100 protein-coding genes, 2 tRNA genes, 2 pseudogenes and 1 riboswitch (1 of these 105 only partly in view) are annotated in these 106,802 nt (G+C 62.8%); of the genes and pseudogenes, 63 read left to right on the plus strand and 41 right to left on the minus strand.

The window, feature by feature from the left end; genetic code table 11:
* The 3 genes from ACFT1A_RS25535 to ACFT1A_RS25545 all read left to right on the plus strand — a co-directional run.
* A protein-coding gene (locus tag ACFT1A_RS25535; protein ID WP_378449261.1) for a Glu/Leu/Phe/Val dehydrogenase crosses the window boundary here: on the plus strand, positions 1-452 show its 3' portion. Its footprint begins 664 nt before the window's first position; only the last 452 of its 1,116 coding nucleotides appear in the window; the start codon falls outside the window, past its left edge; its stop codon occupies positions 450-452.
* Positions 453-581: 129 nt separating this feature from the next.
* Positions 582-1,700, plus strand: a complete 1,119-nt coding sequence (locus tag ACFT1A_RS25540; protein ID WP_378449262.1) for a methyltransferase — start codon at positions 582-584, stop codon at positions 1,698-1,700.
* A gap of 113 nt (positions 1,701-1,813) precedes the next feature.
* Positions 1,814-3,181, plus strand: a complete 1,368-nt coding sequence (locus ACFT1A_RS25545) for an acetamidase/formamidase family protein (protein ID WP_378449263.1) — start codon at positions 1,814-1,816, stop codon at positions 3,179-3,181.
* A gap of 21 nt (positions 3,182-3,202) precedes the next feature.
* Here the strand turns inward: ACFT1A_RS25545 and ACFT1A_RS25550 are convergent, their stop codons facing one another.
* From ACFT1A_RS25550 to ACFT1A_RS25580, 7 genes are all read right to left on the minus strand, one after another.
* Complete coding sequence (locus ACFT1A_RS25550) at positions 3,203-4,549, minus strand: hypothetical protein (RefSeq protein ID WP_378449264.1); 1,347 nt, start codon at positions 4,547-4,549, stop codon at positions 3,203-3,205.
* Between the two features lie 212 nt (positions 4,550-4,761).
* On the minus strand, positions 4,762-5,244 hold the full coding sequence (locus ACFT1A_RS25555) for a hypothetical protein (protein WP_378449265.1): 483 nt from the start codon (positions 5,242-5,244) through the stop codon (positions 4,762-4,764).
* Between the two features lie 165 nt (positions 5,245-5,409).
* Positions 5,410-5,967: a LysM peptidoglycan-binding domain-containing protein gene (locus tag ACFT1A_RS25560; RefSeq protein ID WP_378449266.1), complete on the minus strand. Its 558-nt coding sequence runs from the start codon at positions 5,965-5,967 to the stop codon at positions 5,410-5,412.
* Positions 5,968-6,255: 288 nt separating this feature from the next.
* Positions 6,256-7,047: an ABC transporter ATP-binding protein gene (locus tag ACFT1A_RS25565; RefSeq protein WP_378449267.1), complete on the minus strand. Its 792-nt coding sequence runs from the start codon at positions 7,045-7,047 to the stop codon at positions 6,256-6,258.
* Entirely contained in the window at positions 7,044-7,847 is an 804-nt protein-coding gene (locus tag ACFT1A_RS25570; protein ID WP_378449268.1) for an ABC transporter permease, read from the minus strand. Before ACFT1A_RS25570 ends, ACFT1A_RS25565 begins: the two co-directional genes overlap by 4 nt.
* On the minus strand, positions 7,825-8,853 hold the full coding sequence (locus ACFT1A_RS25575) for an ABC transporter substrate-binding protein (RefSeq protein WP_378449269.1): 1,029 nt from the start codon (positions 8,851-8,853) through the stop codon (positions 7,825-7,827). The genes ACFT1A_RS25570 and ACFT1A_RS25575 overlap by 23 nt, the downstream gene beginning before the upstream one ends.
* A complete protein-coding gene (locus ACFT1A_RS25580) occupies positions 8,853-9,596 on the minus strand; it encodes a TenA family protein (RefSeq protein ID WP_378449270.1) in 744 nt (247 codons plus the stop codon). The genes ACFT1A_RS25575 and ACFT1A_RS25580 overlap by 1 nt, the downstream gene beginning before the upstream one ends.
* A riboswitch (TPP riboswitch) is annotated at positions 9,584-9,679 on the minus strand. (Overlaps the previous gene by 13 nt.)
* Before the next feature lie 130 nt (positions 9,680-9,809).
* On the opposite strand from ACFT1A_RS25580, the gene ACFT1A_RS25585 reads away from it, so the two are divergent.
* Complete coding sequence (locus ACFT1A_RS25585; RefSeq protein ID WP_378449271.1) at positions 9,810-11,378, plus strand: carboxylesterase/lipase family protein; 1,569 nt, start codon at positions 9,810-9,812, stop codon at positions 11,376-11,378.
* Here the strand turns inward: ACFT1A_RS25585 and ACFT1A_RS25590 are convergent.
* Both ACFT1A_RS25590 and ACFT1A_RS25595 read right to left on the minus strand, forming a co-directional pair.
* Positions 11,371-12,597, minus strand: coding sequence for an MFS transporter (locus ACFT1A_RS25590; protein ID WP_378449334.1), 1,227 nt, complete (start codon positions 12,595-12,597; stop codon positions 11,371-11,373). The genes ACFT1A_RS25585 and ACFT1A_RS25590 overlap by 8 nt on opposite strands.
* Positions 12,598-12,751: 154 nt before the next feature.
* Positions 12,752-13,021 carry a GNAT family N-acetyltransferase gene (locus ACFT1A_RS25595; RefSeq protein ID WP_007726096.1) on the minus strand — a complete coding sequence of 90 codons (270 nt, stop codon included), beginning with the start codon at positions 13,019-13,021 and terminating at the stop codon, positions 12,752-12,754.
* Between the two features lie 514 nt (positions 13,022-13,535).
* Here ACFT1A_RS25595 and ACFT1A_RS25600 point away from each other — a divergent pair.
* Positions 13,536-13,922: a hypothetical protein gene (locus ACFT1A_RS25600; RefSeq protein ID WP_378449272.1), complete on the plus strand. Its 387-nt coding sequence runs from the start codon at positions 13,536-13,538 to the stop codon at positions 13,920-13,922.
* 96 nt (positions 13,923-14,018) lie between these two features.
* Here ACFT1A_RS25600 and ACFT1A_RS25605 read toward each other — a convergent pair whose 3' ends face one another.
* Entirely contained in the window at positions 14,019-14,642 is a 624-nt protein-coding gene (locus ACFT1A_RS25605; protein ID WP_378449273.1) for a Type 1 glutamine amidotransferase-like domain-containing protein, read from the minus strand.
* A 34-nt stretch (positions 14,643-14,676) separates the two neighbouring features.
* Entirely contained in the window at positions 14,677-15,495 is an 819-nt protein-coding gene (locus ACFT1A_RS25610; RefSeq protein ID WP_378449274.1) for a maleylpyruvate isomerase family mycothiol-dependent enzyme, read from the minus strand.
* Between the two features lie 191 nt (positions 15,496-15,686).
* On the opposite strand from ACFT1A_RS25610, the gene ACFT1A_RS25615 reads away from it, so the two are divergent.
* Positions 15,687-17,225, plus strand: coding sequence for an AMP-binding protein (locus ACFT1A_RS25615; protein WP_378449275.1), 1,539 nt, complete (start codon positions 15,687-15,689; stop codon positions 17,223-17,225).
* Between the two features lie 23 nt (positions 17,226-17,248).
* Here the strand turns inward: ACFT1A_RS25615 and ACFT1A_RS25620 are convergent, their stop codons facing one another.
* On the minus strand, positions 17,249-17,686 hold the full coding sequence (locus ACFT1A_RS25620; protein WP_378449276.1) for a DUF488 domain-containing protein: 438 nt from the start codon (positions 17,684-17,686) through the stop codon (positions 17,249-17,251).
* 202 nt (positions 17,687-17,888) lie between these two features.
* Here ACFT1A_RS25620 and ACFT1A_RS25625 point away from each other — a divergent pair, with 202 nt between their 5' ends.
* From ACFT1A_RS25625 to ACFT1A_RS25635, 3 genes are read left to right on the plus strand one after another with little or no spacing between them, the layout of a single operon-like run.
* The gene (locus ACFT1A_RS25625; protein WP_003941381.1) at positions 17,889-18,998 is read left to right on the plus strand and encodes a Re/Si-specific NAD(P)(+) transhydrogenase subunit alpha; all 1,110 of its coding nucleotides are present in this window, start codon (positions 17,889-17,891) and stop codon (positions 18,996-18,998) included.
* Entirely contained in the window at positions 18,998-19,321 is a 324-nt protein-coding gene (locus ACFT1A_RS25630; RefSeq protein ID WP_003941319.1) for an NAD(P) transhydrogenase subunit alpha, read from the plus strand. The genes ACFT1A_RS25625 and ACFT1A_RS25630 overlap by 1 nt, the downstream gene beginning before the upstream one ends.
* The gene (locus ACFT1A_RS25635; protein ID WP_378449277.1) at positions 19,321-20,751 is read left to right on the plus strand and encodes an NAD(P)(+) transhydrogenase (Re/Si-specific) subunit beta; all 1,431 of its coding nucleotides are present in this window, start codon (positions 19,321-19,323) and stop codon (positions 20,749-20,751) included. Before ACFT1A_RS25630 ends, ACFT1A_RS25635 begins: the two co-directional genes overlap by 1 nt.
* A gap of 357 nt (positions 20,752-21,108) precedes the next feature.
* On the opposite strand, the gene ACFT1A_RS25640 is transcribed toward ACFT1A_RS25635, so the two are convergent.
* The 5 genes and pseudogenes from ACFT1A_RS25640 to pdhA all read right to left on the minus strand — a co-directional run bounded on the left by ACFT1A_RS25640 (position 21,109) and on the right by pdhA (position 26,292).
* Positions 21,109-21,762, minus strand: coding sequence for a hypothetical protein (locus tag ACFT1A_RS25640; RefSeq protein WP_378449278.1), 654 nt, complete (start codon positions 21,760-21,762; stop codon positions 21,109-21,111).
* Positions 21,763-21,791: 29 nt separating this feature from the next.
* Positions 21,792-22,996, minus strand: a pseudogene (locus ACFT1A_RS25645) (MFS transporter).
* 10 nt (positions 22,997-23,006) lie between these two features.
* Positions 23,007-24,233: a dihydrolipoamide acetyltransferase family protein gene (locus ACFT1A_RS25650; RefSeq protein WP_378449279.1), complete on the minus strand. Its 1,227-nt coding sequence runs from the start codon at positions 24,231-24,233 to the stop codon at positions 23,007-23,009.
* Positions 24,230-25,207, minus strand: coding sequence for an alpha-ketoacid dehydrogenase subunit beta (locus tag ACFT1A_RS25655; RefSeq protein WP_378449280.1), 978 nt, complete (start codon positions 25,205-25,207; stop codon positions 24,230-24,232). Before ACFT1A_RS25655 ends, ACFT1A_RS25650 begins: the two co-directional genes overlap by 4 nt.
* Positions 25,204-26,292 carry a pyruvate dehydrogenase (acetyl-transferring) E1 component subunit alpha gene (pdhA, locus tag ACFT1A_RS25660; protein ID WP_378449281.1) on the minus strand — a complete coding sequence of 363 codons (1,089 nt, stop codon included), beginning with the start codon at positions 26,290-26,292 and terminating at the stop codon, positions 25,204-25,206. The genes ACFT1A_RS25655 and pdhA overlap by 4 nt, the downstream gene beginning before the upstream one ends.
* 221 nt (positions 26,293-26,513) lie before the next feature.
* On the opposite strand from pdhA, the gene ACFT1A_RS25665 reads away from it, so the two are divergent.
* Positions 26,514-27,542, plus strand: a complete 1,029-nt coding sequence (locus tag ACFT1A_RS25665) for a phosphotransferase family protein (protein WP_378449282.1) — start codon at positions 26,514-26,516, stop codon at positions 27,540-27,542.
* Here the strand turns inward: ACFT1A_RS25665 and ACFT1A_RS25670 are convergent.
* Genes ACFT1A_RS25670 through ACFT1A_RS25680 form a run of 3 tightly spaced genes read right to left on the minus strand, consistent with a single transcriptional unit; the run spans position 27,539 to position 29,733 of the window.
* Complete coding sequence (locus ACFT1A_RS25670) at positions 27,539-27,988, minus strand: acyl-CoA thioesterase (RefSeq protein ID WP_378449283.1); 450 nt, start codon at positions 27,986-27,988, stop codon at positions 27,539-27,541. The genes ACFT1A_RS25665 and ACFT1A_RS25670 overlap by 4 nt on opposite strands.
* Positions 27,985-29,223: a benzoate/H(+) symporter BenE family transporter gene (locus ACFT1A_RS25675; protein ID WP_378449284.1), complete on the minus strand. Its 1,239-nt coding sequence runs from the start codon at positions 29,221-29,223 to the stop codon at positions 27,985-27,987. Before ACFT1A_RS25675 ends, ACFT1A_RS25670 begins: the two co-directional genes overlap by 4 nt.
* Before the next feature lie 36 nt (positions 29,224-29,259).
* A complete protein-coding gene (locus ACFT1A_RS25680; RefSeq protein WP_003941284.1) occupies positions 29,260-29,733 on the minus strand; it encodes an Lrp/AsnC family transcriptional regulator in 474 nt (157 codons plus the stop codon).
* 102 nt (positions 29,734-29,835) lie between these two features.
* Between ACFT1A_RS25680 and ACFT1A_RS25685 the strand changes: the two genes are divergently transcribed.
* Positions 29,836-30,459, plus strand: a complete 624-nt coding sequence (locus tag ACFT1A_RS25685; protein ID WP_378449285.1) for a LysE family translocator — start codon at positions 29,836-29,838, stop codon at positions 30,457-30,459.
* Between the two features lie 22 nt (positions 30,460-30,481).
* A complete protein-coding gene (locus tag ACFT1A_RS25690) occupies positions 30,482-31,318 on the plus strand; it encodes a sulfurtransferase (RefSeq protein ID WP_378449286.1) in 837 nt (278 codons plus the stop codon).
* Position 31,319: 1 nt separating this feature from the next.
* Here ACFT1A_RS25690 and ACFT1A_RS25695 read toward each other — a convergent pair whose 3' ends face one another.
* Together ACFT1A_RS25695 and ACFT1A_RS25700 are read right to left on the minus strand one after the other, a co-directional pair.
* A complete protein-coding gene (locus ACFT1A_RS25695; RefSeq protein WP_378449287.1) occupies positions 31,320-31,781 on the minus strand; it encodes a DUF6328 family protein in 462 nt (153 codons plus the stop codon).
* Positions 31,782-31,793: 12 nt separating this feature from the next.
* Complete coding sequence (locus ACFT1A_RS25700; protein WP_378449288.1) at positions 31,794-32,612, minus strand: shikimate 5-dehydrogenase; 819 nt, start codon at positions 32,610-32,612, stop codon at positions 31,794-31,796.
* A gap of 128 nt (positions 32,613-32,740) precedes the next feature.
* Between ACFT1A_RS25700 and ACFT1A_RS25705 the strand changes: the two genes are divergently transcribed.
* Entirely contained in the window at positions 32,741-34,315 is a 1,575-nt protein-coding gene (locus ACFT1A_RS25705; protein WP_378449289.1) for a molybdopterin-dependent oxidoreductase, read from the plus strand.
* On the opposite strand, the gene ACFT1A_RS25710 is transcribed toward ACFT1A_RS25705, so the two are convergent.
* Positions 34,302-34,937: a TetR/AcrR family transcriptional regulator C-terminal domain-containing protein gene (locus ACFT1A_RS25710; RefSeq protein WP_378449290.1), complete on the minus strand. Its 636-nt coding sequence runs from the start codon at positions 34,935-34,937 to the stop codon at positions 34,302-34,304. The two genes, ACFT1A_RS25705 and ACFT1A_RS25710, sit on opposite strands and share 14 nt — an antisense overlap.
* Before the next feature lie 175 nt (positions 34,938-35,112).
* Here ACFT1A_RS25710 and ACFT1A_RS25715 point away from each other — a divergent pair, with 175 nt between their 5' ends.
* A complete protein-coding gene (locus tag ACFT1A_RS25715; RefSeq protein WP_378449291.1) occupies positions 35,113-36,345 on the plus strand; it encodes an amidohydrolase family protein in 1,233 nt (410 codons plus the stop codon).
* A gap of 1 nt (position 36,346) precedes the next feature.
* On the opposite strand, the gene ACFT1A_RS25720 is transcribed toward ACFT1A_RS25715, so the two are convergent.
* Positions 36,347-37,048 carry an HNH endonuclease family protein gene (locus ACFT1A_RS25720; RefSeq protein ID WP_378449292.1) on the minus strand — a complete coding sequence of 234 codons (702 nt, stop codon included), beginning with the start codon at positions 37,046-37,048 and terminating at the stop codon, positions 36,347-36,349.
* Between the two features lie 80 nt (positions 37,049-37,128).
* The gene (locus ACFT1A_RS25725) at positions 37,129-38,049 is read right to left on the minus strand and encodes an NADP-dependent oxidoreductase (RefSeq protein WP_378449293.1); all 921 of its coding nucleotides are present in this window, start codon (positions 38,047-38,049) and stop codon (positions 37,129-37,131) included.
* A 92-nt stretch (positions 38,050-38,141) separates the two neighbouring features.
* Between ACFT1A_RS25725 and ACFT1A_RS25730 the strand changes: the two genes are divergently transcribed.
* The 3 genes from ACFT1A_RS25730 (at position 38,142) to ACFT1A_RS25740 (ending at position 42,627) form a co-directional block, all read left to right on the plus strand.
* Positions 38,142-40,958, plus strand: coding sequence for a DEAD/DEAH box helicase (locus ACFT1A_RS25730; protein ID WP_378449294.1), 2,817 nt, complete (start codon positions 38,142-38,144; stop codon positions 40,956-40,958).
* On the plus strand, positions 40,955-41,728 hold the full coding sequence (locus tag ACFT1A_RS25735) for an SWIM zinc finger family protein (RefSeq protein ID WP_378449295.1): 774 nt from the start codon (positions 40,955-40,957) through the stop codon (positions 41,726-41,728). Before ACFT1A_RS25730 ends, ACFT1A_RS25735 begins: the two co-directional genes overlap by 4 nt.
* A 149-nt stretch (positions 41,729-41,877) precedes the next feature.
* Entirely contained in the window at positions 41,878-42,627 is a 750-nt protein-coding gene (locus tag ACFT1A_RS25740; RefSeq protein WP_378449296.1) for a GntR family transcriptional regulator, read from the plus strand.
* Between the two features lie 65 nt (positions 42,628-42,692).
* Here the strand turns inward: ACFT1A_RS25740 and ACFT1A_RS25745 are convergent, their stop codons facing one another.
* Together ACFT1A_RS25745 and ACFT1A_RS25750 are read right to left on the minus strand one after the other, a co-directional pair.
* Positions 42,693-43,151, minus strand: a complete 459-nt coding sequence (locus ACFT1A_RS25745; RefSeq protein ID WP_378449297.1) for a PTS glucose transporter subunit IIA — start codon at positions 43,149-43,151, stop codon at positions 42,693-42,695.
* Positions 43,148-43,378: a PTS glucose/sucrose transporter subunit IIB gene (locus ACFT1A_RS25750; protein ID WP_283307394.1), complete on the minus strand. Its 231-nt coding sequence runs from the start codon at positions 43,376-43,378 to the stop codon at positions 43,148-43,150. Before ACFT1A_RS25750 ends, ACFT1A_RS25745 begins: the two co-directional genes overlap by 4 nt.
* Before the next feature lie 329 nt (positions 43,379-43,707).
* Between ACFT1A_RS25750 and ACFT1A_RS25755 the strand changes: the two genes are divergently transcribed.
* The 11 genes from ACFT1A_RS25755 (at position 43,708) to ACFT1A_RS25805 (ending at position 55,329) form a co-directional block, all read left to right on the plus strand.
* Positions 43,708-45,051: a PTS transporter subunit EIIC gene (locus ACFT1A_RS25755; protein ID WP_378449298.1), complete on the plus strand. Its 1,344-nt coding sequence runs from the start codon at positions 43,708-43,710 to the stop codon at positions 45,049-45,051.
* 2 nt (positions 45,052-45,053) lie between these two features.
* The gene (locus ACFT1A_RS25760) at positions 45,054-45,323 is read left to right on the plus strand and encodes an HPr family phosphocarrier protein (RefSeq protein ID WP_019749212.1); all 270 of its coding nucleotides are present in this window, start codon (positions 45,054-45,056) and stop codon (positions 45,321-45,323) included.
* Positions 45,323-46,996: a phosphoenolpyruvate--protein phosphotransferase gene (ptsP, locus tag ACFT1A_RS25765; RefSeq protein ID WP_378449299.1), complete on the plus strand. Its 1,674-nt coding sequence runs from the start codon at positions 45,323-45,325 to the stop codon at positions 46,994-46,996. The genes ACFT1A_RS25760 and ptsP overlap by 1 nt, the downstream gene beginning before the upstream one ends.
* A complete protein-coding gene (locus ACFT1A_RS25770; protein WP_378449300.1) occupies positions 46,993-48,234 on the plus strand; it encodes an N-acetylglucosamine-6-phosphate deacetylase in 1,242 nt (413 codons plus the stop codon). The genes ptsP and ACFT1A_RS25770 overlap by 4 nt, the downstream gene beginning before the upstream one ends.
* Positions 48,222-49,001: a glucosamine-6-phosphate deaminase gene (nagB, locus tag ACFT1A_RS25775; protein ID WP_378449301.1), complete on the plus strand. Its 780-nt coding sequence runs from the start codon at positions 48,222-48,224 to the stop codon at positions 48,999-49,001. The genes ACFT1A_RS25770 and nagB overlap by 13 nt, the downstream gene beginning before the upstream one ends.
* A gap of 1 nt (position 49,002) precedes the next feature.
* Positions 49,003-49,725: a copper homeostasis protein CutC gene (locus ACFT1A_RS25780; protein ID WP_378449302.1), complete on the plus strand. Its 723-nt coding sequence runs from the start codon at positions 49,003-49,005 to the stop codon at positions 49,723-49,725.
* 130 nt (positions 49,726-49,855) lie between these two features.
* Positions 49,856-51,406, plus strand: coding sequence for a CoA-acylating methylmalonate-semialdehyde dehydrogenase (locus tag ACFT1A_RS25785; RefSeq protein ID WP_214888709.1), 1,551 nt, complete (start codon positions 49,856-49,858; stop codon positions 51,404-51,406).
* 14 nt (positions 51,407-51,420) lie between these two features.
* Complete coding sequence (locus ACFT1A_RS25790) at positions 51,421-52,581, plus strand: isobutyryl-CoA dehydrogenase (protein WP_378449303.1); 1,161 nt, start codon at positions 51,421-51,423, stop codon at positions 52,579-52,581.
* Positions 52,578-53,636 carry an enoyl-CoA hydratase/isomerase family protein gene (locus ACFT1A_RS25795; RefSeq protein WP_378449304.1) on the plus strand — a complete coding sequence of 353 codons (1,059 nt, stop codon included), beginning with the start codon at positions 52,578-52,580 and terminating at the stop codon, positions 53,634-53,636. Before ACFT1A_RS25790 ends, ACFT1A_RS25795 begins: the two co-directional genes overlap by 4 nt.
* Positions 53,637-53,659: 23 nt before the next feature.
* Positions 53,660-54,553, plus strand: coding sequence for a 3-hydroxyisobutyrate dehydrogenase (mmsB, locus tag ACFT1A_RS25800; RefSeq protein WP_378449305.1), 894 nt, complete (start codon positions 53,660-53,662; stop codon positions 54,551-54,553).
* Positions 54,553-55,329 carry an enoyl-CoA hydratase gene (locus ACFT1A_RS25805; RefSeq protein WP_283307405.1) on the plus strand — a complete coding sequence of 259 codons (777 nt, stop codon included), beginning with the start codon at positions 54,553-54,555 and terminating at the stop codon, positions 55,327-55,329. The genes mmsB and ACFT1A_RS25805 overlap by 1 nt, the downstream gene beginning before the upstream one ends.
* Positions 55,330-55,420: 91 nt before the next feature.
* Here the strand turns inward: ACFT1A_RS25805 and ACFT1A_RS25810 are convergent, their stop codons facing one another.
* Positions 55,421-55,954 (minus strand): MarR family winged helix-turn-helix transcriptional regulator, encoded by a 534-nt coding sequence (locus ACFT1A_RS25810; protein ID WP_054825961.1) that lies wholly within the window; start codon positions 55,952-55,954, stop codon positions 55,421-55,423.
* A gap of 85 nt (positions 55,955-56,039) precedes the next feature.
* On the opposite strand from ACFT1A_RS25810, the gene mraY reads away from it, so the two are divergent.
* A complete protein-coding gene (gene mraY, locus ACFT1A_RS25815; protein WP_003941316.1) occupies positions 56,040-57,116 on the plus strand; it encodes a phospho-N-acetylmuramoyl-pentapeptide-transferase in 1,077 nt (358 codons plus the stop codon).
* On the opposite strand, the gene ACFT1A_RS25820 is transcribed toward mraY, so the two are convergent.
* Entirely contained in the window at positions 57,113-58,381 is a 1,269-nt protein-coding gene (locus tag ACFT1A_RS25820; protein ID WP_378449306.1) for a multidrug effflux MFS transporter, read from the minus strand. The genes mraY and ACFT1A_RS25820 overlap by 4 nt on opposite strands.
* 233 nt (positions 58,382-58,614) lie before the next feature.
* On the opposite strand from ACFT1A_RS25820, the gene ACFT1A_RS25825 reads away from it, so the two are divergent.
* Together ACFT1A_RS25825 and dcm are read left to right on the plus strand one after the other, a co-directional pair.
* Positions 58,615-58,685: transfer RNA gene (locus ACFT1A_RS25825), tRNA-Cys, on the plus strand.
* Positions 58,686-58,838: 153 nt separating this feature from the next.
* The gene (gene dcm / locus ACFT1A_RS25830; protein ID WP_378449307.1) at positions 58,839-60,140 is read left to right on the plus strand and encodes a DNA (cytosine-5-)-methyltransferase; all 1,302 of its coding nucleotides are present in this window, start codon (positions 58,839-58,841) and stop codon (positions 60,138-60,140) included.
* 82 nt (positions 60,141-60,222) lie between these two features.
* On the opposite strand, the gene ACFT1A_RS25835 is transcribed toward dcm, so the two are convergent.
* A complete protein-coding gene (locus ACFT1A_RS25835; protein WP_003941303.1) occupies positions 60,223-60,348 on the minus strand; it encodes a hypothetical protein in 126 nt (41 codons plus the stop codon).
* A gap of 394 nt (positions 60,349-60,742) precedes the next feature.
* The gene (locus tag ACFT1A_RS25840) at positions 60,743-61,390 is read right to left on the minus strand and encodes a TetR/AcrR family transcriptional regulator (RefSeq protein ID WP_378449308.1); all 648 of its coding nucleotides are present in this window, start codon (positions 61,388-61,390) and stop codon (positions 60,743-60,745) included.
* A gap of 97 nt (positions 61,391-61,487) precedes the next feature.
* On the opposite strand from ACFT1A_RS25840, the gene ACFT1A_RS25845 reads away from it, so the two are divergent.
* Positions 61,488-63,278, plus strand: a complete 1,791-nt coding sequence (locus ACFT1A_RS25845) for an amidohydrolase family protein (protein ID WP_378449309.1) — start codon at positions 61,488-61,490, stop codon at positions 63,276-63,278.
* On the plus strand, positions 63,275-64,120 hold the full coding sequence (locus ACFT1A_RS25850) for an alpha/beta fold hydrolase (RefSeq protein ID WP_378449310.1): 846 nt from the start codon (positions 63,275-63,277) through the stop codon (positions 64,118-64,120). Before ACFT1A_RS25845 ends, ACFT1A_RS25850 begins: the two co-directional genes overlap by 4 nt.
* A gap of 73 nt (positions 64,121-64,193) precedes the next feature.
* Here ACFT1A_RS25850 and ACFT1A_RS25855 read toward each other — a convergent pair whose 3' ends face one another.
* From ACFT1A_RS25855 to ACFT1A_RS25865, 3 genes are read right to left on the minus strand one after another with little or no spacing between them, the layout of a single operon-like run.
* Complete coding sequence (locus ACFT1A_RS25855; RefSeq protein WP_378449311.1) at positions 64,194-65,333, minus strand: sulfotransferase family protein; 1,140 nt, start codon at positions 65,331-65,333, stop codon at positions 64,194-64,196.
* 7 nt (positions 65,334-65,340) lie between these two features.
* Positions 65,341-66,123, minus strand: a complete 783-nt coding sequence (locus tag ACFT1A_RS25860) for an SDR family oxidoreductase (RefSeq protein WP_007726165.1) — start codon at positions 66,121-66,123, stop codon at positions 65,341-65,343.
* A 2-nt stretch (positions 66,124-66,125) separates the two neighbouring features.
* Complete coding sequence (locus ACFT1A_RS25865) at positions 66,126-67,292, minus strand: hypothetical protein (RefSeq protein WP_378449312.1); 1,167 nt, start codon at positions 67,290-67,292, stop codon at positions 66,126-66,128.
* A gap of 115 nt (positions 67,293-67,407) precedes the next feature.
* Between ACFT1A_RS25865 and ACFT1A_RS25870 the strand changes: the two genes are divergently transcribed.
* From ACFT1A_RS25870 to ACFT1A_RS25890, 5 genes are all read left to right on the plus strand, one after another.
* On the plus strand, positions 67,408-68,343 hold the full coding sequence (locus ACFT1A_RS25870) for a helix-turn-helix domain-containing protein (protein WP_378449313.1): 936 nt from the start codon (positions 67,408-67,410) through the stop codon (positions 68,341-68,343).
* A gap of 145 nt (positions 68,344-68,488) precedes the next feature.
* Positions 68,489-69,415 carry a sulfate adenylyltransferase subunit CysD gene (gene cysD, locus ACFT1A_RS25875; protein WP_378449314.1) on the plus strand — a complete coding sequence of 309 codons (927 nt, stop codon included), beginning with the start codon at positions 68,489-68,491 and terminating at the stop codon, positions 69,413-69,415.
* Entirely contained in the window at positions 69,415-71,259 is a 1,845-nt protein-coding gene (gene cysC, locus ACFT1A_RS25880; RefSeq protein ID WP_378449315.1) for an adenylyl-sulfate kinase, read from the plus strand. Before cysD ends, cysC begins: the two co-directional genes overlap by 1 nt.
* The gene (locus tag ACFT1A_RS25885; protein ID WP_378449316.1) at positions 71,256-72,410 is read left to right on the plus strand and encodes a 3'(2'),5'-bisphosphate nucleotidase CysQ; all 1,155 of its coding nucleotides are present in this window, start codon (positions 71,256-71,258) and stop codon (positions 72,408-72,410) included. The genes cysC and ACFT1A_RS25885 overlap by 4 nt, the downstream gene beginning before the upstream one ends.
* On the plus strand, positions 72,407-72,778 hold the full coding sequence (locus tag ACFT1A_RS25890) for a limonene-1,2-epoxide hydrolase family protein (RefSeq protein WP_378449317.1): 372 nt from the start codon (positions 72,407-72,409) through the stop codon (positions 72,776-72,778). The genes ACFT1A_RS25885 and ACFT1A_RS25890 overlap by 4 nt, the downstream gene beginning before the upstream one ends.
* Positions 72,779-72,787: 9 nt before the next feature.
* Here the strand turns inward: ACFT1A_RS25890 and ACFT1A_RS25895 are convergent, their stop codons facing one another.
* On the minus strand, positions 72,788-73,939 hold the full coding sequence (locus tag ACFT1A_RS25895; protein WP_378449318.1) for a N(5)-(carboxyethyl)ornithine synthase: 1,152 nt from the start codon (positions 73,937-73,939) through the stop codon (positions 72,788-72,790).
* A gap of 233 nt (positions 73,940-74,172) precedes the next feature.
* Positions 74,173-74,550: a MarR family winged helix-turn-helix transcriptional regulator gene (locus ACFT1A_RS25900; protein ID WP_230817046.1), complete on the minus strand. Its 378-nt coding sequence runs from the start codon at positions 74,548-74,550 to the stop codon at positions 74,173-74,175.
* An 85-nt stretch (positions 74,551-74,635) separates the two neighbouring features.
* On the opposite strand from ACFT1A_RS25900, the gene ACFT1A_RS25905 reads away from it, so the two are divergent.
* Positions 74,636-76,165 (plus strand): MFS transporter, encoded by a 1,530-nt coding sequence (locus tag ACFT1A_RS25905; protein WP_378449319.1) that lies wholly within the window; start codon positions 74,636-74,638, stop codon positions 76,163-76,165.
* Between the two features lie 67 nt (positions 76,166-76,232).
* On the opposite strand, the pseudogene ACFT1A_RS25910 reads toward ACFT1A_RS25905, so the two are convergent.
* Both ACFT1A_RS25910 and ACFT1A_RS25915 read right to left on the minus strand, forming a co-directional pair.
* Positions 76,233-76,405: pseudogene (locus tag ACFT1A_RS25910) on the minus strand (LysR family transcriptional regulator); the annotation flags it as partial.
* Positions 76,406-76,527: 122 nt separating this feature from the next.
* Positions 76,528-76,603, minus strand: a tRNA-Arg gene (locus ACFT1A_RS25915).
* 243 nt (positions 76,604-76,846) lie between these two features.
* Between ACFT1A_RS25915 and ACFT1A_RS25920 the strand changes: the two genes are divergently transcribed.
* Entirely contained in the window at positions 76,847-79,216 is a 2,370-nt protein-coding gene (locus tag ACFT1A_RS25920) for a phosphoketolase (protein WP_378449335.1), read from the plus strand.
* Positions 79,217-79,268: 52 nt separating this feature from the next.
* Here ACFT1A_RS25920 and ACFT1A_RS25925 read toward each other — a convergent pair whose 3' ends face one another.
* Both ACFT1A_RS25925 and ACFT1A_RS25930 read right to left on the minus strand, forming a co-directional pair.
* Positions 79,269-79,988 carry a DUF305 domain-containing protein gene (locus tag ACFT1A_RS25925; RefSeq protein ID WP_378449320.1) on the minus strand — a complete coding sequence of 240 codons (720 nt, stop codon included), beginning with the start codon at positions 79,986-79,988 and terminating at the stop codon, positions 79,269-79,271.
* Positions 79,981-80,808: a DUF3105 domain-containing protein gene (locus ACFT1A_RS25930; RefSeq protein ID WP_095971602.1), complete on the minus strand. Its 828-nt coding sequence runs from the start codon at positions 80,806-80,808 to the stop codon at positions 79,981-79,983. The genes ACFT1A_RS25925 and ACFT1A_RS25930 overlap by 8 nt, the downstream gene beginning before the upstream one ends.
* Positions 80,809-81,024: 216 nt before the next feature.
* Between ACFT1A_RS25930 and argS the strand changes: the two genes are divergently transcribed.
* The 22 genes from argS to ACFT1A_RS26040 all read left to right on the plus strand — a co-directional run bounded on the left by argS (position 81,025) and on the right by ACFT1A_RS26040 (position 104,387).
* A complete protein-coding gene (argS, locus tag ACFT1A_RS25935; protein ID WP_378449321.1) occupies positions 81,025-82,677 on the plus strand; it encodes an arginine--tRNA ligase in 1,653 nt (550 codons plus the stop codon).
* The gene (lysA, locus tag ACFT1A_RS25940; protein ID WP_378449322.1) at positions 82,674-84,095 is read left to right on the plus strand and encodes a diaminopimelate decarboxylase; all 1,422 of its coding nucleotides are present in this window, start codon (positions 82,674-82,676) and stop codon (positions 84,093-84,095) included. The genes argS and lysA overlap by 4 nt, the downstream gene beginning before the upstream one ends.
* Complete coding sequence (locus tag ACFT1A_RS25945; RefSeq protein ID WP_007726192.1) at positions 84,092-85,405, plus strand: homoserine dehydrogenase; 1,314 nt, start codon at positions 84,092-84,094, stop codon at positions 85,403-85,405. Before lysA ends, ACFT1A_RS25945 begins: the two co-directional genes overlap by 4 nt.
* Positions 85,402-86,484, plus strand: coding sequence for a threonine synthase (gene thrC, locus ACFT1A_RS25950; protein WP_003941280.1), 1,083 nt, complete (start codon positions 85,402-85,404; stop codon positions 86,482-86,484). The genes ACFT1A_RS25945 and thrC overlap by 4 nt, the downstream gene beginning before the upstream one ends.
* A gap of 44 nt (positions 86,485-86,528) precedes the next feature.
* Positions 86,529-87,473, plus strand: a complete 945-nt coding sequence (gene thrB / locus ACFT1A_RS25955; RefSeq protein WP_378449323.1) for a homoserine kinase — start codon at positions 86,529-86,531, stop codon at positions 87,471-87,473.
* Positions 87,474-87,976: 503 nt separating this feature from the next.
* Positions 87,977-90,142: a transcription termination factor Rho gene (gene rho, locus ACFT1A_RS25960; RefSeq protein WP_378449324.1), complete on the plus strand. Its 2,166-nt coding sequence runs from the start codon at positions 87,977-87,979 to the stop codon at positions 90,140-90,142.
* Between the two features lie 226 nt (positions 90,143-90,368).
* Entirely contained in the window at positions 90,369-90,605 is a 237-nt protein-coding gene (gene rpmE / locus ACFT1A_RS25965) for a 50S ribosomal protein L31 (RefSeq protein ID WP_003941310.1), read from the plus strand.
* A gap of 146 nt (positions 90,606-90,751) precedes the next feature.
* Positions 90,752-91,831, plus strand: coding sequence for a peptide chain release factor 1 (gene prfA, locus ACFT1A_RS25970; protein ID WP_003941341.1), 1,080 nt, complete (start codon positions 90,752-90,754; stop codon positions 91,829-91,831).
* 77 nt (positions 91,832-91,908) lie between these two features.
* On the plus strand, positions 91,909-92,841 hold the full coding sequence (gene prmC / locus ACFT1A_RS25975; protein ID WP_378449325.1) for a peptide chain release factor N(5)-glutamine methyltransferase: 933 nt from the start codon (positions 91,909-91,911) through the stop codon (positions 92,839-92,841).
* Positions 92,838-93,500 carry an L-threonylcarbamoyladenylate synthase gene (locus ACFT1A_RS25980; RefSeq protein WP_230817059.1) on the plus strand — a complete coding sequence of 221 codons (663 nt, stop codon included), beginning with the start codon at positions 92,838-92,840 and terminating at the stop codon, positions 93,498-93,500. Before prmC ends, ACFT1A_RS25980 begins: the two co-directional genes overlap by 4 nt.
* 2 nt (positions 93,501-93,502) lie before the next feature.
* Positions 93,503-94,828 (plus strand): serine hydroxymethyltransferase, encoded by a 1,326-nt coding sequence (glyA, locus tag ACFT1A_RS25985; RefSeq protein ID WP_378449326.1) that lies wholly within the window; start codon positions 93,503-93,505, stop codon positions 94,826-94,828.
* Positions 94,825-96,012 carry a glycosyltransferase family 4 protein gene (locus ACFT1A_RS25990; RefSeq protein ID WP_378449327.1) on the plus strand — a complete coding sequence of 396 codons (1,188 nt, stop codon included), beginning with the start codon at positions 94,825-94,827 and terminating at the stop codon, positions 96,010-96,012. Before glyA ends, ACFT1A_RS25990 begins: the two co-directional genes overlap by 4 nt.
* Positions 96,013-96,044: 32 nt before the next feature.
* The gene (locus ACFT1A_RS25995; protein ID WP_378449328.1) at positions 96,045-96,515 is read left to right on the plus strand and encodes a hypothetical protein; all 471 of its coding nucleotides are present in this window, start codon (positions 96,045-96,047) and stop codon (positions 96,513-96,515) included.
* 280 nt (positions 96,516-96,795) lie between these two features.
* Positions 96,796-97,623, plus strand: a complete 828-nt coding sequence (atpB, locus tag ACFT1A_RS26000) for a F0F1 ATP synthase subunit A (protein WP_042445557.1) — start codon at positions 96,796-96,798, stop codon at positions 97,621-97,623.
* 83 nt (positions 97,624-97,706) lie between these two features.
* The gene (locus tag ACFT1A_RS26005; RefSeq protein ID WP_003941327.1) at positions 97,707-97,949 is read left to right on the plus strand and encodes an ATP synthase F0 subunit C; all 243 of its coding nucleotides are present in this window, start codon (positions 97,707-97,709) and stop codon (positions 97,947-97,949) included.
* Between the two features lie 7 nt (positions 97,950-97,956).
* On the plus strand, positions 97,957-98,517 hold the full coding sequence (locus tag ACFT1A_RS26010) for a F0F1 ATP synthase subunit B (protein ID WP_003941337.1): 561 nt from the start codon (positions 97,957-97,959) through the stop codon (positions 98,515-98,517).
* A gap of 5 nt (positions 98,518-98,522) precedes the next feature.
* Positions 98,523-99,347 (plus strand): F0F1 ATP synthase subunit delta, encoded by an 825-nt coding sequence (locus ACFT1A_RS26015; RefSeq protein ID WP_003941304.1) that lies wholly within the window; start codon positions 98,523-98,525, stop codon positions 99,345-99,347.
* 62 nt (positions 99,348-99,409) lie between these two features.
* A complete protein-coding gene (gene atpA, locus ACFT1A_RS26020; protein WP_007726218.1) occupies positions 99,410-101,053 on the plus strand; it encodes a F0F1 ATP synthase subunit alpha in 1,644 nt (547 codons plus the stop codon).
* Positions 101,054-101,101: 48 nt separating this feature from the next.
* A complete protein-coding gene (locus ACFT1A_RS26025) occupies positions 101,102-102,085 on the plus strand; it encodes a F0F1 ATP synthase subunit gamma (RefSeq protein ID WP_003941320.1) in 984 nt (327 codons plus the stop codon).
* A 3-nt stretch (positions 102,086-102,088) separates the two neighbouring features.
* The gene (gene atpD / locus ACFT1A_RS26030; protein ID WP_003941349.1) at positions 102,089-103,540 is read left to right on the plus strand and encodes a F0F1 ATP synthase subunit beta; all 1,452 of its coding nucleotides are present in this window, start codon (positions 102,089-102,091) and stop codon (positions 103,538-103,540) included.
* Between the two features lie 6 nt (positions 103,541-103,546).
* The gene (locus ACFT1A_RS26035) at positions 103,547-103,915 is read left to right on the plus strand and encodes a F0F1 ATP synthase subunit epsilon (protein ID WP_003941287.1); all 369 of its coding nucleotides are present in this window, start codon (positions 103,547-103,549) and stop codon (positions 103,913-103,915) included.
* 49 nt (positions 103,916-103,964) lie between these two features.
* Positions 103,965-104,387 (plus strand): DUF2550 domain-containing protein, encoded by a 423-nt coding sequence (locus ACFT1A_RS26040; protein ID WP_276117342.1) that lies wholly within the window; start codon positions 103,965-103,967, stop codon positions 104,385-104,387.
* Between the two features lie 10 nt (positions 104,388-104,397).
* On the opposite strand, the gene ACFT1A_RS26045 is transcribed toward ACFT1A_RS26040, so the two are convergent.
* The gene (locus tag ACFT1A_RS26045; protein ID WP_378449329.1) at positions 104,398-104,970 is read right to left on the minus strand and encodes a cob(I)yrinic acid a,c-diamide adenosyltransferase; all 573 of its coding nucleotides are present in this window, start codon (positions 104,968-104,970) and stop codon (positions 104,398-104,400) included.
* A gap of 54 nt (positions 104,971-105,024) precedes the next feature.
* Here ACFT1A_RS26045 and murA point away from each other — a divergent pair, with 54 nt between their 5' ends.
* Positions 105,025-106,284 carry a UDP-N-acetylglucosamine 1-carboxyvinyltransferase gene (gene murA / locus ACFT1A_RS26050; protein WP_378449330.1) on the plus strand — a complete coding sequence of 420 codons (1,260 nt, stop codon included), beginning with the start codon at positions 105,025-105,027 and terminating at the stop codon, positions 106,282-106,284.
* Positions 106,285-106,802 lie beyond the last annotated feature (518 nt).

The raw sequence follows: 106,802 nt of genomic DNA on the forward strand, positions 1-106,802 counted from the left end.
CCGACGTCAACGCCGCAGCGCTCGACCGAGTCAAGGCGGACTTCCCGCAGGTGAGCATCGTCGACAGCATCATCGACGCTGATCTCGACGTCTACGCACCGTGCGCGATGGGCGCAACCCTCACCGACGCGACCGCACTCTCGATCAAGGCCGAGGTTGTCTGCGGCGCTGCCAACAACCAGCTCACCGTCCCCGAGGTCGAGAACATCCTCCGCGACCGCGGCATCACCTGGACCCCTGACTACGTGGCCAACGGCGGCGGCCTCATCCAGGTCGCCGGCGAGCTGAAGGGCAACTCGGCCGAGGAGGTCAAGCTCAAGGTCGAGAAGATCTTCGACACGGTCACCGAGATCTTCGCGAAGTCGAAGAACGACGGAATCCTCGCCGGCGAGGCTGCTGACGCGGTCGCCGAGGCTCGGATCGCCGAGGCAGCTCGCGTAGCCAAGGGCTGACATCCCTCTCGCAGTCATGTAGCGCGGCCGGTCCCGACTAGTGTGGACACCAGACAAGCAGATTTTGCAGATCTGGACCACATCAGCCGGTAGACCGGCCGCCATGCGTCGGACGCCGGAAGGGCTTACATGACTGAACAATTCGCTGTGTGGACCGAGAACGACGCCGAGCAATCGGCCCGTTGGGGTTCGACGAGCAACGCCCCGGCGCCCAAGCGCATCGTCGTCGCCGACGACACGATGAAGGCCGACGACGCCTATCGCTTGGCGTGTGAAGGCACGGCGTTGCTGTGGCGCGGAGACTTTCAGAACGCTCGCCAACTGACCAAGGCCGTGGCGTCGCGCATCGACCGCAAGCCGCGCCGAGCCTCCGACGATCCCGCCAAAGCCTTCCATCTCCACCGGCAGACCCAAGGACGCCGAGCGCAGATTCTCGGCATGCTGCTCATTCCCTTGGATGCAGATCTGTCGATTCCACTTCGGCGCTCCCCGGACGCGCAAGTAGCTTTGACCGAAGCCTTCGGGATTACCGGTGAGCCGTCGGTTCGCTCGTTGCGTGACATCCTCGGCGCGATCGGCGCTCACGAGTGGCACCGCAAAGGTGTTTTCATCGAGGCTCTCGACGAGCGAATTCATCCCGCCTTCGGAGTGTTCTCACCCGTCCGCGGCGAGTATGTCGACCTTGTCGCGTCTGCGCCACTGCCGTCGACGGAATCGGCTTTCGACATCGGCACCGGCACCGGCGTTCTTGCCGCCGTACTGGCGCAGCGCGGCGTCAAGACAGTGACAGCCACCGACCAGGACCCCCGGGCACTGCAATGCGCCCGTAGCAACCTCTCGCGGCTTGGCTACGGCGATCAGGTGAACGTGGTGGAAGCCGACCTCTTTCCCGAAGGCTCTGCCCCGTTGGTGGTGTGCAATCCTCCTTGGATTCCGGCCAAAGCCACCTCTCCCATCGAGTACGCCGTCTACGACCCCGCTGGAGCGATGCTGAAGGGCTTCCTGACAGGCGTCGCAGCGCATCTGGACGACGGGGGAGAGGCGTGGCTGATCCTCTCTGACATTGCCGAACACCTCGGTCTCCGAACGCGATCGGAATTGCACGACCTGATCGCGGCTGGTGGACTCACCGTTGTCGACCGCATGGACGTCAAGCCGACGCACGCAAAGGTCAGTGACCGAACCGATGCGCTTCACGCTGCCCGGGCACGAGAGACGACCTCGCTCTGGCGGCTTCGTCGTCGCTGAATTCATTCTCAGTCAAAGGTATTTCCTTGCCATGAAATGGCAATGAACGAGTAACAAATCGGGTCTAGCTTTCTTCGCAGTCGCACATCGTCACGCACTCCGGAGGAATCTCGATGGAAAACACGCTTGCCCGCAACGCAGCCGAAGACCTGACGCAAGGACTTGGCCGACGCGGCTTCATGAGGGCAGTCGCTGCCCTCGGCGCGGGCGTAGGAGTTGCCGGTGTGGCATCGGGGTGCGCACACTCCAACGCGTCGCCGGCTGGATCATCCTCCTCTGCAGTGCCATTCGCCGATGGTGTTCCGATCCTGCAACCGGGCCGCGGAAATGTCAGCGGCGATCACTATCTGAGTTCGGATCCGTCGGACGTCATGTGGGGCTATGTGCCCAACATTCATACCCGCGAAGTGATGCGGATGAAGTCGGGCCAGACCGTCACCATCGACGCCCTCTCGCACGAGGGAATCCTCGAGGATCAAGGTCGCAATCCCCTCGAATACTTCGGCAGTAAAGGCGTTTCCGAGCAAGACGTGCTCGAGGACGCGATTGCCGTTGCGGCCGAATACAACCGAACCGAACGAAACTTCGACAAGGACGGCCCCCACGTCGTCACCGGACCCGTCTTCGTCGAAGGCGCACAGCCTGGAGACGTACTCAAGATCGAGACCCTCGAAGCCATTCCCCGCGTGCCGTACGGTGTTGTGTCGAGCAGGCACGGCAAGGGCGCTCTCGCCGTCACGGCAGATGGAACTGCTCCGGCGGGAATCACTCTGGACGAAGTCATGCCGCCGGTCGCCACGGACGGGCGGGCGACAAAGGATCCGTTGAAGTACGGCGGTGTTTCCACTTTCACAGCGATCGAAGACGGCAAAGGCGTGATGCCCTTCGGAAAGTCGAAGGTGCGGTTTCCCTTGCGTCCGTTCATGGGAATGATGGGAGTTGCCTACTCCACGGACGCCGATCCGACATCCCCGTCGTCGAACTCCATTCCTCCGACGCTGGGCGGCGGGAACATCGACATCAGGCATCTCGGCGTCGGATCAACCTTTTACCTGCCGGTCTTTGCCGAAGGCGCCCTGTTCTACGTCGGTGACCCACACATGGCCATGGGCGACGGCGAGGCAGCGCTGACGGCGATGGAAGGTTCGCTGCGCGGCACGTTCCGACTGAGCGTGTGCAAGAAGGATTCTGGCGACGCCCCATCGGTGGCATTCGGATACCCGTTCGCCGAGACCGAGGAGGCCTGGATTCCGATCGGCCTGTCCGACCCCAACGGTTCGGTCGATGGGCAGAACAGTGACCTCAACGGCGCCATGCGGCGCGCGGTGGTCAACGCGCTCGACTTCCTCGAGCATGATCGCGGAATGGATCGAGCGACGGCCTACGCCTATCTTTCTGCCGCAGCGGATTTCACGGTCTCACAGGTAGTCGATCGAACCGTGGGCGTCCACGGCCAGATCTTCAAATCCCACTTCGAATAGTGAGAAGGGCGATCCGTCGTCTCAGGACGGATCGTCGAAGAGGCTCTGCTGCAAGGGATCGGCGAACAGGCCCATCTGCTCAGGTTGCGGCTTCGCCGGCGTCTCGGTTTGAGAATTGGGCAGGACCACCAGTCGCAAAGCCCCGCGCAGGCGGTCGACCATGAGTTCCCACCCACCGACCTGATCCTCGTAGCCCGCAGCCTCTTCGGCGTCCCCGCGACTGTGGGCGTCGACGGCCTGACTACGCAACTGAATCTGCCATTCGTTACTGATGTGGAGGAGCTGAAGAATCAGATCGCGATCGCGACCGCAGACGTCGGCCACCGCATCGAGATCCTCGGCCACATCCAGATCGAGGTGCAACAGGGTCTCGAGTTCGGGAGGCAGGTCCTCGGCCGTCAGATCGGGCTGTAGCGAGGAGGAATCACCGTTCTTGTTCGCGAAGAAGAGGTCTCCGCCGACACGTGCGGCGAATTCGTCGTCCACAGTGCGCAGGAAGGACGTCAAGGCCGCGCACGTATCCGTCAGTTGCTTCGGAACGAATGGTGAACCCGCTACCTCGAGGAACACCGACAATCGGTCGTCGATCAAGACGAATTTGATGCGTGACCATTTGCGGTTGAGATCGGCGATGACCTCGGCTGCGCGGGTGCGGTTGCTGATGTCCTGAACGAGCGGCGAGAACAACTGCACGTCCATGGACTCGGACAGCGGACCCACGAACATGACGGTCGAGCCGACACGAATTGGTATGTCCCCGTCGCTGTCCCGCTCGGGAAGAGTGCCGAGCATAGGAATCAATGCGAGAGTGACCAACTCCTTGAGATGGTCGATATCGGTGGGCATGTACGCCGCGGTGGGGTCGAGTGTCGGTAGTTCCGTCGACTCGACAACCGACGGATCGAAATCCGGAGTCTGCTCGTTGCCGGTGAGATCGCCGGCGAGGAAGGCCGGGTGCTGCACACCGAATACGTCACGGAAGGCGGCGACTGTCATCGCTGCGAGCTGGTCGGCCCAGTTCTGTGCCTTGTCGACGCAGAAGGCGGGGGAGTTGTTCGGGTCCTCGAGATTCTCGGAAGGCGGATTCCAGCCGAGTGCGATCAACTTTTGTTCGTCGGCGTCTTCGAGTCGATAGCGAGGATGAAGGAAGTCGTTGGAAGGAACCTCGCAGCGGACTGTGTTCTTGTCCCACACGAGGAACTGAACGCATGGCGCTGCGCCGTCGGCTGGATCGAAGTCGCCGGTGGACGATTCCACGGCAAGAACATCGCCGTCGACCATGATGGAGATGTGATCGCCGAGGCGACGTTGAAATTCTGCCCATGCCCGGTCGACACTGACATCGAGATCGAAGCCCATTGCGCTCATCAGCCACCTCCTTCCGCAAAAGCTCAGACCTATACGGTAACGCGAGGCTCCGACAATGCTGCTGTCCTTTTCCGGTCGACCGGATTGCAGCGGGTCACAGGCCGTGTGGACGACGAAGGTCGCCGCAGGTAGATCGGGTATTCGGGACCGGCGACTGAAGTGTGTCTGTAACCGCCGTCACGCCAGGCGGTATGCAGCCGAATGAGCGAGAACTATCCGGCGAGAACGGGCGAGACCTCGACGACGGGCGGCGTGGACCCGGTCGTGACCACTGGGGTGGTGCTGGTCTTGGTGGTCGTGGCTGTCGCGGTCGGTGACGAGGTCGCGGTGGCCGACGCGGAGGTCGTGGACGAGACCGGTGTTGTCGTGCTCGTTGCAGTAGTGGTCGAGGTGGCGGAACTCGTGCTTGTCGCGGTCACCACCAGCGGCTGATTGCGAGGAGCAGTCGTCTCGTCGGCGATTCGCCAGGTCGGCGTCGGTGGAATGACAACGGTAGGAACTGCCACCGAGCTGTAGAACGCGGCCGGTTCGATCCCGGCGACGGACTCTACGGAAACCGACGAGACCAGAGCGGGAGGCTTCACCACAGGGCCGCCGGCACCGAATGCGCCGGCTGCTCCGCCGAAAACGAGGCCTGATGTCAGAGAGAGAGCGGCCACTGCGACAGCGCCGATCATGACTGTTCTGTCTTTCATGCACACCTGTCCTTCGGGAGCAGTACGGAAGTACTGTAGGCGAAAAGATGCCGCAATGGAGTATCAGGGCCTGCTGGGCGAGACACGAATCTGTGTGGCGTAGAACACAAAAGGCCCTGGGGGTCGACGCGAACGTCGGCACCCAGGGCCAGGTCAAGCAGTGAATCAGGCGGGGATCGTCAGTACCTGACCGGCGTTGATGAGATCCGGGTTCGGGATGCCGTTTGCATCCGCGATGCGCTGGTACTGGTTGCCGTCACCGTAGAAGCGCTCTGCGATCGCCCACAGGGTGTCGCCGCTTTCGACGGTGTAGCTCTGCGCTGCCGGAGCGGCGGGCGAAGGCTCGGGCTCCGGTGCCGGAGCGGGCTCGGGGGCAGCCTCGGCGGCCGGTGCCTCGATTGCGGTGTCCGAAGACCACAAAGCGTTTCCGCCGGCGGACAGAACGACGTTGCGATCGTCCTGAACCGAGAGGGAGGCACCATCGTTGCCTGCGGTCTGCGATGCCCACACGGCGTCGGAGTCCTTGTAGATGACGAAGTTTCCGTCAGCCTGCACCTCGGCGCGGTTGGCGCCGGATCCGTTGGTGCCTGCGGCCCAAACAGCCTGTCCACCCTCGGACAGGACCAGGTTGCCGTCGTCCTGCAAGCTGAGGGTGTACGCGCCGTTGTCGGACTTGAGTTCCTGGCCGACTCCGAGGCTCTGACCTGACTGCAGTGTGCTCACGCTGTCCCTTTCCAAATCTGTTGCGATGACTGTGCCTCCACGATTCCGCTTTACCGTCCAGTTACCTTCTGGCCGTTGGTCTCGTAGGCGACCGAGTGTACGTTACCGAAGAGTACAGAGAATTGTGCAGCGTTGACGGACTGCGTGTCGAGCGTTCGGATCTTGCTGATATTAAGGCGTTTTGGGCGAAAGTGCCGCGACATCCTACGCGAAGTTGCACCCTCGCGATGCACTTTCTCTTGAACGGCAGGTGAAATCGGCGCGCTCTCAGTGCATTTTCAGTAATCGCTACGGCCGCATCGATTTGCGCGTTTCGTCGTGGAGCACGGCGAGCAGTTCACGCTCGACCTCGGCGAACTCGGGCGAGGTGATCATGTCCAATTCGCGTGGCCTCGGCAAGGGAACGTCGACGACGCACCTGACCGTCGCCGGACGCGCAGACAGAACGACCACGCGGTCGGACAGATAAATTGCCTCGCGAATGTCGTGGGTGATCATCAACACGGTCCACCGGTACTGCTGCCATACGTCTTGCAGCCAGGCCTGCATCTCGGTGCGAGTCAACGAGTCCAGAGCGCCGAACGGCTCGTCGAGCAGCAGGACAGGCTTGCCCTGAACGACGGTGCGCAGCATCGCCGCTCGCTGGCGCATGCCGCCCGAGAGCTGCGACGGCCGAGCGTCCTCGAATCCGGACAGGCCGAATGCCGGGAACAACTCACGAGCCCGCTCGCGTGCTTCCTTCTTGGCGACTCCCTGAACTTCCAAACCGAGGGCCGTGTTGTCCAGTACCGAGCGCCAGGGAAACAGCAGATCCTTCTGCGGCATGTACGCGGTGTGTACCTCGGCGGCTGCTTCGGATTCTGTTGCGCGCGTGCCCACACGGACCGAACCGGAGGTCGGAGATTCGAGCCCGGCAAGGACGTTGAAGATCGTGCTCTTGCCGCAACCGCTCGGCCCGATCACTGACACGAATTCGCCGGATTCGGCGGAGAAGGACACCGAATCGAGCACGAGACGCGATTCTCCGGCAGTGTCGAACCTCTTGGTCAGGTCCTGGATTTCGACCATGGGGTCAGTCATGTCCGTGACCTTTCGTTCATCGCCCATGGTGCAACGATGCGCTCGATGGCGAACGTCAGCAAGTACAGCGTGACACTGATCAACGCGGTCACCAATACAGCCGCCAACACCAGGTCGGTGCGGAAGGAGTTCTTCTGGGTGCTCATGTAGATACCCAAACCGGAAGTAGCGCCGACGTATTCGGAGAACACTGCACCCACGACCGCGTAGGTGATGCCGATACGCAGGGCAGTGAAGAATCGCGGAATCGCCGAAGGAAGGCGGACGTAGCGGAACTCCTGCCAGCGAGTGCTGCCCATGCTGCGCAGGAGAGCGCCCGCCTCCCGGTCGGCCGCGGCAAATCCCTCGATGAGGCCGATGGTCATCGGGAAGAACGTCGCAAGGGCGATCACCAAGACCTTCGGCAGCAGTCCGAAGCCGAACCAGATGATCATCAGTGGCGCGATGGCGATGATCGGCAACGTCTGCGAGACGACGAACAACGGCACCAGGGCTCGTGACAACCACGGTGAAAAGTCCACGACCACAGCAAGAATCCAGGCCAATACCAGCGAAACGGTGAAGCCGACCAGCGTGACCTGCAACGTCGACCAGGCGTGTCCGGAGATGATCTCGCGGTTGGCCCATCCTTGAGACAGAACGCGGCCCGGGGACGGAAGTACTTGCGGCCGAATCCCGCTGATCTCGACGTAGATCTGCCACGCCGCCACGAGCAGCACCACCACGGCGAGCGCGGGAAGCGCCCGCCGCGTGGTCGAAGCCAATCGCCCGCTCACGTCAGGACGCGTCGAGATACTCATTGGTGAAGTACTCCGAGAAGTCCGGCTTCTGGGTCAGCGGCTTCCCGTCCGGTCCGGCGAGCAATCCGTTGTCGAAGAGAAATCCCGAATAACCCGACCAGGTTTCGAGATTCTGGGCGCCCACGACGCCGTTGGCATCCTTCATGTAGTCGGCGGCGAGCATCCGCTGACTCTCACGCACGAGGTCTTCGTCGGTGAAAGCTCCGGGGTTCGCGTCGATGAGATCCTGCGCGGCCTGGTCCGGGTTGTCGGCAGCAGTCTGATATCCGCGTTGAACGGCTTTGACGAACTTGCGTGCCTCGTCGGGATGGTCCTTCAACCACTGCTGGTTGCCGTTGATCACGATCGAATACGCATCGGGGAAGCCGTAATCGGTGTACTGGAAGTACCGCATCGGAGTTCCGTTTCGCTCCGCTTCGAGGCCTTCCCACGCAAAGTAGGAGACGGTGAAGTCTGCCTGGCCCGAGTACACGGCTTCGTACGCGGAAGTTCCGAGCGTGACCGTCGTGAAGTTCCCGGTCCCGCCGTCGTTGCGGATGATCTGCTGCAGCGTTTCGACTTCGCCGGGATCGCCGAACCCGGCGTACGTTTTCCCGTCGAGATCACGTGGGCGCGTGATGTCCGCACGATCCGCCTTCACACCGATGCCGGTGGCGCGGTGCTGAAGTGGCGCGATGACGGACGTAGTGGCGGCGCCGGCTGCACGGGCGAACGTGGCCTGACTCTGTGTGCTGATGCCGAACTCCGCATTGCCGGCATCGACCAGGGTGTCTGGCGAGGTGTTGTTGTACGGCAGGATCGAGACGTCCAGGCCGGCGTCCTCGAAGTAGCCCTCTTGGAGTGCTACGTACAAACCGGTGTGGTTCGTGTTCGGTGTCCAGTCGAGTGCGAACCGAATGGTCCCGTCGGAAGAGCCGGTGTCGGCGGCGCATCCGGTCAGAACTGTGAATGCGGCTGCGATCGCGGCAGAGGTGGCGAGGGTGCGGCGTAGTGCCGCAAACGACATCACGACGCCGGCCAAGGCTGCTGGTGGAGTGCGGAATCCCAGAACATCAGCTCGTAGCGACTGGCGATGCGGAACGCCTCACTCATCGCGTCACGCTCTGTCTCGGTGGCTGCCTCAGCGGCCGCGTCGACCAGTACGCGAGCCTGCGCCACAGACTCGTGAAATTCGGGTGCGTCGTAGGTTGTGACCCACTGCGCGTACGGGTGTGACGGATCGGCGTCGAGCACCTCGCGCGCTGAAGCGGCAAGATCGCGGCCGACCTCGGCGTAGATCCAGAAGCAGGGGAGTACTGCCGCTGCGGAGACCGGGTAAGGCGAGGTTGCTGCAGTCGCCGTCAGATACGAGACGTATCCCAGGCAGGCCTGCGAATGCTCCAGTTTTCCCGATCCCGCGGGAAGAATTCCACCGGTGAGCAGTCCGTCGTGAAGCGCAGATTCCACTGTCGCTGCCGTGGACGCGGAATTGGACCAGAAGCCCGCGGACTGCGGATCCGGTGCGTGCGCCGCGACCAGGGACAACGCTTTCGAATATCCCTCGAGATAGAGCTTGTCCTGCTCGATGTAGGTTCGGAACGCGTCGAGAGGCAGTGTTCCGTCGCCGAGGCGTCGGAGGAACTCGAGCGAGTCGATCGACTCGCGGAGTGCCTTCGTCTCGGCCCAGAGTCGATCGGTGAACCGATCCGTCGACGGCGCTGTGGCCACCGAGTTTTCGGCAGAATTGTATGCAGGCTGCGTAGTAGCCATGACATCCCTTCGTCAGCATTACCTGATCAGGTTCCCGGGTGTGTTCTCAGCCCCGCCCATGCGGAGCACCCCGTGTCAGAACTAGGCGACCTTAACACCGAGCCTCTCCTTCGTCGGCGCCTACCTGGCAGTTGAGTAATCGGCGCACACCGGCCTTAAGTTGGTACGTTTGGTCTTGTTTGCCACACGCGCGGGTCGGGAGGGGATTCAGACATGGAGACCGACGTTCGACCAAATCTCGGCGAGGACGGAACTCTGGTGATCCGGGCGCGAGGCGGAGAAGCCCGGGGATATCCGGATGGCGGAGTGTTCGTGTGGAAGGGCATGCCATACGCAGCAGCGCCGGTGGGTGAGCGGAGATTCCGCGCGCCGCAACCCACAGAGCCGTGGGACGGGGTGCGCGACTGTCGTGAGTTCGGGCCGATCGCGCCGCAAGGGCAGAGTCCGGCGGTTCCGATCGACCGTGCTTTCAAGATCGACGAGGACTGTCTGTCGATCAACGTGTGGGCCCCGCGCCCCGACGGAACGCCGCGACCGGTGATGGTGTGGATTCACGGCGGCGCTTACTGCCTCGGGTCCGCCGCGCAAACGATCTACGACGGCCGTCATCTGGCTGAAACCGGAGACGTCGTTCTCGTCTCCTTCAACTACCGCGTCGGTGCCCTCGGATTCCTGGACTTGTCCGGATTCTCCACCGCGGATACCGTTTTCGAATCGAACTGTGGTCTGCGAGACCAGATTGCGGCACTCGAGTGGGTTCGAGACAACATCGACGCGTTCGGCGGAGATCCGGGAGCGGTGACCGTCTTCGGTGAGTCCTCCGGCGCAGGATCCATCACGACGCTCATGACCTGTCCCAGCGCGGAAGGTCTGTTCCACCGCGCGATCGCTCAAAGTCCGCCCGCGACCTCCGTCTACGGGGCCGAGCGCGCCAAGACCGTGGCGGAGCGGTTTCTCGAATTGCTCTCGATCGAGCCCGAAGATGCGGGCGATCTGCTGACCACGGATCTCGAACTTCTCGTCAAGGCAAGCGATGACCTGGTCAACGAAATCCCGACACGGATTCCGGGAACTTTGGCGATGGCACCCGTCGTCGATCGCGATCTGGTGCCGCACTACCCGGTTGCGGCGTTCCAGAAGGGTTATGCGCACCGAATCCCGCTGATCATCGGTTCCAACAAGGACGAGGCGTCGATCTTCAAGTTCATGAAGTCGCCCCTGATGCCGGTGAGCGCGCAGTCCGTCGAGGCCATGCTGCAATTACTGGCCGACGATCACCCCGATATCTCCGCGACCAAACTCGCCGAGATCATGTCGGCTTACCCTGACCACGCGAAACCGAGTGGCGCGCTGGCACTCTCACGGGACGCGGCGTTTCGCATGCCGACCCTGTGGATTGCCGACGCTCACTGCAGGCATTCCCCCACCTGGGTCTACCGCTTCGATCACGCGACGCCGATGCTCAAAGCGGCACGGATCGGCGCGGGCCACGCGACCGAATTACCTTATGTATTCGGTAATTTCGGAACCTTGAACGTCGATCCCACGTTCTGGCTCGGCGGACGTAAGGCCGCGATGGAGGTAGCCGGGCGTATTCAACGGCGATGGCTGGCCTTCGCCAGGCATGCCGTGCCGGCAGCTCTCGACGGTTCGAAACACTGGGCGCCGTACGAGGAAGAGAAACGGTCGACACTGTTGATCGACTCGACTGACACCCTCGTCAGCGACCCCGATCACGGACTGCGCGTCGCCTGGGGCAACGACGTGATGGGGTTCAACTGACGTCGGTCGAGTGCCGCGGACGATCCAGTTCGCGTAGCACCGGCAGGGAAGCACAGACGGCGGCGATCAGGATGATCGGAATCGACAGGGCCACAAAGGTCGACGCGATTCCGAGTTGATCGAGAAGAGGGCCGACGGCGAGGTAGCCCAGCGGGCGGGCGGCGTAGGCCGTCGACGTCATGACACCGACGACGCGTCCGCGCATGTGCTCTGGGCTGTGCGTCTGCATGGCGTAGTTGGCGATCGGGCCGACCGGTCCGTAGACGAGACCCTGTAGTCCGGCGAGTACGAGGATCACCCACAGCGGGGGCAGGAGCGCCATCGCGAGCATCGCGATGCCGAGAACGGCGACCGCAAAAATCATGATCAGGCGCCGGGACATGATCGGTGCGAGTGGGGCATAGGCGAGAGAGCCGATGATGCCGCCGATCGCTAAAGCCATCAGCACCGATCCGAGTTGGGCAGGTTGATCCAACTCGGTGAAGTACACCGGGAACACGACGCTCTCCACCGGCATGTAGAGCGCGACGACTGCCATGTCGATCAGAGCCAGAGTGCGGAGCAGTTTGTTGTTCCAGACGAACCGAAGACCGTCGAGGGTGCCGTGCCAGATCGATTTCGGCCGATGTTCGTGTTCGGGCACCCCGGCCCCGGGAAGCCGGATGAAGGCGACCACGACTATCGAGAACACAAAGCCTGCCGCCGTCACCCAGAGCGTGTTCACCGCTCCGATCGTTGCGATCAGGACACCTCCGATACCAGGGCCGATCAGGTACGCGACATTGAAGTTGGCCTCGTACACACTGTTGGTTCGATCGAGTTTCCACTTGGCGGCCCGAGTGGCGGCGGGCAGCATCGACTCCCGCGCCGCCATTCCGGCGGGGTCGAACACGGCGCCGAGCGCGGCCAACGCCGCGATCACCGGGATGGTCAGGCCGGCAGTGGCCGCGATGATCGGAATCGCTGCTACCGACATCGCGGAGAGTGCGTCGGAAATCATCGAAGTACGACGACGTCCGAACTTGTCGACGAATGTCCCCGAGAACAAGCTCGATACGAGTAGCGGAATGGCTGCTGCGCCGGCCACTATCGCAGCGTCGGTGGCTCTGCCGGTTCGTTCGAGGACCAGCCAGGGGAGCACGACGATGGCGATACCGTTGCCGATCGCCGAGAACAGCGTCGCGAGGTTGACCAGTACGAGAGGGAGATAGCTGGGGATTGCTGCGTCCGAGGATGTAGGTGGACGCCGATCTGCTGAGGCGACCACGTTCTTTCCTTCCCCGAGATGGTGCCGACCAGACGACGGCACCATCGACGCTAGCAGCGGGGTCTGCACGTCCGCGAGTGATTTTTCGCGGATCGTCTTTGTTCGGTTATGCCTGGTAAACGGGATTCTCCGCAACAAACTTCTCGACGTACGAGCACGTCGGAAGGATCTTCAATCCCTCGTTCCGGGTCTGATCGAGCGCTTCACGCACCACGATGGCGGCAAGCCCGCGCCCACGAAACTGCGGATAGGTCACCGTGTGGTGGAAATCACGGACGCCGGAATGGTCCGAGTACTCGGCAAAACCGGCGAGTTCGCCGTCGACCCGGATCTCGAAACGCGTTTCCGCGGGATTGTGCGCCACTGTCTCGGTCATCTTCGGGCTCCGTTTCGAAAGGGCGGCCGGTTGCGCCGCGCCGCGTCTGCGTTCTCTGGAGCACGCTACCTGGCAGGCCATCCGCAATATCAGTTGCCGACGTGAGATCCGTTACTTAGCGCAACTACAACTGGACGACCGTTCAAGGGACCTTCGTCGCCACGGAGAACGAACAAAACTGGTCTGTACGTGCCGATTTGCCCGTACTTTTGTGCCCACATCGGGTGATACATATGCATCACGATCGTAAACATCCCAATATGTGGGATCCGTCACAAAGTTTTTTGTCGTCTGTTCGGATGGATTAAGAGGAGGGCCTGAACCGGGCAAATTGCAGGTCAGCGGCGCGCTGATCGTGTGTCAGTGACGGGTGCGAGCGGCCGGAAACCCCAGGGGTATTGCCTTGGTCATCAGATCGTTTCTTGGACGTGATCCCAAAGACTCGCTCGGGGGGTTAGCGTTTGAATCGTCGGGGATAGAAGAAGCGTTACAACTTCGCCAAAAAAACTTTGGCGTGGCTGCGCAACGGTTCGATTTCGAGTCTTCGTCGGACAACTTCGAGGAAGGAACGCACATGATTTTCGGGCAGCGTGAGTCGAACAGTTACTTTGCCGCAATTTTTTCGTACGACTTCCTTGACGAAGGTCTGGGATACGAGACCATCGCACGGATTCACCGGGGCGAGATCTGCGAGTGGATTCGCGATCTCGAGGCTTCCGGGTTGTTCTCCGCTGCGGAGGTCCACGCCGCTGAACTTGCATGGCGCGAAAATCCACGCCTGCTCCTCGACGCGCTTCTCGAGGACGCCGACGAGGTCTCGGTCAAGCGCTGGGAGATTGCGTGGACGCGGCTCGAGCGCCAGTCGCCGGCAGCCGGAACCGCGGTGGCCGAGCACGGCTGATTCAGCTGGGCCCCAAGTCGACGGCTCAGTCTGCGTCAAGATCAACCGCCGACGTCAAGATCAACCATCTGCGTCAGATCAACCATCTGCGTCAGATCAACGGCCGATGACTATCGCCTCTTGATCAGTGAGCACGGTGAATTGCGCGCCCGCGGCGGTCAGCGCCGCAACCGTCCGTGCGGTTACCTGCGGATCTTCGAGTAACGAATCGCCGCCGTGCGGCACTATCGCGAAGTCGACCAGCGCGAGCCCGGACCAGATCGGGTCGATACCGCAGGTAGGCATGACTTCAGCGGGGTCGTCCGACGCGTCGAGCCCGATCAGAGTCGGAGTCGCCAGACACGCTCCCGCGCTGTATCCCGCATAGGTCACGTCGCCTGAACGAACCAACATCTCGATGACCCGATCTGCGCCGCTTCGGGCTAACTGTGCACGCAGGACGAACGTATTTCCGCCGCGGACCCACAGGCAGTCGAATTCACGAAGCCGGACTTCGAGTGCTTCCGGCGCACCCAGGAAATCTCGGACGTCCACTTCCTCCGCCGTGAAGCCCGCTGCTCGTAATGGGGTCAATTCGCTTGTCACTGCCGAACTGCGGGCATTGAGCGGCCATGAATCAGCGGCCGCGGCGATCACTGCTATGCGAGCGCCGCGGCCTACAAGATCGACAAAAGCCTCGGCGTGATCGCCGAATCTGTAGGACGAGAGAAACAGCTTCACCACTCAGTACCTTCGCGACCGACCCACCCAACCCTCAAATCGTGAACGCCAGATTGTCGACGACGCGTGAGCCCACCGTGACGTCACCGCGAAGCGAGATGTCGGTTCGGTGATCCGACGCGTGGACGCGGCCACCGGCAATTCGGGTGAAGAGCGGTGAGCTCATCGTGATGGTCGTTGTCGCCGGACTGTCCAGTTCCTCGACGAGTGATGCGCGCGCGTCGACCGAGACGTGAAGTGAACGAGCAAGGGGCCCTTCGAGTTCGAAAGTGATCCGTGCTCCCTCTGGCGCCTTTCCTCGTTTTCCGACGACGAATCCGAGCGCGCTGGTGATTTCGCCGAATGCAGTCTCCGCCCGCAATCCGCCTTCTTCGCCCGGAATGCCAACTGCATCTCTGATGTCGAGTTCGTGCATCCAACAGTCGAAGGTCCGAATACGCATGAACCGGCCATAGGGCGCAAGACCGACCGGAGTCTGTGTCTCGGCGTCCCAGTCCGCGCGGGTCATCGAGCGCAACGCTTCGGTTCGCTCGGCGGTGATGTCGCGATATCGGGCCAGCAAGTCCGTGTGCGGTGTCCGCCTCAGGCCTTCGACCCAGCGCTCGTTGAACGCCGCAATCTCGTTGTGGACGTGGGGCAATGCGTGCACGTCCAGGTCGACCGACGGCGGATTGATGCCCGCGAGCAGTGATTCCGTACCGATCAGGTGGGACACGATGTCGTGAACCGTCCACCCCGGTAGGTTCGACGGAGCCAACCACTGATCGCCGTCGAGTTCGGCAAGCAGTGCGTCGATGACACTCCATTCCTCGGTCAATGCGTCGACTACTGAGTCCTGGGGCCAACCACTCATGTGGACATCTCCTGTTTCGGACGGTGCGGTTCTCCTCACTGTATGTCGCGGCGGATAAGTGAGCGGGCATTCCCAGGCTTCGAGTCGGTGTCGCCAAACATCCGAGGGAGGCAGAGTTCCTGTGGTAGACCAGGATTGTCGACGCCGAAGCAGGCTCACGCGGCGTTGTCGTCACCGACAGAGGAGTCTTCGTGTTTCCAGGAAATTTTGTCCAGTCCACGCCGGACAAGCCCGCCGTCATTCGCCCTGCGACGGGTGAGTCCATCAGCTATCGGGAACTCGACGAGCGGTCGACGCGGCTGGCGCGGTACTTCCGAAGCGTCGGTGCCAAGCCGGGGGACCACGTCGCTCTCATCTCGAACAACGATCTCCGGGCGTTCGAGGTGTACTGGGCAGCGTTGAGGTCCGGTCTGTACATCACTGCGGTGAACTGGCATCTCACGGCTTCGGAGGCTGCCTACATCGTCGACGACTGCGAGGCGACAATTCTGGTCGCGTCAGGGCAGGCGTCCGCAGCAGTTCCTTTGGACCAGAAGCTGATTCCGCGCGTTCGTCATCGATTGGTGTACGGCGGCGCTCTCGAGGGTTTCGACGACTACGAGGAGGCGATCGACGCTCAGTCCGCCGATCCACTCGACTCGCAGCCACGTGGGGCGGACATGCTGTACTCGTCCGGAACCACCGGCAGGCCCAAGGGGATCAAGGGAGATCTTCCGGAGGGTGAGGTGGACACCACCATGGATCCGTACACAGCGGTATTCGCGCCGATGTACGGGTTCGATTCCGACACAGTCTATTTGTGCCCTGCTCCGGTCTATCATGCGGCGCCCCTGCGCTTTTGCGGCGTGATCAATTCGGTCGGCGGAACCGTGATCTTGATGGATGCCTTCGAAGCCGAGACTGCGCTGGAATTGATCGGTAAATACGCTGTGACGCACAGTCAGTGGGTGCCGACGATGTTCGTTCGAATGCTGAAACTTCCCAAGGAGACCCGCGATCGTTACGACGTCTCGACGGTCAAAGTCGCAATTCACGCTGCTGCTCCTTGCCCGCCCGAAGTGAAGACGGCAATGATCGACTGGTGGGGGCCGGTGATTCACGAGTACTACGCCTCGACCGAGGGGTCGGGAGCCACCTTCATCAACAGTGAGCAGGCCTTGTCACATCCGGGTTCCGTCGGTCGTGACGGCGTGATGGGGATCGTGCACATCTGTGACGACGGTGGGCGCGATCTTCCGGTCGGCGAGATCGGTACCGTGTTCTGGGAACGAGAGACTCTGCCGTTCCGCTACCACAACGATCCCGAGAAAACGGCTGCCGCGCAGCATCCCGATCATCCGACGTGGACGACAAGTGGAGATATCGGATACATCGATTCCGAGCGCTTTCTTTATCTGACCGATCGCGCGGCATTCACGATTATCTCTGGCGGCGTCAATATCTATCCGCAGGAGTCCGAGAACATCCTTACCTTGCATCCGAAGGTGTTCGACGTGGCAGTCATCGGTGTTCCCGATGAAGAAATGGGTGAACAGGTCAAGGCGGTTGTCCAACTTGCGGAGGGAATCGAACCGAGCGCCCATGTCGCCGAGGAATTGCTGGAATACGTCCGCAGCCAGGTTGCACATTTCAAAGCTCCGAGAAGCATTGACTTTGCCGTCGAATTGCCTAGGACCGCGACAGGGAAACTCGTGAAGCACAAGTTGCGGTCTCAATATGTGAGCAGTTGACCCTCAGGCGAAATGCTAGGACATCAGAGTATTTCTGCAAGATAGTCGGCAAGGACCTGCGCATGGCTGTATGGCAGGTCCTTGCTTGCTGTCAGCAGGACAACGGGTCGAACATCCGATGTCGGTGCGATGCGTTCGACGTATTCGCGAACGGGAGATGCATCTAATTCGTCGATGTATCTGCTTTTGAATGCGTCGAAACGGGTGTGGTCGTGGCCGTACCATTTTCGCAATTCGGGGGAGGGTGCCAAGTCCTTCGACCAGTCGTCGTACTGCAGGTTTTCGCGTTTGACGCCGCGTGGCCAGAGTCGGTCGACGAGGAGGCGGACGGCGTTACATTCGGAAGCAGGTTCGTAAACTCGCTCGACGGTGATGATTCGGCGCGCCATTGTGATGCCTTTACGTCTTTCGGCCGTTTCAAATAGTGGAATAGCCCGCCATTCGAGTGTGATCGGCCTCACAGTAGGCTTCTCCGGGTATGTCCAAACATACTGTTCGGACTCGATTCAGATGGAGAAAGTGCGTCGTCGGTTTCCCTACGCCGCGGTAACTCTGGCTACTATCAGTCACCATTCACCCAAAAGCGGGTCATCTTCCGCTCATCACATGCTGGTTGCCGCTCGTCGCAGCAGGCGAACCACCAACCGCAGAAGGTAATGGAAAATGGAAACATCGAAGAGCGCACAAGTGCGTCCGTCGGTCGGCGTCCCTCGAGAATCGAGTGACGGTGAGCGTCGGGTCGCGTTGGTGCCCAAAATTGTGTCCGCTTTGATCGGCAAAGGTGTCGACGTAGTCGTCGAGTCCGGGGCTGGTCTCGGGGCGTTGATTCCCGACGAGCTCTACACCGCTGCCGGCGCGAAGATCGGCGATCCGTGGACTGCCGACGTTGTGGTCAAGGTCGCGCCCCCGTCGACGGAAGAGATCGCCCGGATCAGCACCGGCGCGAAGCTCATCGGCTTCTTGAATCCGCGTAATGCAGACAACCGCATCGCCGAATTGAAGGCCGCCGGGATCGAGGGATACGCCGTCGAGGCGATTCCCCGTATCTCCCGCGCGCAGGTGATGGACGCGTTGTCCTCGCAGGCGAACGTGTCGGGGTACAAGGCTGTTCTGTTGGCAGCATCGGAGTCGACGCGGTTCTTCCCGATGCTCACCACCGCTGCGGGCACGGTGAAGCCTGCGACCGTTCTGGTGCTCGGAGTGGGTGTGGCAGGTCTGCAGGCGCTGGCGACAGCCAAGCGTCTCGGTGGCCGCGCTACCGGGTACGACGTGCGCCCTGAGGTCGCAGACCAGGTGCGTTCGGTGGGTGCACAGTGGCTCGACCTCGGAATCGACGCAGCCGGCGAGGGTGGATACGCCCGCGAGCTGACCGACGACGAGCGCGCGAAGCAGCAGCAGGCACTCGAAGACGCGATCAAGGGCTTCGACGTCGTGATCACCACGGCTCTGGTTCCGGGGCGTCCCGCGCCGCGCCTGGTCACCGCTGCCGCGGTCGAAGGGATGAAGCCGGGCAGTGTCGTGGTCGACCTCGCGGGTGAAACCGGTGGTAACTGCGAGCTGACCGAGCCGGGTCAAACCGTCGTCAAGCACGGCGTGACCATCTGCTCTCCGTTGAATTTGCCGGCGTCCATGCCTGAGCATGCGTCGGAGTTGTACTCGAAGAACATTTCCGCGCTGATCGAACTCATGCTCGTCGAAGGTGCATTGGCGCCTGATTTCTCCGACGAGGTTCTGGCCGGTGCGTGCGTCACCCGTGAAGAGAAGGGCGCCTGATGTACACATCACTTCTGGCGAACATCGCGATCCTGGTGTTGTCCGGGTTCGTCGGTTTCGCTGTGATCTCCAAAGTTCCGAACACCCTGCACACCCCGTTGATGTCCGGTACGAACGCCATCCACGGCATCGTCGTCCTGGGTGCGTTGGTTGTCCTGGGCAAGGTGCACGATCCCTCGATCGGGTTGCAGATCATCTTGTTCGTCGCGCTCGTCTTCGGAACCGTGAACGTTGTCGGTGGTTTCGTGGTCACGGACCGCATGTTGGCGATGTTCAAGGCCAAGCCGGCCGCCAAGTCTGTGTCGAAGGATGGTGACCAGTAATGGAATACCTGGTCAATGCGCTCTACATTGTCGCGTTCTCGATGTTCATCTACGGCCTCATGGGCCTTACCGGCCCGAAGACCGCAGTCCGCGGCAACCAGATCGCTGCGGTCGGCATGCTCATCGCCGTCGTTGCAACTCTGATCTCCATTCGTGATGCGGAGATGGGGAACTGGATCCTCATCGCTGCCGGCCTCGTCATCGGTGTCGTGCTCGGTGTGCCGCCGGCGCTCCGCACGAAGATGACGGCCATGCCGCAGTTGGTCGCACTGTTCAACGGTGTGGGCGGCGGCACCGTCGCGTTGATCGCGTACGCGGAATTCCTGGACTCGGACGGGTTCACCGCATTCCAGCACGGCGAGTCGCCGACGGTGCATATCGTCATCGCGTCGCTCTTTGCGGCCGTAATCGGATCGATCTCCTTCTGGGGCAGCGTGATCGCGTTCCTGAAGCTGCAGGAAACCTTGCCTGGTCGTCCGATCGGAATCGGTAAGCTCCAGCAGCCGCTCAATGCTCTGCTCCTCATTGCCGCAATCGCGTTCTCGGTGATCATCGGTATCAAGGCGATCTCGCCGGAAGGCCCGACCAGCTCACTGTGGATCGTCGGCGTGCTCGTGCTCTCGGGCATCCTCGGACTGATGGTCGTGCTGCCCATCGGCGGCGCGGACATGCCCGTCGTCATCTCGCTCCTCAACGCACTCACCGGTTTGTCGGCTGCTGCTGCAGGTTTGGCGCTCAACAACCAGGCGATGATCGTCGCCGGCATGATCGTCGGTGCTTCGGGCACCATCTTGACCAACCTCATGGCCAAGGCCATGAACCGGTCCATCCCGGCCATCGTCGCCGGCGGCTTCGGTGGCAGCGGCGGAGAAGCGCCATCTTCCGACGGTGTCGTGCGCACGGCAAAGGCAACCTCGGCGGCCGACGCGGCTATCCAGATGGCCTACGCCAACCAGGTCATCGTCGTGCCCGGATACGGACTTGCCGTCGCGCAGGCTCAGCACGCCGTCAAGGACATGGCGAAGTTGCTCGAGTCGAAGGGCGTCGAGGTCAAGTACGCCATTCACCCGGTCGCCGGCCGTATGCCCGGTCACATGAACGTTCTTCTTGCAGAAGCGGATGTCTCGTACGACGCGATGAAGGAAATGGACGACATCAACGACGAGTTCGCGCGTACCGACGTCACCTTGGTGATCGGCGCGAACGATGTCACCAACCCGGCGGCGCGCAACGATCCGAGCTCACCGATTCACGGAATGCCGATCCTCAACGTCGACCAGTCGAAGTCCGTCATCGTGCTCAAGCGCTCGATGAACTCCGGTTTCGCCGGTATCGAGAACCCGCTCTTCTTCGCCGAGGGCACCTCGATGCTCTTCGGTGACGCCAAGAAGTCGGTCTCCGAAGTTACCGAGGAACTCAAGGCGCTCTAGCGCTGGCACTCGTAAAGGGGCGTCCACTCGCAAGAGCGAGTGGGCGCCTTTTTCGTCGCCGTGTGCGGCAACGACTTCTTGTGCTGAAACGACAAAGGCGCCTGGTCCGAGACAAAACTCGGAACAGGCGCCTCTGGAGACGTTTACGGGACCTCGGGAGTTTCGGGGTCGGAGGAGAAGCCGGAAAGTAGTTCGATCAACTTCTGGATCAGTTCGAGCGGGTTCAGATCTTCGAGGCTCACGGTAAAGACTCCTTCGCTGTGGAACTACCTGATTCGGACATTTCCGAACATACGTCATGTCCGAGCGTGGCGGGAGAGCTATCGGCGAAAATCTCTGGATCCCAAAGATTTAGGACTAAAGTCGGATGCTCCGGTGTCTGGAGAACGCGATTGCAGCCGTATCCGGGCGTAGCTCTTCACGTTTCGCGGCGATGGGCGATCGTGCCATCAAAATGGCTGCGGCACAGGCCCATACCAGCGCGATCAGAACTCCAGCTATCACGCCGAAAAGGCCGCTCAACTCGGCGGCTAGTGCGCTGGCACCGATCGCAGCAACCCCGGCGAACCCGAGTCCGGCGACCACTGGACGCCACTGCGGGGCGGAGATCAAGATCGCCGAGCCGTACAGCGCGGTCGCCGCTGCGACGTGACCGCTGGGTAATAGGTCCTGGGGAACATCGGGAAGCCAGGAACCGAATGCCGCGTTCGTGAGATTGGCGCCCATTCCGAGGAGCAGGATCGCGCCGATGCCGTATGGCAGTCCGCGGACCATCGAGACTACGGCCAGAGCGGTAGTAGCTGCGAGTACAGCGGTGACGTCGAATCGGCCTACCGTCCACTCGGCAAGTGCGCGCACCTGTTCCGGGACGCTCAAACCGGGCGAGGTGGGTCGCACAAAATACAAGACGCCCAACGCTACGACCGCGATCGCAGCAAGGACGAGGAAGCGAGTGGTTGTGGAGGGAGCAGGGTGCTGGGTGGAGGTCGAGACGGTCACGAGTACCAGCATCCCTGTTGAGTCTGTGCCGATCGTGAGGATCAGCTGTGAGGTCTGTAGGCGGTCGGAGAATCGCGCCGAACGACACCCGCACAACCCGCTGCGACCAGGACGTATGCAAACGGGATCAACATCGCTGTGGTGAGAGGCACAAGCTTGGTGACCCACCCGATGGTTGCCGGCCCGGCGAGGAATCCGATATATCCCATGCCGACGACGCGAGACATGTTGGTACCGGCCGAACCTGAGCCCAGATTTCCGGCCGTGGTGAAGATCTGTGGAATACATCCCGACAGGCCTGCGCCGAACAGTGCCCAACCGAGCAGCGTCAGCGGTAGCCAGCCGGACACCACGACGGTCAGCATGCCGACCGACGAGAGCAACGCGCCGTAGCGAACCACAGCCACCGGGCCGACTGCCGCGCTGATCCGATCCGCGGTGAACCGGCCGACGGTCATCATGGCGGAAAACGCGCCGAACGACAGTGCGGCAACGGCATTCGAAACACCGAGATCTTCCTTGACCTGCAGCGCGCTCCAGTCGTTTGCCACTCCCTCGGCCAGCATCAGAACAAACGCGAGGGTTCCGAGCGCGAGCACGCGAGCCGAGAATCTGCCGTGTGTCTTTCCGGCAGTCGACGCCGTTTCGGCATGCACGTGGACGTGGGGTAGCAGGGGCCGCGAGCACAGCCAGAGCGCCAGCAAACCGATTGCCGACGCGATGCTGAGCGTGACGTACGGCGGAAGATCCAGTGCGAGAGTGCCGAATCCGATGACGGACCCCAACACGCCGCCGACGGAGAACATGCCTGAAAGGCCGCCATGATCGGGCGCCGGTACAGCTGTTCGGCTTCGACGGCCTGCGAGTTCATCGACACGTCCAATGCGCCGTTCGCGAAGCCGAACACCACCAGGGCAGCGCCGAGTTGCCAGGTGTTCGTGGCAAACCCCGGGCCGAGGGTGGCGAATGCCAGCCCGCTGCCCGCGAGGATGACCATGCGCCTGCTGCCGTATCGATCGGCGAGCGGGCCGCTCAATTGCATACCGGCAATGGCTCCGACAGCAAGTAGGAGAAGCAGTGAGCCGAGCGTCGAGTGACTGATTCCCACACGGTGTTCGATGGACGGGATGTGGACGACCCACATCGCCAGGAGAAATCCGTTGATGCCGAAGATACCGAAGATGCCGGCCCGGGCGCGTACCAGGGCGGAGGTGGGGACTGCGCGGTCGGTGGGGTTGACGCTCACTCGTTCCTTTTTACAGGTGAGAGAGCAACAGGTCGGGGTCCGCGAGCATCTGTGCGACAAATGAGAGGAATCTCGCGGCTTGCTCACCGCTCAGCACACGATGGTCGAACGTCAACGTCAGTGTCACGACGCTCCGCACTTCGATCTTGCGCTCGATCACCCACGGACGCTCGCTCACCGAGCCCAGGCAGAGGATGACGGCTTCTCCAGGATTGAGAAGCGGAATGCCGCCGTCGACGCCGAAGACTCCGACATTGGTGATCGTGACGGTGCCGCCGGTCAGGTGATGGACGTCGGTCACTCCCGCGCGGGCAGCGACAGTCAGTTCGGTCACGGCGCGGGCGAGTTGCACCAGGTTCAGGGTCTCGGCGCTCTTGATGTTGGGCACGGACAGCCCACGCTCGGCGGCGACGGCGATGCCGAGATTCACGTGATCGTCGATGACGGCGTCGCCGCGAGCCTCGTCCCAATGCGCGTTCACCATCGGGTGCGACGCGATTGCGGTCACCAATGCCTTGGCCGCGAGAGTCAGCGGAGTGAGGGACAGCCCGCTGAACGCGTCCGAGGAACGGAGCCTGCTGAGCAGTTCCGTCGACGCCGTGACATCGGCGGTGAGGAAGACGCTGGCCTGGGGAGCGCGGGTGCTGGCAACCATCGCCGACGCCATCTGTTTCCGCATGCCGGATTCGGCCGGTGGTTTCACGATGCCGGATGAGGCCGACTGTGTCGCTTCTTTCGGCGGTGCCTTCGAACGGAGCGCGTCTGCGACGTCAGCCGCGGTGACGGCGCCGTCGAACCCGCTTCCGGGGATCTCACTCAAATCGACTCCGGCCTCGCGGGCCGCGCGTCGCGCCGAGGGTGTTGCGGGCCGTCGCTCGGGTGTCGGTCGGGGATGGGGGTGCGGCGCGATCCTGCTCCGTCGCCGACTCGGTTGCTCAGCCGTGGGCCCGTACCCGACCAGCACATTCGGCGACTGTGGATCACGCGGATCGGTAGGCCCCTCGATACGGATGATCGGAGTGCCGACCGGAACAGTGGTGCCAGGTTCGACGAGGAGTTCTCTGACAACGCCGACGTAGGGAGAGGGCAGTTCGACCAGAGCTTTGGCCGTCTCTACTTGGGCGAGAACTTGATTGAGTGCCACAGTCTCCCCGATTTTGACCGTCCACTCGACCAGATCGGCGGACGTCAGGCCCTCTCCGAGATCCGGCAATCGGAATTCCTGCGCTGTACTCATGCCGCCAGCGTCCGGTCGAGCGCCGCGAGGATCCGGTCGGCGTCCGGAAGGTGAAACTGCTCGAGCTTGGCGGGCGGATAGGGGATGTCGAATCCGGTGACCCGCAGGATCGGCGACTCCAACTGATAGAAGCAGTGTTCCGCGACGTGTGCTGCGATTTCGGCGCCGACGCCGAGAAACTTCGGCGCCTCGTGGACGACGACCAGACGGCCCGTCTTGTTCACCGACGCCTCGATCGTGTCGAAGTCGACGGGGGAGAGCGAACGTAGATCCACCACTTCCAGGTCGTGGCCTTCTTCTTCGGCGATCCGCGCGGCGTCGAGTGCGGTGGTGACCATGGATCCGTACGCAACCACTGTCGCGTCGTTTCCTGAGCGGGCGACGCGGGCACGGTGGAGCGGAAGCTCAGGCGCGGCATCGGTATCCACGTCGGCGGTGTCCCAGTAGCGCCGTTTGGGTTCGAGGAAAATCACCGGGTCGTCGGCGGCAATCGACTGTCGGATCATGTGAAAACCGTCGACCGGATTGCTCGGATACACCACCCGCAGTCCTGCGGTGTGAGCGAAGTACGCCTCCGGTGACTCCGAATGATGTTCCACCGCACCGATTCCGCCGCCGCTGGGAATCCGGATCGTCAGTGGTGCGGTCACAGTGCCTCGGGTGCGGTAGTGGATCTTTGCCACCTGGGACACGATCTGATCGAAGGCCGGGTAGACGAAACCGTCGAACTGGATCTCGCAGACCGGACGGTATCCGCGCAAAGCCAAGCCGAAAGCTGTTCCCACGATCCCTGATTCGGCGAGCGGCATGTCGATCACCCGGGTATCGCCGAAGTCCTTCTGCAAGGCGTCGGTAACCCGGAATACGCCGCCGAGACGGCCGACGTCCTCTCCCATGATCACCACGCGACGATCGTCTTCGAGTGCGCGTCTCAGGCCGGCGTTGAGCGCGGTCACCAGATTCATGACGGTCATGACAGAGCCCCTTCCAGGCTGCCCAGATACGCGCGATGCTCTTCGCGTTCAGCGTCGATCAACGAGTGTGCCTCGGCGTAGACGTGATCGAACAGCGCTGACGGGTGCGGATCGGCGAGTGCGATGGTTGCGCGTCGCAGCCCGGCTGCGACGTCGTCGGCGGCCGCCGCGATGGTGGTGAGGGCGTTCTCATCGAGAAGGCCGCGATGTCCGAGGAGCAGACGCATTCGCTCCAGCGGGTCGCGGTTTCTCCACTCCGACATATCCGTATCGGTGCGGTACCTGCTCGGATCGTCGGACGTCGTGTGCGGGCCCATTCTGCAGGTGATCGCCTCGATGAACGTCGGGCCGCTGCCTTCGCGTGCGCGATTGAGCGCCGAGCGCGTCACGGCGAGCACGGCAAGGACGTCGTTGCCGTCGACGCGGATCGCCGGAATGCCGTAACCGATCGCCCGATGTGAGATGGGTGTGCGGGACTGCAGGGATACAGGTTCACTGATGGCCCACTGGTTGTTCTGGCAGAAGAAGACAACGCCGACACGGAAACTGGCGGCAAATCCCATCGCCTCGGCGATGTCGCCTTGGCTAGAGGCGCCGTCGCCGAAGTAGGCGATCGTCGCGATCTCGGCGCCGTCCAGATGCGCGCCCAGTGCGTATCCGGTGGCGTGCAGACCTTGGGAGCCGACGACGATCGCCGGATTGGTGACGTTGAATTGTGCTGGATCCCAGCCTGAATGGGAGATTCCGCGCCACATGGTCGTCAGCAGTTCGGCGGGAACTCCCCGGCAGTACGCGACGGCATGTTCGCGATAGCTGGTGAAGGCGAAGTCGTCGGGGGCAAGTGCTCTCGCGGAACCGACCTGCGAGGCTTCCTGGCCGAGCATCGGAGCCCACAACCCTATTTCGCCTTGACGCTGCAGGGCAACAGCTTCGGTGTCGATTCGGCGACTCACGACGAGATCGCAATACAACGACAGCAGTTCGTCGGGCCCGATGTCTGTTATGAGACGGTCGAATTCGGGACGGCACACGCGTGCGCCGTTCGGTTGGATGAGTTGGACCGGATAATCGAGGTTGTCGATCATCTTCGCTCACCTCGGTTTCTGCTCATGCCCGGCGCGCCTCGTGAGTACGCCGCACAATCCCGATGTGTTGTATGCAGTTGTCGCTCTACCATCAGGATCCCCCTGATCGGGAAATCCGCAAGTGTTTTCACCGCTGTATCAAGGCCGGAATTGTGAACTGGCGAGTAACAAACGTGTCGGTACGGCCAACCGATCGGAAATCAACCGCTAGCATCGGTGCGGTGACTGCAGTCGGTTTGAACGAAGAAGCTGTTTCCGCGTGGATCGCCGAACTGGGGGTCGGCGCCACGACACCACTGACTTTCGAGAGGATCGGTAACGGGCAATCGAACCTGACCTACTCCGTGGCAGATGCGGGCGGAGGACGGTGGGTACTGCGCAGACCTCCACTGGGCACGTTGTTGGCGTCAGCGCACGACGTCGTTCGTGAGCACCGCATTCTGTCCTCGCTCCAGGGCACCAAAGTGCCCGTTCCCAAGATCCTCGGCATCACGGAAGACCCGGAGATCACGGACGCTCCGCTGGTTCTCATGAGCTACATCGACGGCGTCGTCATCGACGGCGTACCGGTGGCTCAGAAGCTGACCGAGGACGAGCGTCGTGCGGTCGGATTGGCGATGCCGAAAACCCTCGCGAGCATCCATGGGGTCGACCTTGAAGAGACCGGCCTCGACGATCTGGCCAGCCGCAAGCCCTTTGCCGAGCGTCAGCTCAAACGGTGGTCGGCGCAGTGGGAGAAGTCGAAGACCCGCGATGTTCCCGACGTCGACCGGTTGGCAGAGATTCTGCACCGAAACATTCCGGAACAGAGCGAAGTGACCTTGGTCCACGGCGACTTCCACCTCAACAACGTCATCACCGATCCGGTCGAGGGACGCATCGTTGCCGTCGTCGACTGGGAGCTGTGCACGTTGGGGGAGCCACTCGCGGATCTCGGTGCGCTCCTCGCGTACTGGCCGGAAGCCGGCGACAAAGTTGCCGGTCCGTTCATGGCGTCGACGCTGGAAGGCTTCCCGAACCGCGAGGAGTTGGTCGCTGCCTATGTCGAGGCGACTGGCCGCGACGTGTCAGCTGTCGGTTACTGGCACGTACTCGCGCTGTGGAAGCTCTCGATCATCGCCGAGGGCGTGCTGCGCCGTATCCTCGACGATCCGCGCAACAAGGCTGAGCACGGAGGCCCGACGGTCGCGCTGATCGACGGAATCGTTGCACGCGCCGTTTTGACGGCGGATCAGCTCGGTCTGAGCTAGTTTTCGGTCAAGGTCCCGGCTGCCGATCTGATCGCAGCCGGGATCTCCACCGGCTTCCGGGTGTCGGCGTCGACGTAGACGTGAACAAAGCGTCCGCTGGCAGCGGGTTCCCAATTGCCGCCGTCGACCTCGTGAAAAATCGCGAGGGAGTAGACGATGCTCTTGGTGCCCAGCTTTTCGACGGAGATACCCACCTGCAGTTGCTCGGGGAACGACAGTTCGCTCAGGTACCGGCACGACGTCTCGGCGACGACGCCGATAGCAGGCAGGTTGCGGATGTCGGTTCCCGTGGACGACATCAGCCAGGCGTTGACCGCGGTGTCGAAGTACGAGTAGTAGGTCACGTTGTTGACGTGGCCGTAGTGATCGTTGTCGTCCCACCGCGTCGGGACGGGCCAGAGGACGGGAAACTCGCTGATCGACGGGGGCGTCTGCGCTGTGCTCACGGCTTCGACTGTAGTGAGGACTTTCGCGAGAGTGAGGGCAGGGTGGTGCCCTGCAGGACGGCACGCACGATCAGTCCCACCAACAGTGCCCAGAATGCCGAACCGATTCCCAGGATACTGACGCCGGATGCGGCGATCAGAAACGTGACCACGGCGCCTTCACGTTCACTCGCCTCGCTCAGCGCCGAAGTGAGGGCACCGGCCAGTGTTGCCAGGAGTGCCAGTCCGGCAACAGTTTCCACGACGCCGGCCGGAGCGGCAGCTACCAAGGCGGCCACGGCAGCCGCGCCCGCAGCGAGAACGAGATACGCCCAGCCTGCGGTGAAGGCAGCGATCCATCGGCGTTTGGGATCCGGATGTGCGGTGGGGGCGGCGGCCAGGGCTGCGCTGATTGCCGCGAGGTTGATCGCGTGGCCACCGGCCGGAGCGCCGACGATGGTACCGATACCCGTCACGATCATCGACGGTCGCCAGGGAACGGTGTATCCGAACGAATTCATCACCGCCACACCGGGAATGTTCTGCGAAGCCATCGTGACGATGTAGAGCGGAACGGCGATGCCGATCATCGCCTGCCAGGTCCACGACGGCGCGGTGAGATCGATGCGGGGGATCATGGCGCCGGCGTCGAGCGCGCGATCCGACGTGACGAGGCTGATCCCGATCACGATCGCTGCGGTGAGAAACGCGAGCGGAACCGCCCATCGCTTGGAGAAGCGTTGCGCCGCAAGCCAGACCAGGATGACCGGTGCGACCGCTGCCGGTGCGTCCCGGACGGCGATGATCGGCGCCAGGCACAGCGGCATCAGAACTCCGGCGAGCATCGCCTGCGCGAGGGGCGTCGGGATTGCCGAGATGACTCTTCCGAGCGTCGGCCACAATCCGGTCAGAACTATCGCGATTCCCACGACGACGAAGGCGCCGACCGCGGCCGGCCACCCACCCTCGACCGCACCCGCGCCGGCGAGCAGAGCGGCACCGGGCGTCGACCAGGCGAGGGTGATCGGCATCCGATACCGGCGTGAGAGCCAGAGCATTCCCAACGCTTGGGTCACGCACAGAACCAACAGACCGGACGCCGCCTCGGTCGCGTCCGCACCGACGGCGGCGAGCCCGGTGAGCACCACCGCGAACGAACTGGTGAAGCCGACGAGGGCCGTGACGATGCCTGCGCTCATCGGTTGTGAGTTGCTGCGAACGGCTTCCGGTTCGGTTGTTTCTGTGGAGTCCGACATGGTCAGTGATTCTGCCCGACCACCTCGGGGCGCGAATTACCTGTCCGGTCGGATGGGCGAGGTGACCGCTTTGCCGTAGATGAGGTGCGTTTGGGCGTGCCAGACCTCGGGGTGCGCGGCGAGGTGGTCGATCAGTACCCGTTGTAGATGAGCACTGTCGCGGACCGCGACGTGGAGGAAGAAATCCTCCGGGCCCGAGACGTTGAAGAGGGCAAGGGTTTCCGGCAATGCGAGCGCGTCGGCTGTGAAGCGGTCGACGAGGTCGCGCCGATGCGGTCGCAACTGCACGGCGATGATCGCCTGCATCGACCGACCCACCGCAGCCGGGTCGACAACCGCATGAATGCCGCTGATCGTCCCGTTTGCACGGAGGCGTCGTACGCGCTCGTGGCACGAGGACGTCGCAAGGCCGACGCGATCGGCCAGAACCTTGTTGGTGATCGACGCGTCGTTCTGCAATTCGGCCAAAATCTTCCAGTCCACCGGATCCAGAGGCTCATTCTTCGTCATCTGCCGAACTATATCCGGAGTCGTTTTGAACTTCCCGGATCCAGTTGCACACTCCTGGCATGAACATGTGTCTCGAATCAGCTCGGGCGTGAGGTATTTCGGATGAGTGTCGGTCAGTGGCTTGCTTTCGGCTCCCTGCTATCCATCGTCCTGTTCACGCCGGGACCGGATTTTGTCCTGATCCTGCGTCATTCTCTGGCAGATCGACGGACCGGCGCGGTGGTAGCTGCCGGCGTGATCTCGGGGCTGTTCGTTCACACCGCTGCGGCGTCACTGGGTCTTTCCGCCCTCGTCGCGACGCGTCCGCAGTTGCTCTCCGCGCTCACGTACGCCGGGGCGGCATATCTGACCTGGCTCGGCATCTCGGCGATCCGAAGTGCATTCAAAGTCAGAGCCTCGGACGAGGGAATTCCGGCGGCAAAGGAACCGATCGCCGCCACCACGGCGTTTCGCTACGGATTCCTGTCGAACTTGCTGAACCCGAAGGCGCTGTTGTTCTTTCTCGGACTCCTCCCGCAGTTCATCGAGCCGGGTGAAGGCGCCGGGCTCCGCACGTTGATGTTGGCCGGCGCGACGGTCGTCGCCGCGGCGTTGTGGTGGGCGATCGTGGTGGTGCTGGCGGCCGGAGCCGGCAAGAAGCTGCGTCGTCCTGGCGTCGGCAAGAGGATCGATGTGGTGACGGGCGTGTTGTTGGTGGGCCTCGGTGCCTTCTTCGGGGTTGCGTGAGAGTTCGTGTCAGGATGAGCTCATGACACTTCCCGTGCTGATCGACGTCGAAGAACTGTCCGCTCTCATCGAGGCCGGCGCCTCGCCGCGATTGCTCGATGTCCGATGGGCGCTGGGTGATTCGAACGGCGAGCAGTATTTCCGCGAAGGCCATATTCCCGGTGCCGTATTCGTGAACCTCGACGAGGAACTTGCCTCGCCGCCGTCGCCGGAAAAGGGAAGGCATCCGCTGCCGAGTCTCGAAGACCTACAGGAGGCTGCGCGTCGTTGGGGAATCGACGACGGTGATTCGGTGGTGCTCTACGACGCCACCGGCAACACTGCCGCTGCCCGCGGTTGGTGGCTGCTGCGGTGGGCCGGGCTCTCGGACGTCCGACTTCTCGACGGCGGGCTACAGACCTGGGAGTCCGCGGGACTGCCGTTGGCGGCCGGAATCGGTGAGTCGGTCACTGAAGGCAACGTGACTGTCACCGGCGGCAACATGCCGACTGTCGACATCGACGGCGTCGGCAGCTGGACGGGTGCGGGCGGTGTCCTTCTCGACGCCCGAGCAGGGGAGCGTTACCGCGGCGAGGTCGAGCCGATGGATCCCGTCGCAGGGCACATTCCCGGTGCGGTGAATGCGCCGACCGCGCAGAACATCACCAGCGACGGTCGATTCCTGGATGCGGACGGCCTGCGTGAGCGGTTCGCCGGCCTGGGCGTCGGAGACAAGGTGGCGGTGTACTGCGGATCCGGAGTGACTGCAGCGCACGAGATTGCGGCGCTCGCGATCGCAGGTTACGAGGCGACGCTGTTCCCGGGCTCATGGTCACAGTGGTCGAACGACAGCACTCGCGCCGTCGAAACCGAAGCCTGAGTCAGCTCTTGGCGCGATCGATGAATGACGGCACGAGGAACCACAGTGCCGTGAACATGATCGCGGCGCACGCTGCCAAGACCTTGGCGGCAACACCTCCGACGGCGACCTCGGCGATCAACAGGACCGTGCCGGTCATGGAGGCGGCGAGAAAAGCTATGCCGCACAGAGCGAATCGATTGGCGATCGGCAAGATGTTCTCGCGGTGCCCACGACGGAACAGCACACGGTGCCAGACAGCGGGCGCCATCAGGAACCCGAACGAGATGGCGACAAGTATCACGGTCACCAAGTGGATGCCGCGGATGTACGTCGACGCCTCCTCGTAGCGTTCGGTGAAGGCCACGGCCAGCAGGAAGGCGAACAGGATCTGCACACCCGAGAGCGCAACGCGCAGTTCTTGCAACAACTCGTTGAAGTTTCGCGCCAGTTGTTGAGGCGGAGTCTCCCCGGTCTCGTTCACGGTGGCGTGGTCCTAGGCCCGTGAGTATTCCGACGCTCGCTGGATCTGCTCCGCGCTCGGACGCACACCGGTGTAGAGAACGAACTGCTCGGCAGCCTGCAGAGCGATGACCGATGCTCCGGTGATCGCGGTCTTCCCGAGTTCGGTGGCCAACGCGATCAATGGTGTGTTCGCGGGCATCGCGACGACATCGAAGACAACCGTGGCTGCGCGCACTGCTTGTTCGGGAAACGACAGTGCATCTGCTTCCGCGCCGCCGGACATGCCGATCGGAGTCGCGTTGATCAGCACACCGGGACGCAACTCGCCCAGCTCGGCCTGCCAGTCGAAGCCGTACTGCTTCGCGAGCGCTGACCCTACTTCCCGGTTGCGTGCGATAACCGTGACGTCGGTGAAACCGGTGTCGCGCACCGCAGCGACGACTGCTTTTGCCATGCCGCCACTTCCGGCGACAGCGACGGACAGGCTCGGGTCGACGCCGTTGTCACGCAGCAGATCGGCGACCGCCTGATAGTCGGTGTTGTAGGCGTGCAACACTCCGGACTCGTTGACGATCGTGTTGACGGAGTCGATAGCACTGGCCGAATCGTGCATGACGTCGATGTGCTCGATGACCTGTTCCTTGAACGGCATCGACACCCCGCATCCTCGAATGCCGAGTGCGCGTATGCCGCCGATCGCTGCGGGCACGTCTTCGGTGGTGAAGGCTTTGTAGACGAAGTTCAGGCCCAATTCCTCGTAGAGGTAATTGTGAAACCTGGTGCCGATATTGCTCGGTCGCCCGGAGAGCGACATGCACAGCAGCGTGTCCTTGTTGAGGTCGACGGTCATCGTTCCCACTCTAATCGCGACGACGGGGTAGTTCTTGATGGAGGAGGGACACCCATCCGGATGTCCCGCAGCGCCGAATGTCGGGTATCCGATCGAAGCACCACTCGCACCGACAGAGCCGAGACGACATGGTCACACAGAACATCGACGAACATCCGAGCATCGAATCTCGCCCACCGCGTCGTAGGTGGGCTGCCCATGCGATCTCCGGAGTGTTGGCCGCGGCTGTCGTCCTGGGGATCGGTGAACTGGTGGCGCTGCCGATCAACCCGGACGCATCGCCGTTCTACGCGGTAGGTGCAACCACCGTCGACCGAACGCCGGCGTGGGCCCGAGAGTTCGCGATCGACACCTTCGGCACCAACGACAAGCCGGCGCTGTTCATCGGAATGTCGATCTTGATAGTTCTGCTCGGCGCGGTGGCCGGATTACTGGAACGGCGACGCCGCCCGATCGGCAGTGTCATCCTCGTTCTTCTGGGTGCGGTTGGTGTGTATGCGGCGATGCAACGCCCGACGGCCGATGCGATGTACGTGTTCCCGACGCTGGTCGGTGTGGTGGCGGGCGTCGCGACGCTGCGATTGTTGATCACGCAACTGGAGGTGCCGCTCTCGCCGGGCGTCGCCGACTCGTGGTTGCCTCGTCGTCAGTTCCTTCTGCTCGCGGGTGCGGCGTTGGCAGTGGCTGCGGCAGCGGGCGCGGCCGGAAAGTTCGTGGGGCAGAGAATCGCCGGCGCGGTGGCGAATCGTGAAGACTTCGTCGTGCCCACCGCCGCCGACCCGGCGCCGCCGATTCCGGCGGGTGCGGACATCGGGATTTCGGGTGCATCGACGTACATCACGCCCAACGACGACTTCTACCGAATCGACACCGCGCTCCTTGTTCCGCAACTGACGACGGATTCGTGGGAACTACGGATTCACGGAATGGTGGACCGCGAGATGACGTTGTCGTTCGACGATCTGGTGGCGCGAACGCCGATCGAACGAGTGATCACGCTGACCTGCGTTTCCAACGAGGTAGGTGGCGTTCTGGCCGGGAATGCGAAGTGGATCGGTTACCCCATGAAGGATCTGCTCGACGAAGTCGGTGTCCATCCCGACGCCGACATGCTCCTCTCGACCAGCGTCGACGGCTTCACGGTCGGGACTCCCGTCGAGATAGTCACGGACGGCCGTGACGCGATCCTCGCCGTGGCGATGAACGGTGAGCCGTTGCCGTTCGAGCACGGTTATCCCGTTCGGCAGGTGGTTCCGGGGCTGTACGGTTTCGTGTCCGCCACCAAGTGGGTGACGGAGTGGGAGTTGACGCGTTTCGACAAGGTCGAGGCTTATTGGACGCAGCGCGGTTGGGGCGCGCAGGCACCGATCAAGACGTCCTCGCGTATCGAGGTACCGGCAGCTTTGGCGCCGATCGAGCCGGGGCAGGTGCTTGTGGCGGGAACTGCTTGGGCGCAGCATCGCGGGATCGAGAAGGTCGAGGTTCGCGTCGACAACGGTGAATGGCAACCGGCGACGCTGGCGCAGGAGTACTCGATCGACACGTGGCGTCAATGGTCCTGGATGTGGGACGCGGGCTCAGGCTTGCACACGGTGCAGGTCAGAGCGACGGACTTGGACGGGAACGTTCAGGTGGAAGAGCGCACTCCGCCGATTCCCGGTGGAGCCACTGGCTGGCACACCAGGTCGTTCACCGTGAAGTGACGGGAAAATCCGAATGGGGTTCGGTATACAGGCGAACGACTCGCTGAGCCATCCATCCGGCGATCAGGGTTCGTAGGCCGAAGTCGAAGGTGTCGTCGGTTCGCAGTGGAGTCGTAGCCTCGCGCGTGATCTCGCTCGGGTTGGAGGATTGGGTCCACGCGACATCCGGCGTCGACAGTTTCACGACTGATCCGAGAACCAGACTGTCGAGTGTCGAAATTGCGTGGCGAGTGTCGGTCGGATCGAAACCGCCGTCCGAAAATGCTTGAACCAGTGCAGTATCGATTGCGAAGGTCGCCTCGGTGCGGACGCTTCGTGTCATGAGCAGCGGGATGAGGCGCCAGTGCTCGACCGCAGCTCGGCGATAGGCCCACCCCCATGCGCTGATCCTCTCGCTCCATCCTGCGGGTGGTTCGGGGACCGAGATCGACGACATCACGCGGATGCGCATGAGTTCGACGATCTCCGATCGACCTGAAATGTGTGTGTAGAGCGAGGACGGAGTCACGTTCAGTTGCTTGGCGATCCCGGGCATGGTGAAGTCGCCGGTCGCGTCGACAGCATCCAATGCCGCATCAGTGATGTTGCCGGTGGACAGTATCGGCTGGGTGGGACGCGGCATCGATTCTCCTGGTGAGGGATTCGGGGCAATCTCGGACTCGCGGGCAATCTCGGACTTGATCGATTGATGACAACTCCTTGATTTCGGGAGCCGGTATGCATCATACTAACCGAACCCTATTCGGTATGTCGGCGGATTCTTCCGGCGATCGGTACACGTCGGAGGAACATTCAATATGTCTGTCGTATGGCTGACCGGTGCAACGATCATCGACGGAACGGGCGCCGACCCGATCGAGAACTGCGCTGTTGCTGTGGAAAACGGGCGCATCAGTGCACTCGGTGGCACGCCACCCGAGGGAGCGGAGGTGCTGGACTGCACCGGGCTGACGATCACGCCCGGCCTCATCGACGCACACGTTCATCTCGGTGGATCGAGCGATCTCGCACCGAGCCTGCGGCGTCAGATCTCGGTAGCGGAGCTTGCTGCCGACATGTTCGCGACCTGCGCGTCGACCCTCGACGGGGGATTCACCACCGTTCGTGACTGCGGCGGAATCGACGGCGGACTGGCCGGAGTCGTCGCCTCGGGCAAGATTCCGGGTCCGCGGATCATTCAGTGCGGCCCGATCCAGTGCCAGACCGGTGGGCACGGACATCTGGCAGCGGAGTGGGAGCCGACTTCGGACTGGTCCGATCACGACATCCCAGGATTGCGTTGTATGTCTCTGCTTTCCGACGGTCCGCATGAAATGCGAAAGAACGTTCGTGAGACGTTCCGCAGGGGTGCCGACTTCCTCAAACTGTGCGTCACCGGGGGAGTGGTATCGACTCATGACAAGCTCACCGACACGCAGTTCACGGTCGACGAGATCGAAGTCGCAGTCGAGGAAGCCAATGCGCGCGGTACGTATGTCACGGTGCATGCCCACAACAACGTGGGAATCCGGAACGCGGTCACTGCCGGCGCCAAATGCGTCGAGCACGGCTCCGATATCGACGACGAGACCGCCAAGTTGATGGCAGAGCACGACGTCGCGTTGGTGCCGACGTTGGCTGTGGTGCAGGCGCTCTCGGACAGTGCGGCGTCGGCGGGTCTGCCCGAATCGATTTCGGCTCGCATCGGAAAGATGATGCAGGGGCAGATCGACGGGCTCCTCGCCGCTCGAAATGCCGGGGTCAGGGTGGGGCTGGGATCCGACCTCATCGGTACCGATCAAACGGGGCGTGGGATGGAGTTGGTCCTGCGCGCGAAGGTCGAAACACCCATGGATGCACTGGTTTCCGCTACCCGGATCAACGCCGACATTCTCGGAATCGCCGACGAGGTCGGCACCATCGAAGTCGGTAAGTTCGCCGACCTCGTTGCCTTCCGCGGCAATCCGTTGACGGATCCCTCGATCTTTGCCGATCGTGAGCGGATCGCACTCGTCATCCAGAGCGGGCGAGTGGTGAAGGACTGCCGCTAGATCAGCAGCGAGTGGCAAGATCCGTCAGGGTCGAATGATCAGCTCGGCTGACTGGTAAGCCATAGGAAATCGCGACGGTCAGGTACTTGCCGGCGTAGAAGCATCGGTACGCAGGATCGGGCGGCACCCAGTCACTGGGCGTGCTGTCGCCTTTCGACTGGTTGTCGGGGCCGTTGACGGCCAACAGGTTCAGTGACGTGTCGTTCGCGAACCTCGTCCGCAGCGCAGGCGTCCAGGAGCTCGCGCCGAAGTCCCAGGCCGCGGCGAGCGGGAAGACGTGGTCGATTTGGACGGACTTGGCCTGGCTGCGTTCGAATTCGATGTGATCGCCGGAGTACGGGTCGGTCATCACTCCGGACAGTACGACGCAATCACGTGTACCGGGTTTGAACACCACGTCCGAGAGATCGTGGGCCAGGACGTTGTTGCGGGTATCGCACCCGTCGTGGCCACCTGGTGCGTCCTGGTCGTCGGACCAAGCGGGGCCGAAGACGCAGGCCTCGCCGTTACCGCAGCCGCGCTCGTATCCACCCGGATGTGGACGCTTGTCGACGATCGCGGTCCGGGACAGCAACTCTTCGAGTTCCGATCGCGTCGGGCTGCCAGGGGCCGAATCGAGATGCTCGTCCCCGAACCATCCGCAGGACGCGACGAGACATACGAGCACGAGCATCGACGTGATCGCGAATAACCGTGCAACCACCTGTGCCCCCGCCCGTCGTAGATGGTGATTGAACCCTGCCCGTCGTAGATGGTGATTGAATCATCGCGGGCCGACAGGAATCAGCCGAACTCGATCACCACTTTGCCGGCGGCATGGCCGTCTTCGACTGCAGCGAGTGCGTCACCAGCGCGGGAGAAAGGGTAGCGACCCGACACAAACGGGTTCAGGGTCCCATCGGCTACGAGTGCCGCCACCTCTGTGAATACTGCTGTAGTCCTTCGGCGTTCGACTCCGCCGCCGCCAAGGCGGCTCGCCGCCAGGGGATCGGCGATGCTCAGGATCGGCGCGCCCGATCGCGCGAGCGCGGCACCGCGGGAGAGAGTGTCCCCGCCGACCAGGTCGAAAACCGCGTCCACTCCGACTGGGGACAACGCGGACACGTCGTCGGCAAATCCGTCCCCCGACGCAACCCAGCGCGCTCCGGCTTCCTCGATCGCGGTTCTCTTGGACTCGCTCGCGACACCGATCACGTTGATGCTCCGCGACAGTGCAAGAGCGATCGTGCTGCGACCCACGCCGCCACCGGCGCCGAGCAGCAGGAGTGTCGCCCCGGGCTCGAGGCCGAGATCGTGGAGAGCGTCGTAGGCCGTTCCCGCCGCGACCGTCAGCACCGCGGCGTCCGCCCACGGTACGGTAGGTGGCTTGTGCGCTGCCGACGAGACGTTGAGCAATGTCGACTCGGCGTATCCGCCGAAGCCGGTGGCGGTAGCGCCGAAGACTTCGTCGCCGACCTGGAACTCGGCGACCCGCGGACCTACTCCGATGACAACACCGGACACTTCGCGGCCCAGAACCGCAGGCAGCGTCACCGGGACGGTGTCTTTTCGCGTACCGGCGCGAACCTTCCAGTCGGCTGGGTTGACTCCCGCAGCTCGGACCGACACCAGCAGTTGTCCCGCGCCGGGCGGTGGCAGGGTGACGTCGAAGTAGGACTGTGTGTCCGGTCCGCCGTACTCGGTAAAGCCGTATGCCGTCGTCATGCCTGCCAGCCTATTGCCCTGCCAGATCGATAGGGCGGTCCGGAAGGGTGGTGAGGAGCGATGGTGTCGGTGGCACCTGATTGGATGGTCGGATGCTGCATGGACTCTGGTCACCGGGATCGGGGCTCAAACTGTGGGTCGACGGGCACGACGGTGCCGGGACCGACGATCCCCGTGATCCGGTCAGTGCTGTCCTGCATCGCAAGTTCCGTCATCGTGTGAATGTCGCTATGCCGCCCGTGCCTGGCGGGCCTTTGCAGAGTGAGTACGCAGCTGTTGCGTTGGCACCACCGGACGCAGTCGATCTCTTGCTGCGGTTCAAGGCCGACGACCAGCGAATTGCCGGCGACCTGCACTTTCTCGTGCACGTGGCGCGAGGGATCGACCGTTGGGTACGTGCTGGGCGAGTGGTACCGGCTCTGACGCGGGCCGAAGGCAATTGGTGGCCGCGTTGGCAGTTGTCCGTAGGGGAACGCCAGCGCGCCTGGATCGGTGAACTGGTAGTTGCCATGCCGCCGGTACAGCGGGCTGTCGGCTCGCCGCGGGCGACGATCGAAGACATCACGAACGAATTCACGGACCCGATCGTCCGTCGAGTTCTCGGTGGCTCGGTACCGGTGATGCAGACCCCGCTGTGGCAGGCAGTGCTGTCCGGAGACTCTTTCGACGAAGCGTCGGTACGAGCGGCTGAGGGACTCTCCGAATGGGGTTCGACGTTCACCGCCGGAGAGCCGGACCTGGTTCTGCGTCTGATCGAACCGGAACTTGACGACAATGCCGATCCGGACGACGACGCGCTGTGGCGCCTTCAGGTGTGTCTACGTCCCGAAGGCGAAGCGCCCGAGCGTGTTCGACTGCACCGGGCCGATCCCACACGCATCCAGCTCGGCAGCCGCAAGCTCGAAGAGGCGATCAAGGCTTACCCCCGTTTTCGCGACGTGCCGCGAGACGAAGACAGTCTCGACCTGTTGCTGCCCACTCCTGTCGTGATGGACTTGGTCGGACATGGCGCGATTGTCCTGCGGGAGCGAGGGATCACGCTGCTGCTCCCGCGTGCGTGGAACGTGGTATCTCCCTCACTGCGTGTGCGGGTGACGTCGGCGGCATCTCCGATCGTGGCGGAGAATCGTACGGTCGGTATGGACCAATTGCTGGAATACGATTGGGAATTGGCGCTCGGAGACAAGGTTCTCACCGCCGAGGAAATGACCCGACTCGTCGACGCGAAGTCCGATCTGGTCCAGTTGCGCGGCGAGTGGGTTCAAGCAGACAAAGACGTCCTCGCCCGCGCGGCTCGTTTTGTCAATCAACGGCATTCGAGCGGGGACCGAGCGATTGTCGATCTGATCAAGGACTTGATCGCCGACGACCTCAAAGACCTGCCGGTCGAGGAAGTGAAGGCAACCGGATGGGCTTCCGCCTTGCTCGACCAGTCGGTGGCTCCGCAGCAGGTCGCGGTGCCGTCGACGGTCAATGCGACCTTGCGTCCGTATCAACGACGCGGTCTCGACTGGTTGGCGTACATGAGCGCTCTCGGGCTCGGTGCGGTATTGGCCGACGACATGGGTTTGGGTAAGACGCTGCAACTGTTGGCGCTACTTGCGCACGAGAAGTCCAAGACAGCAACGCTTTTGGTGTGCCCGATGTCGGTGGTCGGAAACTGGCAGCGTGAAGCGGCGCGATTTGTGCCGAGCCTGCGTGTCTACGTTCATCACGGTTCGGACCGCGCTACCGGGGCGGAGTTGGAACAGGCAGTTCGTGAGAGTGATCTGGTGATCACCACCTACGCACTCATGACTCGCGACGTCGCGGCGCTCAAGGATCTCGACTGGCGACGAGTGGTGCTCGACGAAGCTCAACACATCAAGAACGCCAAGACATCTCAGGCGCGCGCTGCTCGCAGCATTCCTGCGGACCACCGAGTTGCTCTCACCGGAACGCCGGTGGAGAACCGACTGGACGAATTACGGTCCATCCTCGACTTTGCCAATCGAGGGGTGCTCGGCTCGGAGCAGATGTTCCGCAAACGGTTTGTCGTACCGATCGAGCGGGAAAAGGACCAACTTGCCGTCTCGCGACTGCGAGCCGTCACGTCACCATTTGTGCTGCGGCGGGTGAAGACCGATCCCTCCGTGATCGCGGATCTACCCGAGAAACAGGAGATGACGGTTCGAGCGAATCTCAGCGAGGAACAGGCCGCGTTGTACCGCGCGGTGGTGGACGAGATGATGGCGCAGATCAAGGGGACGGAAGGCATGAAGCGCAAGGGTGCCGTCCTCTCTGCGCTGACCAAACTCAAACAGGTGTGCAATCATCCGGCGCACTTCCTGCGCGACGGATCGCCGATGATGCGCCGCGGGCAACACCGTTCGGGAAAACTCGGTCTTGTCGAGGACATCGTCGAGTCGGTCACCGCCGACGACGAGAAGGTTCTGCTCTTCACACAGTTTCGTGAGTTCGGAGAATTAGTGGTGCCGTACCTGGCCGACCGGTTCACCACCGATGTTCCGTTCCTGCACGGCGGAGTGTCGAAAGCCGGCAGGGACGCCATGGTCGAGGCGTTCCAAGGTGAAGGCGGCCCGCCCATCATGGTGCTCTCGCTCAAGGCCGGTGGCACCGGCCTGAATCTCACAGCGGCCAACCACGTGGTTCACCTCGACAGATGGTGGAACCCCGCGGTGGAGAATCAGGCGACGGACCGTGTGTTCCGCATCGGCCAGCGAAAGAACGTGCAAGTCCGCAAGATGGTGTGCGTCGGAACTTTGGAAGAGCGGATCGACACGATGATCGCGAGTAAGAGCGAACTCGCTGAACTTGCAGTCGGGACGGGCGAGAACTGGGTGACGGAGATGAGCGTCGAGCAACTGGACGAGTTGTTGCGACTCGGCGACGACGCGGTGGGCGAATGAGTCCGCGCGGCAAGGGCCCCGACTTCAGTGAGTACACCGGGCCTCGGCGACGAGCCCCTGCGCCGGTCAAGCCCCGCCCCGCGTTCGGGAGGACGTTCTGGGGCAAGGCTTTTGTCCGCGTCGTCGAAGAAATCGGCGACAAACCTCGTGTCACACGGGGGCGCACGTACGCGCGTTCGGGCCAGGTCTTGGCGCTTGACATCGAACCGGGAGTGGTGACGGCCGAAGTCCAGGGCAGTCAACTACAGCCATTTGTTTCCACTCTGTCGATCGACACCCTTGATCAATCGGATATCGACGACATCATCACCAAGATCCGCCGAGTGCCGGGAAGCCTTGCCGCACTGGTGTCCGGCACTGTCCCCGATATGCTTGCCGCTCAACTGATACCGGACGGCCCGTCTGCTTTCCGCTTCGACTGCACCTGCCCCGATGTCGGTTGGCCGTGCAAACACGCTGCGGCCGTGGCGTTCTTGACCGCCGAGCGAATCGACACCGATCCGCTGAGGTTGCTGAGACTTCGCGGTGTCGACCTGGAGCAGTTGATCGGCGGAGTGGAAGACGAGTCGACAGTTCCGCTCGACGTCGAGAATTGGTTCGGAATCGCGGCCGCGCTGCCGGCGCTACCGAAGGTGCCTTTTCGTGCGGCGATCGACGATCTGGATGTCCGACGGCTGCGCGAGGCGGTTGCGGCACTGGGATTGGACATGGCTCAGCAGAACGTCGCCTTGGACGAAATACGGTCCATCTACCGACGGTTGGACGGTTGAAAACGGACAACTCCGGACTGGTGCTAGTTTCCTGTCGTGAATTCCAGTATCGTTAATTGGACCGGTCCGGTCGGGACCTGCCCGCGATTTCATATCGTTATCGTCGGCGAATAGACGACTATTCATTTCTCGGAGGGACAGTCGCTGTGATGCCCGTTCATTTGCGCGACAGCGCAATACCCAAACATGAGCAGTTGCGCACCATTCTCTTGCGCAAGTGCACCCAAGAACTCCAGCCTGGCGACTTGATGACCAGCGAGCGAAACCTGATGCAGGACTACGGCGTCAGTCGGATCACCGTTCGTGAGGCCATCGGACAACTGGTCAATGACGGACATCTCGTGCGTGTGCGTGGCAAGGGCACCTTCGTGGCGCACCGTGCCGTCCAGTCCAAGCTGCACCTTGCGTCCTTCACCGAAGAAATGCGTGCCCAGGGGCACCATCCCACGACTGTGGTCCTGGTCAGTGAACAGGGTCCTGTCCCCGAAAGTACTGCTGCCGCACTGAATATGAGGCCGGGTTCCCAGGGTTATCACGTCAAGCGCTTACGCCTCGCCGATGGCGAGCCGGTGAGCGTCGACGACGGCTGGTTCAATCCGGCGCTGTTGCCGGGTCTGCTCGACATGGACTTGACGGGGTCGATCTACCGGGCGACTGCTGACAAGTACGACAAGCCGATCGATCGGGCAGAACAGACGGTCAGTGCAGACGGTGCCAGTACCGAGATCGCGACTCTCCTTGGCACTCGTAAAGGCGCTCCGGTCCTGTACTTCGATCGAGTGTCGTTCAGCGAGATCGCACCGGTCGAGCACACTCGTAGTTGGTACCGATCCGACCGCTATCAGTTGCAGATGGAAGTCCAGGGTCAAGCGCGGCCCAAAACTCGCGGCGACCAGTAATCGCTGTGTAGCAATCGATCGAAACGAAAGGGCGGGCACACCTTCCGGTGCGCCCGCCCTTTGCGTTACGCCGACCAGTCGAACAGCGTGTCGCCTGTGGTGACGTCGCTACCGACCGAAGGGGATTCGACGGTGTCCGGCTTGGAATCCATCACCACAACCGGGCAGATCGCCGAGTAGCCGGTGGTGTCGATGTGCGCTGGATCGAAGCTGACGACGGGATCACCCGCATTGACCGTGTCGCCCTCGGCGGCGATGAGAGTGAATCCGTCGCCTTCGAGTTTGACCGTGTCGATGCCGATATGGACCAGCACGCCGGTGGCCTTCTCTCCGAAGATCACAAATGCGTGGGGGTGAAGTTTGAGGATCTTCCCGCTGATCGGCGCGACAACGGTGAGCGGCCCCTGATCGCGGGCAGGTTCGATGGCGACGCCCGAGCCGACCATCTGCTGAGCGAACACCGGGTCCGGGACGTCTGCCAGTGCGACGACCCGGCCGGGCAGCGGGGCGAGGACGACCGTCACAGGATGTCCTCGATGTCCTCGGCAAGGGTGTCTGCCTCGGGTCCGACGATCACCTGGACGACCGTTCCGGCCTTGAGCACGCCGTGTGCGCCGGCAGCCTTGAGCGCGGCTTCGTTCACCTTCGCGCCGTCCTTGACCTCGGTGCGTAGGCGGGTGATGCACGCTTCGATCTCGACGATGTTCTCTGCGCCGCCGAGGCCCTTGATGATTGCTTCCGCTTTCGACATTTGCTGCTCCTGATTGTCGGGTTGGTCGTGATCGTTGAACGGTCGTACAGGTGGGCTGACTAGTTGCTGGTCAAGGCTATCCCGGTTACGTATGTCACATTTGGGTGTTGACAACTCGCCTCCACCAGGTAAAACTACAACTGGTTATGACCGGACAGTACCCGTTGGAAGTCCGGCTCCACAACAGTTTCGACAAAACGGTTTCGGCCTCACTTCCGAGCATGAACCGTGACCTGCATTTTCACGAAACCTGCACGTGCACGACACCCGAATTTCCAAGAACCAGTGGCCGATCGCGACGCGGCCCGGCGAACGAAGAAGGTCCTTTGATGACTCTCGAAGACACCCCGAAGAAGGAATCGAAAGTGTTCGCCGGGGTTCAACGCCTCGGCCGAAGCTTGATGCTTCCGATCGCAGTTCTGCCGGCTGCGGGAATTTTGCTCCGCCTCGGTCAGGACGACCTGCTCGGGCGGTTCAGTTCGATGCACAGTGCCGCGGCCGTGATCTCTGCGGCGGGACAAGCCGTCTTCACGTGGCTGCCGCTGATCTTCGCCGTCGGTATCGCGATCGGCTGGGCCAAGAAGGCCGACGGCTCGACTGCCTTGGCAGCCGTCGTCGGCTACATGGTGATCGACGGAGTGTTCAAGGCGATGTCGCCGATCGTTCTCGAAGGGAAAACCGACCCGAACGGGGATCAATCCCTGATCAACTACGGTGTGCTCGCCGGCATCGTGATGGGCTTGCTGTCGGCGATCTTGTGGCAGCGGTTCTATCGAACGAAGCTTCCCGATTATCTCGGATTCTTCAACGGGCGCAGGCTCGTTCCCATTCTGACGGCAATCACCGGTCTTGTCGTCGGTGTCCTGATGGCATTCGTGTACCCGCTGTTCAACTCCGGCCTCAACTGGGTCGGTGAAGCAGTTGCTTCCAATACCGTTGTCGGCGGCGGCATTTACGGCGCAGCGAACCGCCTCCTGATCCCCACCGGCTTGCACCACATCTTGAACTCCGCCGTGTGGTTCCTGATCGGCGACTACCAGGACGCGAGCGGTCAGATCGTCCGCGGCGACCTCAACCGGTTCTTCGCCGGCGACCCCTCCGCCGGTACGTTCATGACCGGCTTCTTCCCGATCATGATGTTCGCCCTCCCCGCTGCAGCCTTCGCAATCTGGCGCAACGCCAAGCCTTCTCAGAAGAAGCTCGTCGGCGGCATCATGCTCTCCACCGGCCTGACCGCCTTCCTCACCGGTATCACCGAGCCGCTCGAATTTTCCTTCATGTTCGTCGCGTGGCCGCTGTACGTCATCCACTCACTGTTGACCGGAACGTCGATGGCGCTGGTCAATGCGCTCGGTATCCACGACGGATTCACGTTCTCCGCAGGCTTCTTCGACTACGTGTTGAACTTCGGCAAGGCGACCAACGCGTGGATGTTGATCCCGATCGGACTCGGGTACGCGCTGATCTACTACTTCCTTTTCAGCTTCGTGATCAAGAAGTGGAATCTGCGCACGCCAGGACGAGAAGAAGAGGTCGAGGTGGCCGCAGGTGAGCCCGACCCCGCGCTGCTCGAGGCCGAACTGGCGCTGGCTGCCGAAGGTGACAGCCGCACCGACGCCCCGCTCGTCGCCGAACTGGAAAACAAGCTCGACAAGGAATTGGAAGGACGCTGAACATGGCGATCGCAACCACGACAATCGGATCCCGCGTCGGACTCCACGCACGACCCGCAGCGCTCTTCGCGCGCGCCGCGGCCGACCTACCGGTCGACGTCACCATCTCGCTCGGCGACGGCGAACCCGTCGACGCCTCCAGCATGTTGTCGGTCATGACTCTCGGTGCCGCATTCGGCGATTCGGTGACCTTGCGTGCTGACGGTGACGGCGCCGATGCCGCGGTCGGTTCGCTCGCAGAGCTTCTCGCTTCGGAACTGGACGAAGCCTGATGACGGCGAGTGTGGACAACCGCATTGCGGGTATCGGAGTGAGCGCGGGTTCGGTATGTGCGCCGTGGCTGCGATTCTCCACGCCCGAACCGACCTCGGCGTCGGATCGGGTCACGGGCAGCCCCGAGGCGGAGCTGAACAGAATCCGAGAGGCACTGGACGCCGTGGCGGAGGAACTGCTCACTCGTGCACAGTCCGTCGAAGGTGTTGCGGCGGAAATCCTGACGACCTCTGCCGCGATGGCGCGCGACGCGGGCATCGTGAAGGCGGCCAGGGCGAACCTGGAGTCCGGGTTGCCGACGGCTCACTCGGTGGCGATCGCCTTCGACACGTTCTGCGAAAAGCTCACAGCGCTCGGCGGATACATGGCCGAACGGGCAACCGATTTGCGTGATCTCGGACAGCGAGCTGTTGCCGTGCTCCGCGGTGAGCCGATGCCCGGAATCCCCACTCCGGGTCACCCGTACATCCTCGTGGCGCGCGACTTGGCGCCGGCGGACACGGCGACGCTCGGTGACAGCGACGTGGTCGGACTGTTGACCGCGGAAGGAGGCCCGACCAGCCATACGGCTATCTTGGCGAAGTCGCTCGGAATCCCGGCCGTGGTGAACTGCTCGGGAACCGACCTGCTGATGGAGGGCAAACTCCTCATCCTCGATGGCACTACCGGAACGGTCACCATCGATCCCTCTGCAGAAATGTGTGAGCGGGTAGCCCTCGAAGCATCCTGCGCAGCAGAGCAGTTGGCTTCGGCGCGTGGACCGGGTCGCACACGCGACGGATTCGCGGTGAGATTGTCGGCCAACATCGGAACCCTCGAGGACGCCGCCCGGGCCGGGGCGGCGGATTGTGAGGGCGTCGGACTGTTTCGTACCGAATTCTCGTATCTCGGGCGTCACGACGCTCCTTCGGTGGAGGAGCAGGCCCAGACGTACACGTCGGTGCTCGAACACTTCGCCGGACAGAAGGTCGTGGTCCGCACTCTCGATTCGGGTTCGGACAAGCCGTTGCCGTTTCTCGATCTCGGGGTCGAAGAGAACCCGGCACTGGGCATCCGTGGGTTACGAGTGGGCACGGTCTATCCCGACACTCTGATCAGTCAGCTCGACGCTCTTGCCGCCGCAGGAAACGCGACGGGCGCCGACCTGTGGGTGATGGCGCCGATGGTGGCCACGGCCGACGAAGCGAAAGACTTTGCAGAACTTGCGCGTTCGCGGGGAATCGGCAAGGTGGGAGCGATGATCGAGATTCCAGCTGCCGCTTTGCGGGCGAGGGACCTCCTCGAGCATCTCGATTTTGTCAGTATCGGTACCAACGATCTGAGTCAGTACACCTGCGCCGTGGATCGTATGGCCGGGAGCCTGGCGCAGCTGCTCGATCCGTGGCAGCCGGCGGTCCTCGATCTGATCGCGATGGTCGGTCAGGCGGGCGCCGACGCCGGGAAACCGGTTGGTGTGTGCGGTGAATCCGCGTCGGATCCGCTGTTGGCTCCGGTTCTGGTCGGTTTGGGCATCACGAGTTTGTCGATGTCGGTCCCGGCGTTGGGCGCCGTGCGCGCTCAGTTGGCGTCACTCGATCTGGCGGTGTGCAAGGACATGGCCGCTGCGGCGCGGGGCGCGCGAAACCCGATCGAGGGTAGAGCAGCCGTGGCGCGGATTCTCGAGTCCGCATGAGCACGCCAGGCTCGGCCACGGTAATCGATCCGATTGTGCTGCGGGGAACGGTGATCGGGTCACCGGTCGGCAAGATTCACGACGGCGTTGTCGTCGTGGACGGTCAGAAGATCAGCTGGGTCGGCTCGGCTGCGGACTACGTCGCGTCGGCGCCCGTCTTTGCCATTCCGGAACGTTCCGATTCGTTGATCATGCCTGGACTGATCGATGTCCACAGTCACGGCGCAGCGGGTGCTGGTTTTCCGAACACCGACGCCGATGGTGCGAGCCGCGCCGCAGCGCATCATTGCGAGCACGGCACGACCGGAATGTTGGCCAGCCTGGTCTCCGCACCGCGCGCAGATCTGGTGCGGCAAGCAACGATGCTCGCCGATCTGGTGGAACGCGGAGAACTTCTGGGTATCCACCTCGAGGGACCGTTCATCAACGGTGTCCGCTGCGGTGCCCAGGATCCGGCGGCGATCATTCCCGGTGATCCGGATCTGCTCGAAGCCGTGTGTGACGCTGCGCGGGGCACCGTACGGTCCATGACTTTGGCGCCGGAGACCGAGAACTTCGAAGAGTTGCTCGCGATCATGCGACATCGCAACATCGTGCCGAGTTTCGGTCACACCGATGCCGACGCGGCAACGACGTCGGCGCGCATCGGTGCTGCAGTGCACGGGAATTGGGCCGGGCAGATCAGTGCGACCCACCTGTTCAACGGGATGCCGCCGCTGCACCATCGATCGCCGGGCCCCGTAGCGGCGTGTCTGGCGGCGGCGGCGCGAGGCGAGATGGTGGTGGAACTGATCGCGGACGGAGTGCATCTTGCTCCCGAGACCGTGTCGATGGTCTTCGACGCGGTCGGGCCGGACCAGATCGCCTTGGTCAGTGACTCCATGGCCGCTGCCGGAATGGACGACGGCGACTACCAACTCGGCGCTCTCGACGTCACGGTGCACGAAGGCGTCGCGAGGCTCGCGACCACCGACGGCAGTTCCGGTGCCATCGCCGGAGGGACTGCAAGATTGCTCGATGTGGTCCGTAGCACCGTATTCGACGGTGGAGTCGCTCTCGAAGACGCGGTCGCAGCAGCAACTCGGAGCCCAGCGCGCCTGCTGGGACTGGGCGACCTACTCGGATCGTTGGCCGTCGGCGCTCGCGCCGACATCGTGGTCACAGATCGTCAATTGCGCCTGGGGCGTGTACTACTCGGCGGAAAAGCCGCCGGAAAGGAAAAATCATGGAAATCGTAATTCAGCCGACACCCGCGGAGGTCGACTCGACCGTCGCGGACATCGTCGAAGGATATGTCAGAGCCGGGGCGACGACGCTCGGGCTCGCAACGGGGTCGTCGCCGATCGGAACTTATCGTGAACTGGCAGCGCGGCATCGCGACGCCGAACTCGACTTCTCGCTGGCCCGAGCCTTTCTGCTCGACGAGTACCTCGGATTGCCGAAACGGCATCCGCAGTCGTACTACTCGGTGATTCGGTCGGAGTTCGTCGATCACGTCAACTTGGATCCGGCGATGGTGTCCAGCCCCAACGGTGAAGCGCCGTGCCCGGAGAAGGAGATCGCCCGGTACGACCACAGCATCGCGGCGGCCGGGGGAGTGGACGTGCAGTTGCTCGGCATCGGCACCGACGGCCATATCGGCTTCAACGAGCCCGGATCGTCTTTGACGTCGCGCACCCGCGTGAAGACACTGACCGAACAGACCAGGATCGACAATGCGCGGTTCTTCGACGGAGTGGACGACGTCCCGCACCACGTGCTCACCCAGGGGCTCGGAACCATCAGCGATGCAAGGCATCTGGTGATGATCGCGACCGGAGAAGGTAAGGCCGATGCTATTGCTGCCGCGGTTGAAGGTCCGTTGTCCGCGTTCTGCCCGGCCTCGGTGATGCAGTTGCACCGCCATGTCACCGTCGTGATCGACGAAGCTGCGGCCAGTTCGCTCAAGCTTGCCGATTACTACCGGTACGCGCTCGAACACAAGCCGTCGTGGCAGTCCTTCTGACATGACCGTCTTGGAACTGGCTGTGCAGGACGTGCGGGGGGCAAGGATCGCGCGTTCGGTAGGAGCAACTCGAGTCGAGGTGTGTGCGGCCCTCGGCCCGACGGGGGGAGTGACGCCCAGCATCGGCGTGATCGAGGCAGCGTCGGAAGTGGGGATCGCGGTACACCCGCTGATCCGTCCGCGCGCCGGAGGTTTCGTGTTCTCACCCGACGAAGTGTGGGTGATGGAGCACGACGTCCGTGCTGCAGTGGCGGGGGGAGCTGCCGGCATCGTGATCGGCGCGCTGACAGAAGACAATTCCATCGACACCGTCGTGCTGCGCCGCATCATCGGATGCGTCGACCCGGCGAGAGTCGAGGTGACAGTACATCGTGCGATGGACGTGGTGACCGACCGTCTGACCGCGCTGGACGAACTGATCGACCTCGGCGTGACCCGCGTGCTGACGTCCGGGGGTGCGGACACTTGCAGTGAGGGCCTCGAAGAGATCCGGCGAATGGTCGAACATGCCGCGGGCCGGATCCAGATCATGGCGGGTGGCGGAATAACCGTCGACGACATTGCGGCAATCGCTGCCGTCGGCGTCGATGCGGTGCATCTCTCGGCACGCAAGGTTGTCGCGGTGTCCGGCGGACCTGGTGGGGGATCGGATGGATACGACGTCACCGATGCCGTAGTCGCGCAGGAAGCGGCGGCCGCGCTCCGCGCTGTGCGCCTTTATTAACCCCCCGCGGTTAATAAAGGCGCACAGCCCTTTGGGCTCTAGACATACATGGACATCCAACTATAGGATGGTAGACATATTCACTGCTGCCTCCTCGGCGGTCCATACGAGCAAGGAACGGGTTAGCACAATGGTTGAAAATGCGACGGTTCACGAGTTGACGCACTTCGTCGGTGGCAAGCGTGTTCCCGGGACATCTGATCGATTTGCAGACGTGTTCGATCCCAACACCGGCAAGGTGCAGGCCCGCGTCCCCCTCGCGAGCAAGGCCGAGACCGAAGCCATCATCGCCAATGCCGAAGAGGCGCAGCTGGTGTGGGCAGCGTTCAACCCGCAGAAGCGCGCCCGCGTGCTGATGAAGTTCCTGCAGCTCGCTCAGGCGGAGATGGATTCCCTGGCCCGCCTCCTCTCGTCCGAGCATGGCAAGACCGTCGCCGACGCCAAGGGTGACATCCAGCGCGGCCTCGAGGTCATCGAGTTCGCTGTTGGCGCTCCGCACCTGCTCAAGGGTGAATTCACCGAGAGTGCCGGCACCGGCATCGACGTGTACTCCATGCGTCAGCCGCTCGGCGTCGTTGCCGGCATCACGCCCTTCAACTTCCCCGCGATGATCCCGCTGTGGAAGGCCGGCCCCGCCCTCGCCGCAGGTAACGCCTTCATCCTCAAGCCCTCCGAGCGCGACCCCTCCGTGCCGCTGCGCCTGGCCGAGTTGTTCCTCGAAGCGGGACTGCCCGCCGGCGTGTTCAACGTGGTCAACGGTGACAAGGAAGTTGTCGACGTTCTGCTCACCGACGATCGCATCAAGGCCGTCGGCTTCGTCGGCTCCACGCCGATCGCTCAGTACATCTACGAGACGGCCGCAGCTCACGGCAAGCGCGCACAGTGCTTCGGTGGCGCCAAGAACCACGCGATCGTCATGCCGGACGCCGACCTCGACGAGGTTGCCGACGCCCTGATCGGCGCGGGCTACGGCAGCGCCGGCGAGCGTTGCATGGCCATCTCGGTTGCCGTTCCCGTCGGCGAGGAGACAGCGGACGCTCTTGTCGCGAAGCTGAAGGAACGCGTCGCGAAGCTCAAGATCGGTCGCAGTGACGACGAAGGCGTCGATTTCGGTCCCCTGGTCTGCCAGGATGCCCTCGACCGCGTCAACAACTACGTGCAGATCGGCATCGACGAGGGCGCAACGGCAGTCGTCGACGGCCGCGGCTTCACCCTCGAAGGCCACGAAGGCGGATTCTTCGCCGGCGCAACCCTGTTCGACAACGTCACCTCGGACATGCGCATCTACAAGGAAGAGATCTTCGGACCCGTCCTTCAGGTGGTACGTGCTGCCGATTACGAAGAGGCACTGCGTCTTCCGACCGAACACGAGTACGGCAACGGTGTCTCCATCTTCACTCGCGACGGCGACACCGCGCGTGACTTCACCGCTCGCGTCAACGTCGGCATGGTCGGCGTCAACGTGCCGATCCCGGTCCCGATCGCTTACCACACCTTCGGTGGCTGGAAGCGCTCCGGATTCGGTGACCTGAACCAGCACGGTCCCGACTCCTTCCGCTTCTACACCAAGACCAAGACCGTGACGCAGCGCTGGCCTTCCGGCAAGAAGGAAGCAGGTCAGGAGGGTCGCTCCGTAGACTCCGCTCCTGACAACCACTTCGTCATCCCCACGATGAACTGATCGGAACACTTTCCATGTTTACTCTGACCGATGACGAGCGGGCGATTCGTGACACTGCCCGCGACTTCGCGGCCGAGCATCTGGCGCCCAACGCAGTGGAGTGGGATCAGACCAAGCATTTCCCGGTGGACGTCCTCCGTAAGGCGGCGTCCCTGGGGATGGGCGGTATCTACATTCGTGAAGACGTGGGTGGCAGTGAGCTGAGCCGCGTCGACGCTGCCCGGATCTTCGAAGAACTCGCCAAGGGTGATCCGTCGATCGCCGCGTACATCTCCATCCACAACATGGTCACGTGGATGATCGACCAGTTCGGCAATGACGAACAGCGCCACAAGTGGGTTCCCGGACTCTGCTCGATGGACCAGCTGGGCAGCTACTGCCTCACCGAACCCGGTGCAGGATCCGATGCTGCGGGCTTGAGCACCAAGGCTGTTCGCGACGGTGACGACTACATCCTCAACGGCGTCAAGCAGTTCATTTCCGGCGCAGGCACTTCCGACGTGTACGTCGTGATGGCCCGCACCGGATCTGCAGGTGCCAAGGGCATTTCGGCGTTCATCGTGCCCAAGGATTCACCCGGACTGTCCTTCGGTGCCAACGAGGTCAAGATGGGTTGGAACGCGCAGCCCACTCGCCAGGTGATCTTCGAAGACGTGCGCGTTCCCGCTGCCGACATGCTCGGTGAAGAGGGCAGCGGATTCCGCATCGCCATGAAGGGTCTCAACGGCGGTCGGCTGAATATTGCCGCCTGCTCGGTCGGTGGGGCTCAGTCGGCACTGGAGAAGGCCGTTGCATATCTGGTGGACCGCAAGGCTTTCGGTTCGGCACTGATCGAGTCGCAGGCCCTGCAGTTCCAGCTCGCCGACATGCGCACAGAACTCGAAGCGGCCAGGACGTTGCTGTGGCGCGCCGCCGCAGCACTCGAAGACGGAGCGCCCGACGTCGTGGAGTTGTGTGCGATGGCCAAGCGCTTTGCGACCGACACCGGATTCGACGTTGCCAACAAGGCTCTCCAGCTTCACGGCGGGTACGGCTATCTTGCTGAGTACGGGATCGAGAAGATCGTTCGCGATCTTCGTGTTCATCAGATCCTCGAAGGCAGCAACGAGATCATGAGGGTGGTCATCGCGCGCAGCGTGGTCGCATCAGGTCAGGGAAAGCAGGGAGCAGCATGAGCGACGAGCTCGAGGTATTGATCGAAAAGCGTGACGGACTGGGGCTCATCACCCTCAACCGGCCCAAGGCGATCAACGCCCTCAACCACTCGATGGTCAAAGCGATGGCCAATGCACTCGAGGAATGGAAGTCCGACGACGACGTCAAGGCCGTCGTACTCACGGGCGCCGGCGAACGTGGTCTGTGCGCCGGCGGCGACATCGTCTCGATCTACCACGACGCCAAGGACGGCAAGACCGGTTCGCTCGACTTCTGGCGTGAGGAGTACATCCTCAACTCCGAGATCGCGAACTACCCGAAGCCGTACGTCGCGATCATGGACGGGATCGTCATGGGCGGTGGCGTCGGAGTGTCCGCGCACGGCGACATTCGCATCGTGACCGAGCGTTCGATGATCGGAATGCCCGAGACCGGAATCGGTTTCATTCCCGACGTGGGCGGAACGTACCTGCTCTCGCGCGCTCCCGGCGAACTCGGAACGCACATCGCGCTCACCACGGCGCGTCTGAGCGCCGGGGATGCCATCGCAGCAGGCTTCGCGGATCACTTCATCCCGTCGGAGAACATCGAGACGTTCATCGCTGCGCTCGCCTCTTCTTCGGTTGCCGACGCCGTCGCGCAGTACGCGGAGCCGGCTCCGGTGTCGGAGCTGTTGGCCCAGCAGAGTTGGATCGACGCCGCGTACTCGGCAGACGACGTCTCCACCATCGTGGAGCGTCTTCGCGCAAGTGCAATCCCCGAGGCGGAGAAGGCCGCGGAGCAGATTCTCGGCAAGTCGCCCATCGCACTGTCGGTGACCCTGCGATCGCTGCGCCATGCCAAGGAAGCAGCAGGCTTGGAGGAAGTCCTCAACGAGGAGTTCCGGGTCTCGACGGCCGCGCTCGCCTCACACGATCTGGTCGAGGGCATTCGCGCCCAGGTCGTCGAGAAGGACCGAAACCCGAAGTGGTTGCCGGCAACTCTCGACGATGTCACGGCAGAATCCGTCGACGCCTACTTCGCCCCGCTGGGCGACAACGAGCTCGGACTCGCCCCCCAACTGCAAGGCAACTGATCACCGCCGAAGGAGCATCACTAATGAGCACCATTGGATTTATCGGACTCGGTCACATGGGTGGCCCGATGGCGGCCAATCTCGTCAAGGCCGGACACAAGGTCGTCGGTTTCGACCTGGCACCTGCGGCGCTGGAGCAGGCAGTCAAAGACGGCGCATCGGTAGCGGATTCGGCAATCGACGCCGTCCGCGGTGCGGACGTCGTGATCACGATGCTGCCGAGCGGTAAGCATGTTCTCGGTCTGTACGAAGAACTGCTGCCGGTGGCGACACCGGGCACGCTGTTCATCGACTGTTCCACCATCGACGTCGCCGATGCCCGCGAGGCACACGACAAAGCCGAAGCAGCCGGTCACCGCAGCGTCGACGCACCGGTCTCCGGTGGAGTCGTCGGGGCAACCGCAGGCACTCTCGCATTCATGGTGGGCGGTTCCGAAGCGGACTTCCAGGCCGCGTCACCGTTGCTGGACGTGATGGGCCGCAAGGTCGTTCATTGCGGCGACGCCGGTGTCGGCCAGGCTGCCAAGATCTGCAACAACATGATCCTCGGCATTTCGATGATCGCGATCAGCGAGGCGTTCGTGCTGGGCGAGAAGCTCGGCCTGAGCAACCAGGCGCTCTTCGACGTGGCGTCCAACGCCTCGGGGCAGTGCTGGGCACTGACCACCAACTGCCCGGTACCGGGACCGGTGCCCACCAGCCCGGCCAACAACGACTACCAGCCCGGCTTTGCTGTCGCGCTGATGGACAAGGACCTCGGTCTGGCTGCAAATGCGCTGCGCAACAACGGCGTCGATGCGGAGATCGGGCTCAAGGCCGCCGAACTCTACAGTCGCTTCCATGCTGCGGGCGGTGGCGGTCAGGACTTCTCTGCCATCATCAACGACATCCGTGACCGTTCGACCGAAGGACAGTAGTGACCGACTTCAACACCATCATCCTCGAGCGTAAGGGTCGCGTCGGCGTCATCACGCTCAACCGCCCGAAGGCTCTCAACGCACTGAACTCCGAGCTGATGAACGAGGTCGTCGCTGCGGTTGCCGACCTAGAAGCGGACAACGGCATCGGAGCCATCCTGATCACCGGTTCCGAGCGCGCCTTCGCCGCCGGAGCCGACATCAAGGAAATGCAGTCCAAGACGTACATGGACGCATACGTCGAGGATTTCTTCACCCCGTGGGACCGCGTTGCAGCAGCTCGTAAGCCGCTGATCGCAGCTGTCTCCGGGTACGCGCTCGGTGGCGGCTGCGAGCTTGCGATGCTCTGCGATTTCATCATCGCTTCGGATACCGCGAAGTTCGGTCAGCCGGAGATCAAGCTCGGTGTCATTCCGGGTATCGGTGGCTCGCAGCGCCTTACGCGCGCCGTGGGCAAGGCCAAGGCCATGGAACTGTGCCTCACCGGCCGCAACATGGACGCAGAAGAAGCCGAGCGTGCAGGCCTGGTCGCCAGGATCGTTCCGGCCGCCGACTTGCTCGACGACGCGTTGAAGACCGCAACCACCATCGCCGAGATGTCGCTGCCGATTGCGATGATGGCCAAGGAAGCAGTCAACCGCTCCTTCGAGACCACCCTCGCCGAGGGCGTCCGCTTCGAGCGTCGGGTGTTCCACTCGACTTTCGCGACGGAGGATCAGAAGGAAGGCATGGCCGCATTCGTGGAGAAGCGGTCGGCCGAATTCAAGCACCGCTGAACTCGAGCACCGCTGAACTTCTAGACCGCTGAAACTGCCCTCACACTCGTCGAGAGTGTGAGGGCAGTTTCTTTGTGTACGGGTGGTCGGTTCACCACTTGGTGGGCGCGCCGCCGGTGTCGAAGTCCCCGGCGGTCTTGCGAAGCTCAGTGAGGATCGTCACCAATTGTTCGAGCTTGTCCTGCTGGAGTCCGGGGTGAGCGAACACCTTGCTGTTGAGCATTTCGGTCGCTTCGAGGGCCAGTGCGCGACCGGCGTCGGAGATCTCGATGAGCGTCGCGCGTCGATCACTGGGATGCGGGACCCGCCTGACCAACTCCGCTTTCTCCAAACGGTCGACGGCATTGGTGACACTGGTGGGGTGAACCTGGAGGCGGGCACTGGCCTTGGCCATCGGGAGTGCGCCCGACCTGGTGAAGGTGAGAAGCGTCAGCAATTCGTAGCGAGCGAAGGTCAACCCGAGCGGCTTGAGTACCTCTTCGACCCGCGCCATCATGATCTGCTGTGCTCGCATCACCGACGTGACCGCAGCCATACCGTCGGCGACGTCGCTCCACCCGTGCTCCGTCCACTGACGATGCGCCTCTTCGATGGGGTCGAGGGGGAGCGGTGCGGGGGGAGACATAAGGTCGATCATCCCATGCTCCGAAGCGGTCGGGTGCCTTGTCTGATTGTGTGTCGCAGCCGCTTACGTCTGTAGAGTCCCACGGGTGATTTCAATCCTCGTCGCGGGTGGCGTCTCGTTGTTCGTCGCCCTCTTCCTGACTCCGTTTCTCATTCGTGTGCTTTCGCGGCAGGGGCTCGGGCACGAGATTCGGATCGAGGGCCCGCAGAGTCACCAAGGCAAGCGTGGCACCCCGTCGATGGGCGGCATCGCGATCATCGCCGGCATGTGGGCGGGCTACCTGGCGGCACACATCATCGGTTTCGGCTCGCGGCTACCGCGGCTGTCTGCGTCCGGTTGGTTGGTTCTCGCGCTCGCGACGTCACTGGGAATCGTCGGCTTTCTCGACGACTTCATCAAGATCCGCAAGAAGCGCAACCTCGGGCTCAACAAGACGGCCAAGACTGTTGGTCAGCTGGCGAGCGCCATCATCTTCGGCATTCTGTTCCTGCAGTTCTCCAACAACAACGGAGTCACACCAGGCAGTCAGTATCTGTCCCACGTTCGTGACATCTCGGTGTTCTCGATGGGGGCCATCGGCTTTGTGGTCTTCTTCTGCATTCTGGTGTTCGCCTGGTCCAACGCCGTCAATTTCACCGACGGTCTCGACGGTCTCGCAGCCGGCTCGATGGGCATGATCCTGGGGACCTACGTCGTCATCGCCGGCTGGCAGTACCGGAACTCGTGTGTCCTCGAGCCCGCCGCCGGATGCTACGACGTTCGTGACCCTCTCGATCTCGCGATCGTTGCTGCCGCAGCAGGCGGAGCGTGCCTGGGCTTCCTCTGGTGGAATGCCGCCCCGGCTCAGATCTTCATGGGCGACACCGGCTCCTTGGCGCTCGGCGGCCTGGTGGTCGGCCTGTCCGTCACGACGCACACCGAGCTGCTGATGGTCATCATCGGCGCCCTGTTCGTCGCTGAGATCCTGTCGGTGATCATCCAGGTTCTGGTGTTCCGATCGTCCGGCCGACGCGTATTCAAGATGGCCCCGATCCATCATCACTTCGAGTTACTCGGCTGGCCGGAAACCGTCGTGATCGCAAGATTCTGGATCTTCGTCGCGATCTCGTGCGTCCTGGGACTTGCCACCTTCTACAGCGAGTGGTTCTCCGCTGCCGGTTAGACCGATTCACTCTTTCGGGTAGTAGCCAGAAGAGCGATCAGCCCGAGCGACACACACGCCGTCATCGTGACGGCCAGAGCCGTGCTGGTGTTTCCCAGTAGGCCGACGGCGGGTGCGATGGCCGCGCCGACGCCGAACTGAAACGCACCGAGCATCGCCGCAGCAGTACCGGCCGCTTCGCCGTGACGGGCGAGAGCCAGCGCCGGGGCGTTGGGGAGAACAAAGCCGATGGCGCCTGCCATGACCCACAGTGCGATCACGAATCCGGCCAGCCCGCCCAGTTCGAGGACCGCGACAGTGATAACGACAGCGCCGGAGACAACCGCAGCGACGAGCGCCCACTTGGTGATCTGCTGAGGAGTCCAGCGGTCGAGCAGTCGCACGTTGACCTGCGAAGCACCGATCAACGCGATAGCGCCTGCGCTGAAGAGCAGCGCGAACTCCTGTTGATTGAGGCCGTACTGATCCTGATAGACGAACGACGCCCCGGAGACATACGCGAACAACGACGCCATGCCGACGCTGGAGACGAGCGTCAGGACCATGAACGTGCGGTCGCCGAGCAGCGAACCGTAGGTACGGAGAACCGACTTCAATCCGCTCGGGCGACGCTTTTCCTTCGGCAGTGTTTCTGCGAGTCCGAACGCCCCGATCATCGCCGTGCCGACGCCGATCAATGCCAGGACGACGAAGATCCCGCGCCAGTCGAGGGCGACGAGGAGAGCGCCACCGATGCTGGGCGCCAGGATCGGTGCAACACCGAGCACGAGCATCAGCCGGCTCATCACGACGGCAACGGTGTTACCGCTGTAGAGGTCGCGGACGATCGCCATGGTGACCACTGCCGCGGCCGCGGCGCCCATGCCCTGGAAGACCCGCAGGATGCCGAGGACCGCGATGCTCGGTGCGAAGACCGCCAGCAGCGACGCCAGGATGTGCACGCCGATTCCCGCAAGGAGCGGCTTCTTGCGGCCGAGAGTGTCCGAGAGCGGCCCGACCAACAGCTGTCCGAGTGCGAGGCCGATGAGAGTTCCGGTGATCGTCAGCTGAACCGTTGACGACGAGACTCCGAGATCGGCGCCGATATCCGGCAGCGCGGGCAGGTACATGTCGATGGTGAAGGGCCCGAGCGCCGTCATGGAACCGAGGGCCAGGATCTTGCCGACGCTCGGCTTACGGTCGACACTGCTCGTTTCCAGCGGGGCCGCCTCCAACGGCGGCGCTGCCTTCACAGGCGGGGCGATGGCGGTGTTCTCGGTACTCATGAAACCTTCTGGGTTGTCTGGGTCTGGCGAACTGCTCGGTCGTTCGGTCGAAATTTGGGCCGCAATCGAATGACCTGCGCCCACCGAGGGAGTCAGCATCGAGACTGACCGATTTGTTCCCGAAGGGCCCGCAGTTTTCCCAGAGAATGGAACGCTTGGTGGGATTGCACTCGAATCATGCTGAGCGGAACTGTGGTTCGACGCCGTCACTCGGGGCAGAGTTACTCACTGACGCGGGTGTGGCTGAGTGGCTAGGCACCGGCCTGCAAAGCCGTTCACACGGGTTCGAATCCCGTCATCCGCTCGTGTCGGAGACCGGCAGGCATACCGCCTGCCGGTCTCTCTTGTGTAGTCCTGGTTCACGTCGTCGGCTGAGATAGTCTGGGCTGCCGGAGCGAGCGGACCACATGAGTGAGGCACTGATTTGATTTCGGGACAGGACCTGCGATCGCGGCGCATGGACGTGGGGATCAGTCAGTTCCAGTTCGCCCGCCTCGCGGGAGTCTCGTCAGCCGTCGTCTCCGCGTGGGAACTCGACAAGGCGTATCCCAAACCACCGGCGGAGCGAGCAGTTCTCGCGGCCCTCACCGCATTGGAATCCGCGAAGCGCGAGGGCACCTACGCGGCGCCCCGGAAGCGATCGAGCGGTAGCACCCGCGCGCGTCGGGCGACACCCGTCAACGACCCCGCCTCGGTGACCCGGCGTGCAATCGAAGGGGCAGGAAGCGGCGGCCCCACCGTATTGACGGCGTTCTCGGGTTGTGGCGGTATGGCCGAAGGCTTTCGGATGGCGGGGTTTTCGGTGGAGGGATACATCGAAGTCGTGCCGGAGGCGCGCGCTACCTTCGATCGGAACTTCCCCGGCGCGAAGTGCCTCGGTGAGGACATCCGGTCGATCGACGAAGCCCGTGTGAAAGATCTTCTGGCACAAGTGAATATCGATGTGTTGGCTGGGGGACCGCCGTGTCAGGGTTTCAGTCTCGCCGGCCGCCGAGACCGCGACGATCCGCGTAACCATCTCTTCCGGAACCTACTCGAGCTCGCCGATCTGGTGAGGCCGAAGGTCGTGGTGATGGAAAACGTTCGGCTGCTGCTGAGCATGAAAGACCCGGACGGCGGGATGGTCGTCGACCGGATTCTCGGCGAAATGACTGCACGCGGTTACGACGCGTCGATCAATACGGTCAACGCGCAGGATTACGGAGTCCCGCAGTTCCGGGAGCGAGTGTTCATCGTGGCGACGCGCCGGGACAGTGGTATCGGGCCACTGTGTTTTCCGCCGAAGACTCACGGCGTGAATGGTGTTGCGCCGCTGCGAACTTTTCGTGACGCCACCGTCGACCTGGCCCCGCTGGAATCGGGGCAGGCATGCGAAACAGATCCGCTGCACTGGGCCGTCGAGCATCCCGAGCACGTCCTGCGGTGGCTGCGCGATGTGCCGGAAGGAATGTCGGCTCACGACAACGAAGATCCGGCCATGCGACCGTCGTCCGGATACAACACGACGTACAAGCGACTGCGGTGGGACGAGCCGGCGTCGACGGTCGGAACCACGTTCGGGATGATCTCGGCTTCACGCAATGTGCATCCGAAACACACCCGTTCGTTGACCGTTCGAGAAGCTGCTCGCCTCCAGACCTTTCCCGACGACTACGTCTTCGAAGGCAAGTGGGGAGCGGTGCGCACGATGATCGGCAATGCGGTGCCGCCGCAACTGGCCTCGGCGCTGGCAGGAGAGATCAAGAAGGCGCTCGGCTGAGGTCAGGCGCCGACGGAAAATGGGGCCGACATTGTCGGCCCCATTTCGAGTTACGCCCTGGCAGGGGTGTGGTGCAAGCGAATCAGCTGAGGTTGAGCTTGGCGATCAACGGCTGGACGACCTTGATGATGTCGATGACGGCGCTGAGGGTGTTGATGGAACCCATGTTTCGGTCCTCCGTGTCGTATGTACAGGTGTGTATGTACAAGGTTGTGTCTGCGTGGTGTTTCCATGCGACCTCGTGTCGCAGACACAAATTAGCAAATTGGACGCTTGTTTGGGTCGAAATGACCACTTTGCGCTGAAGTTGCTGAGAAGTTCACGGATTGTTCAGGAACGGAAACAAAAAACAGGCCGGACTCCCCGAAGTCCGGCCTGTCGATGACGCTTTGCGATCAGCTGAATGCCGACAACGCGCTGATGAGGCCGATGCCCGCAACTGCGACCTTGAGGACACTCAAGATGTCTTCGAGCTTGACACCCTCGGGCAATACGTTTTCGACAGACTCCATGTTGGATCCTTTATGTGTTGGGGTCGTGGTCCAGCGCCACTGCAAGCAAGATACCCAATCGTGACCACCTGTGAAACCCCGGCGCGCAGATCACAGTTGTGTTGCGCCGGACTCGCTAGCTGTCGCAGCCACCGTTGCCGCCACAATTTGCTCGACGCTGATGCCGGCGGCCGGTAGGCAGTGATAGAAAATTCGTTCGCAGAGGTCGACCATCTCGCCTCGTTCGAGGGTCGGCTCGTCGATCCAGTTGACGACGATTTCCTCCATGAATGCCTGCCATCCGGCAATGGTTGCCTCGACCGTCGCATTCGACTCGATGCTCAGATCCGTGAGCGCGGCGACGATCCACGTGGTGAAGGTGCGGCGCATCCCGCGGTAGATCGTGCGCATCCGGACGTCGCCGCTGCCGGCCATCCGCATAACGGCAAGGTAAATGGTGGGGTGCTCGATAACGGCATCGACGAAAGTCTCGATACCTGAACGCAGCTGGGACGTGATCGGTAGCTCGGGATCCGGTCGCATTCGATCTTCGAGATCGGCCGAGGCGGCCTCGAGTATGGCGTTCTGGAAACCCTTTTTGTTTTTGAAGTAGTGGAACAGCAGCGGCGGTGAGACGCCGGCCTCGGCCGCAACCCGGTCCATCGACAGCTGATCGAAAGGCTCGGTCCGCAACATGTGCACTGCCACCTCGAGGATTTGCCTCTGACGGTCTTCGGGGGAGCGGGGGACTGCAGCCATTCCGACATCTTATGTATTCGCTCGTAAGGTTCATTGACTTTTACTCAACGCTGTCTATAACGTGAGGTAACACATACGTGAGGCGAGGAGTCCGACAGTGTCTGCTTTCGACATCGTGGTCAACGACGGGTTGTGGTTCGACGGGACGGGGGCTCCTGGTCTACGTCGAAATCTCGGAATTCGAGACGGCGTGGTCGCGGAGGTGTCCACGACGCGCCTCGAAATCGGACCGGACACCGAGGTGATCGATGCGGCCGGCAAGTGGGTTCTCCCCGGCTTTGTCGACGTCCACACGCACTACGACGCCGAAGCCTTGGTCAGCCCAGGGCTTCCGGAATCGGTTCGCCACGGCGTCACGACGGTCGTGCTCGGTAATTGCTCACTGTCTACGGTGTATTCGACCCCGCGCGAGATCGCGGACCTGTTCAGCCGAGTCGAAGCAGTTCCCCACGATGCGGTGCTGAGCATCCTCGAAGCGAACAAGACTTGGAGCGGCCCCGCCGCTTACACCGCCGCACTCGACGCGCTCCCGCTCGGACCCAACGTCGCGGCATTCATCGGCCACTCCGACATTCGCACGCACGTACTCGGTTTGGGGCGAGGCACAGACAAGAAGGTCAAGCCGAGCCGCTCGGAGCTCGGGCGTATGGGCTCGATGCTCGAGGACGCCATCGATGCGGGGATGCTGGGTCTGTCGTCGATGACCAATGCCCTCGACAAGATCGACGGCGACGAATACCGTTCTCGCTCTTTGCCGTCGACGTACGCGCGGTGGAAGGAGTTCCGTTTCCTCAACCGTATCCTTCGTGATCGCGGAAAGATCTTGCAGAGCGCTCCGACCATCAACCTGCATCCGAACGTCGCGGCGTTCTTCGTCGAGAGTTCTGCGATCGGACGCAAGAAGCCGCTCAAGACTTCGCTGCTCTCCGGTGCGGATTCGAAGGCCTACCCGGTGATCGTGTACTTCATGCTCGCTGCGGCCCCACTGCTGAACCGTTTCGCCAAGACCGATTTCAAGTGGCAGCACCTTCCGGTTCCCTTCACGGTCTACGCAGACGGAATCGACCTCGTCGTGTTCGAGGAGTTCGGTGCCGGCGCCGCCGCGTTGCATCTCAAGGACCAGGTGGAGCGCAACAAGCTGCTCCAGGACGAGTCGTACCGCCGCGCATTCCGCAAGGACTACGACAACAAGTTCTCACCCCGCATCTGGCACCGCAATTTCTACGACGCCGTCATCGTCGGTTGCCCGGACGAGACGTTGATCGGCAAGAACTTCGGTCAGGTCGGAGACATCCGGGGAGTGCACCCGGTGGACGCGTACCTCGACTTGGTGGTCAAGTACGGGCGAGATCTTCGCTGGCGCACCACCATTGCAAATCATCGTCCCAAGTTCGCCAAGAAACTCGCTGCGAGTTCCGGCGTACAGATGGGCTTCGGCGATGCCGGTGCGCATCTGCGCAACATGGCGTTCTACAACTACCCGGTGCGGCTCCTCAAGCGCGTCAAGGACGCCCAGAGTGATCGCAAGCCGTTCCTGACCATCGAGCGCGCAATCCACCGCCTGACCGGCGAACTGGCTGACTGGTACGGAATCGATGCCGGGCATCTACGCCAGGGTGACCGCGCGGACTTCGTTGTCATCGACCCGGCCGGGCTCGACGAGTCGGTCGACGGGTTGTTCGAGGCAACCGTCCCCGAGTACGGCGGGATCAGCCGAATGGTCAACCGCAGCGACGATGCAGCCGTCGCGACAGTGATCAACGGCCGACTCGTCTACAGCGACGGCGAATTCGCCCCGGGATTCGGAACCGAAAAGACAGGTCAATTCCTGCGTGCCGGCGAAAAGGCTCCGGTTACGGGTGTCGCGAAGGCTAGCGTGGCGCTATGACTTCACCGGCGGATCGCCTCACCTCGTACTCCCGGTCCGGACTGACCTTCGACGTACGCGACGAAGGGCCGATCGACGGTCCGGTCGTGGTCCTCCTGCACGGTTTTCCGCAGGATTCGAGTTCGTGGGATCAGCTCGCACCGCTACTGCACGTCCGCGGCTTCCGTACCGTCGCACCGGATCAGCGAGGGTATTCTCCTGGCGCGCGGCCGAAAGCGCGCTGGGCGTACCGCGGGTCCGAGCTTGCCGCAGATTCTGTCGCATTGATCGACGCACTCGGTGTGGGGAAGGTGCACCTGGTCGGCCACGACTGGGGTGCCGCAGTTGCATGGCAGGTCGCTGCCGAGCGTCCCGATTTGCTCAATACCGTGACCGCGGTGTCGGTTCCGCATCCACTTGCGTTCGTCAAGGCGATGGTGACCAGCACACAGGGACTGAAATCGTGGTACATGGGGGCGTTCCAATTGCCCTTCGTTCCCGAGAAGGTTCTGTCCTCCACGTCGGCGGGTGAGAAGTTCCTGATCTCGAGCGGACAGACGCCGGAGAACGCACGGCGCGATCTGAATGCCATGCTGGCTCCCGGCCGCCTGCGCGGTGGTCTGAACTGGTATCGCGCGATGTGGATGACCAAGCCGAACCCCGCAACTGCCCGGGTCACCGTGCCGACCATGCACGTCTGGAGCGACGGCGATGCTGCCATCGGGCCCAAGGGTTCTGCGCTCACCCCCGCGTTTGTCGACGGCCCGTACCGGTTCGAGGTTCTCAGCGGCGTGAGCCACTGGATTCCGGACGAGGCGCCGGTCGAGTTGGACCGACTGCTGGGTGAGCATCTCAGCAGCTGACCGCGTTTCGATCACTGAAGCCCCGCCGATCGGCGAGGCTTCAGTTGTCAGCGAGGTCGTCGGCCAGCGGTGGTCAGCGAGTTCCGAATCGCTCTTCCACCTGCTCCTTCGTCAGACCGAACTCCTCGAGCGTGTACTTGTGCGAAGGTCGGCGAGCGCCCGAGCGGCTTTCCTCGTGCATGGCCTCCATCGACTGCTGCGCGGCAGATGTCAACGGGATGTCGAAGTGTGTGTAGATGTTCTCGACGGTGCCCAGCGGATCGGTGACGAAGTCCTGATAGTCGACGTCGATGAACTGTGCCGGATTGTGGTGTGCGCGTGCACTGTCGAACTGCTCGAGACCCCTGGCCCACAATTCCAGCTGACTTTCGCCGATCACCTTGTCGGTGAACGTGTTCGACCAACCATCCGTGGCCTGAGCGGCCAGGCTGCACACCGACGGAATGATCGTCGTAGGGGAGCGGTGAGTCTGAATGACGAGCGCATCGGGGTACGCCTGCATCAATTCGTCGAGCGCAAACAGGTGGCTCGGGTTCTTGAGGACCCACCGTCGATCCTGATCGGGCAGACCGATCAACTGCAGGTTCTTCTTGTGTCGTGCATAGGCATTCGACCATTCCTGGTCCTTCAGCCATGCGGAGTACGTGGGCAGGTTCGCCAGGCACTCGTAGGACACGGACTTGAACGTCTGGCGTAGCAGCTGCCAGCACTCTTCGACTTCACTGGCTGACATGTAGTGCACGCCCATGAATTCGGGATGCTCGACGTGGTGCTGGCCGAACGTCTCCTCGATCTTGGCGAAGACCGGGTTCGACTCCCACGTGTCACGAGGTGGTCGAGGCTGCGGAAACTCGGTCAGCCACATCTCGAGGCCCTGGTGGGCCGGGTCGACTGTGAGGAGGCGGTGCAGGGCCGTGGTGCCGGTGCGCGGCAATCCGGTGACGAAGATCGGACGCTCGATCTTGACGTCGGCGTGCTCAGGGTGTTCCTTCCATGCCGATTCACTGAGCAGACGTGCCACCAGCGCGCCGCGAAGGAATACCCGAGAGATCTTGCTGCCGAAGGGGGTCAGATCCTCGTCGCGGTCGTAGGACTCGAGGAGGACCGACAGAGCCTCGGTGTAATCGTCGACGCCGAAATCCGTAAGTCCGGTCATCCGCGTTGCCGAGGCGTGGAGATCCTCGACGGTGCCGACGTGAGTGCGTTCAGTCATGGTGCTCCTAGTGATGGAATTCGCCGCAGTTGACGTCGATACATTGGCCCGTGATCGCGCTGGCCATCGGAGACGCCAGGAAGATCGCCGCGTCGGATACTTCATCCGTGGTCGGTAGGCGCTTGAGGTCGGTGTTCGAGGCGGTGTGCTCGTAAATTTGCTCGACGGTCATGCCGAACTTCTCCGCCTGGTGTGCGAAATAACCCTTGAGGGTATCGCCCCAGATATAGCCGGGTGCAATCGAATTGACACGAATTCCCTGCGGGCCGAGTTCGGTGGCCAGGGACTGCGACATGGCGAGCAGGGCGGACTTCGCCATCTTGTAGCTGCCGTAACGCTCTTGCGAATGCCGCAACACCATCGAATTGATGTTCACCACGGAGCCGTCCGACTCGGCAAGGGCCGGCGTGAACAGCTGAGTCAGACGAAGTGCCCCGAGCACGGTCAACTCGATGCTGTCGCGGATGTGCTGGTAATCGGTGCGAGCCAACGGTTTCATCGACGGTATCGAGAATGCATTGTTGATCAGGGTGTCGACTTTGCCGTAGGCGGCAATGGATTCGGCCACCAGATTCTCGGCGGAAGCCTGGTCGGTGATGTCAGTGGCCACGGTGACAGCGCGTCCACCGGCATCGACGATTTCCTTCGCGACGTCGTCGAGTCGCGATTGCGTGCGCGCTGCGAGAACAAGACTCGCGCCGGCCGACGCACAACGAAGGGCCAAAGCGCGGCCGAGTGCCGGACCGACTCCGGAGATGACTACTACACGGTCTTCGAGCAATGCGGTCATGATTACCCCAGCATTCGGTTGTCGATGGCGCCCTGGCGCTGGGCAATTCGCGCTGCCCACTCCTCGGCGGTGATGGCGTTGGTGTCGAAATGCGGCAGGTGCTTCGCAATATCTTCGACTGGAACGATGTCGACGGTTGGGCCGTCCTCGGGCGTCAGCTCACGGGATACGCGCTGCCAACGGAACTGAAGAATGCCGCGCGGATGTCCGACGGTTTCGATCCAGTTGGTGACACCGGGGTTCTTCGCGCTGACCACCATTCGGACCATCCCGTCCGGATCGACCTGCGCCTGGCCGTTGTTGAGGGAGGTCTGATGATTGACGTAGTCGAGCGAGATGTACCAGAGGCTCCCCAGTTGGAAGCCGAGATACGGTGCGTCCGACGCCGGAACGGTGATGATCATCGCCTGCTCGTCGGTGAGTTCGTAATGTCCCACCGACGAGTACTGCGTCGCCAGTCCGCCCGGAGTCAGTCGCGGTTCGGTCATGGTGTTGACCGTGAGCTTGAGGTAGAACCACTCCGGAAACTGCAGCCACGTCTTGACCCGCGTGACCAGGGCCTTCCCGGCCCGTGCATACCGCTTCTCGGTCTCTTCCGCGGTGAGGGGCGGCGGAGCGATCCCGATCGAATCGGTGCGCTCGATGCGGATCACGCCGCGCTGCTGACTCCAATCGCTGTAGACCTCGCGCACGACCAACTGCGAGGATCCTGGCGCCAGGGTGTAGTAGTTGGCTCGCCCGTCGGCAGGACCGGGGCCGAACCACGCGACGAAGTTGCCGTCGTCGTCTATCTCGAGTTCGCGGTCGTCGAAGGCGATCTCGCTTCCGGGAACATTCGAGTTGGTGTAGTTTCCGCTCAATACCTGGAAGCTGAGATCGGCTGTGGTGCCGCGCTTTCCGGTGACCTTGTATTCCTTGTCGTCGTTGATACGAGCGCCGAAGTACAGGGTGTCAGGGTTGTCGAGACCCATCTTGGTGAACGGTCCGGTGCCCTGGATGAAACTCGGATGGGTCTTTTCACCGGCCCACGCGGCATGCGTCGTCGCGATGATTCCGCCGGCCAGATATTGGTATCCCTCCAGTAGATCCTGCTCGGATCTGATGTGCGGCGCAGTCTCGATCAATTTCTCGGCTTCGGCGATCGCCTCGGCAAACGGGTCCGTCAGCACGCTGGCTCCTCACAGTTCCGACTATGTCGCCGGCCCAGAGCGTCGTGGTACAAATATGTACCTATGGGGTAGATGTTTGGTATTCGACAATAGAACGCGTTCTAGGGAGTGGTCAATGGGTGGACCGGAGAAGGCGCCTGAAGAGGGTCGCTCGAGGGGGAGGCAATCGCCTCCCACCGAACGGGTGGTTCAGGTGCTCGACTACCTCGTCGGCCGCCCTGACCAGCGGTTCGGGCTGTCGGAACTCGCCCGCGCCCTCGATATCAGCAAGCCGACCTGCCTGGGAATTCTCACGGCGCTGGCTGACCGTGGGTACCTGACACGGGACGAGGTGTCCAAGACCTACGGGCTCGGTCCAGCTTTGATCGCGGCCGGACGTGCAGCTCAGCGAGGATTTGCCGTCGGACCCATTGCCCGCACCCACCTGGAGAAGGTGAGCGCGGAGTTCGGCACGACGTGCACGGCGTCCGGTGTGATCGGTGATCAGATCAGTGTTCTCGAAGTGACCGGACCGATCGGCGCGCGTCGCACCGCCAAGGTCGGTCAGGTGTATCCGTTCGCTCCGCCGGTCGGACTGATGTACGTCCTCTGGGGTTCGGATCACGACATGGACAGTTGGCTGAGCAAGGAGCCGAGCTTGCCGGTGCGCTTGGATCGCGAGCGCCTGTGGAACGTGGTCCGCGAGTGCCGATCCGCGGGGTACCTGGTCGAAAGTCTGGATCCGGTGGGGCAGCGACTTCACACGTTGATGGCGGGCGTTGCGACGCACGATCTTCCGCCCGAAGTGCGTGAGCTGCTCGGTGAGATGGTCTCGAGCCTGGGTGAGCGGGTGTACCTGGGGCGCGACATCAGCTCTGACGACGAGCATCCGGTCAGTCTCATCGCCGCCCCGACCTACGACGCCGAAGGGCACCAGGCGCTGGTGCTCACGCTGTATGTCGGCGGCGCAATTTCGGGTGCCGAGATCGAGCGACGCGCCGCGGCTCTGGTCTCGGCGGCGGATGCGGTGACGGCGGAAGTTGGTGGACGGAGTCCGGTTCGCGGTCTGTGACGTCTGGTTGCCGGTCATTGACCTTTGGGTAGAACGAGTTCTATTCTGTGATTGCGTTCAATTTAGAACCAGTCCGGTACATAAATGTACCGATGCGGTGACGAAGTTCCCGCAACGGAGTCAGTGATGCTCAGGAGCGAAAGACATGGCAACACTCCAGACCCCGCCCGCCTACGAGTTGTCGCATCTGCGAGCCCTCGAAGCGGAGGCGGTCCATATTTTCCGCGAAGTCGCAGCGACCTTCGAAAAGCCGGTCCTCCTGTTCTCCGGAGGTAAGGATTCCGTCGTGATGCTGCACGTGGCAGCCAAGGCGTTCTGGCCTGCGCCATTGCCGTTCGCCGTGATGCACGTCGACACCGGTCACAACTTCGACGAGGTGATCGAGTTCCGTGACCGCACGGTCGATCGCTTCAACCTGCGGCTTGTCGTCTCCAGCGTGCAGGACGACATCGACGCCGGACGCGTCATCGAGGACACCGGAGTCGGTTCCAGTCGCAATCGCCTGCAGACGCACGCGTTGCTGCGCGGAATTCGCGACAACAAGTTCGACGCAGTGTTCGGTGGTGCTCGCCGCGACGAAGAGAAAGCGCGAGCCAAGGAGAGGGTGTTCAGCTTCCGAGACGAGTTCGGGCAGTGGGATCCCAAGGTGCAGCGGCCTGAACTGTGGAACCTGTACAACGGCAAACACCGTAAGGGCGAACATATTCGGATCTTCCCGCTCTCCAATTGGACAGAGCTCGACATCTGGCAGTACATCGAGAGCGAGCAAATCGACCTTCCCGGCATCTACTACGCCCATCGGCGTGAGGTGGTTCCGCGGGACGGAATGCTGTTGGCACGCACCCGCTTCCTCGAGCTCCGCGCGGGTGAGGAGTCCTACGAGGCGTTGGTGCGCTTCCGCACGGTCGGCGACGCAACGTGCACCGGATGCGTCGAATCGTCGGCCGAAAATCCGGCCACCGTCGTGGAAGAGGTTGCTGCGAGCCGTATTACCGAGCGTGGCGCAACCAGAGCTGATGACCGTATTTCCGAAGCCGGCATGGAAGATCGTAAGAAAGAGGGGTACTTCTGATGCCGCAACTGCTGAGAGTCGCTACGGCGGGCAGTGTCGACGACGGTAAATCCACACTCATCGGCCGGTTGCTCTACGACTCCAAGTCGATCTTCGAGGATCAACTCGAGGCTGTGGAGCGGAGCAGTCGAGAACGCGGAGACGAGTACGCCAACCTCGCGCTACTGACCGACGGATTGCGCGCCGAGCGTGAACAGGGCATCACGATCGACGTGGCCCACCGGTATTTCGCCACCCCTCATCGCAAGTTCATCATCGCCGACACTCCCGGGCACGAGCAGTACACCCGCAACATGGTGACCGGCGCTTCGACGGCAGATCTCGCCCTGATCCTGGTGGATGCCCGTAAAGGAGTGCTCGAACAGACGCGGCGCCATGCCTTCCTGTCGACTCTCCTGGGTATTCCCCACCTCGTGTTGTGTGTGAACAAGATGGACTTGGTGGGCTGGTCTCAGGAACGATTCGAGGAGATCAAGGAAGAATTCCGGCAGTTCGCGATCAAGTTGGACGTCCACGATCTGACGTTCATTCCAGTCTCGGCGCTGTTGGGAGACAACATCGTTGCGCGGACAGAGAACATGTCGTGGTACGACGGGCCGTCGCTGTTGCACCATCTGGAGCAGGTGCACATCGCGTCGGATCGCAACTTGATCGACGCTCGGTTTCCGGTGCAGTACGTGATCCGTCCGCAGAAGCAGACCGACGCCGACCTCCACGATTTCCGTGGTTACGCGGGAACAGTGGCCAGTGGCGTCTTCAAGCCGGGCGACGAAATCGTGGCGTTGCCTTCTGGATTCACGTCGACGGTGAAGGCAGTGCACGGGCCGGGCGGCGACGTGATCGACGAGGCGTTTGCGCCCGCGGCCGTGTGCATCGAACTGACCGACGATCTCGACGTCAGCCGTGGGGACCAATTGTGTCGGCTCAACAACCGGCCGCAGGTCGGGCAGGAAATCGATGCGATGGTCTGTTGGCTGACCGAACAGACCACGCTGTCGGAGAACAATCGCTACTCGTTGCTGCACACCACGCGCTCCACGAAGGCGCAGATCGTCAAGCTCGACTATCGCCTGGACGTCAATTCTCTGCACCGCGACGAGCAGGCAGAATCTTTGTCCCTCAACGAGATCGGTCGCATCTCGATCAAGACGCAGCAGCCGTTGATGTTCGATCCCTACCGCCGCAACCGCGTGACAGGCAGCTTCATTCTCGTGGACGAGACCACGGGCAATACCGTCGCAGCCGGAATGATCAACGGACCGACACTCAAGGAATCGCGCGTCGTCTGGCACAGTTCGGAGGTCTCTCGCGAGGAACGTGCGACTACCGGCGGGACTGTGTGGCTCACCGGTCTCTCGGCCTCGGGTAAGTCCACGATCGCGGTGGAACTCGAGCGGCGTTTGGTGGCCGCGGGTATCCCGGCGTACCGCCTCGACGGCGACAACCTCCGGCACGGATTGAACGCGGATCTGGGATTCAGTGCCGATGACCGCGCCGAGAACGTCCGCCGAGTCGGCTCGGTGGCGCAACTGTTCGCCGATTCCGGGGCCGTGGCAGTGGCCTGCCTGATCAGCCCGTACCGCGAAGATCGTGATCGAGTGCGGGCGGCGCACGAGGCCGCTGGACTGAAGTTCGTCGAGGTCTATGTCGACACCCCGATCGAGCAATGTGAAGCCCGAGACCCCAAGGGTATGTACGCCAAGGCCAGGGCCGGGGAAATCAAGGGATTCACCGGCGTCGACGATCCCTACGAAGCTCCGACAAGCCCCGAGTTGGTGATCAGACCCGAAGACGGAACGCCTACCGAACTTGCGCTGCGAATTATGGAAGTGTTGGACCGGTGAGCGAATCCACACACAGCAGAATCGCCGACGAGGCACTCGCGGCGGAATTGGCGCAGGCCGCTGGTGCGATCCTCCTGGGGATCCGAGCCGAGGGTCTGGGTGTCGACGACGGTCGTGAGCTGGGTCGCCGGGGCGACAAGGCCGCCGATTCCTACATCCTCGACCGGTTGGCGGCCGAGCGGCCGGGCGATGCCGTGCTCTCGGAAGAATCGGCCGATGATCGCAGTCGCCTGGAGGCGTCCCGAGTCTGGATCATCGATCCGCTCGACGGCTCCAAGGAATACGGACTCCCGGATCATTCGGATTGGGCAGTGCACGTGGCGCTTTGGGAACGCGATAGCGGGATTACCGCAGCCGCGGTGTCGCAGCCCGCGCTCGGCGCCGTCTATTCCAGTGGCGACGAGGCAGTCTCGGTGACTGCCAACTCTCCGCTCCGGGTAGTCGTCAGTGGCTCGCGGCCACCCGCATTCACCGAAGCCGTGGCTGCCGAACTCGGCGCAGACGTTGTGCACATGGGGTCGGCCGGCGCCAAGGCGATGGCGGTGGTGCGTGGTGAGGTCGATGCGTATCTGCACGCCGGTGGGCAGTGGGAATGGGATTCGGCGGCTCCGGTCGGCGTCGCGCAGGCAGCAGGACTGCATTGCAGCCGCATCGACGGTTCGCCGTTGCTCTACAACGAATCTCACCCCTACCTGCCGGACCTCGTGATCTGCCGACCAGAATTGGCTGAGTCGATCCTGGGTGCAATTGCCAAGCACTCCACGGAGTCTGCGGTCAGCGGGCGCATCGCCATGGCACGTGAGTACGTGAACGCATTGCTCACTCACGACGCAACGAAGGTCCGTTTTGCCGCCGACGCCTGGCGAGTCGAGAACGGTCAGCGAACCGGTGACACCGGCGCTTTCATCAGCAACGAGCTCGAACAGGGGCAGCAGTATCGCGGAATCGTGGCGATACGTGAACTCGCGCTGCGCGAGTGGGGCGAGAGCGTCGTAGCGCGGTATCTGCTGGATCTCGGAACACCTGGCCAGGCGCCGGCCGTCACGGTTTTCGTCACCGAGTACTTCGGGATACCGGCAGGCGAGATCGAAAGCATCATGGCAATCATCGAACCCCACGAAGACAATTCGAAAGAGGCTGGCACACAATGACACCGGACAAGCTGGTCACCGAATTCTGCGCACTGTGGGCAAATGCCGATGTCGCGAAGATCGTCGAGTACTTCACCGATGACGTCGTTTATCACAACATTCCGATGGAGCCCGTTGTCGGCCGCGAGGCCGTCCGCGCGTTCATCGAGCAATTTGTCGGTGCCTTCGGAAACATCGACTTTCAGATCAAGCGTCAGGTCGCGGACGGCAGCGTGGTGATGAACGAACGCGTCGACGTCTTCACCATCAACGGCGCCGAGGTAGCGCTCCCGGTGATGGGGGTATTCGAAGTCACGGACGGAAAGATCAGCGCCTGGCGCGACTATTTCGACATGGCGCCGATCAACGCGGCAGCCGGCCAGGCCTGATCGGGGCGGCTACTCCGCGATGACGGCGTGCGGGTAGTCCGGCGAGCGGTGCTGGAACCGTGTGATGGCCGGATTCACGATGACGCCGTCACGGATTTCGATGGCTCGATCGACGGTCTCGTCTGCCTTCCATGCCGTCTCTCCCGCCATCACGGTGGGCAGGTAGGGGAGAAGAGACTCGCTGATTTCCCACGATGCCGAGTTCCACAGGTACGACGGACTGTGGTCGACGCCGTAATAGGTGATGTTGTCACCGACGATGAAGGTCGGCTCGGCAAACGAGGTGGGGCGAGCCCAACTGAAGCCCATGCCTTCGTCGCACGACACGTCGACGATGAGGCTGCCGGGTTGGAAGTCCATGAGGTCTTCCTCGGTCAGGAAAGTCAGTGGGGCGTCGGTGTTCTGCAGTACGCAGTTGACGACGATGTCGTGCTCGGCCAAGAAGCCGGGTACCGGCACGCTGTGGTTGTCGAGCATCACGTGGCTGCCACGGACGTCACCGTTGTTGTTGTCGAACGAGACCATGCGCGCCGAGTGGATAGGGGAGCTGACGGCGGTGACTCCACGTTGGGTGAGGACGTTCACTTCGTGGATACCGTGCGCCTTGAGTGCTGTGACCGCGCCGCGTGCAGTGGCTCCGAAACCGATCACGGCAGCAGTGAGACGGCGGCCGTAGTCTCCGGTGGAACCGATCAACTGCAGGGCGTGCAGTACCGAGCAATAGCCGGCGAGCTCGTTGTTCTTGTGGAACACATGCAGATTGAACGATCCGTCGCTGTGCCAGAAGTTCATGGCCTCGAAGGCGATGAGAGTCAGTTTCTTGTCGATCGCGATCTGTGTCAGTTCGGTGTCCTGGACGCAGTGCGGCCAGCCCCAGAGAACCTGACCGGATCGTAGTTCGGCGAGGTCACGCACCAACGGCTTCGGTAGCAGAACCACATCGGTTTCCGCCAAAATCTGCTTGCGCGTGCGGATTCCGGCAACCAGGCGCGAGAGGTAGTCGTCGGAGTAGCCGAAGGGGTGGCCGTAGCCCTCTTCGAGGTAGATCCGAGAACGTAGTTCGGCATCGATGCGATCGAAATGCGCAGGATGGATCGGCAACCGGCGTTCTGCCGGTTTGCTCGACTGTCCGATGACTCCAAGGGTGCGTGCGTTGTTCAATTGTGTATCTCTCGATAGGAGCAGGTAGAGATGTCAGGCAGGAGCCTGAGGGACTAGCAGAAGCCGCAGAAACGCTGGCAGATTGCCTCGGCCAGGACCGCGTGAAAGCGTGCTGGCTGCGCTGCTGTCGATCGCCGACGGCAACAGAAAGGCGCGTCGGTATGTCCTCAGTCTAGTCCGGAACGGCCCTCGCCCGGTGGCCGGGCGCGGTGTGCTGCTCCTCTGACATGCGGCTACTGCTCGCGCAGGCGCGAATCCAGTACGGCCAGTTGAATTTTGCTGGCGTCCGCGTGTACCTGGCGTCCTTTGTCGGTGACATCGACGAACACTCCGCGCCGGTCGGCCTCGCACAGTGCTCGCTGAACCAGTCCGGCCTTCTCGAGGCGGGCGACGCTGCGGGAGAGCGCGCTGGGACTCAGGTACATCTCCGAGGCCAGCTCCTGCATGCGTGGACGTTCGCACGAGGCGTCCATGAGCCGGTCGAGAGCCTCGAAGTCGCTCATGCTCAGCCCATGCGCCGACTGCATCTGGCGATCGAGTTCGCACGCGATGTCGTTGTAGCTGGTCGACAGCGAGCGCCAGGTGTTGCGCAATTCGGATTCCGACGTCACGTCCGCATTCTAGTTGAAGACTCGATTACGTGCAATTGCATTAAATGCTTGTGCATTATGTGCATGTGCATCTATTCTCGCTGACGTGACTTGCACAGACTCGACACTCAAACCATTCGATTCGCCGGAATCCCCGGGTTCTACGGAATCCGCGGATCCGGCCACAGGGGAGGGCTGGTCCCTCAAGCTGTGGGGCATCCTCGCGGTGCTCTGCCTCGTGTTGTTCCTCGACGGTCTCGATGTGTCGATGGTGGGCGTCGCTCTTCCGTCCATCGGCAATGAACTGGGCCTGTCCACTACCTCGCTGCAGTGGATCATCAACGGATACGTCCTCGGGTTCGGCGGTTTGCTGCTGCTCGGTGGACGTACTGCCGACCTCCTCGGACGTAGGAAGGTCTTCCTGATCGCGCTCACCGTGTTCGCGATCGCCTCGCTGGTCGGTGGACTGGTCGACAACGGAACACTGCTGATCGCATCACGATTCGTGAAGGGCTTGGCTGCCGCCTTCACCGCTCCGACCGCAATGTCCATTCTCACCACGACGTTCAAGGAAGGTCCGGCCCGTAACCGTGCGCTGTCGGTGTTCTCGGTGTTCGGCGCTAGTGGTTACTCGTCCGGCTTGATCCTCGGCGGGCTGTTGACCAGTGCCGGTTGGCGATTCACGTTCCTGATGCCGGTTCCGTTTGCCGTCATCGCACTGATCGGTGGGTACTTCCTCATTCCGCGGGACCGTCCCGCGGATACCGGGGGACACGACCTCGTCGGGGCCGTCACCCTGGTGACGGGAATGCTGCTCACGGTGTACACGATGGTCTCCGCTCCGACCCGCGGGTGGGCACACCCGATGACGTTGGGATCGTTCGCCGTCGCAGCCGTGCTGCTCGCGACGTTCTTCTTCGTGGAGAAAAAGGTGGCGCATCCGCTGGTGCGCCTCGGACTTCTGCGCGTCGGCACCATCGTCCGTGCGAATCTGGCCATCATCGCGCTCTTCGGTTCCTACCTGAGCTTCCAGTTCATGATGACGATCTTCCTTCAGTCCGCTCTCGGCTGGTCGCCGTTGAAGATGGCGATGGCGCTGCTTCCTGCGGGCATCATCGTCGCCTTCGGATCGCCGTTCGTCGGACGGTTGGTGGACCTGTACGGCAGTGCCAAGCTCATCATCGCGGCACTGACGTCGCTGAGCGTCGGGTACCTCTGGTTCCTCTTCGCCGGCAGCGATTCACCGTCGTACGTCGTGGCGATTCTGCCGAGCGTCATCCTGCTCGGACTCGGATTCGCGTTGGGATACACCTCGATCATGGCTCAGGCCACCTCGGGCGTCGACGACTCCGAGCAGGGCTTGGCGTCCGGTCTGGTGAACACGTCAGCTCAGGTCGGTGCGGCGCTCGTGCTCGCTCTGACTACTGCCCTCGTGACCGCCGGATCGCACACCGCGTCCGGCGCCGGTACCGCCGGGTTCGAGCAGTTCCATCCCGGACTGATCCTGGTCACCGGGGTCGCGCTGGTGGGCTTGGCGATCACCGTCTCGCCGCTCGTACGTGGGAGCTCGCTGCGTGGAAGATCCGTGCGTGAAAGGCGCGCTGAGGAAGAAAAGGAGTTGGCCGAGGTCAACTGAATACTTGCTTCATCCGCGAATGCGCTCGGCCGCGTAGGAGAGACTCCTGCGCGGCCGAGCTGCCTTCGGCTTGCTGAAGTAGTGCCCGCTCACGCACCAGGACGGATCCGCCGGTGAGGGTCAGTTGAATGCCGAATGAGCGACGGCGAACGCACAGTTGAACTTTGAGCGCGCGTTCGAGCCGCGGCTACCGCGTCGTCCCGGTCTCGGCTACTGCGACAAACGCGGCAGCTGACGCATCGTGTACGTGGGAGCAGGATCGATGCGAGTTGTGAGATCGACAGCATTCGGGCAGATGACCCTGAAACTTTTGACGTGGCACCGTGAAGAGGCGAAAGATGCATCGCTGACCTGTGTCTTCGTGGTGCCCCCGGCAGGATTCGAACCTGCGACCTTTCGCTCCGGAGGCGAACGCTCTATCCCCTGAGCTACGGGGGCGCACCGAAATTTCGGTGTGCCGATTGGGCTGCGTTAGCGTAGCGCATCACGTGGGCGCAGGACCAAACCGGTCCCCGTCTCGGCATGGCGTCCTCGCTCCAGGCTGTCGAGTATGCGGCCGGGGACCATGGTCGTCGAATCATCTGTACCGACTGACTCGGATGCTTTTTACGCCTAGGCTCGCCTGTGAGCACAGGCTCGGGCGGATTGCTCGGGCACCCTCGTGAGGTACGGGAGTCGTTGATGACCGATCACCACTATTCCGAAGACCAGCTCGCGCTCGACCTGAAGTGGTGGGCAGCGGCCAACTACCTGACCGTTGCGCAGATCTACCTGAAGGACAACACGCTTCTGCGGGAACCGTTACGCGCCGAGCACATCAAGCCTCGGCTGCTCGGGCACTGGGGGACCAGTCCCGGTTTGTCGATGATCTACACGCTCCTCAATCGGCACATCGTCGCCACCGATGCGGACTGGCTGTACGTGACCGGCCCCGGGCACGGCGGTCCGGCCCTGGTCGCGTCGACGTATCTCGAGGGAACGTACTCGGAGATCTATCCGGAAGTCTCGGACGACGCCGAGGGTATCCACCGGATGTGTCGGCGATTCTCCGCTCCCGGCGGGGTGCCCAGCCACGTGAGTGTGCAGACACCCGGAAGCATTCACGAAGGCGGCGAACTCGGCTACGCCCTTGCCCATGCGGCCGGCGCTGCCTTCGATCATCCGAACCTCGTGGTGGCCTGCGTGATCGGCGACGGCGAAGCGGAGACCGGGCCGTTGTCCGGTTCGTGGAAGCTCCCGGCGTTCCTGAATCCACGACGCGACGGCGCGGTCCTGCCGATCCTGCACGTGAACGGCGCCAAAATAGCCGGGCCGACGGTGTACGGACGCAGCAGCGACGAAGACATCCAGGCCTATCTCGGTGGACAGGGGTGGGCGCCGATCGTCGTCTCCGGTGACGACCCCGACGTGGTGTTCCCTCAGCTGTATCAAGCGATCTCGCAGGCGCACGAGAAGATCCGCGAGATGCAGGGTGCCGCACGCCGCGGAGAGGAGTGGACGGGTTCGTGGCCGGCAATCGTGTTGCGGACGCCGAAAGGATGGACCGGACCGCACACCGTCGACGGAATTTTGGTCGAGGGCACACATCGTGCGCACCAGGTGCCGTTGTCCGGCGTGCGAAGCAACGAATCACATCTGCGGCAACTCGAAGAGTGGATGCGCTCGTACCGTCCGGACGAGTTGTTCGACGCCAACGGATCACTGGTCGCGGAACTGGCGGCGCTCTCACCGGCGGGGGACAAGCGTATGGGGAGCACTCCGTACGCGAACGGCGGACGACTTCGCGTCGATCTTCCGATGCCGCCGCTCGAAAAATACGCGCTACCCATCCAATCCCCGGGTTCGACTTTCCACGAGACGACGCGAGTGCTCGGCGAGCTTCTGCGCGACATCTACGCCGCCACGGAAACCGAGGACAGCGGCGGGATCTTCCGACTCTTCTGTCCGGACGAGACATCGAGCAATCGCCTCGGCGCCGTGTTCGAGACAACCGACCGCTGTTGGCAACTGCCGATCACCGACTACGACGACGGGCTGTCCGCGGACGGTCGCGTCATGGAGGTCCTCAGCGAGCACCTCTGCGAGGGTTGGCTCGAGGGTTATCTGTTGTCAGGCCGACACGGGATGTTCGCGAGCTACGAAGCGTTTGCGATGGTGAGTGTCTCGATGCTCATCCAGCATGCCAAGTGGCTCCAACACGCTGTCGACCTGCCGTGGCGGGCGTCGGTCGCCTCGCTCAACGTGCTGCTGACCAGTACGTGCTGGCGCAACGACCACAACGGATTCTCGCATCAGGGTCCCGGCATGATCGACGCCGTTATTCCCTTGGCGCCCAGCGTGATCCGCGTGTGGCTACCGCCGGATTCCAACACCTTGCTCTCGATCTCGGATCACTGTCTGCGCAGTACCGACCACGTCAACCTGATCGTCGTGGACAAGCAACCACACCTGCAGTACCTCACGCTCGAGCAAGCGCACGAGCACTGCGCGGCGGGGGCTTCGGTCTGGGAATGGGCCGGAACCGAAGCTCGCGGACAGGAACCGGACGTGGTCCTGGCTGCGGCGGGAGACGTACCGACGCAGGAGATCTTGGCTGCTGCACAGTTGCTGCGCGATCACACGCCGGAACTGATCACCCGAGTCGTCAACGTCGTCGACCTGATGGCGCTGCTGACGCCGACGGAGCATCCCCACGGATTCGGGGAGCGGGTCTTCCTCGATCTGTTCACCGCGCAGACCGACGTCGTGTTCGCATTCCACGGATACTCGCGTGCGGTGCACGAACTGATTCACGGGCGTCCGAGTCCCGAGCGCTTCCACGTTCGCGGATTCAGCGAACAGGGAACAACCACAACACCGTTCGACATGGTTGTCCTCAACAAGATGAGCCGCTACCACCTGGTGATCGAGGCGCTACGACGCTCCAAGCGTCGGCCGGCCGGCGCGTCCGAGTTGGCGGAGTTCTGCCGCACCCAGCTCGAGAAGCACTCGCGCTACATCGTCGAGCACCTCGAAGACATGCCGGAGGTAGAAAACTGGACCTGGTCCTGAAATTTCAGGACCAGGCCCAGTTCGGGTCTGAATTTTCTCAGTTCAGTTCTGCTCAGTTCATGGGCAGCGGCACTGCGCCGCGAGCTGCCAACATATCGGTCATCAGCTTCGACTCGCTCTGCTGTGTGTTGACCATGGTCTGCGCCAGGCTGCGCACCGGCCCCTCGGTGGCGTCAGCTGCTGCGTACTCCATCATCGGAAGCCCACCTTCGTGGTGACGAAGCATCAACTGCAGGAACAAGGTGTCGAGTTGCAGACCTTCTGCTGCCCGGAGCGCTGCAAGGTCCTCGGGGGACGCCATGCCGGGCATGGTGTCGACCGGGCCCGAATGAGCCATGTCCATCGTGGCCGAAGTCCCGTGCGATCCGTGGCCGGAGCCCGAATCAGACGACATCCATTCCATGTACGGGCCCACCTTGGACAGCGGCTGATCCCACATGGTCAGCCACGCCTGCATCTGACCGAGCTGGTTCTGCTGCGTGGTCAAGATATCGAACGCGAGAGTGCGCACGTCGTTGTCGGTGGACTTCGTCAGAGCGATCGACGCCATGTCCACGGCCTGGCTGTGATGCACGCTCATGTCCTGCGCGAATCCGACGTCCACCGAATCCGATGCCGGAACGGTCAGTGACGACTTCGCGTCGGGTCCGAGGAGATTGGTGAATGCGCCCAATGCAAAACCGACGGCGATCGCGCCGATCAGACCGATGATCAGCAGTGCGGTGCGCTGACTCGGCTTCGAAGACTGATCGGTGTTCTGTGAACTATCCACCGGCGGGAATCTGCTCGTCGGTGGCCGGGGTAGCGCCCGTGCCGTCCATCTGGATGGCGTCGGGGCCCGGAGGTGTCGGATCGAACGGCGACGTCGACGGAGTGAACAGCGGATTGGTGCAGCTCGCGCCGACCTCGGGGTAGACGTTCGGATTCTGGTTCAGCGCAGTGATGAACTGATCGATGCGATCGTCGTCGGCCTTGTCGATCTCGAGGCGATGACCCCACGACTGCAGAGAAATGGGGCTGCTCTGACCGGGGAACGGCGACATCAGCATGTAAGACTTGCCGTTGACGCGTCCGGCAAGGCTGTCGATCTGGTCCTGATCGACGAGATCAGGGTTGTACGTGATCCAGATGGCACCGTGCTCGAGCGAGTGGACGGCGTTCTCGGTGCGGATCGGGTCTGCGTACACGGTTCCGGTGCAGTTCGCCCAGGTGGCGTCGTGCGGGCCACCGAACGGCGGGGTCTGGTCGTACGCGACGCGCTGAGTGGAATCGACGTGCTGGCCCGCCGGGTACTCGATCTTGAGGACACCGTCGATCTTGTCTGACGGATCCTTGTTCTCCGAGCTGTACTTGTACGGCTCGAGGGCCTGCCGCTCCTCGACCTTGGGCCACAGATTGATACCGAGCACGGCGATGAGTGCGAGCACAGCCACACCGGCGCCGATCGACAGCCAGGGGATCTGGCGGGGAGCGGGGACGCCACCCTTGCCCTTCTTGGCCGGCCGACTGTTCTTGTTGGCGGCCTTGATGGCCTTGGCTGATTTGGCCCCGGAGTTCTTGTTGGGACCGCGACTATCGGAACCGCTTGGCATCGATTGGGCTCTTTCGGTGTGTGGGCTTGAGGTGAAGCGCGCCCGCGCATGTAGGTACGCGGTGGTAGCTCGGGCATTACCACTGTACTTTCCGAGTCTGAGGGCAAACTTTGAGAGTGGCGTGCGACACGCCACAGCGGCCTCGACTAGCTTCGCCGAGTGCGAGGCGTGAGGCGAGTCTCCACTTCCGGTGTCCAGGCAATAGGATGAATACCTGTGACTCCAGCTGACCTTGCCGAACTGCTCCGCGGAACCGCAGCGAGCGTCCTTGTCGATCGTGGCCTCGACGTATCCGTGCTGCCCGAAACCCTTACCGTCGAGCGACCACGCAACCCCGAGCACGGCGATTACGCCACCAACATTGCCATGCAGGTAGCCAAGAAGGTCGGTACCAATCCCCGCGAGCTGGCGGGCTGGATCGCCGAAGCCCTCACCGCTGCCGACGGAATCGAATCCGCCGAGATCGCCGGACCCGGCTTCCTCAATATTCGGCTCGACAAGGATGCGCAGGGCGCGATCGTCGTGTCGGTTCTCGAAGCCGGCGCGTCGTACGGCTCGGGTGATTCCCTCGCCGGCAAGAAGATCAACCTCGAATTCGTCTCGGCCAACCCCACCGGTCCCATTCACCTCGGTGGAACCCGTTGGGCCGCAGTCGGAGACGCGCTCGGACGCATTCTGTCCGCGCAGGGCGGGCTGGTCACACGTGAGTACTACTTCAACGACCACGGTGCCCAGATCGACCGCTTCTCGCGTTCGCTGATCGCTGCAGCGAAGGGTGAACCTGCTCCCGAAGACGGTTACGCCGGTGCATACATCGCCGACATCGCCGCCTCGGTGCTGAAGCAGCGCCCCGACGTCATGGAGCTGCCGGCCGACGAGCAGCAGGAAACCTTCCGGGCCATCGGCGTCGAATTGATGTTCACGCACATCAAGCAGACCCTGCACGACTTCGGTGTCGACTTCGACGTGTACTTCCACGAGAACTCGCTCTTCGAATCCGGTGCTGTCGAGAAGGCCGTCGAATCCCTCAAGGGTTCGGGCAACCTCTTCCACGAAGACGGTGCTTGGTGGCTCAAGAGCACCGATTACGGCGACGACAAGGATCGCGTCGTCATCAAGAGCGACGGCAACGCCGCTTACATCGCCGGTGACATCGCCTACTTCCAGAACAAGCGCGCCCGTGGGTTCGACCTCTGCATCTACATGCTCGGTGCCGACCATCACGGATACATCGGCCGTCTCAAGGCTGCTGCCGCCGCTTTCGGTGACGATCCGGACACCGTCGAGGTGCTGATCGGCCAGATGGTCAACCTCGTCAAGGACGGCACCGCCGTCAAGATGAGCAAGCGTGCAGGCACCGTCATCACCCTCGACGACCTGGTCGAGGCAATCGGCGTCGACGCCTCGCGCTACGTCATGATCCGCTCGTCGGTCGACTCCAGCATCGACATCGACCTGGACCTGTGGACCAAGACCAGCAGCGAGAACCCGGTCTACTACGTCCAGTACGCGCACGCCCGCCTTTCCGCGATCGCCCGCAACGCCGCAGACCTCGGACTCTCGGCCGACGCGAGCCACCTCGCCCTGCTCACCGTCGAGCAGGAGGGTGACCTCATCCGCACGATCGGCGAGTACCCGCGCGTCGTGTCGAGCGCAGCGAATTTGCGTGAGCCACACCGTATTGCCCGCTACCTCGAAGAACTCGCGGGTGCGTACCACCGCTTCTACGGCGCGTGCCGCATCCTTCCGCAAGGCGACGAAGACGCCACCGACGTGCATCGCGCACGTCTGGCTCTTTGCGCCGCCACCCGACAGGTCCTGGCCAACGGCCTCGAACTGCTCGGCGTCACCGCACCGGAGCAAATGTGAACGCGCACCCCGCCGGCCCCAAGCATGCCGAGCAGTTGCAGGCCCCCGGCTTGCCCGACCGTCCAACCAGCCCCGAAGCCTTCGGCGAACTCTCACCGCAGGTGTGGCCGCGCAACGCTTCTCGCGGTGACGACGGCGAAGTAACCCTCGCGGGTGTCAAGGTCAGCGAACTTGCCGAGAAGTACGGCACCCCGCTGTTCGTCATCGACGAGGACGACTTCCGCTCGCGCTGCCGTGACATGGCGCGCGCCTTCGGCCCGGATGCCAAGGTGCACTACGCATCCAAGGCGTTCCTCTGCGGCGAGATCGCACGCTGGGTTGCCGACGAAGGCCTCTCGCTCGACGTCTGCTCCGGCGGCGAACTGGCGATCGCATTGCACGCTGATTTCCCGGCCGAGCGAATTGCCATGCACGGCAACAACAAGTCCGTCGCCGAACTGGCCGCCGGTGTCGCCGCGGGTGTCGGGCACGTCGTGCTCGACTCGGCGATCGAGATCGATCGACTCGATCGTGTCGCCGGTGAGGCCGGTGTCGTTCAGGACGTGTTGATCCGCCTGACCGTCGGCGTCGAAGCGCATACGCACGAATTCATCTCCACCGCACACGAAGACCAGAAGTTCGGTTTCTCGCTGGCCGGGGGAGCGGCAATCGACGCGGTCCGCCGCGTCTTCGCCGCCGAAAACCTGCGACTGGTCGGACTGCACAGCCACATCGGTTCGCAGATCTTCGACGTCGACGGTTTCGAGGTGGCAGCGCACCGCGTGATCGGTTTGCTCCGCGAGGTCGTCACCGAGTTCGGCGTCGAGAAGACCAAGCAGATTTCGATCATCGACCTCGGCGGCGGCATGGGGATCTCGTACATCCCGTCCGACGACCCGCCGCCCGTCGACGAACTGGCAGCAAAGCTCGGTCACATCGTGCGCAACGAGTCCGCACTGGCCGGGCTGCCGGAGCCGACGCTTGCCGTCGAACCCGGCCGCGCCATCGCCGGACCGGGCACGGTGACGCTCTACGAGGTCGGCACCATCAAGGACGTCACGGTGGGTAGCTCGCTGACACGCCGCTACATCAGCGTCGACGGCGGGATGAGCGACAACATCCGCACGTCCCTCTACGGTGCGGAGTACGAAGCCAAGTTGGTTTCGCGAACTTCCGAGGCTGATCCCGTCGTTGCACGTATCGTCGGTAAGCACTGCGAGTCCGGTGACGTGGTCATTCGGGACACCTGGATGCCCGAGGACGTCGGGCCCGGTGATTTACTAGCGGTAGCAGCGACCGGTGCATACTGCTATTCGATGTCGAGCAGGTACAACCTGCTCACCCGCCCAGCCGTGGTGGCGGTGCGTGACGGAGTCTCACGCGTGATTCTGCGGAGGGAAACAGTGGAAGATCTGCTCAGCTTGGAGGTATCGCAGTGACGAGCGAATCGGCGCATCGCGCTATCGGTGTGGCCGTTCTCGGCCTCGGCAACGTCGGGAGCGAGGTCGTCCGGATCATTCGTGAGCAGGCCGAGGAACTCGAAGCCCGCGTCGGCGCCCCGTTGGAACTGCGGGGAGTTGCCGTTCGTCGTATCGGCTCGGACCGCGGAATCCCCGAGGAACTGCAGACGACGGACGCCGAGTCCCTGGTCGGTCGTGACGACGTCGACATCGTCGTCGAGGTGATCGGCGGAATCGAGCTCCCTCGCAAGCTGATTCTCTCCTCGCTCAATTCCGGTAAGTCGGTCGTCACCGCCAACAAGGCGCTGCTCGCGGACCACACCGGTGAATTGGCGGAGGCTGCAGAGGCCAACTCGGTCGACCTGTACTTCGAGGCCGCTGTTGCCGGCGCGATCCCCGTGATCCGCCCGCTCACGCAGTCCTTGGCCGGAGACCGTGTCAACAAGGTCGCCGGAATCGTGAACGGCACCACCAACTTCATCCTTTCGGCGATGGACGAGACCGGCGCCGACTACGAGGAGACACTGGCCGAAGCCGGACGCCTCGGATACGCGGAAGCCGATCCGACCGCGGACGTCGAAGGCTACGACGCGGCAGCGAAGGCGGCGATCCTCGCGTCGATCGCATTTCACACCCGCGTCACTGCCGCGGACGTGTACCGCGAAGGAATTTCCACGATCACCTCTGCCGACCTGGCGTCGGCGAAGGCACTCGACTGCACGATCAAGTTGCTCTCGATCTGCGAGCGCATCGTCACGCCCAAGGGCAAGGAGCGGATTTCCGCTCGCGTGTACCCGGCGCTGGTTCCGCTCAGCCACCCGCTCGCTTCGGTCAACGGCGCGTTCAACGCCGTTGTCGTGGAAGCAGAGAACGCCGGCCGGCTCATGTTCTACGGCCAGGGCGCAGGCGGCGCCCCCACCGCTTCCGCGGTGATGGGTGACCTGGTGATGGCGGCGCGCAACAAGGTTCACGGCGGCCGCGGCCCCCGTGAGTCCAAGTACGCCAAGCTCAAGGTCGCCCCGATGGGCGACATCCTCACGCGCTACTACGTGAACATGGAGGTCGCGGACAAGGAAGGTGTGCTGTCCGCAGTCGCCGCCGAGTTCGCCAAGCACGGCGTGAGCATCTCCGTCGTCCGCCAGGAGGGCGCCGGCGCCGGCGCGCGTCTGGTGGTCGTCACTCATGTAGCAACCGACGCGGCTCTGTCCGAGACCGTGGCGGCCCTCAACGAACTCGAATTCGTCACCGCTGTGACCAGCGTGCTGCGACTGGAAGGCACTGAACAATGACCGGCATCGTCAACCCCGTCCACAAGGCATGGCCGGGTCTCATCGAGGCATACCGGGACCGTCTCGCGATCGGTGACAACTGGAAGACCGTCACCCTGCGCGAAGGCGGCACCCCGCTCCTGCCGGCCGGCCACCTCTCCGAGATCACCGGCTGCGACGTCTACCTCAAGGTCGAGGGTCTCAACCCCACCGGTTCCTTCAAGGACCGCGGCATGACGATGGCAGTCACCGACGCCTTGGCCCGTGGCCAGCGCGCAGTTCTGTGCGCGTCCACCGGCAACACCTCCGCCTCGGCCGCTGCGTACGCAGCCAAGGCCGGCATGACCTGCGCCGTGCTCATCCCGCAGGGCAAGATCGCCATGGGCAAGCTTGCGCAGGCAGTCATGCACGGCGCCAAGATCATTCAGGTCCAGGGCAACTTCGACGACTGCCTCGAGCTGGCACGCAAGACCACGGCGGAATTCCCCACCATCGGTCTGGTCAACTCGGTCAACCCGGTACGCATCGAAGGTCAGAAGACCGCGGCATTCGAGATCATGGACGTACTCGGCAAGGCTCCCGACGTGCACGCCCTCCCGGTCGGAAACGCCGGAAACATCACCGCGTACTGGCGCGGTTACTCGGAGTACTACGCGGACGGTCTGACCACGGTCAAGCCCCGCATGCTCGGCGTTCAGGCTGCCGGTGCGGCTCCGCTGGTCAACGGCGCACCCGTCAAGGATCCCGAAACCATCGCTACCGCAATCCGAATCGGTTCCCCCGCTTCCTGGAACGGCGCTGTCGCCGCGAAGGAAGAGTCGAACGGTGCATTCCGTGCCGCCACCGACGAGAAGATCCTCGAGGCTTACCGTCTGATCGCCGCCACCGAGGGTGTCTTCGTCGAACCGGCGTCGGCAGCCAGCGTCGCCGGCCTGCTCGCCGCACGTGCAGAGGGCTGGCTCGAGCCGGGCCTGACCGTCGTGTGCACGGTGACCGGTAACGGTCTCAAGGATCCTGACACGGCTTTGAAGGGTATGCCGAACGTCGAGCCGATCGGTGTCGATCCCGTTGCCGTTGCGGCTGCCCTCGAGCTTGCATAGTGTCCGTGGATTCATCGACCACTCCGCGGAATCCGGTGTCTGACATGACTATAACCCTGCCTATCGGCCTTTCGGTGACTGCTCGCGTCCCGGCCTCGAGTGCAAACTTGGGGCCGGGGTTCGACACCCTCGGTCTGGCGTTGGGGTTGTACGACGAAATCGTGGTCACCACAACGGATTCAGGTCTCCAGATTCGCGTCGAAGGTGAAGGCGCCGCCGACGTCCCTTGGGGGCCTTCGCATCTCGTGGTTCGTGCAATCGAGCGTGGTCTCGAAGCGGCTGGAGTGTGGGCCAGTGGCCTGGACGTGTTGTGCCGCAACGCGATCCCGCATTCACGCGGGCTCGGGTCCTCGGCTTCCGCGGCCGTCGGTGGGCTGGCTGCAGCCAACGGTCTGGCACGCGCACTCGATGCCGAGATCGGGTTGACGGAAGAGCAGTTGGTTCAGCTCTCTTCCGAGTTCGAAGGTCACCCGGACAATGCGTCTGCCAGTGTTCTCGGCGGCGCAGTCGTCTCGTGGAGTTGCCCGCCGGCCGTCGAAGGCGACGAGCCGATCTACTCGGCGGCGAAACTCGACGTACATCCCGATATCTGTGCCGTTGCACTGGTTCCCGAGGAACGGTCGTCCACCGCACACACCCGTGGGCTCCTGCCCGAATTGGTTCCGCACCAGGATGCGTCGTTCAACGCGAGCCGCAGTGCACTGGCCGTCGTCGCGCTCACGGCTCGTCCCGATCTGTTGATGGCAGCCACCGAGGATCGCCTGCATCAGGCGCAGCGCGCGCCCGCTCTACCGCTCACGACTCGGTGGATCGGCATCCTGCGTGAGGCCGGCATCGCTGCGACCGTTTCCGGAGCAGGTCCCACTGTGTTGGCGCTCAGCACAGAACCTTTCCCCGTCGAACTCGCCGAAGCGGCGCGGGCAGACGGACTCCGTGTGCTCGAATTGGACATCGCCGACGGCGTCGAAGTATCCACGACTACGGTCTGATCCCCGCCTTGGTCCTGGTGATCGCGCACTACCGATCGGTAGTGAACTGACACACCCACTCGTCCAAATTCTTGCCGGACTCAGGTTTGGGCGCTATCCTGGGCTATGTCCGTACATCGTGCGCGTCAGTCGCCGGTGCATCACCAGGGGGCAAAACTCCTTCCCAATCGGGGTCCACAGTCCTTGGCATGATTCTCGCAGGCATGATCCTCGCGCTTGTACCTTCTCCGAAGGTTTGGATCCTCCGCGGATCGAACACTCAGAGGTTCCACAACTCTGGGGTTCACCACACGGGGGAGTGAATCGACGACGAAGGCGCGTTGGGCAGGTTTGCGAGCGCATGAAAAGTTTGAGGCGAGAGTTTCCGACAATCATGTGACGGCGGACAAGCCGGCAGTTCTGGACAGCAACCACGTACGGCACCACCGAGTTCGGTATTCAATCGAACTGCGGGACGAACCCTCGACTTTGCGCAGTGCGAGTGAGGGAAGGAAAGGACCTCCGTGACCGATACGGACCTCATCGCCACTTCTGCACCCGCCGGGTCGGAATCAGGCGACAATTCTCAGGCGTCATCTTCAGCATCGAACGGTGCGGTGGCGACCTCCACGAAGCGTGCCGAAACGCGCCGTGGTGCCGGACTCTCCGGCATGGTGCTCACCGAACTCCGCACTCTTGCGGGTGAACTGGGCATCAAAGGCACTTCCGGCATGCGCAAGGGCGACCTGATCGCAGCCATCAAGGAGCGCCAGGGCGGCAGCGCAAAGGCTGCACCCGCACAGAGCGAACTCACGCTCGGCGACGCACCCGTAGCGCGCACCCGTGCCAAGAGCACTCGCGCAGCACGTACCGAAACCCCCGCAGCCGAAACGGCTCCCGCGGCAGAATCCGCTCCTGCCGAGGCAGCGCCTGCGCGTACCGAATCCGCCGAGGATTCCGATCAGAGCGCACCCCGTCGCGGACGCCAGCGTCGCGGCGCCGCTCGTCGTGCAGGTTCGCCCGACCAGGGTGAACTGAGCATCGAGCAGGAAGCTCCTTCGGCCAAGTCCGACTCGGACACCTCGAAGGCCGCCGACACCGCGAAGGCCGCCGATACCTCGAAGGTCAACGAGACCGCCAAGGCTGAGGCTCCGGCCGAGCGTCCGGCGCGCACCGAGGGCAAGTCCGACGCTGATCAGGCTCCCGCCGAGCAGGGCAACGAGCGTCCCCGCCGCGAGCGCAACCGCGACAACCAAGGCCAGCGCGACAACCAGGGCCAGCGCGACAACCAGGGCCAGCGCGACAACCAGGGCAACCGGGGCAACCAGGACCGTCAGGACCGTCAGGATCGCGGTAACCAGAACAACGCAGGCCAGAACAACGCCGGTCCGCGTACGGACAACCGCAACAACGGCCCGGACGACGACGAAGAGGGTGGACGCGGACGCCGCGGACGCCGCTTCCGTGAGCGTCGTGGCCGTGGTCGCGACCGCGGAGAGGGTGGCGCACCCAACGATTCGCGCGAGACCGAGATCCGTGAGGACGACGTCCTGCAGCCGGTCGCCGGCATCCTCGACGTCCTCGACAACTACGCCTTCGTGCGTACGTCCGGGTACCTCGCCGGTCCCAACGACGTCTACGTCTCCATGAACCTGATCCGCAAGAACGGCCTTCGCCGTGGCGACGCCATCACCGGTGCCGTCCGGGTCTCGCGTGACGGTGAGCAGGGCAGCCAGCGTCAGAAGTTCAACCCGCTGGTCCGTATCGACACGGTCAACGGCGGCGACGTCGAGGCCGCGAAGAAGCGCCCCGAGTTCAACAAGCTCACGCCGCTGTACCCGAACCAGCGTCTGCGCCTCGAGACCGAGCAGCACATTCTCACCACGCGTGTCATCGACCTGGTGATGCCCATCGGTAAGGGCCAGCGTGCCCTCATCGTGAGCCCGCCCAAGGCCGGTAAGACCAGCGTGTTGCAGGCGATCGCGAATGCCGTCGCCACCAACAATCCTGAGTGCTACTTGATGGTCATCCTCGTGGACGAGCGTCCCGAGGAAGTGACCGACATGCAGCGCAGCGTGAAGGGTGAGGTCATTTCCTCCACCTTCGACCGCCCGCCGGGAGATCACACCGCAGTTGCCGAACTGGCAATCGAGCGTGCGAAGCGCCTGGTCGAGATGGGTAAGGACGTCGTCGTACTGCTCGACTCCATCACGCGTCTGGGTCGTGCGTACAACAACTCCTCGCCGGCATCGGGACGCATCCTCTCCGGTGGTGTCGACTCGACGGCCCTGTACCCGCCGAAGCGTTTCCTCGGTGCTGCCCGCAACATCGAGAACGGTGGATCGCTCACCATCATCGCTACCGCAATGGTCGAGACCGGATCCACCGGCGACACCGTGATCTTCGAAGAGTTCAAGGGCACCGGCAACGCCGAGCTCAAGCTCGATCGCAAGATCGCCGAACGCCGCGTCTTCCCGGCCGTGGACGTCAACCCGTCCAGCACGCGTAAAGACGAGCTGCTCCTGAGCCCGGACGAAGCTGCGGTGCTGCACAAGCTCCGCCGCGTCCTGTCCGGTCTGGACTCGCATCAGGCGATCGATCTGCTGATCGATCGACTGAAGAAGAGCAAGAACAACCTCGAGTTCCTGATGCAGGTCTCCAAGACCGCACCGGGTGCGATCGACGACTGATCGACTCGACGTCAAAAGGCCCACAACCAGCTGGTTGTGGGCCTTTTGCGTGGACGGAACAAAACCGAGGTGCAGTGCGTTGACAACTTCGTACAGCCACCCCGAGGCGTGCGAGACGCGGAATTTCTGGTGAAGTACCGCATCTGGCATACTGAACGGCCGAGTCCGGTTCCGGTTCACGATGTCGATTGGCGACGTCGACCCGGCGACCATTGAAAGGGACACCATGAAGGCAGGAATCCACCCAACCTACGTAGCGACCACCGTCGTCTGCGGTTGCGGTAACACGTTCGAGACCCACAGCACCAAGGAGTCCGGACGCATCAACGTCGAGGTTTGCTCGCAGTGCCACCCGTTCTACACCGGCAAGCAGAAGATTCTCGACACCGGTGGACGCGTCGCTCGCTTCGAGGCTCGCTACGGCAAGCGTGCAGACAGCAAGGTCCCGGCCACCGAGTCCTAGCTGTTCCGCCGACGCCCGATCTGCCATGTGCAGATCGGGCGTCGGCTTTTTTGTGCCTGCACTCGGTTTGCGCGTTTCCCGGGTGCCGGCGTCGCACTATCTTCAAGCGCGCACCGTAGGAATCGAAACTCAGAGCGGAGCGAACCATGGCAGGCGCAACCCAGCCCTCGGCCATCGACGACATCTTGGCGGAGCACGCCGGTCTCGAAGCACAGATGTCCGATCCGGCGCTGCACAACGACCCTGCTGCCGCCAGGCGCGTCGGTAAGCGGTTCTCCGAGCTCTCGCCGATCATGTCGACGTACAACAAGCTCACGGCCGCGCAGGACGATCTGGAAGCCGCGCGCGAACTCGCTGCCGACGATTCCAGCTTCGCCGCCGAGATCCCCGATCTCGAAGCCGAGGTCGCGCAACTCGAGCAGACGCTGACCGATCAGTTGGCACCCCGAGATCCGCATGACGGCGACGACATCGTCCTCGAAGTGAAGTCCGGTGAGGGTGGCGAAGAATCCGCACTCTTTGCCTCGGACCTGGCCCGCATGTATGTCCGCTACGCAGAACGGCACGGCTGGCGCGTCGAGATTCTCGACGCGACGGTCTCCGATCTCGGCGGATACAAGGAAGCCACACTGTCGATCAAGAGCAAGTCCGATACCCCGGACGGAGTGTGGGCGCGGCTCAAGTTCGAGGGCGGCGTTCACCGCGTCCAGCGAGTGCCCGTCACCGAATCCCAGGGACGCGTTCACACTTCGGCTGCCGGCGTTCTGGTGTACCCGGAACCCGAAGAGGTCGAGCAGGTCCAGATCGACGAAAGTGACCTGCGTATCGACGTCTACCGTTCGTCCGGCAAGGGCGGTCAGGGCGTCAACACGACGGACTCCGCTGTTCGAATCACGCACCTTCCGACCGGCATCGTCGTCACCTGTCAGAACGAGCGTTCACAGCTTCAGAACAAGGCTCGCGCCATGCAGGTGCTGGCAGCCCGTTTGCAGGTAGTCGCCGAGGAGGCCGCGGACGCAGAAGCGTCGGCAGGCCGCCAGAGCCAGGTACGGACGGTGGACCGTTCGGAGCGCATCCGCACCTACAACTTCCCCGAGAACCGCATCACCGATCACCGCATCGGATTCAAGTCGCACAACCTCGACGCGGTGCTCGACGGCGAGCTCGACGCACTCCTCGACGCATTGGGCAAGGCGGACCGAGAGGCGCGTCTCGCGGCCGAGTAGATGCAGACCATGACGGACCTCCACCCCGCCGGGAACTCGGTGAACCGCGTGTCGGTCGAGCGTGGCAGGCTGTACCCGTGAGTCGACTTCCACTTCGTTTGGCGCTGATCGAAGCTGCAAAACAGCTCGACGCCGCAGGTGTGCCCAGCCCACGCACCGACGCCGAGTTGTTGGCATCCCACCTGCTCGGTGTCGAACGCACGCGCCTCGGGTTGATTCCGTTGGTCGATCCCGAGGTCATCGCGGCGTTCGACGAGCTGGTTGCGCAACGCGTGAAGCGGATTCCGTTGCAGCACATCATCGGAATCGCGTCGATGGGCAACATCGACGTCGCTGTCGGTCCGGGCGTCTTCATTCCGCGGCCCGAAACCGAACTGCTCATGGGTTGGGCGCTCTCGTTCCTCGAAGGTTGCGGAAGCAAGCCGCCGGTAGTGCTGGACCTGTGCACGGGATCGGGTGTCCTCGCGCTGTCCATCGCCGAGGCTCGCCCCGACGCGGTTGTTCACGCCGTGGAGAAGGAGCCCGCCGCGCTGGCGTGGGCGCGTCGTAATGCCGCCGATCGCGAGGCCGCCGGTGATACGCCGATCCACCTGCATCAGGGCGATGTCACCGATCGGAACCTGTTGCCAGGGCTCGAGGGTGGCGTCGATCTGGTCGTGTCCAATCCGCCGTACATCCCTGAAGGCGCGCAATTGCAGCCTGAGGTCATGGATTACGACCCACACACCGCGCTGTTCGGTGGTGCCGACGGCCTGTCCGTCATCAAACCCATGATCAGCAACATCGCGCGGTGGCTTCGCATCGGCGGTGCGGCAGGCATCGAGCACGACGACACCAACGGTGACGGCGTCGCTGCGCTGTTCTCGGCGCGTCGGGTATTCGGCGAGGTCGCGCAGCATCCCGATCTTGCCGGTCGTCCGCGATTCGTTGTCGCCAGACGCGTCGCCACCGACGTCGAAGCCCAGCGGAATCGAACGCCCGAAGCGCAGAGTGAAAGGATGGCTGAGTGAGCACCGTGTACGACTGCAGTCAGACAGATTCCCGAACCGCAGGCTTGGCCGCCGCGAAGAACGCGCTCAAGGCCGGCCGACTCGTAGTTCTCCCTACCGACACCCTTTACGGCCTCGCCGCCGACGCGTTCGACAGCGAAGCTGTCACGAGTCTGTTGCGCGCCAAGGGCCGCGGACGAGACATGCCCGTCCCGGTTCTGGTCGGATCGTGGAACACCATCGACGGACTCGTCTACAGCGTGCGCCCGCAGGCGCGGGATCTGATCCGCGCGTTCTGGCCCGGTGGACTGAGCTTGGTCGTCGAGCAGGCACCTTCACTCGCCTGGGACCTGGGCGATACCCGCGGAACCGTCATGCTTCGCATGCCCTTGCACCCGGTTGCCCTCGAATTGTTGCGCGATGTCGGACCGCTTGCCGTCTCTAGCGCCAACATTTCGGGGCGTCCGCCTGCCACCACCGCCGAGGAAGCCCGCGATCAGCTCGGCGGCTCTGCCAGCGTGTACCTCGACGGAGGCAAGGCCGAACACGCCGTTGCTTCCACGATCGTCGACCTGACCGGCAATTCACCGCGTATCTTGCGAGTGGGTGCCGTCTCGGCAGAATCCATCGCCGAGGTATTGGGCACGAGTCCGGAAAGCCTCGTAGAGGGAGTTTCGTAACGATGGTCGGCGCCGGCGGCGAGCGCGCGGGGGAATCCACGTACTGGGGACCGGATTTCGGTGAGCTTGCCACGGCAGATCCCGAGATCGCGGCTATTGCGCTGGCCGAACTCGAGCGTCAGCGCGGCGGGCTTCAACTCATCGCGAGCGAGAACTTCACCAGCCCCGCGGTACTGGCCGCCTTGGGTTCGACCCTGAGCAACAAGTACGCCGAGGGCTATCCGGGTCGGCGTTACTACGGCGGGTGCGAGTACGTCGACGCAGCCGAGAATCTGGCGATCGACCGGGCAAAGGCACTGTTCGGCGCTGAGCACGTCAATGTCCAACCGCATTCTGGGGCCAATGCGAACCTCGCGGTGTACGCCGCATTCGCCAAGCCCGGCGACACCGTACTGGCGATGAGTCTGCCGCACGGTGGGCATCTGACTCACGGATCTCGGGTCAGCTTTTCGGGGCAGTGGTTCACCACCGTTCCCTATCACGTCGATTCGGCCACCGAATTGATCGACTACGACGAGGTTCGCGCCCTGGCTCTGGCGCACAAGCCGAAGATCATCGTCGCCGGCGCGACCGCGTACTCCCGCACCATCGACTTCGCAGCCTTCCGCTCGATCGCAGACGAGGTCGGTGCGATCCTGTGGGTCGACGCCGCCCACTTCATCGGACTGGTGGCGGGCCAGGCGATACCGTCGTGCGTTCCCTATGCCGACGTAGTCTCCGCGACGACGCACAAGGTCCTCAGGGGCCCGCGCGGTGGAATGATCCTGTGCCGCAGCCGGCATGCCTCGGCTGTCGATCGCGCGGTCTTCCCCTTCATCCAGGGTGGGCCGATGATGCACGCGATCGCAGCGAAGGCGGTGGCATTCAAAGAAGCGTCGACACCGGAATATTGTTGGTATGCACAGGAAGTGGTTGCCAACGCGTCGGCGCTCGCGCAGTCGTTGGAAGCTCGCGGTCTGCGCACCGTGTCCGGTGGAACCGACACCCATCTGGCGCTTCTCGATCTGCGCGCAAGCGGGGTCACCGGAGTCGACGCCGAGCGCAGGTGCGGCCTGGCATCGATCACTCTCAACAAGAACGCAATTCCGTTCGATCCGCAATCGCCGGCCGTCACGTCCGGCATCCGTGTCGGATCCGCAGCCGTGACGACACAGGGTTTCAACCGTTCCGACATGAGCGTCGTGGGGGAGTTGATCGCGCGCGCAGTTGTCGCGGACCCCGCCACTACGTCCGGGGAGGCCGAGTTGGCATCAGTTGCCGACGGCGTTCGCGAACTGGTTCGGGCAAAGCCTGCCTATCCCCGCCAAACGGGTGATCTCGCGCAGTGATCACTACCTACGAAGCGACCTCATATCTTGCACAGGGGGGCGGGGGAGCAGGTGTCCCCATCCGTGAACTGCTGCTCGTGCTGTGCACGGCGGCGGTGGTGACCTACCTGGCGACTGGCGCAGTCCGGTTGTTCGCGCTGCGGTTCGGCGCTGTCGCCATACCGCGTGATCGGGACGTGCATGTCGAGCCGATTCCGCGTCTCGGTGGCGTCGGAATGTACATCGGCATGGCTGTCGGCCTGCTGTTCGCCCAGCAATTGCCCGCGCTCACAAGGGGTTTCGGCTTCGGGAGTCCTGACGTTCATGCCGCACTCGTTGCGGGAGCCGTCATCGTCCTCGTGGGCGTGATCGACGACAGGTGGGGTCTCGACGCTCTCACCAAGTTCGTGGGTCAGGTGACTGCTGCCGGAGTTCTTGTCGTGATGGGCGTCAGTTGGTTCATCATCTACAACCCGTTCGGCGGTGACGGTGGGTCCACCATCATTCTCGATCAGATTCAATCCGGACTGTTCACGGTTGCTGTTGCCGTGGCAACCATCAACGCCATGAACTTCGTCGACGGTCTCGACGGGCTGGCCGCCGGGTTGGGGCTTATCGCTGCCCTGGCCATCCTCATCTTCTCGATCGGTCTACTGCACGATCAGGGCGGCGACGCGAGTGTCTACCCGCCGGCGATGATCGCAGCGGCCTTGGCAGGCGCTTGTCTCGGTTTTCTTCCACACAACTTCAATCCAGCGCGCATTTTCATGGGCGATTCCGGGTCGATGTTGATCGGTCTCATGCTGGCCGCGATCTCCACCAGTGCATCCGGTCGTATTCCGCTCACTGCCTACGGAACCCGCGACCTCGTCGGCCTCCTCGCGCCGTTGTTGCTGGTCGGGGCTGTGATGTTCATCCCGATGCTGGACATGCTCCTGGCCGTGATCCGCCGGACGAAAGCGGGCGTCAGTCCGTTCAGTCCGGACAAGATGCACCTGCACCATCGCCTCTTGCAGATCGGACACACGCACCGACGAGTTGTGCTGGTCATCTACCTGTGGGTCAGCGTCCTGGCGTTCGGTGCCGTCGGATCCTCGCTGCTCAATCGTCAGCTGGTTGTTGTACTCGTCGCGGCCGGTTTGGTTCTTGCGTTGTTCTTCACTGCGGTGCCTTCCCTGATCGATCGCAAGCAGCAGCGTCGCTAGCCAAGTTTCCCGATCCATTACCCTTGGGCATCGTGACGAACACGCCGCAGCCTGTACCTGCCTCGCAACCCATCCCTGATTCGACAGCCGCCATGAAGTCGGCCGTGAAGTGGGGTGTCATGGGGCTGATCGCGCTGGCCGTGGTCGGCGCGCTCCTGGGCGGGCTCTTCGCCGGTAAGGAAGGCGTCTACGGCGCTTTGATCGGCGCAGCTGTCGGCGGCGGGTTCATCCTGTTCACGGCGCTGGGCGTGCTGCTCACGGCAAAGCTGCCCGCGCTCACGGCCGGCGCAGTTCTGCTCGGTACCTGGCTGCTGAAGATGATTCTCGCGATGGTGGTTCTGTTTGTCCTTTCGGACATGGATTTCTACAACAAGACCGCCCTCGTCCTGGTCATCATCATGTCGCTGGTCGTGGTGCTCGGAGCGGAGACCTACGGTGTTCTGGGAACCAAAACTCCGTACGTCGATCCCACTCCCAGCAGCAACGTCGACGACGCTGAGTAGTACTACAAGACGTAACTAATCGGACTTCCAGGTACCCCATCTACACAATGTCGTAGATGACTTGATAAGGTTCGGTTCAAGCGAGAGCAATGGTGGGCCGAGTAACACTCAGCCGACGATGCCATGTGCTCGCAGGTGGTCGAAATTCTGACCGCTGAGTCGACGAGAGTCGCCGACACCGACAGACGCCAGGCCCCTCTAGGGTTCTCCAGCTGCTGACGAATGCGCGAGTCGAACTTGTCGACTTGTAGATCGTCAATGTCCGATCGAACCGCAGTCAATGATGGCTGCGGACCGACTACGGGAGAGAACGCTGAGCGTCACCACCCTGGCCGCGGATGAATTCCATGCGCCGTCACTAGACGATTTTTTCCCGCCCTCCGTGTTGATTCACGCGGGCCCCTTCGAGCTCGACCGTCTGATGCTGATCCGTCTGCTGATGTCGGTGCTGGTCGCAGCGTTCTTCGTGATCGCGATGCGCAGCCCTCGACTGGTTCCCCGCGGACTTCAGAACGCAGCTGAGCTTGCGCTCGACTTCGTTCGCATCAACATCGCCGAGGAGATCCTGGGCAAGGAACAGGGCAAGCGCTTCCTGCCGGTCATCACGACGATCTTCTTCATCGTGGTCGCCAGCAACCTGGCCAGCATCATTCCTTTCCTGAACATCTCGCCGAACGCGCGAATCGGTATGCCGCTGGTACTCGCAGCGCTCGCCTACATCGTGTTCAACTACGTGGGAATCAAGAAGTACGGCTTCTTCAAGTACGTCAAGAGCAGCATCGTCGTTCCCGGCGTCCCGCTGCCCTTGCACTTCCTGTTGGTGCCCATCGAGTTCATCTCGACCTTCATCCTGCGTCCGTTCACGCTGATGGTTCGTCTTATGGCCAACATGTTGGCCGGCCACATCCTGCTGGTGCTGTTCTTCAGCGCGACGAACTACTTCTTCTTCGTGTCCGGCGGATTCCAGGCAATCTTCGGTGTTCCGTCGATCATTGCCGGTATCGCATTCACGTTCTTCGAGCTGCTGGTCATCTTCCTGCAGGCTTACGTGTTCGCGCTGCTGACCGCGGTGTACATCGATCTGGCGCTCCACGCCGACGAGCACTGACCTTTTACCTCCTCACCAGCTACACCAAGAACTGAGCCTCTTGCCGAATCCGGCGGAGGTCAACAGAAAGGGAATGGAACACCATGAGCATCGCTTACCTCGCTCAGGAAGTTGTCGAGACCAAGTCGCGCGGCTACGGAGCCATCGGCTACGGCCTCGCAGCAATCGGCCCCGGCATCGGCGTGGGCATCGTTGTGGGCAAGGCAATCGAAGGCATGGTCCGCCAGCCCGAGATGGCCGGCCAGGTTCGTACCACCATGTTCCTCGGTATTGCATTCACCGAGGCCCTCGCGCTGATCGGCCTCGTCGCCGGCTTCATCTTCTAAGACCGACATGGCAGCCACCATCGCAATTCTCGCGGCGGAGGGGACGACTGAACACAATCCCCTCATCCCCGAGACATACGACATCGTGTGGTCCGCGGTCGCGCTCGTAGTAGTTGGTTTCGTCTTCTGGAAGCTCGTACTTCCGAAGTTCCAGAAGGTCTTGGCCGAACGCACCGAGCAGATCGAGGGCGGCATCAAGAAAGCCGAAGACGCACAGGCGGAGGCAGCAGCAGCGCTTGAGCAGTACCGCGCACAGCTCGCCGAAGCTCGTACCGAGGCAGCGCAGATCCGTGAGGAAGCGCGTACCCAGGGTCAGCAGATCATCGCTGACATGAAGGTTCAGGCGCAGGACGAGAGCGACCGCATCGTGGCCGCAGGCCACAGCCAGCTCGTTGCCCAGCGCCAGCAGATCGTCGCTGAGCTCCGCTCGGATCTCGGCAAGACCGCTGTAGACCTGGCCGAGAAGGTCATCGGTGAGTCCCTCGCCGACGACGTGAAGCGCGCCGGAACGGTTGATCGATTCCTCAACGAGCTCGACACCGTCAGCGCTGATTCAGCCAGGAAGTGAGCAACATGTACGCAGCGAGCCGTGAAGCCTTGGCGCAGACTCGTTCTGCGCTGAGCAGTGCCCTGGGCGCCGTCTCTGCAGGAGCCGCAACTGCTGCTTCTGCTCAGGCTGGGTCCGAGCTCTTCTCGGTGGTCGAGGTACTCGACGGCCAGCGCGCTCTTCGCAGCGCGCTGGCTGACGCTTCGGCACCGGCCGCTGGTCGCCAGGCTTTGGCAGAGCAGTTGTTCTCCGGAAAGGTCGGCGCCGAGGCGCTCGCCACCGTGAAGGCAGCTGCAGGCCAGGACTGGTCTGCGGCCCGCGACTTGGTCAACTCGCTCGAACTGCTCGGACGCGAAGCTCTGCTCCGCGCCGCAGCCGATCAGAGCCAGTTGGACACCGTTGAGGACGAGCTCTTCCGTCTCGGCCGCATCGTGGCAGGGGATCCCAGCCTGGAGCAGACGCTCTCGGATCTGTCGGTTCCCGCAGCCCGCAAGCGTGAGTTCCTCTCCCGCTTGCTCTACGGCAAGGTCACCGCGGTCACCGAGGCACTCGCCGGACAGGCCGTCGGCCGGTTGAAGTCTGCGCCCGCAGACACTTTCGATCAGCTGTCGAATCTTGCCGCAGCGCAGCGCGATACCACCGTTGCTCACGTTCGCAGCGCCTCGGCGTTGAGCTCGGAGCAGTCGGATCGCTTGGCCAGCACTCTTACCCGCACCTACGGGAAGCCGGTAGCAGTACACGTCGAGGTCGATCCAGAACTCCTCAGCGGCTTGGTCGTCCGGGTGGGCGACGAGGTTATCGACGGCAGCGCAGCGGGTCGACTCGCAGCACTGCGGAAGAACCTCAAGTAGTCCTTCAGCCGAACACATACTCCAGATCTTTTCGAAGACCAGACACCGAGAGCAGGAAAAACATGGCGGAGCTGACGATCTCCTCCGACGAGATCCGTAGCGCGATCGACAACTACACCGCGAGCTACTCCCCGGAGGCCTCCCGTGAGGAGGTCGGCACAGTGACCGACACCAGTGACGGCATTGCGCACGTCTCTGGCCTGCCTTCGGCTATGTCCAACGAGCTGTTGGAGTTCCCCGGTGGAATCGTCGGCGTCGCGCTCAACCTGGATGCCACCGAAATCGGTGCCGTCATCCTTGGCGATTACCAGAACATCCAAGAAGGCCAGGAAGTAAAGCGCACGGGCGACGTTCTGTCGGTTCCCGTCGGCGATGCTTTCCTCGGCCGCGTCATCGACCCGCTGGGTGCGCCCATCGACGGCCTCGGCGAGATCGAGAGCACCGAGAACCGTGCACTCGAGCTTCAGGCTGCTTCGGTGCTCGAGCGTCAGCCGGTCGAAGAGCCGCTCCAGACCGGAATCAAGGCTATCGACGCCATGACCCCGATCGGCCGCGGCCAGCGCCAGCTCATCATCGGCGACCGCAAGACCGGCAAGACCGCGGTCTGCATCGACGCCATCCTGAACCAGAAGGCCAACTGGGATTCCGGCGATGTCAACAAGCAGGTGCGCTGCATCTACGTTGCCATCGGTCAGAAGGGTTCCACCATCGCGGGCGTCAAGGCTGCCCTCGAGGAGAAGGGCGCGATGGAGTACACCACCATCGTTGCTGCTCCGGCATCTGATTCCGCAGGCTTCAAGTGGCTCGCACCGTACACCGGCTCGGCCATCGGCCAGCACTGGATGTACCAGGGCAAGCACGTTCTGGTCGTGTTCGACGACCTGACCAAGCAGGCAGAGGCGTACCGCGCCATCTCGCTCCTGCTGCGTCGCCCGCCGGGACGCGAGGCTTACCCCGGTGACGTCTTCTACTTGCACTCCCGTCTGCTGGAGCGTTCGGCGAAGCTGTCCGACGCACTCGGCGGTGGCTCGCTGACGGCTCTGCCGATCATCGAGACCAAGGCGAACGACGTCTCGGCCTACATCCCGACCAACGTCATCTCGATCACCGACGGTCAGGTGTTCCTCGAGTCCGACCTGTTCAACAAGGGCGTTCGCCCCGCGATCAACGTCGGTATCTCGGTCTCCCGCGTCGGTGGCGCTGCACAGACCAAGGGCATGAAGAAGGTTTCCGGTTCGCTGCGTCTGGAACTGGCTCAGTTCCGTGAGCTCGAAGCGTTCTCCGCCTTCGCATCCGACCTCGACGCTGCCTCCAAGGCTCAGCTCGAGCGCGGTGCCCGTCTGGTCGAGCTGCTCAAGCAGGATCAGTACAGCCCGATCCCCGTCGAGGACCAGATCGTCTCGATCTACCTCGCCGGCGAAGGCATCTTCGACAGCGTTCCGATCGGCGACGTCCGTCGCTTCGAGAAGGAACTGCTCGAAGACCTCAAGCACTCGGCTGCAGGCGTCTACTCCAGCATCAACGGCGGTAAGGCACTCGATGCCGACAACGCTGCTGAGCTGATCGCTGCAACGAACAAGTTCAAGGAAGGCTTCATCGCATCCGACGGAAGCCGGGTCGTGAACGAAGCCGAGGCTGACGCTTTGGGCGCCGACGAGGTCGCGAACGAGCAGATCAACGTCAAGCGCAAGACCGTCAGCAAGTGACGTACGCGCCCATGACACTGCGAATTCCGAAGGGAGAGTGATTGATCGATGGCGAGCATTCTCGAATTGCGGTCTCGTATCAAGTCGGTCAACTCGACCAAGAAGATCACCAAGGCACAGGAACTGATCGCGACTTCGCGTATCACCAAGGCTCAGATTCGCGTCGCCGCGTCCAAGCCGTATGCCGAGGAGATCACGAAGGTACTCACCGAATTGGCGAGTGCGTCTGCTTCGCTCGATCACCCGTTGCTCAACGAGCGTCCGGAGCCCAAGCGGGCTGCCGTGCTTGTTGTCACCAGTGACCGCGGCATGTGTGGCGGCTACAACTCCAACGTCCTCAAGCAGGCAGAAGAGCTCATGGCTCTCCTCCGCAGCGAGGGCAAGGAGCCGGTCGTCTACGTGCTCGGTTCCAAGGGGCTCGGCTACTACACGTTCCGCGGCCGCGACATCGGTGCTGCGTGGACGGGCTTCTCGCAGGATCCGGGTTACTCGGATGCAGCGAAGGCCAGCCGCCACCTGGTGGAGCTGTTCATGGCTGGTTCGGGTAACCAGGTTGCCGCTCCGAACGGTGAAGGCACGATCGAGGGCGTCGACGAACTCCATATCGTCTACACCCGTTTCGTGTCGATGCTGACGCAGACTCCCGAGGTTCGCCGCATGGCTCCTCTCGAGGTCTTCGTGTCGGAAGAGCGCATCGAACTCGGTGACGACATGCTGACCAACGGCCACGACGACGACCATGACAATGGCCCCGTCGCGGACTTCAGCTTCGAGCCCGAGCCCGAGAAGCTTCTCGGCGCTCTTCTCCCGAAGTACGTCAGCACTCGTATCTTCTCGTCGCTTCTCGATGCTGCGGCATCGGAGTCGGCAGCCCGTCGTACAGCTATGAAGGCCGCGACGGACAACGCAAACGAACTGGTGAACACGTTGAGCCGTCAGGCCAACCAGGCTCGCCAGGCCCAGATCACCCAGGAAATCAGCGAGATCGTCGGCGGCGCCAACGCGCTCGCCTCGAGCGCAGGAAGTGACTAGCACATGACCGCAGCAGTAACCGAAAACAACGGGGCAGGTTCGGCTTCGGCCGTAGCCGGCCGCGTCGTGCGGGTCATCGGTCCCGTCGTGGACGTTGAATTCCCGCGTGGCGCTGTTCCTGAACTGTTCAACGCCCTGAACGCCGAGATCACGCTTCCCTCGGTCGCCAAGACGCTGACGCTCGAGGTTGCACAGCACCTCGGTGACAACCTGGTCCGCACCGTCTCCATGCAGCCCACCGACGGCCTCGTCCGCGGCACTGCAGTGACCGACTCGGGCAAGCCGATCTCGGTTCCCGTCGGTGACGTCGTCAAGGGCCACGTGTTCAACGCACTGGGCGATTGCCTCGACACCCCGGGCCTCGGCCGCGACGGCGAGCAGTGGGGCATCCACCGCAAGCCACCAGCCTTCGATCAGCTCGAAGGTAAGACCGAGATCCTCGAGACCGGCATCAAGGTCATCGACCTTCTCACCCCGTACGTCAAGGGTGGAAAGATCGGCCTGTTCGGTGGCGCCGGTGTCGGCAAGACCGTTCTGATCCAGGAAATGATCACGCGTATCGCTCGCGAGTTCTCGGGCACCTCGGTGTTCGCAGGCGTCGGCGAGCGTACCCGTGAGGGCACCGACCTCCACCTGGAAATGGAAGAAATGGGCGTCCTCCAGGACACCGCCCTTGTCTTCGGCCAGATGGACGAGCCGCCCGGAACGCGTATGCGCGTCGCCCTGTCCGCACTGACGATGGCGGAGTACTTCCGCGACGTTCAGGGCCAGGACGTTCTGCTGTTCATCGACAACATCTTCCGCTTCACGCAGGCAGGTTCCGAGGTTTCCACCCTCCTCGGCCGTATGCCTTCGGCAGTGGGCTACCAGCCCACGCTGGCGGACGAGATGGGTGAGCTCCAGGAGCGCATCACCTCGACCCGTGGTCGCTCGATCACCTCGCTGCAGGCTATTTACGTGCCCGCCGACGACTACACCGACCCCGCGCCGGCTACGACGTTCGCGCACCTCGATGCCACCACCGAGCTCTCGCGCCCGATTTCGCAGATGGGTATCTACCCCGCTGTGGATCCGCTGAGCTCGACCTCCCGCATCCTGGAGCCCGGCATCGTCGGTGCAGAGCACTTCCGCGTCGCCAACGAGGTCAAGCGCATCCTGCAGAAGTACAAGGAACTGCAGGACATCATCGCCATCCTCGGTATGGACGAGCTTCAGGAAGAGGACAAGGTCCTCGTCGGCCGCGCCCGTCGTATCCAGAAGTTCCTCGGCCAGAACTTCATCGTTGCCGAGAAGTTCACCGGTGAGCCCGGCTCCGTCGTGCCGCTCCGCGACACGATCGAAGCCTTCGACCGCGTCTGCAAGGGCGAGTTCGATCACCTGCCCGAGCAGGCATTCAACAGCTGCGGTGGACTCGACGACGTCGAGGCTGCAGCCAAGAAGATGGCCGGGAAGTAGTCCACGATGGCTGAGATGACCGTAGAACTCGTTGCCGTCGAGCAGCGCTTGTGGTCTGGTTCGGCGACGCTGGTCAGCGCTCAGACCACCGAGGGTGAAATCGGAATCATGCCTGGGCATGAGCCGGTCCTCGGTCAGCTGATCGAGGGCGGAACCGTGTCGATCACCTCGGTCGACGGCGAGCGTATCGTTGCTGCAGTACACGGAGGATTCCTCTCCGTCACTGCGACGACGGTGACGATCCTTGCCGAGTCCGCGGACATGGCACAGGACATCGACGTCGAGGCAGCCAAGGCTGTCTTGGCCGAGAACTCGGGCGACCTCGAAGCGATTGCGGTCGCCAAGGGTCAGCTCCGGGCCGTCGAGCGCGCGTAAGTTACTCGAGTAAAGCCGCGACGGGAGCCGACGAACAGTGACATTCGGAATGACTGTATTGATCATTCTGGTTGTGCTGCTCGCGGTTCTCGTCGCGGCTTTTCTGTATCGTCTTGTAGTTTTGCGCCGAGGCGGTACTGCTGCACTGCTTCGTGTTTTGCCATCCCCGGGGGACAGCGGGTGGCGGCACGGAATCATTCGCTACGGCGAAACCACTTTCGTTTTTTTCAAGCTGTCGAGTCTGCGGCCCGGCCCGGACTCCAGAATTGATCGTCAAGGTATCGAGGTCGAGAGCCGTCGCTCTCCCTCAGGCACCGAATTCGACATCATGAGCGACGACATCGTCGTCGTGAAGGTCAACGACGGATCGTCGGCCTACGAAATCGCCTTGGACAGTGGGGCATTGACAGCTTTCCTGTCCTGGGTCGAGTCGCGGCCGGACGGGCGCGCCCGTAGGCGACGCACCGCCTGACCGGTCCCGCTCAAGCCCCGGCGCCGGGCTTCCAGAGCACATCGCCTTCAGGATTTGCCACTCTTCCCATGATGAAGAGCAGATCCGACAACCTGTTGAGGTATTTCGCGGGAAGGACGCTTGTGTCTTCCGGGTTCGCATCGATGGCGGACCAGGCCGCACGCTCCGCACGCCGTGAGACGGTTCTTGCTACGTGAAGCAGGGCTCCCAGGGCAGTTCCGCCCGGCAGAATGAACGAATTCAACGGTGCCAGTTGCTCATTGAGCTCATCGCACCATCCTTCGAGTCGATCGATATAAGCCTGAGTCACTCGCAGTGGTGGGTACTTCGGATTCTCGACGAGCGGGGTGGACAAGTCGGCCCCTGCGTCGAAGAGGTCGTTCTGGATCTGGCGCAGCATCGCGAGGAGATTCTCCGGGGGAGTGCCGAGGGCAACGGCCACTCCGATCGCTGCATTGGTCTCGTCGCAATCCGCGTAGGCGATCAGACGCGGATCGTTCTTGGACACGCGGGAAAAATCGCTGAGGCCCGTGGTCCCGTCGTCGCCGGTCCGGGTGTAGATCTTCGTCAGGTGAACAGACATAGGGCTACGGTACCGGCGCGGTGCCGACGAGGTTGTGGCTCTAGGCTGTGAACCGTGAGTGAGCACTTTCTTGTGACCGGGGGTAACCGCCTCGAAGGTGAAGTACTGGTGGGAGGGGCCAAGAACAGTGTGTTGAAGCTGATGGCCGCTGCGCTGTTGGCCGAAGGCACAACTGTCGTGACCAACTGCCCGGACATTCTCGACGTACCCCTGATGGCGGACGTCTTGCGAGGTCTGGGCTGCGAAGTTGAGCTCGAAGACTCCGAAGTGCGGATCACGACGCCGGCTGAGCCGAAGTATCACGCTGACTTCGACGCGGTGAAACAGTTTCGAGCGTCGGTGTGTGTGCTTGGTCCGCTGGTTGCGCGTTGTCGACGCGCAGTTGTCGCCTTGCCTGGCGGTGACGCCATCGGTTCGAGGCCCCTCGACATGCACCAATCCGGGCTCCGCCTGTTGGGTGCGCGCAGCGAGATCGAGCATGGATGTGTAGTTGCCGAAGCAGATGACCTGCACGGCGCTAACATTCGCCTGGTGTTCCCGTCGGTGGGTGCAACCGAGAACATCTTGATGGCAGCGGTCCTCGCCCGTGGTGAGACCGTGATCGACAACGCTGCACGTGAGCCCGAGATCGTGGATCTGTGCAACATGCTCAACGAGATGGGCGCCAAGGTATCTGGCGGCGGAAGTTCGACGCTCACCATCCAAGGCGTCCGGAAGTTGGAACCGACTACGCACCGTGTCATCGGTGATCGGATCGTCGCTGCAACGTGGGGCGTCGCAGCCTCTATGACCAGGGGTGACGTCCGCGTTCGCGGGGTGAACCACAAGCATCTCGGACTGGTCCTCGACAAGCTTCGGACAGCCGGCGCGGAGGTGACGCCCGAGGTCGACGGCTTCCGTGTCATCCAGCGAGAACGGCCTAAGGCGGTCAATTTCGCAACCTTGCCTTACCCCGGATTCCCCACTGACCTGCAGCCGATGGCAATCGGTTTGGCTGCGGTTGCCGAGGGCACGTCGATGATCACCGAGAACGTGTTCGAATCACGCTTCCGATTTGTCGAGGAAATGATCCGACTCGGCGCCGACGCTCGTACTGATGGTCACCATGCTGTGATCCGCGGCGTTCCAGTGTTGTCGAGTGCGCCGGTGTGGTCTTCGGACATTCGGGCCGGCGCCGGGCTCGTGCTTGCCGGGTTGGTCGCGGACGGAACCACCGAAGTTCACGACATCTTCCATATCGACCGTGGATACCCGCGATTCGTCGAGAATCTCCGTGGACTCGGGGGAGTGATCGAGCGGGTGAGCACCGAATAGGTATCGGTGCTCGGCGTCACACTCGGGCCCAGTCGCCGTTGGTGGAATGACAAAACTGTCTGACCTGGCCTTGGCTGACCAATTCGCTGTAGTGACCAGGCGATTTGTGAATTGATTGAAGGTTCGCGTAACTTATTCCAAGTCAGAGCGACACGGACACCGACTCCCGCTTCACAGCGAGTGACACGAGGTTGTACGAAGTGCCTGACCAAATTTCGAAGTAGTTTCCATCATGTATGGTTGTGCTTCACCTCCAGTTGTTCTTCACAAGGTTCCGGTTTGCGCCGGTGACCTGGTTGGGATAGGCTGGAAAAGTTGCCCCGGAGCGGCGGCCATAGGGTCGTGGTGATGGTGTGTGCGTGTTCTTTGAGAACTCAACAGTGTGTCGATGAATGTCAGTGCCAAAATTTTTTTGGTACTTCACATGTCGGATGATGTTCCGGGCCTTCGGGTTTCGGTTCTGATGTTCGGGGTGTGAGTATTTTTCGTCGGTGATTGTTCATTCTTCCGTCTGAATG

Source organism: Rhodococcus sp. NPDC057135 (assembly GCF_042670865.1).
Lineage (GTDB): Bacteria > Actinomycetota > Actinomycetes > Mycobacteriales > Mycobacteriaceae > Rhodococcus_F.

Coding starts and splice junctions, on each gene's coding strand:
- ACFT1A_RS25540 (WP_378449262.1), top strand. CDS start 582: ATGACTGAACAATTCGCTGTGTGGACCGAGAACGACGCCGAGCAATCG.
- ACFT1A_RS25545 (WP_378449263.1), top strand. CDS start 1,814: ATGGAAAACACGCTTGCCCGCAACGCAGCCGAAGACCTGACGCAAGGA.
- ACFT1A_RS25550 (WP_378449264.1), bottom strand. CDS start 4,549: ATGAGCGCAATGGGCTTCGATCTCGATGTCAGTGTCGACCGGGCATGG.
- ACFT1A_RS25555 (WP_378449265.1), bottom strand. CDS start 5,244: ATGAAAGACAGAACAGTCATGATCGGCGCTGTCGCAGTGGCCGCTCTC.
- ACFT1A_RS25565 (WP_378449267.1), bottom strand. CDS start 7,047: ATGACTGACCCCATGGTCGAAATCCAGGACCTGACCAAGAGGTTCGAC.
- ACFT1A_RS25570 (WP_378449268.1), bottom strand. CDS start 7,847: ATGAGTATCTCGACGCGTCCTGACGTGAGCGGGCGATTGGCTTCGACC.
- ACFT1A_RS25575 (WP_378449269.1), bottom strand. CDS start 8,853: ATGTCGTTTGCGGCACTACGCCGCACCCTCGCCACCTCTGCCGCGATC.
- ACFT1A_RS25580 (WP_378449270.1), bottom strand. CDS start 9,596: ATGGCTACTACGCAGCCTGCATACAATTCTGCCGAAAACTCGGTGGCC.
- ACFT1A_RS25585 (WP_378449271.1), top strand. CDS start 9,810: ATGGAGACCGACGTTCGACCAAATCTCGGCGAGGACGGAACTCTGGTG.
- ACFT1A_RS25595 (WP_007726096.1), bottom strand. CDS start 13,021: ATGACCGAGACAGTGGCGCACAATCCCGCGGAAACGCGTTTCGAGATC.
- ACFT1A_RS25610 (WP_378449274.1), bottom strand. CDS start 15,495: ATGAGTGGTTGGCCCCAGGACTCAGTAGTCGACGCATTGACCGAGGAA.
- ACFT1A_RS25625 (WP_003941381.1), top strand. CDS start 17,889: ATGGAAACATCGAAGAGCGCACAAGTGCGTCCGTCGGTCGGCGTCCCT.
- ACFT1A_RS25630 (WP_003941319.1), top strand. CDS start 18,998: ATGTACACATCACTTCTGGCGAACATCGCGATCCTGGTGTTGTCCGGG.
- ACFT1A_RS25635 (WP_378449277.1), top strand. CDS start 19,321: ATGGAATACCTGGTCAATGCGCTCTACATTGTCGCGTTCTCGATGTTC.
- ACFT1A_RS25640 (WP_378449278.1), bottom strand. CDS start 21,762: ATGCTGGTACTCGTGACCGTCTCGACCTCCACCCAGCACCCTGCTCCC.
- ACFT1A_RS25650 (WP_378449279.1), bottom strand. CDS start 24,233: ATGAGTACAGCGCAGGAATTCCGATTGCCGGATCTCGGAGAGGGCCTG.
- ACFT1A_RS25655 (WP_378449280.1), bottom strand. CDS start 25,207: ATGACCGTCATGAATCTGGTGACCGCGCTCAACGCCGGCCTGAGACGC.
- pdhA (WP_378449281.1), bottom strand. CDS start 26,292: ATGATCGACAACCTCGATTATCCGGTCCAACTCATCCAACCGAACGGC.
- ACFT1A_RS25675 (WP_378449284.1), bottom strand. CDS start 29,223: ATGTCGGACTCCACAGAAACAACCGAACCGGAAGCCGTTCGCAGCAAC.
- ACFT1A_RS25680 (WP_003941284.1), bottom strand. CDS start 29,733: ATGACGAAGAATGAGCCTCTGGATCCGGTGGACTGGAAGATTTTGGCC.
- ACFT1A_RS25685 (WP_378449285.1), top strand. CDS start 29,836: ATGAGTGTCGGTCAGTGGCTTGCTTTCGGCTCCCTGCTATCCATCGTC.
- ACFT1A_RS25690 (WP_378449286.1), top strand. CDS start 30,482: ATGACACTTCCCGTGCTGATCGACGTCGAAGAACTGTCCGCTCTCATC.
- ACFT1A_RS25700 (WP_378449288.1), bottom strand. CDS start 32,612: ATGACCGTCGACCTCAACAAGGACACGCTGCTGTGCATGTCGCTCTCC.
- ACFT1A_RS25705 (WP_378449289.1), top strand. CDS start 32,741: ATGGTCACACAGAACATCGACGAACATCCGAGCATCGAATCTCGCCCA.
- ACFT1A_RS25710 (WP_378449290.1), bottom strand. CDS start 34,937: ATGCCGCGTCCCACCCAGCCGATACTGTCCACCGGCAACATCACTGAT.
- ACFT1A_RS25715 (WP_378449291.1), top strand. CDS start 35,113: ATGTCTGTCGTATGGCTGACCGGTGCAACGATCATCGACGGAACGGGC.
- ACFT1A_RS25725 (WP_378449293.1), bottom strand. CDS start 38,049: ATGACGACGGCATACGGCTTTACCGAGTACGGCGGACCGGACACACAG.
- ACFT1A_RS25730 (WP_378449294.1), top strand. CDS start 38,142: ATGCTGCATGGACTCTGGTCACCGGGATCGGGGCTCAAACTGTGGGTC.
- ACFT1A_RS25735 (WP_378449295.1), top strand. CDS start 40,955: ATGAGTCCGCGCGGCAAGGGCCCCGACTTCAGTGAGTACACCGGGCCT.
- ACFT1A_RS25740 (WP_378449296.1), top strand. CDS start 41,878: ATGCCCGTTCATTTGCGCGACAGCGCAATACCCAAACATGAGCAGTTG.
- ACFT1A_RS25750 (WP_283307394.1), bottom strand. CDS start 43,378: ATGTCGAAAGCGGAAGCAATCATCAAGGGCCTCGGCGGCGCAGAGAAC.
- ACFT1A_RS25755 (WP_378449298.1), top strand. CDS start 43,708: ATGACTCTCGAAGACACCCCGAAGAAGGAATCGAAAGTGTTCGCCGGG.
- ACFT1A_RS25760 (WP_019749212.1), top strand. CDS start 45,054: ATGGCGATCGCAACCACGACAATCGGATCCCGCGTCGGACTCCACGCA.
- ptsP (WP_378449299.1), top strand. CDS start 45,323: ATGACGGCGAGTGTGGACAACCGCATTGCGGGTATCGGAGTGAGCGCG.
- ACFT1A_RS25770 (WP_378449300.1), top strand. CDS start 46,993: ATGAGCACGCCAGGCTCGGCCACGGTAATCGATCCGATTGTGCTGCGG.
- nagB (WP_378449301.1), top strand. CDS start 48,222: ATGGAAATCGTAATTCAGCCGACACCCGCGGAGGTCGACTCGACCGTC.
- ACFT1A_RS25780 (WP_378449302.1), top strand. CDS start 49,003: ATGACCGTCTTGGAACTGGCTGTGCAGGACGTGCGGGGGGCAAGGATC.
- ACFT1A_RS25785 (WP_214888709.1), top strand. CDS start 49,856: ATGGTTGAAAATGCGACGGTTCACGAGTTGACGCACTTCGTCGGTGGC.
- ACFT1A_RS25790 (WP_378449303.1), top strand. CDS start 51,421: ATGTTTACTCTGACCGATGACGAGCGGGCGATTCGTGACACTGCCCGC.
- ACFT1A_RS25795 (WP_378449304.1), top strand. CDS start 52,578: ATGAGCGACGAGCTCGAGGTATTGATCGAAAAGCGTGACGGACTGGGG.
- mmsB (WP_378449305.1), top strand. CDS start 53,660: ATGAGCACCATTGGATTTATCGGACTCGGTCACATGGGTGGCCCGATG.
- ACFT1A_RS25810 (WP_054825961.1), bottom strand. CDS start 55,954: ATGTCTCCCCCCGCACCGCTCCCCCTCGACCCCATCGAAGAGGCGCAT.
- ACFT1A_RS25820 (WP_378449306.1), bottom strand. CDS start 58,381: ATGAGTACCGAGAACACCGCCATCGCCCCGCCTGTGAAGGCAGCGCCG.
- dcm (WP_378449307.1), top strand. CDS start 58,839: ATGGACGTGGGGATCAGTCAGTTCCAGTTCGCCCGCCTCGCGGGAGTC.
- ACFT1A_RS25840 (WP_378449308.1), bottom strand. CDS start 61,390: ATGGCTGCAGTCCCCCGCTCCCCCGAAGACCGTCAGAGGCAAATCCTC.
- ACFT1A_RS25850 (WP_378449310.1), top strand. CDS start 63,275: ATGACTTCACCGGCGGATCGCCTCACCTCGTACTCCCGGTCCGGACTG.
- ACFT1A_RS25855 (WP_378449311.1), bottom strand. CDS start 65,333: ATGACTGAACGCACTCACGTCGGCACCGTCGAGGATCTCCACGCCTCG.
- ACFT1A_RS25860 (WP_007726165.1), bottom strand. CDS start 66,123: ATGACCGCATTGCTCGAAGACCGTGTAGTAGTCATCTCCGGAGTCGGT.
- ACFT1A_RS25870 (WP_378449313.1), top strand. CDS start 67,408: ATGGGTGGACCGGAGAAGGCGCCTGAAGAGGGTCGCTCGAGGGGGAGG.
- cysD (WP_378449314.1), top strand. CDS start 68,489: ATGGCAACACTCCAGACCCCGCCCGCCTACGAGTTGTCGCATCTGCGA.
- cysC (WP_378449315.1), top strand. CDS start 69,415: ATGCCGCAACTGCTGAGAGTCGCTACGGCGGGCAGTGTCGACGACGGT.
- ACFT1A_RS25890 (WP_378449317.1), top strand. CDS start 72,407: ATGACACCGGACAAGCTGGTCACCGAATTCTGCGCACTGTGGGCAAAT.
- ACFT1A_RS25920 (WP_378449335.1), top strand. CDS start 76,847: ATGACCGATCACCACTATTCCGAAGACCAGCTCGCGCTCGACCTGAAG.
- ACFT1A_RS25930 (WP_095971602.1), bottom strand. CDS start 80,808: ATGCCAAGCGGTTCCGATAGTCGCGGTCCCAACAAGAACTCCGGGGCC.
- thrC (WP_003941280.1), top strand. CDS start 85,402: ATGACCGGCATCGTCAACCCCGTCCACAAGGCATGGCCGGGTCTCATC.
- thrB (WP_378449323.1), top strand. CDS start 86,529: ATGACTATAACCCTGCCTATCGGCCTTTCGGTGACTGCTCGCGTCCCG.
- rpmE (WP_003941310.1), top strand. CDS start 90,369: ATGAAGGCAGGAATCCACCCAACCTACGTAGCGACCACCGTCGTCTGC.
- prfA (WP_003941341.1), top strand. CDS start 90,752: ATGGCAGGCGCAACCCAGCCCTCGGCCATCGACGACATCTTGGCGGAG.
- glyA (WP_378449326.1), top strand. CDS start 93,503: ATGGTCGGCGCCGGCGGCGAGCGCGCGGGGGAATCCACGTACTGGGGA.
- atpB (WP_042445557.1), top strand. CDS start 96,796: ATGATGGCTGCGGACCGACTACGGGAGAGAACGCTGAGCGTCACCACC.
- ACFT1A_RS26005 (WP_003941327.1), top strand. CDS start 97,707: ATGAGCATCGCTTACCTCGCTCAGGAAGTTGTCGAGACCAAGTCGCGC.
- ACFT1A_RS26010 (WP_003941337.1), top strand. CDS start 97,957: ATGGCAGCCACCATCGCAATTCTCGCGGCGGAGGGGACGACTGAACAC.
- ACFT1A_RS26015 (WP_003941304.1), top strand. CDS start 98,523: ATGTACGCAGCGAGCCGTGAAGCCTTGGCGCAGACTCGTTCTGCGCTG.
- atpA (WP_007726218.1), top strand. CDS start 99,410: ATGGCGGAGCTGACGATCTCCTCCGACGAGATCCGTAGCGCGATCGAC.
- ACFT1A_RS26025 (WP_003941320.1), top strand. CDS start 101,102: ATGGCGAGCATTCTCGAATTGCGGTCTCGTATCAAGTCGGTCAACTCG.
- atpD (WP_003941349.1), top strand. CDS start 102,089: ATGACCGCAGCAGTAACCGAAAACAACGGGGCAGGTTCGGCTTCGGCC.
- ACFT1A_RS26035 (WP_003941287.1), top strand. CDS start 103,547: ATGGCTGAGATGACCGTAGAACTCGTTGCCGTCGAGCAGCGCTTGTGG.
- ACFT1A_RS26040 (WP_276117342.1), top strand. CDS start 103,965: ATGACTGTATTGATCATTCTGGTTGTGCTGCTCGCGGTTCTCGTCGCG.
- ACFT1A_RS26045 (WP_378449329.1), bottom strand. CDS start 104,970: ATGTCTGTTCACCTGACGAAGATCTACACCCGGACCGGCGACGACGGG.